Genomic DNA, 115,343 nt, shown 5'->3' with positions numbered 1-115,343 from the left:
CCGGAGCGTTGGGGTGGTCTGATCGATTTGCCGTTGGTGGTGGATGCGGTGGTGGCGGGTCGTTTGGTGCGGGTGCTGGCCGGTGATGAGGATCAGGTGGCGGTGCGGTCCTCGGGTGTGTTCGGTCGGCGGTTGGTGCGCGCGGGTTTGAATCGTTCGGTTCCGGCGCAACCGTGGTTGCCGGGTGGGACGGTGTTGATTACCGGTGGCACTGGGGTTTTGGGTGGGTATGTTGCTCGTGCGTTGGCGGGTAATGGTGCCGAGCATTTGTTGTTGGTCAGCAGGAGTGGGTCTTCGGCGCCTGGTTGCGCGGAGTTGGTGCGGGAGTTGACCGCGTTGGGTTCGCGGGTAACGGTGCGGGCGTGTGATATCGCTGATCGTGAGGCGTTGGCGGGGTTGCTGGAGTCGGTTCCCGCGCAGTGTCCATTGACTGCGATCATCCACACCGCCGGTGCGCTGGCTGTGAAATCGATATCCGAAGTCGATCATGCTGGTTGGGCGGGAGAGAACGCCGGCAAGGTCGCCGGAGCATGGAATCTGCATGAGCTGACCAGCACTCACAACTTGGCTGCCTTTGTCATGTTCTCCTCCATCGCCGCCACCTGGGGCGGCGGCGGTCAGGGTGTGTATGCGGCGGGTAATGCGTTTTTGGATGCGTTGGCGCGGCATCGTCGTGGGTTGGGTTTGGTGGGGACCTCGGTGGCGTGGGGTGCGTGGGAGGGCTCGGATATGGGTGCGGACACGGCTGCGGTGGAGTCGATGGTGCGTCGGCACGGGATCGGGCGGATGGATCCGCGGGTGGCGGTGCGGGCGTTGCAGGAGGCGGTGGCGCACGATGATGTGGATGTTGTTGTGGCCGATATTGATTGGGGTGTTTTCTTTCCGTCGTTCAGTGCTGCGCGGCGTCGTCCGTTGCTGGAGGATTTGCCTGATGTGGTGGATCTGATCGCGGTGGAGTCGGTGCCGGTGCCGGTGCCGGGTTCGTTGGTGCATGTTCTGGCCGAGGCGGACGCGGCGGAGCGGGTTCGGATTCTGACGGGGTTGGTCGCGGACAATGTGGCTGTGGCGCTGGGTTATTCCAGTGGTGCGCAGGTTTCGCATAATAAGCCGTTTCAGGAGTTGGGGTTCGATTCGCTGACCGCGGTGGAGTTGCGGAATCGGTTGAACGCGGCGACGGGGTTGCGGTTGCCGACGAGTTTGCTTTTCGATCATCCGACGGTGCTGTCCATCGCTGAACACCTCGAAAACGAAATAGCCGGAACATCACCATCGACCGGCCGGCCGGACCAGGAAGGAGAATTCAGAAATCTTCTGCTGTCCATCCCATTCGCCGAATATCATCGCGCGGGCCTCGTCAGCGTGATTCGAAACCTGACCGCAGAATCTGTTGACGAGGAGTCGCGTGCCGAGGAAGCGAACCTGGACGAGATGTCGCCGGAGATGTTGCTGAATCTGGCCCTGCGCAGTGGATCGTAGCGAATTCATCGCTCTATAGTTTTTTGGAGATCGTTGTGGGAATTGACAATAACGAATACATTGCGGCGCTGCGTTCATCCCTGAAGGAAAACGAACGCCTCAAACGTGCCCTTGATGCCTTGACCGAGACTCATGATCCGGTGGTGATCGTGGGTATGGGTTGTCGTTATCCGGGTGGTGTTGGTTCGCCGGATGATTTGTGGCGGTTGGTGGATTCGGGTGGGGACGCGGTGTCGGGTTTTCCGGTCGATCGTGGGTGGGATGAGGGTTTGTTCGATCCTGATCCTGGTGTGGTGGGGAAGTCGTATGTGCGTGATGGGGGGTTTTTGCATGATGCGGCGGAGTTCGACAACGAGTTGTTCGGGATCAGTCCGCGTGAGGCGGTGGCGATGGATCCGCAGCAGCGGTTGTTGTTGGAGACGGCGTGGGAGGTGTTCGAGCGGGCGGGGATCGGTGCGGATTCGTTGCGGGGCAGCCGAACCGGCGTCTTCGCCGGCGTGCTTCAGAACGACTACGGCTCCCGAATCCAATACGGTGGTGGGGATTCGGCCGAGTTCGAGGGCTATCTGAGCAACGGAAGCTCGGGCAGCATTGCCTCGGGTCGGGTGTCGTATGTGTTCGGGTTGGAAGGTCCGGCGGTGACGGTGGATACGGCGTGTTCGTCGTCGTTGGTGGCGTTGCATTTGGCGGTGCAGTCGTTGCGGGCGGGGGAGTGCTCGCTGGCGTTGGCCGGTGGTGTGACGGTGATGGCCACGCCGACCGCGTTCGTGGAGTTCAGTCGTCAGCGTGGATTGTCGGCTGATGGTCGATGCAAATCGTTCGCTGAGGCCGCCGATGGCACCGGGTGGTCCGAGGGAGTAGGTCTGGTCCTGCTGGAACGGCTTTCCGACGCTCGGCGTAACGGTCATCCGGTGTTGGCGGTGGTGGCGGGGTCGGCGGTGAATCAGGATGGTGCCTCGAATGGTTTGACCGCGCCGAATGGTCCGTCGCAGCAGCGGTTGATTCGTCAGGCGCTCGCGAGTGCGGGTTTGTCGGCGGATCAAGTGGATGTGGTCGAAGCGCACGGCACGGGAACGACTTTGGGTGATCCGATCGAGGCGCAGGCATTGATCGCCACCTACGGAAAGGGGCGATCCCCCGACCGGCCACTCTGGCTCGGTTCGATCAAATCCAATATCGGGCATTCCGCGGCGGGTGCTGGTGTTGCGGGTGTGATCAAGATGGTGTTGGCGATGCGGCATGGTTTGTTGCCGCGGACGTTGCATGTGGATGCGCCGACTTCGCATGTGGATTGGTCTTCGGGTGGGGTGCGTTTGCTGACCGAGGCGCGGCCGTGGGTGCGGGGTGAGCGGGTGCGTCGTGCGGGTGTGTCTTCGTTCGGGATCAGTGGTACGAATGCGCATTTGATTTTGGAGGAGCCGCCGTTGGTGGAGCCTGTTGGGGTTTCTGGTGGTGTGGTTTCGGGTGATGTGTTGCCCAATGGTGTTGTGCCGTGGGTGTTGTCGGGGCGTAGTGCGGTGGGTTTGCGTGCGCAGGCGGGTCGTTTGCGGGAGTTCTTGGATCGGTGTCCGGAGGTGGGTTCGGCCGATGTGGGGTTCTCCTTGGCTACGACGCGGGTGCGGTTCGAGCATCGTGCGGTGGTGATCGCACAGGATCGTGCGGGGTTCATCGCGGGGTTGGAGGCGTTGGCGGCCGACCGGCCCAACCCGAACCTCACGACCGGTGAATGTCTTCCCGGTCAGACGGTATTCGTATTCCCGGGCCAAGGTGCGCAGTGGCTGGGCATGGGACGCGAGCTATTGGGCTCGGCTCCAGTCTTCGCCGACAGCATGTCCGAGTGTGCCGCAGCACTAGGCGAGTTCGTGGATTGGTCGCTGCTGGAAGTGCTTTGCGACGACGATGAAACCATTTTGCACAGGGTCGATATCGTGCAGCCGGCGCTGTGGGCGGTGATGATCTCGCTCACGGCCCTGTGGCGCTCGTACGGCGTCGAGCCGGACGCGGTGATCGGGCATTCTCAGGGTGAGATCGCGGCAGCGTATGTGTCCGGCGCCCTGTCGTTACGAGACTCTGCCCGAGTCGTCGCCCTACGCAGCAAAGCATTACGGAAGCTCGCCGGATACGGTGGCATGGTGTCCGTGGGGCTGAACCGCCTCGATGCGGAAGACATACTGGCGCAACAAGAGTCGACGCTTTCGATCGCGGCCGTGAATGGCGCCCATTCGGTGGTAGTCTCGGGCGCCCAGGACACCTTGGACGAGTTCCTGATTCGATGCGAAGGTGCGGGAATTCGCGCTCGGCGGATCGCTGTGGACTACGCGTCGCACTCCACGCAGGTCGAGGTGCTTCGGCAGGAACTCGAGGACGCGCTGGGGCAGGTCGATCCGAGCCCGACCCGTATTCCGTTCTACTCCACGGTTACCGGGGAGCGCGTCGATAGCAAAGTGCTCGATGCCGCGTACTGGTACCGGAACCTGCGCGAAACCGTGCAGTTCGAATCCGCCACGGCCGCATTACTGTCTGCTGGCTATTCAGCGTTCGTGGAAGTGAGCCCGCATCCCGTGTTGACACTCGGGATCCAGGAGACCGCCGAAGGACGCGGGACCCGCGCCATCACACTGGAAACGCTGTTTCGTGAACGCGGCGATCTCGGTCAATTCGAAGCGTCGGTGGGTCGAGCCCACGTTCACGGCGTATCCGTGGACTGGACGGGAGCCTTCGCGCGCCACGACGCCCGGCATGTCGAGCTGCCGACGTATGTCTTTCAGCGGCAGCGGTATTGGTTGGACGGTCCATCGGCCAGAACCGGGGAACGACAGGTCGCGCAATTGGGCTTGGGCGCTGTCGGCCATCCCTTGCTGGGAGCTGCGGCCAACTTGGCCGACGGTGACGGTGTCATCCTCACGGGCCGCCTGTCCACCACCGAGCACCCGTGGCTCCTCGATCACACCGTCATGGGCGCGGTGCTCGTACCCGGTACGGCTCTGGCCGAGATGGTGACCCGAGCAGGAGATGAGGTGGGATGCAATCAGATCGAGGAACTCGTCCTGGAAACCCCGCTGATACTCCCCCCGGCGACTGCGGTTCAGGTGCAGGTCGTGCTTCGCGCGGCCGGCCAGGACGGCAGGTACTCGGTCAGTGTGTATTCACGCACAGATGACGTTGCGGCAGAACATGATTGGGTACGGCATGCGACCGGGGAGTTGATCCGCGCAGGCGTACATATCGAGCCGTTCACCGCGGAGGTATGGCCGCCGCACGGCGCCTTGCCGATCGATATCACGGACTTCTATGAGCAGAGCGCACTTCGGGGATACGGCTACGGCACGGTCTTCCGCGGCCTTCGAGCGGCGTGGCGCGGCACCGGGGAGATCTACGCGGAGGTGGAACTCCCCCAGGAAGACCGGGTCGAGGCGGCTTCCTTCGGCCTCCACCCAGCCCTGTTCGACGCCGCACTGCATGCCGTGGCGTTGTTCGGCGAAGGCGATGATTTCGGAGCCGGCGCTGGTGTCGGACTGCCCTTCAGTTGGAACGGGGTTTCCCTGTTCGCCGTGGGATCGTCCAGCTTGCGCGTCAAGCTGTCTGCGCTGGGACCGAACACCGTCGCATTGCAGATGGCCGACAGTGCCGGCGTGCCCGTGGGTTCGGTGCGATCGCTGGCGCTGCGTCCGGTATCGGCGGAACAGCTGAATTCGAGCACCTATCTAGATGATCTGTTCGATGTCGAATGGGAGCCACTTCCGGTGTCCGGCACCCGTCCGGCGCCCGGAAGCTGGGCTGTTGTCGACCCGGACGTTGGCTCTGCCTGGGCCCTTGCCGGATCGATCGGCGAACCCATCGCGAGCGTCCGGCAGTTGGACTCGCTGCTGGAGGTGGTGGGCCGGACGGTTTTGGTGCCCAGCACGGTGGCGTTCGTGTGCCCAGAATCGGAATCGTTGTTCGAGACCCCGGTCGCCGTCCGAGCCGTAATTCGAACGGTACTGGCCGCAGTGCAGTTGTGGTTGGCCGACGATCGAGTCCGAGAGTCCAAGCTGGTCTTCATAACAAATCAGGCGACTGCCACCGATGGTTCTGAGGCCGCCGATCCGGTTCAGGCGACGGTATGGGGACTCGTTCGCTCGGCGCAAACCGAGAATCCGGGCCGGTTCGCGCTGATCGATACCGACGGTAGCGAACCGAGTGATCAGGTGATTCGCGACGCGATGTGCGTGGACGAGCCACAGATTGCGGTTAGGCGCGGCCAAATGCTCGTGCCCCGACTAATTCGTACGAGGCGGCCGCTGCCCGATTTCGGGGATCGTCCCTGGCGGTTGAGCGCAGCGAATGCAGGAACGCTGGACGGTCTAGCGTTCGCTGCCTATCCGGAAGCCGAGCGGCCACTGGCCGCGACCGAGGTGCGCGTCGCTGTTCATGCGGCGGGCTTGAATTTCCGCGACGTGGTGGTAGCCCTGGGCATGATCGACGATGATCTGCCGCTGGGTAGTGAGGCGGCCGGCATGGTTGTCGAGGTGGGAAGCGGCGTCTACGACCTTGCTCCGGGGGATCGCGTCCTGGGCGTGTTCTCCGGCGCGTTCGGCCCTGTGGCGATAGCGGATTGTCGAGCGCTGGTCGCCATGCCGCGGAAATGGTCCTACGAGCAGGCCGCATCGGTGCCTATCGCATTCCTGACCGCCTACCACTGCCTCGTCAATCTGGCGGGAATCCAGCCCGGTGAAGCGGTCCTGGTGCATGCGGCCGCGGGCGGCGTGGGCATGGCCGCCGTGCAGATCGCGCAGCACCTGGGCGCTGAAGTATTCGGCACGGCGTCGGAATCGAAATGGGCGGAGCTGAGGGCGCTCGGCCTCGATGCGGAGCACATCGCCTCCTCCCGGACGCTCGACTTCGAGAAGTCGTTCGGCCGGAGCCCCGGATTCGACGTGGTGCTGAACTCCCTGGCCGGTGAGTTCGTAGACGCTTCACTGCGTTTGACAAGGCCCGGTGGACGTTTCATCGAGATCGGGAAAACCGATATCCGATCGGTGGACGAGGTGGGCAGCGCGCACGCTGGCGTGATCTACACCGCGTTCAACGGGCTCGCAGAGGACACGCTCGAACTACAGGGGCGGCTGCTACAGGAGATCGTGGATCTGATCGAGTGTGGGGAGCTCAACTTCCTGCCGGTCGCGACATGGAGCATCGACCGGGCTCGTGAGGCGTTTCGTTTTCTCAGCATGGCGCGTCACGTTGGGAAGCTGGTCCTGACGATCCCGCGCGGTATGGCCGATGACCGTGCGGGCACGGTGCTGATCACCGGTGCGGCCGGCGCACTCGCGGGGGTTCTCGCACAGCACCTGGTTGCGGAACACGGTGTGCGGCACCTATTGCTGGTAAGCCGGAGCGGGCCACGATCCAGCCTGATCAGCGAGTTGGAAGCAAATGGCGCGACCGTCGACTGGGCCGCTTGCGATGTGGCTGACGCCGAGCAGCTCGCGGCAACGCTGCGGTCGATCCCCGAGCAGCATCCGCTGACTGCCGTCGTACATGTTGCCGGCGTCTTGGACGATGGTGTGCTCGCTTCGCTGACGCCTGAACGATTCGACTCCGTCATGCGCCCGAAGGTGGACGGCGCCTGGAACCTGCACACCCTCACTCGGAACTCGGGGTTGTCGGATTTCATCGTGTTCTCCTCTGCCGCGGGCATCGTGGGCAGCCCGGGCCAGGCCAATTACGCAGCGGCAAACGGGTTTCTGGACGCATTGATGACGCAACGCCGAAGGCTCGGGTTGCCCGGGACCTCGCTCGCGTGGGGACTCTGGGAACAGGGCGAAAGTGCCATGACCGGAGCCATGGGAGCCATCGATCGTGCCAGGGTACAGGGGGCGGGCATGAATGCGCTTGGCACACAACAGGGTATGGGGCTATTCGACCGTGCCAGAGCCCTCGACCAGGCAGTGATTCTGCCGATGAGCCTTGATGTGGGGCTGCTACGGAAGGGGCTGGGCGGTGGAACGCCCCCGGCGGTATTTCGACGGCTCGTCAGTGCTGGCGTTCGTCGCGGTGTGGCGCTCTCCTCGTCCGAGCCGGATCTGGCACGGCGCCTTGCCGCGCTGTCACCGGATAAGGCTCGCGCGGAGCTGGCGGATGTCGTAGCCGACAACGTAGCAGCAGTGCTCGGGTATGCGGTTGCGGATGAAGTTCCTCGTGCGAAACTGTTCCAGGAGTTGGGGTTCGACTCGTTGACTGCGGTCGAGTTGCGCAACCGACTGCAGTCCGCGACCGGTGTGAAGCTGCCGACCACCTTGGTCTTCGATCACCCGAGTGTGTGGGACATTGTCGACTGCGTCTCCGGTCTGATCGCCGGACCGGCTGTCGCGGATCTCGCCGGAAAGCCGCCCACGGCCGCGACCGACTTCTTGACCTCTGCCTATACCGAGGCGTGCGCGGATGGTCGCATCGATAGCGCGTACGAGTTCGCATCGGCTGCGGCACGTTTGCGCCGAACATTCGGAGAGTCGGATGAAGACCAGGAGCCCAAGGCGATTCAACTCTCGGAGGGCCGGTCTTCCCTGCCGATAATCTGCTTTCCGTCGGTGGTCGCCACCACGACTCCGTACGAATTCTATAATCTGGCCAGGCAATTCTTCGGAGAACGGGACGTTCATGTTCTCTCACCGCTGGGATTCGTAGCCGGTGAGTTGATACCGGAGACCGCTACGGCCGCGTTTTCGGTGCAGGCCGCAGCGATTCGCCGCATTGTTCCCGATGGAAAGTGCATCGTGATGGGCTACTCGTCGGGTGGGTGGATGGCGCGTGGGGTGTCGCAATACCTCGAGGAAACAGGTACTCCGCCTGCGGGACTGGTGCTGGTGGATCCTTACGCGCTGGACGACCCCACGCTGAGCGAACGCAAGGACGACATCATCGCGACGATGCTGAGCATGAACAGTGATCTGGTATCGCTCGATGGCAGCCGTATTTCCGCTATGGCCGGATATATCGCACTGATGGAAAGCTCTGTTCCCGAACAACTCTCGGTTCCCGTACTCGTCGTGCGAGCGAACGAACTGATGGACGGGATCTCTCGCGACGCGAGTATCGATGATGTGTCGTGGCTTTCGCAGGACGGCACCGAGGTGACCACTGCGACAGATCATTTCAACATCTTGGCGGAGAACGTGGTGGATACCGTCGCCGTCATCAACCAATGGGTCTCCGATCGCATAGAAGACGAAGACGTCATTCAGGAGGGGAAACTGTGAAGAAGTCATTGTATGAACTCGGGGAAATGCCACCGACCGGCCATGTGCCCGAGAAGATGTATGCGTCGGTAATCCGGCCGGATCGTTACGGTCCACCCGAAGAGGCGTTCCGTACCGAGGTTATCGACGTGCCACCCGTAGGACGGGGGCAGGTCCTGGTCTACATGATGGCCGCGGGGGTGAACTACAACAACGTATGGGCAGCGTTGGGAACTCCGGTCGATGTCATCGCGGCCCGCCAGCGCAATGGTGCGGCGGAGGAGTTTCATATCGGCGGTTCGGAAGGTTCGGGGATTGTCTGGGCGGTCGGTGACGGGGTGAAGCAGGTGCGAGTCGGCGACGAGGTGATCCTGTCGGGCTGTCAATGGGATGAATCGGCCGCGGACATCCGGGCGGGCGGGGATCCCATGATGTCGAGTACTCAAGCGGTTTGGGGGTACGAGGAGAATTTCGGTGCCTTCGCGCAGTTCACCCTCGTGGACGAATATCAATGTCACCCCAAGCCCCAGCGACTGTCATGGGCCGAGGCGGCGGCCTTCCTGTTGACCGGCGCCACGGCGTACCGCCAATTGCTGGGGTGGCAGCCCAATACCGTTCGTCCGGGCGACCCGATTCTGATTTGGGGTGGCGCAGGCGGATTGGGATCCATGGCGATTCAGATCGTTCGAACATTCGGCGGGCGTCCGGTCGCGGTGGTGTCGTCGGCAGCACGCGCGGACTACTGCAAGCAATTGGGCGCGGAGGGTGTGCTCGACCGGTCCGAATTCACCCACTGGGGCAGGCTTCCGGATATATCCGACGTGCACGCGAGTGCGGTCTGGTTGCAGGAAACTCGTCGCTTCGGTGCGGCGTTCTGGGAGGCGCTCGGCGAGAAGCGTGCCCCCAAGATCGTCCTCGAACACACTGGTCAGGACAGCATCCCGACCTCGATGTACCTGTGCGATACCGGGGGTATGGTGGTCATCTGCGGCGGAACGACCGGCTATCACGCCGATATCGACTTGCGCTACCTGTGGATGCGGCAGAAGCGGTTGCAGGGCTCGCACTTCGCCAACTTTCAGCAGTGCCGCGCCATCACCGAACTTGTCGCAAAAAACTACATCGATCCGTGTTTGTCCTATGTCGGAGAATTCTCCGAGATAGGTCGCACGCACCAGATGATGCGCGACAACGCACACCAACCCGGCAATATGGCTGTTCTGATCAACGCCACTTCCAGCGAGGCATAGGTTCCGGCAGGGTCGACCCGCACTTCATCGGACCGCGAGGTTCGGTGAAGTGCGGGCCAAAGGCCCTGCTGCGCTGGTGGTTTCGAAAGGATACGACTCAGCCGGGCAATCGCTCCGCCGGGTACCGGTCGAGTGCTGGATCGCAATTGCCCACCACGACCGGATGGTCGACCAGGTCGAACATGGCGATGTCTGAGTGGTGATCGCCGAATGCGGCGCAGGCACGCAGGTCGATTCCTTCCCGCGCGGCGTATCGGCGGAGCGCGGCGGCCTTGTCCGGGCCGACCATTGTCGCGCTCACCTCGCCGGTAAAGCGACCTTCGGCCAAAACCAGTTGCGTGCACAGTATTTCGTCTGCGCCGATCGCTTCCGCGATGGGGACCAGTGCGGCCTCGAACGACCCGGACACGAGGACGATCCGGAACCCGTTCTCGGCGAGCTCGTGCAGGCGCTCGCGCACAGCCGAGTTGAAGTACGCCGGATCCGCGGATCGTGATGCGAACCATTCTCTGCCTGTTCGCATTACATCGTCGAATTCGCGATCGAACCACAGCCGGTAGAACCAGCGGTGCGAATCCCTTCGGCTCATGCCAGATTCGCGCAATGAGCGGAATATTCGTAGTGTGGCCTCGGCTTCGGTTCCGCGGTGATGTCGCCGAGCATCGAATTCATACAGCGACAGAAAAGTAATGTCGCGAACGAGTGTTTCGTCGACATCGACGAATGCCACCGCGCCACTCGATCGAGGGTTCGCAGTCGTCGGAAGTCGGGTTCCGCGGACCGTGTTGTCGGCGGATGCGGGGCGGGGATGATTAGTCATGATCCGACGCTGGTTCCCGCTTCGGCCTCGTCGCGGGCCGTGCGATCGCTGTGAGGCCTGCTGTTCAACGTACGCCGGGACGGCTTCGCTCTTTCGCAAAGCGTCAGCAGCGGAGCTGTCATGGCGGTGGTGATCAAGGCCATCAATACCAGCAACGAGTAAAGCTGCGGCCCGATCAGACCCAGCGTGAGACCGATATTGAGAATAATCAATTCCGTGAGTCCGCGGGTATTCATCAGACTTGCGAGAGCAGCCGCTTCTCTCGATTTGATTCCCGTAGCCCGAGCCGAGATATATGTACCGCTGAGCTTTCCGCCGATGGCGGCAACCAGAATGATCAAGAATTCCTGCACACCTGCGCGATCGAGCGAACCCAGGTCGACCTGAAGGCCCGCGACGACGAAGAACGCCGGCAGGAAGATGCTGCTCAGCAGGCGTGCGCCACTTTCTACGGATTCCCGATGCTTCCGTGGGAAGATCACGCCGAACAAGAATGCACCGAAGATCAAATGCAGTCCGATCCATTCGGTTGCGGCACCCAGTAGGAGTGCACCGGAAATTCCGATGAAGGCGAGGTTGCCAGTCGCCTTCGGATCGGTCCGATCTGTGATTCGCGTCAGCATCGGTCGGACGATCCACCATACGATGGCTACCAGCGGGATGAACAGGAACAGGCGGAACTGATGGTCGAGTTCAGGCTGAGCGATTCCGATCACAACCGCGAGTACACACCAGGCGAGAATATCGTCCAAGGCTGCGCTGGTCATGCCGAGCTGACCGATGCGAGTTCCCATCATATTCCGCGACTGGAGGATACGAGCCAATACCGGAAACGCCGTGATCGCGAGTGAACAGCCAATGAAAAACGCGAATGTTAGCCCATTTCCATTTTCATGCCGTGCCAACACAGTGACTGCGGCTACGCTGCCGAACAGGAATGGGGCCAGGTACGACGATAATGCCACCACGGTCACCGAACGGCCGCTGCCCTTCAGCGATCCTCGATTCATCTCGAGTCCGGCGATGAACATGAATACCATCACCCCGACATTTGCGAATGCGCTGAGGTAGGAGCGAACATCGGTGGGAAAGATAGCGTTCGACACCTGTGTGCCGATAATGGTCGGGCCGGCAATTATGCCGGCTACGATCTCGCCGATTACAGCAGGCTGACCGGTCTTTTCTGCCAATCGTCCAAGAAGGCGCGCTGCAATGGTTATGAGAACTAGGTCCAATAGCAAAAATACCATTTGATTACTTGGCAAGATCCAACTCCCCTCGGACCGAAAAAATAGCAATTGTCCAGCTCCGCTGCAGGCCCTGCAGGCTTGCGTTGAGTTTTGGACGGTGAACAATCAACCCAGCCGAAGACCCCCAGTGAAAATCTGAACTCCCGGGAAGGACGTTAACGCAACTGCCGAAGCGTCCCAGTGCCATGTGACTCACAACACATCGAGCAGGAGTGGGGGAGATACATGGCGCAAAGTCGACCATCCTTGTCGCGAATCCCGCTTCTCCGCTCCTCATCCGGTGGACATACTTCCCCTGGGGCTCATGTCGTTCGGTGACTGAGCAGAGGGAGATGAGAAGTGCTCGAGGATAAGACAGTACTTATCACCGGCGCGGCAACAATTATCGGGGTCGAAGTCGCGCGTGTCTTCACGAAATATTCTGCTCGAGTTGTGCTCGGTGACGTCGATGAGGCCGGCGGGCTTCGAGCCGCAGATGAGGTCGGCGGTGGTGTGGATTTCATCGCGGTCGATATCCGGAGTGACGACTCTATCCGGGAATTCTTTGCTGCTGCCGCAATCAAGAGTAGGCGAATTGATGCGTTGGTGAATATTGCGTGTGTCTATGGTGACGAGAATCCCGGTGTCGAATCTCGGGCGGAATGGCTGGATGTTTTGAATACGAACATCGTCGGCACCGCTCTGATGTGCGAAGAGGCGCGACCGCACTTACGTGAGTCGAAAGGCTCGATCATCAACTTCACGTCCCCCAGCGGACGGGTTGCGCAGTCCGGGCGCTTTCAGTATCCGGTCAGCAAGGCCGGCCTGCAACAGCTCACGCGAAGCCTGGCTCTGGAATATGCCCAGGACGGTATTCGAGTGAACAGTGTGTCCCCCGGTTGGACCTGGTCTCGCGTGATGAACGAGATAACCGGTGGCGATCGTGAGCTTACGGACGCCGTCGCCTCTCGCTTCCACATGCTCGGACGGGCAGGCGACGCTGCGGAAATCGGCGAGGTGGTGGCTTTCCTTGCCTCGTCGAAGGCCAGCTTCGTCACCGGCGCGGAATGGGCTGTGGACGGCGGCTATTCGGCCCTGGGCCCCGAGCAGACGACCTCCGCGATCACCTTGCTTACACAGCGCCAACAGGCCCCTCATCATTCCGCTTGAACTAGGAAACTTGCCATGAGCACAGCGATAATTTCTGCAACTTCTCTACTCGAGTCGGCGCGTTCCATCGCACCCGAACTCTCTGAACGCCGCAGCGAGATCGACGCGAATCGCGAGATTCCTCGCGACATCGTCGAGCGCCTTCGTTCGATGGGCATCTACAGCATGGGATTCAGCGCGGAGTTGGGTGGTCCGGGGCTGACGTCCCTGGAGCAGATGGAAGTGGTCGAGGCGCTGTCATACGGAGATACCGCGACGGGGTGGTGCGCGATGATCGGCTCGGCTACCGGTATCTACGCCGGCTACCTCGACGATCAGGCCATCGCGGAACTGATGCCGACTCTCGATCTGATCACCGCAGGGCTGATCTTCCCCGCCGGTCGCGCGGTACGGGTCCCCGGTGGCTTCCGGTTGTCCGGGCGATGGAAGTTCGGAAGCGCGGTGACACACTCCGATCTGGTGATCGGCGGTGCCTTCGTTATTGCCGACGGTGAACTGGAAACCACCGCGGCCGGCGGCCCCGTTGTTCGAATCTTCGTTATGCGCCGCGATCAGGTCACACTTTTCGACACCTGGGACACCACCGGTCTGAGGGGAAGCGGCAGCAACGATTACGCGGTCGACGACTTGTTCGTGCCGGAGCACCACTCCTTCAGCTTCGGCGAACGTAAGAGCGGTACCGGCAAGCTGGCCGAGCCGGAGGCACTGGCTCGAATCATGCCCGGCGTGCCACTCGGAAGTGCCCGCGCCGCACTGGATTACGTCCGATGCATGGCCGAGGGAAAAATGGTGCCCGCGACCGGCGAGCGGTGGGCAGATAACTACCGTGCGCAGTACATTCTCGGGGAATGTGAGATGGAGTACATTGTCGCCCGCGGCGCCGTCGTGGAGACGGTAGCGAGTCTATGGAATCGCTTGGACCACAACAGGTTCGGTGAACTTCCGCCAGATGCCAGAATCAGCACCGCGCTCGCGCGAACGAACTCGTTCCGTGCATCGAGAAGGATTATCTCGCGCCTGTGTGAATTGGTTGGCACCGAATCGATCTACAAGCCGAACCCTCTCGATATCTGGCTCCGAGACGTCAACACCATGGCGACCCACATCATTGCTCACGATGCGGTTATTCAGTCGGCAGGGGCATTCCTGCTCGGTGGCAAGCCGCAATTTCCATTTGTTCTCGGCCTAGGTTGATTCGGAGTCGAAGTGTGCGCAGCGGTGGTCGCGAAGCCGTCGTTATATTCGATACAGATTAGCACCCGTAACAACTGGCATGCCGTCGGACTGTATGGTGCTCGGTTAGACAGGATCTACTCTAGTGGAAGTCGGAAATAGAAGTCGGCTGCCGTCATTGACCGGATTGCGTTTCTTTGCTGCACTCTCGGTTTTCATTTTTCACGCGATGTTACCGAATTCTCCGATTCCGCCTTACAGGCCGGTGAATTTCTTCGGTGACCCGGACGTCGCATATAACGCCGCATGGCTGGTCGGAAAATGTGGATTCGTGGGGGTGTCGTTCTTCTTTATTCTCAGCGGATTCGTATTGACATGGTCGTGGAAGCCTGGGGCGAGTGGGCGCCAGTTCATTAGGCGACGTATCGTCAAGATCTACCCGAACCATATCGTAATCTGGCTGGCTGCGATGATTCTGTTCGCGGCCGCAATCACGCCGTGGAAGTCGTGGCTGCCGAATCTGCTCCTCATTCATGCATGGTTCCCGCAGAACTATATCAATGCCGGAGTCAATACGCCGGCGTGGACGCTCTCCTGTGAGCTGCTGTTCTATGTAATTTTTCCGTTCATCATCCCGTTGGTACTACGTATACCGGCCAAGTATCTCTGGTACGGCGCCACCGCGATGGTGGTGGGTATCGGCCTGATTGTCTTGCTGACCGCGTTCGTACTGCCGGATTCCGAGAAATCTGAACTGACGCCGATCCCGGTTCTGCAGCTTTGGTTCGGATATCTCTTTCCGCCGTCGCGACTGTTTGAATTCTTTCTGGGAGTATTCGTTGCCCGGCTCGTGATGGAGGGTCGCTGGATAAGACTTCCCGTCTGGGGAGCCCTGGTGGGATGCTTGGTCGGATACGCAGTGGCGATGAACGCACCGTTCTACGTCGGGTTCAGTCTCGCCACCGCGGTGCCGCTGGCCCTGCTGATCGGAGCTGCGGCTCAGTCCGATATCGAGTCTCGATCCCGATTCCTGTCGAGTCGTGTCGCGGTGCGGCTGGGAGAGGTGTCATTCGCCTTCTATTTGAGTCAGGGTGTAGCGCTATTCTACGTGCGGCGGTTAATGGGGGAAGTTGCCTTCAGTACCCCTGTTGCCGTTGGCATGATTGTTTTGATGCTCGCGTTCAATATATTTATCGGCTGGCTGCTCTTCACATTCGTCGAGTCGCCCGCGATGCGTAGATTCGCACGCCCGCGCAAGCCGGCCGAGGAGGTTGAGGGAACTGTTGCCAGAGAGTCTTGAGAGTCTCAGGGGGAGCTGGCCAAGGACTAGATAAGATCGGAAATGGACTCGGCGGGGGGCCATCGAGGCCCAGGACTTCAGTCCTGGGCCTCTGCCTGTCTAGATGTTCTGGACGTGTGACTAGTGCCACTTTGCGGGCTTCAAGTGAAACGGGTTACTGTTATATGAAGGGATATTCGGGGATGATCGAAGGGGAGTTCGATATTAGTTTTGTGGCGGGGTTCGGCGGCCCGATCTAGTTCATATTTCGTGGGTTCGCAATCAATCGCTTGATATTTGATAAACGCTTGAGCATTCATGTCGATGCAGCGACCTAGGGGGTTGCGTGTCAGATTGTATATGCTCATGCTGCTATATGTCCGAGAGGTAGTTATGGGCACAGTCAGTCGTAGTGAATCCGAATCCGTTGAAACATGTCTTTCTTCGGGATTTGAGACTCGCGTCGGGGAAATCGAGGACGTTGAGACAGAGATACTCCGTCTTGTCTTCGGCCGCCGACGAAGTGCGGAGCCGGACTCCCTGTGTGATGTGGTTCCGTGTGGGGAGTGCTTCGAACCGCATATGAAGAAGGTGGGCGCTTTTATTCGAGCCGGTAAGCCGGTTCATTTCATCATTCCCGCGTTTCCTGCCAAATCGCGAAACCGCGGTAAGACGCTCGGGCGTGTGCCGGACATGGCCGAGACGTTGGCGATCGAGTCGCTCCAGGGCTTCTGTGATCAGGTATCGGCGATCTACGCACCCGGTGCGATCGTCACGATCTGCTCGGACGGGCACGTCTTCAGTGACGCACTGGAAATCCCCGACCATCACGTCGACGAGTACGGCGCTGAGCTGCAGCGAGTGATCCGATCGACCGGCGGCGGGTCGATCGGCCTGTATGGGCTGCGCGATGCGATGCCGGAGTTGGGGTGGGACGAGCGCCGGCGGCGGTTGCTCACCGAGTACGCCGAGACCGTCGATGAGATTCGTAAGTCCGTGAAGAGCGATCCCGATGCTCGGCGAATGTTCAACGGAATCCATCGCTTCATGGTCGAGGACAACGCCGCGCTGATGCCGGAGCTAAGTATGACGCAGCGCAGAAATCGCTCGAAACAGACTGCCTACGAAGTAGTTCAGCGAAGCCAGGCGTGGAGTCGGCTGATGGCGGAGATCTTTCCGCACGCGGTACGGCTCTCGATTCATCCGCAAACGCACCACAGCGACAAGATCGGTTTTCATCTCCTGCGTACCCAGGACAACTGGCTTACCCCTTGGCACGGCGTCGTACTCGACGACGGAACCAAGTACACGCTGGTCAAGAGGATACAGGCGGAGGAGCTGGGGGCCCGCTTGATCTGGCGCAACAGTCGCCCGAGCCATTTCGTTCTCGCCGGGTCGGCGGAGCCGGAACCCGTACAAGCTTAAGGAAGAATCATGACTGAGACCTTGAACCATTCCTCGCTAGAGGGGATGGACCTCGAACCGTTCGGTCTGGTCGTCGCGGCCTCCTCCGCGGGAGTGACCCTTGCCGACCTCCCGATCGATGATCTGCTCGCGACAGCGCTCGCGAAGAAGGTCGTGGTACTCCGCGGATACGGGCTACTCGGCAAACCTGATTTGGAGCAGTACTGCCGCCAGGCCGGGGACATTCTGGAATGGAACTACGGAACGATCCTGGACTTGGTGGTCCAGGAAGATCCGCAGAACTATCTGTTCGACAAGGGTGACGTCCCCTTCCACTGGGACGGTGCTTTCGCTGAATCGGTACCGCGCTTCTTCATCTTCCAGTGCGTGCAGGGCAGTGCGCCCGATGCTGGCGGTGAGACGGTTTTCTGCGACAGTGTCCAGGTCTACCGTGAAGCGCCCGAGGAGCTGCGGAGGCTGTGGGCCAATACGACGATTACCTACCGAACGGACAAACTGGCGCACTACGGGGGGCTCGCCAGCTGGCCGCTGCTCGGCGTCCACCCCACAACAGGTGAGACGACCATCAGATATGCCGAACCGCTGGATCCCGCAAGGTATTTGAATCCGTTGTTCCTGAGTGTGGAGGGGATCTCCCCGGAGGACAGCGTCAGGGTCATGGAAGATCTGCGCGATCGACTGCATGACCCGCGCTACTGCTACGAGCACCCGTGGCGGACCGGCGACATCGTGGTCGTCGAGAACCATGCGCTCCTTCACGGTCGCAATGCATTCATCGGTTCCGCTGAGCGTCACGTGCAGCGCATCCAGATTCTCTGAACCAAATCATCTGAACGAGAGGCATTTTCATGGCTACTTCGATTACCGACCTAGCGCCCGAATATGATGTCGTCATCATGGGTGGGGGACCGGCTGGGTCCACCCTGGCGGCAATGCTGTGCCGGGAAACCGATCTGAAGGTCGCGGTCTTCGACAAGGAGATCTTCCCTCGTGAGCACATCGGTGAGTCGGGTGCGCACCCTCTGGTGCCCGTGTTGCAGGCCAGCGGAGCGTTGGAAAAGGTGATGGCCAGCGAGTGCTGGATCCAGAAGTACGGCGGTATCTACCAGTGGGACACCGAGCGTCCGTTCGTCGGCTTCTTCGATCATTCCGATTACCTGGCGGATGGCGTGTATCGGTGGTCGATGCACGTGAACCGTGCGGAGTTCGATACGGTCCTGCTCGATCATGCCGAAGACAGTGGGGCACACGTCTTCCAAGGCGTGCGGGTATCCAAATTCGTTTCTGGCAAGGAGATTTCGACGGTCGTACTCGAGGACGGCACCGAGATTCGCGCCGGGTTCTTCATCGACGCCTCTGGGCGGGCGAACCAGGTCGCCGCTCGTGGCGCGGAGCGGGAGAAGGAGTGGCTGTCGGATTATCGGAACATCGCGATCTGGTCGCACTTCCGGAACTGCGTGCCGGCGCAGCGTGCCGAGGGAGACTGGAATGTATTTCGGGACAACAACTTGTCGCCAATCTACGCCGTGGCGTTCGAGCACGGCTGGGTCTGGTACATTCCGACGCCGCGCCTGGTCGACGGCGTTCGTGAAACGGTGTGGTCGATCGGTATCGTCACCAATCCCGAATCGCTTATCCGGGTGAACCTTCGGGACCCCGAGATCTTCCGGAAGACGATTCAATCGATCCCGGTGCTGAAGGAACTCATCGTCGATGCAGAGCCGGTGCGCGATGAAATGCTCACCGCCACAAACTATTCCCGGGTGAGCGATTGCTTCGGCTCCTACGATGACCGGTGGATGGCCATCGGCGACGCCTCCTACTTCGTAGATCCGCTGTTCTCGTCCGGGATGTCGTTCGCGGTGACCCAGGCGTGGGCGGCAGCGCTGGTGTTGCGCAAGACGTTTGACCCCGGCCTGGATGAGCGGGCCAAACGGGACCTCTGGCGCGATTACGATGTCGAGTGGCGCGCGATGGCCGAGACCTGGGCGCTGAGCATCGACCAGTGGTACCACGAGATTTCGCGGTCTCACCCGGACAGTCCGTATTGGAGCGCTCAGGGGCGCAGGGTCGGGCTCGACAACGCCACCGAGGGAACGTTCCAGGCCCTGCTCAACACCGCCCTGGTCCCGGATCTGGTCAATATCATGACCAAGGGCAGCCGTGACCCTCGTGACCTCGCTGTGGAAGGCCCGTACCTCAGGGCACTCTCGGCAGCGGATGCGGTGGATCTGGAATCGGCTGACCTGGTGGAACTTTCACCCGATGCGCGAATCCGATCCGGCCTGGGCGCCGATATTCCGGGGTTCAAGGGTATGTCTCCGCCCTTCGAGATCCCACTCGAGGCGCGCCAGGGTCTCGCGAACTACTGGCGAGACCCGATCGCCAACCCCGACGATGCTCCCTCGCCGCTGAACGACACGGTTCCGTGCGATCGGATCTACTCTGCGACTGATGCCAAGATCGAAGTGCGATGCCTGGAACGTGATGGTGGACAGGGGCTTTGGGACGCGCTGCAGGGTGGGCCGGTCCGATGGTCCGAACTCGCGCCGTCGCTGACGGTGCTGCAAGGACGGGCCTTGAAGCGGCTTATCCGTGCCGGACTCGCAATCGTCCGAACAGAGGCTGCAGGTGGTGTGAACTAGGCTGGCTGCCATGAGGTCTGTTGCGGTGCTCGCAGTCGATGACGTAGTTCCCTTCGATATGGCGGTTCCGCTTGAGATCTTCGGCCGGGCCCAGCGAGAGGACGGAACCTCGTGTTACGAAGTGCAGGTATGCGGGGAGAAGTCCGATGTTTCGTCCCGGTTCTTCGGGATTTCCTCGGTCGGGAACTTGGAGTTCCTGGAGGAGGAAGCCGACATCGTCGTGGTCCCCGGATCACTGAGTTATCGTGCGGCGCCGTCGGATCGGATGAAGGATGCGCTGCATCGCGCCCATGAACGCGGTGCTCGTGTGGCCTCGATCTGCCTGGGCGCATTTACGCTGGCGGCTGTGGGGCTGCTCGATGGGCAGCGAGCTACCACCCATTGGATGGCGGCGGCCGAGCTGGCCGCCGACTATCCGGATATCGATGTGGATCCCGCAGTTCTGTTCGTAGACAACGAGAGTGTGCTGACCTCGGCCGGCGCCGCAGCAGGCCTCGACCTGTGCCTGCATATGGTTCGCCGCGACTACGGCTCGGCGGTCGCGGCGGATACCGCCCGCCTTTCGGTAATGCCGCTCACCCGAGATGGCGGGCAGGCTCAGTTCATTGCGGAGAGTCCTCGATCGGAGGCGGATTACAAATCGATCAATCCGACACTGGAATGGGCGGAGTCGATGCTGTCCGGCAAGATCACCGTATCCGATCTCGCGGCACGAGCGGGTGTCAGTAATCGCACCTTGATTCGCCGATTCAGTGAGCAGGTTCGGATGAGTCCCAATGAATGGCTGCAGATGGCTCGGGTCAGGAAAAGTCAGGAACTGCTCGAGACAACCAACCTGACCATCGATTGCATCGCGGATCAGGTTGGGTTCACATCGGTAGCGGCGCTTCGGATTGCGTTCCGAAAGACGGTAGGGCTCGCTCCCCATGCCTATCGGAAAGCGTTCGTCTGACAGGCACGGCGAAGCCGGGCTTCCACTGAGGTACCCCTGAACGCTCGGCGTCGTTGTTGGATCGGTATTACCCGCGTGTAGTCGGTCATGGTCAGGTGTGGACTCCAGCGAAGAGATCGTCCTCGGGGAAGGTGGATTGCACCCGAGACACGGCGAGGTGGTAGTCCTCGGTGGGCCACACACGTTGCTCCAAGTCGAGTGGACAATCGAATATCGGGCCATCCGGGTCGACCTGGGTCCGATGCGCGGGCATTGCTTGCCTGCGGATCGAGAAGTATTCCGCACAGTGGAACTTGGTGGTGATTTCCCAGGTGGGCTGGCCATCGTCCCACTCCGAGAGAATGCCCCCATACCGCGATCGAACCGCGGCGGCGGTCATCGCAGAGTAGATCGACTCGAAATACTCCTTGCTGTAGGAGCAGAGGTAGTAAAGCTTCGACGGTGTCCACGGTTGCCCGCCCCTGGGGTAGCGGTTGAGGTCGCCGGCCGCCGTGAAGGCCTCGACCGAGACCTGATGTGTCTTGATGTGGTCGGGATGGGGTAAGGGTAGCCACCGATTTCGTCGTAGATGACCACGACATGGGGCCGGAAGTCACGCATGACACGTACCAGCGGAGCCGTTGCTTGCTCGAGCGGTGCCAGGGCGAAACAGCCGGTTGGCAGTTCTTCGCCGGGTTCGGGCTGACCTGAATCGATGAACCCCGCAAAGATGTGCTCGACCCGCAAGATTTGTCGTGCCTGTTCCATTTCCGCTCGACGTAACCGCGGCAGGCCCTGCCGCTTTTCCGGCAGGTCCAAATTGGGATTCAGCACCTCGCCGCGCTCGCCAGCGGTCATTGTGCACACAAGCACTTCCGCGCCCTCGGCCGCATAGCGCGCGAGTGTCGCGGCGCCCTTGGTCGACTCATCGTCCGGGTGAGCGTGCACGGCCAACAAGCGTAATCCGCTCCAGGGCAGATGAACTGATGGCAACGGGCACTCCTCGGGCGCTTCGGATCATTCGTGTCATTGATATCGGGTGGTGTTCACATGGCCGATGTGGCCTGTCCCATCACGCCGGTCGTCAGTGTGAGCCGCGGATGAAGCGATGAAAAGTCCTTGGCGTAAATATGCGCAAACTTGGCGACTTTCCGCCTTCTCGGCAATGCGCTGGTCGTCTAGTTTCGTGAGGGCGGAACCCGCAGGCCTGAATGGCGTCGTAGATAGCGCTGTTCGACATGTTCGGACGATGAAGGTTCGCAATTTCGGAGACTTGATTTGTTGAGCGGTTGAGTGTGTTCCGATCTGTACGTTGTAGTGAGGTTTGCTCGAACCGTACCGCCGTTGATGACGAGATATCCTGCACGACTGGAGCATTGGAGGTTCTCCACAAACATTCACTGATGGTTCCGTGTCAGCTTCCATCTTCCGGTCACGAGCCACCTGTATACCTTTGACTGTGGCGGAGTACCCGAAAACAACTGAGCCACAACGAGAGTCGCTGGTTCGTTGCACATCCAGTGCCTGGCGATCCTGTTCGTGGCGAGGGCGTCTCCGTATGCACTCAACGGGTGAACAACCGGTATTCGATGCAACAAGAAGGGATTGGCTATGGCTGCCACAGAAGAAGAGATCGTCTCCGGTATCGCAGAGATCGTGGAGGAGGTGACCGGTATCGAGGCATCCGAGGTAACCCTCGGGAAATCGTTCATCGAGGACCTGTATATCGACTCGCTGTCGCTGGTGGAGATCGCGGTGCAGCTCGAGGACAAGTACAGCGTCAAGATCCCCGACGAGGATTTGACCACGCTGCGGACCGTCGGTGACGCGGTGGCGTACGTGCAGCGCCTGGAGGTCGAGAACGCCGGGCTCGCAGCGGAATTGAAGGCCAAGTACATCGAAGGTCACGCGGAATGATGGGCGAAACGATGATCAATCCTTTCAGTGCGAACGGTAACTTTCCCAGTGTCGTCGTCACTAGCGTCGCGGCGACTACGCCGATCGCCGGCGACGTCGATGCGAGCTGGAAGGGCCTGCTCAACGGCGAGAGCGGCATCGACGTTCTTGAGGACGACTTCATTACCGAGTTCGACCTCCCGGTCCGAATCGGCGGGCATTTAAAGGTTTCGCCGGACACGCTGCTCAGCCGCGTGGAGATCCGCCGCATGTCGTATGTGGAGCGACTGGCGACGGTGCTGGGTCGCGAGGTGTGGAAGAACGCCGGTTCCCCGGAGGTTGACCAGCTGCGTCTGGGTGTGTCGATCGGCACGGGTCTCGGTGGCGCAGACGCGCTCATCGACTCGGTCGATAAGATGAAAGCCGGTGGCTATCGCAAGATTTCGCCGCTCGCCGTACAGATGATCATGCCGAACGGTCCAGCGGCGGTGGTCGGGTTGGAACTCGGTGCGAAGGCCGGGGTGATCACTCCGGTCTCGGCATGTTCATCCGGAGCAGAGGCCATCGCCAATGCCTGGCGCATGATCGTCATGGGTGACGCCGACATGGTCGTCACCGGTGGCGTCGAAGGCTTCATCGACGCCGTACCGATCGCGACCTTCTCGATGATGCGCGCCATGAGCACACGCAACGATGACCCGAAGGGCGCCTCGCGTCCCTTCGACAAGGATCGCGACGGCTTCGTCTTCGGTGAAGCCGGTGCCCTCATGGTCATCGAGACCGAGGAGCACGCCAAGGCTCGCGGCGCCACCATCCACGCCCGCCTCATGGGCGCGGGCGTCACCTCGGATGGCTTCCATCTGGTGGCGTCGGATCCGGAGGGGACCGGCATCGCGCGTGCAATGCAGCGGGCGATGCAGACTGCGGGCTTGTCTGCACAGGATGTCTCGCATGTGAACGCGCACGCGACTGCCACCTCCATAGGTGATATCTCCGAGGCGAAGGCACTACACAAAGCGGGTGTCGGCCACGCCTCGGTCTACGCGCCCAAGTCGGCCCTGGGTCACTCGATCGGCGCCGTCGGCGCCCTCGAGTCGGTACTGACTGTCCTGAGCATTCGGGACGGCATCGTCCCCCCGACGCTGAACCTCGATAACCAGGATCCGGAGATCGACCTCGATGTCGTGCACGGCGAAGCTCGCCGTCAGGACATCGAGTACGCGATCAATAACTCCTTCGCTTTCGGTGGGCACAATGTCGCGCTGACCTTCGGCCGGTACTGACGTGAACCAGTGATGCGACACACCTGCGCAGGTCTGTAAGGCAGGTGGTCCCGTCGGGGACTTCGGATGGAGATTCCGCACCCGAAACCCCGCCGGGACTTCGGCATCCACACTGGCTCTCAACCGGCGGGTTCGCCCACCAATACCGGTATTTGATCGCCATCAGGAGTGGTATTGGCGATGAGGCTCAGGCTGCAACTATCGGTTGTGTAGTTAGGGTCTGGCCGCTTCCCCGCATCGGTGCGATCGTGCGGTGTGACGGGACCGGCCTCGTTCCATGTGTCGTGGTCGATGGCGTGGGCGCCCAGGTCGAGCCGGTTACGACGTTCCTGCGGGATCTGCTTTTGGCCGATGCCAGCTGGCTGTGCACCGCGGGTACTCAGAACGAACGAGATCGAATTCCCTTGCCGCACGAACTGGTTGGCCGATGCCGCCGGTGAAAAACCGCTCATCGCCGCCGCAGCCGAGCACCAGCACCACGACACCCTGTTCATCGCCGACGCCGTTCCGAACACACACCCACGCTTCAGCCCCGAAGGACGCGACCTGATCGACAACCGTCTCGGACTCGACCAGCGATTGCGCGCCGGCGTCTGAGGTTGCCATCGAGGTCCGGACGACTCGCCCCGTCCGGACCCGGGTGGCACCGATCAGAACGGAGTGTCGCGGATCCGCGAGGGCCGGTAGCGGGTCGGGCCGGGCTGTGCGAGTTCGGCATCGATATCGACCTCGATCGCGCCTGAGAAGTGGATGTTCTCGCTGTACGCGGGGGATGCAGGCAAGCACTTCGTCGTCGATGCGTCGTCCGGTGCGGCGCATCCGCTCGACCGTGAGCCCGTAATGCTCTGTGGTCCAAGCGATTACCGCATTCGTGGCCAGGTTCAGGCATCGAGCTTGTTCGATGCGGGGCCTCGAGATGCCGGGCCCGGATCATGCCCTCGCGGTCGCAGAGTAGGGCGGAGGCGCAGCACGTGCGGGGATTGCCCTTGTTGAGCTGGCAGGTGATCTTGCGTCGATAGCCCGGATCGGACGTAGTTCGCGGCGTAAATGGTCCGTCGCAGGGCCTGTATCCCTTGCACGCGGCGGCCAGTCTGCCGCAGCCATCCAGTCCGCAACCGGCTTCCAACGGCGAGATCCTGAACTTGAGTAGTTCGTATGCAATTGACTACGCGAACCCTTGCGGCATTCTGGATCATCCCCATGACCAGCTCATATGCCTTCGAGGGCTGTGTTTGCGCCAGTGTTACACGTTAGGTGTTACCGACGGTTACCGGCACATACCTGTTCTCCAGGTCAGGCTACCCGAGCCGATCAACCCGCTTACCAGCGGATACCGAAGGCTTCCGTCAATCTGACTACAAATCTGACTACTCCGCGACCTGGAGACAACAATCACTCCGGCGCGTCGCAGGTCGACACGCCGAGGAGTTTTCGTCCTCAGCATCCATTCAGCAAACCCGACTGGAGTGCGGCATGAGCACACCCGAAACCTGCCCCGATTCCGAACTTCCGACCGACGATTCGATGACGCCGAATGGCCAACGCGGAGAGGGTGATTCCGGCCACAAAGCCTTTGTACCGACGGTGGGAGCGTGGGTGCGGGGGCCGTTCATGAGCACGGTCGACCGTGACGCTCTGGTCCGTCGTCACTTCGAGGAGTACGCGGCGGCCATCGCGATCGGTGAGGGGGCCAAGCGGGCGAGGCTGGAGCTGATCGCGAAGCTTCGGTCTGCTGTGCCCGAGTACTACACGCAGGAGAGGCTGGCCGAGCTGTCCGGCATGACGCAGCAGAACATCTCCTATCATCTCGGGAAGTAGATCGACAGGACCTCCGGCCCCAGCTACAGGTGTTAGTGCTGGGCATAGGAGTGATCGTCAGCCGGTCTGACGAAGACTTCGTCACAGACTGCTTCGACGAACTCACGCGATCCACCCTTCCTTGAAGTTCTGCACCGACATATGGCCAAGCCTGGTCTCTGCGCGATCCAAACTCGTTCAGAGACCAGGCCCCCGCGGCGAAATGGACACCCTCCTCGACATCGGTCTATGAGTGCCAAGATTGTCGATGCGATCGCTGAACAGACGAATTTGTCGAAGTCTGAGATCTTCAACATCGGCATCGATGTCCTGGCCTTCGTGAAGTCTGTTCTCGACCAGGGCGGCCGAATCGGTATCCGGCCCAAGGGGCGCGGTCGAAGTCGAAACCTGACCAGCGGCGAGCGCGTGGACGTGGTCGCAGCGATGTGGAAGACAGGGTTCAAGATCCGACCGAAGTTGTCCTGGTTGTGGACCTACAGGGGCAAAACGCCCAAAACAGATTTTTCAATACCACCACACCAGAATCGTCATGTAGACATAGCGGCATGCGCTTGAAGGAACCCGACAAAGCCCGCCCGTGCGGGCTCGGGCCTTCGTCTGCGCCGCCGCCCCCAAGTCTGTGGGAGCAGGGGTGGCCGGCGCTGTTCGCGTCGATGTTGGCTTGTGCCCGCCAGCGCCCGAGTCGGCGTATGCGCCCGAGCGATCTCCTGGACTTGCTGCTGTGGATCGCGGCAGTTCTGCTCTTCCTTCTCGGTTGCCTGTCGCGGCAACTGCGCGTCGACGCGCGCGTCGACGCCTTGCGCCAGCGTGGCGATCCTCCGGGCCAGATCGCCACGGCAACACCGCATATCGAGCGTGGCCCCACTTCCCAGGTTGGTTCTGAGCCCTAACCAACCTGCGGAAGATCGCGCGTGTGCGCGTCGTCCGTTGAATTACGGGAGACGACCATGTCCACCGGCACGTCCAACACTGTGTCGTTCGATTGGAATTACCCTGCTGGCTTCGCCCTGTGGCTGATCGCGTCGCTGATCGGCCTGTACTCCTTGTGCATTGTTTGCGCGTTGCTGGTCAGCCTGTTCGGGCGGACGGAAGACCAGTGCCAATCTGGCGAACGGATTCTCGACAAGCTGCTCACCAACCTTTACGACGTGCTGAGCCTGATCTGCGGCACTCTCACCACGATCGCCTCCCTTATCGGGTCGCCGCCGGACCAATCCTCCGGTGGGCCTGGCGAACTCGATGCGCGTGGTCCTGCCCCGAGCCCGCCTGCACCCTCCGGGCACAAGAAATCGGGTAACGGGCAGTGAGCCCCGCGGAACCGCATCCCAAGCGCCGGGCCGGGCGGCCTCGGGCTGCCAGTGATGCGCTGCTTGACCTCGTCGCCGACCTGCAGGCGAGCGGCATGTCCTTACGCGTCACGGCGCGGTGGCTAACCGATCAGAAGATCCCGACCCCCCGGAGGACGGAGCAGTGGGACCACTCCAACCTTCGTAACGTGCTGCGCACCGACAGCGCGAAGCAGTATCTGGCCCAGCGCACCCACGCAGGGAAAGCTTCCCCTGAAGTGCGGCCGAGTGCTCTCAAACCCCTTATTACTGGGGGTGATCTGGTGAACTCGCTCGACCTCGGAGAGTTCATCCACCCTGACCTGCGCGAGACGGGAGAAAAGCACACTGCCCCGTCCACAGCGTCGACGACAGGGGAGGGCAACTGGGTGGTCACGGCGCAGGGGCTGGGCGGCGCGCCGGGCCCGCGCCTCCTGGGCACGGTGCCGGAGCTGGATCACTACCTGGAACGACTCCTGTGCAAGCCCGGCGCGCTACCAGGGTCCACAGTGCTCGAAAAGGCCCGCGCCGCAGGCAAATTCACCCCTATCCGCGACCACTGGTGGGCCGCAGCCCGCACGGCACACGGTCTCCGCGACGGCACCCGGGCCCCGATCGAGGTTCTGTCTCTGCAGCACCGCCATCTTCGCCACAAACGCAAGCAAGGCGCGGACAAATGGCACGTCGACATGTTCATTCGAGCCCTGCGAACTGGGTTTTCAAGTTGGCGGAGGCTCCCGCCATGATGTGGTGCTCCGAGTCAGGCGAGCGGGGGAGCGCGGTGGAGGATGCGGCGCTACACGCCTGGGCGTCGCAGGTTCTTCTCGGCTGACAGCTGCCCGAGAACCGTGTGCTTCTGGTGGCGAGCGTGCCAGCTCTCCGCCAGGGCGCGGTCGGTGAACAGGACCAGTCCCCGAGCCGTTCTGGCGGTCAGGTCGACGGCGTCGAAGCCGCCGTAGGCCTGGACGAACTCCGTTGCGATGTCTTGGAAGCGCGGCCCGCGGAAGTACGAGATGTACGAATGGCGTAGCCGCGGGCCCTTGGCGCGCCGTCGCCGATGCCGAGCCGACTGCGGAGATCACGCGAATCCACACCGCCTCACGGAGCACCTACGGATCACCCCGGGTGCATGCCGAGTTCCGGGTCTGATTGGGAATCATGTTGGGGCGCAAGCGCGTCGAACGGCTCATGCGACAAGTTTGCGGTCTCGAAAGGCTTGCCTCACACGTAGTCGCGGAAAGCAACGATGTTCGAAGGATCCATTTGCACGTCGAGATATTCCGGCGGCGATTCGAGGAAGTGGTCACTCCTGACCTTTAGGCGCGTGCTGCCGACCTTTACGGTCACGACGGTGTATTCGCCGTAAAACACCTGTCCCAGGACTTGTGCCTTCCAGACGTTTGCGCGCCCGTTCATGGGCTCGGTGGAGATCGTGATCGCCCCAGGCCTGACGTAAATTGACGCTTGGTTGCCCGGCTCCAATCCTGTTCCTTCTGGCAGATACACCGACGGTGCTCCGTCGACCGAGAGAGCAAGCCTCGGGCCGCCGCCGTTCTCAGCGGTGACGACAGTGCCGGACATGCGGTTGGTCGTGCCGAGGAAGCTCGCTACGAAGCTCGTCGCGGGTTTGTTCCAGAGCTCGGCTGGCTTCCCGATCTGCTCGACCCTGCCGTCGTTCATCAGAACAACACGGGTCGACATCCCCAACGCCTCCTCCTGGTCGTGGGTCACCCAAATCGAGGTCAGCCCCATCCTTTGCTGCAGTTCGAGGATCTCGAGCTGCATGTCGTCCCTTAGTTGGGGATCCAGGTTGCTCAGCGGCTCGTCGAACAGGATGATTTTCGGCTTCGGAGCCAATGCGCGGGCGAGCGCGACGCGCTGCTGCTGCCCACCGCTCAATTGCGAGATCCTTTTGTCGCGATGGTCCCACAGTCGCACGTTCCGGAGCGTGAGCTCGACCTCGGTGGAGACCTCGGCACGAGAGAGACGCGCGCCGTGTAGGCCGAAGGCCACGTTCTCGAAGACGTTCATGTGTGGCCAGAGTGCGTAGTCCTGAAACACCATGGCAATGCCGCGCCGCTCCGGGGGGACGTTCACTGGGCGATGCCCGGAGGACCGATCCGACGAGAAGAGGACCGTGCCATCCAGTTCGATCCGGCCATGGTCGGGCGTCTCCAATCCGGCGATACACCGCAGTGTCGTGGTCTTGCCGCATCCGCTCGGACCCAACAGACTGATGAATTCGCCGCGCTCGACGTCCAGTTCGATCCGGCGCAGTCCGGAACCGTCACCACCGGCACGCTGGAAGGTCTTGCCCACGTTCTGAACAATCAGCAGCGCCACGAGTCGCCTCCGAATCGATCGATGGGTGCTCACAGCCTCATGTATCGACGACCGAGAGCGCTGATGCTGGCCACGAGGGCGAAGATGAGGGCGATGTATACGACGCACAACGCGAAGAGCTGGGCGAACTGCCCCTGGTAGCTCAGGCTCCAGATCACGACCGAAATCACCGGCTCACCCGGCGGATAGAGCACGAGTGACGCCGATATCTCCTTCATCGTGTGGTACAGCACGATGATGACGCCCGCCAAGATTCCCGGAAGGACGAGCGGAGTCACGATGCGGAGCATGACCCGTGGCCACCGTGCCCCAGATATCCGTCCGGCGTCCTCGAGCACCGGGTCGAGTTGCTGGAATGCGGTCACCGCGGCCCGCATGGAGTACGGCAGGAACAGGGCCACATAGGCAGCCAGCAGAATCCATTTGGTTCCGTAGAACACACCGCTTGTGCCGACCCAGGCCCACACCAGCGCGACTGCGAACACCATGTGCGGCACTGCGAGCGGTGACATCGAGAGGTACTCCACGAGCGTTCCCAACCATCCCTGACGTCTGACCACGATGTAGGCCAGCACCGCAGACAGGAAAGCGCACACGGTCGCGGCGAGGAAGGACAACAGCACGCTGTTGGTGATCGAGGTGAGTGCTCCTGGATAGCGGGCCATCAGCGCGTAGTTATCGATCGTCCACCCAGAACTGAAGGTGGTCGACAGGTATGGCTGGAGAGAGCCGATCACGAGCACCGCGACGGGCAGGACTACGGTGATCAGCGCAAAGCTCAGACACAGAGCGAGTCCCAGAAGTCTGAGGGCGCGTGAGGTCGTAGCGGACTCCGTGCTGTGCCGAGCACCGATGGTGGCCAGGTCGCGATGCGCCAGCCCGCGGACGATCACGCTCAGTGCGACGACGCTGAACATCGCTAGCACCACACCGAGCACCGCGGCACGACCCGTATCGAAGACTCCTTTGGTCGTGAGCTCGACGATCCGAAGCGCCACTACGTCGATGTGTGCCCGCACCCCAAGCACTCCGACGACAGCGAAATCCCCGAGGGTATTGATGAATACGATAAGGGCGGACGAAAGAATCGCGGGGCGGACCGCCGGCAGGAGGATCTCGTGCGCGACTCTGAACCGGCTGGCTCCGAGCAGACGCCCCGCCTCTTCCGAGGACTTGCTGACCGACAGCAGCGCCGGACGTAAATTGAGATAGACCACGGGAACGCTGTAGACCGACAGCACGCCGATCACTCCGCCCCACGAATAGATGTTGACGGCGGGAAGGCCCAGCGCAGCCAAGGGCGCGTTCAGGTATCCGGACCGAGGTGCAAGCAGGAACGACCAGGCGATCGCGCCGACGAACGCCGGTATATAGGCCGGGATGATTGTCACTGAGTCGAAGAACTTGGCCGCCGGCACATCCCACCGTGTGAGTGCGATCGCGAGGACAGCTCCTAATGCGAGTGCGATCGCGGTTACTGCCGCGGCGAGGAGCAAGCTGTTCCCCACGAGTTCGAGGAATTCTCCCGACAAGAGCACGTCGTAGTTCCGCAGGGTCCACAGGCCTGATTGGCCGGGAGGGGCCGACTGTAAGGACCCATAGACCAAGAAGGTCATGGGCATCACGACCAAGGGGAGCAGCACCGCGGCGGGGATCCACACCCTCACCCGGCTGAACCTGGTGCGCCATCGAGGTCGACTCAGCAGCTCGGTCCAACCCTGTCGGCTATTCGTTGAACGCTTCTTTCAAGAACGGCTTCATGGTGGCCTGCGCATCGACGAGATCCTGTGGATTGGGCAACGGGAAGAACTTTCCATCGGAGATGGTGGGCCGACCGGCTGGCTTCGATGGGATGCCGGGGAAGGTGCTCAGTTTCCCGGTCGATGCGGACAAGAGGGTGGCGGCGTCCTTCGATACCAGGAATTCCAAGAACTTTTCCGCCGCCTTGGGATGCGATGCGTTCGCAACGAGAGCGTTGTACTTCTGCGAGAACGTCGTGCCCTCGGGAGGGTAGGCGAACGCGAGCGGCGCGCCCTTTTCGATCTGTTGCCAGACCGCGTTGTCGTTGGTGATCCCACCGAGCTGATTGCCGACGATCACGTCGCTGACGCCTTGGCCGCTGCTGCTGGAGATCACCGGGTTGTTCTTGCCGAGCGTGGTCAGGAACTCCTTCCCGAGTGATGGCTGCTGCGCGATCTGGTAGTAGCCCTCGATGGAACTGTCGTTCGTGGAGATCGGGATGGAGAACTCGCCCTTCCAGTACGGGTCGAGAAAGGATTTGAAATCTGTCGGCGCGTGCCTCGCGTCCACTCGGTCGGTGTTGTAGAAGACACCCCACGACGACGCCTGGTTCGAGAACCAGTTCCCGCTCTTGCTGACGAAGACGGGGTCCTGCTCGGGCAAAGCCGTTGATACGCCCACCGGCAGCTTGGCGAGGACGCCCGCACTTTCGAGCTTGAGCACGCTCGGCGCCCCGGCGAAGGAGATCACATCAGCCGAAGCGACGTTGCTCGCTGACTCCGACAGCAGTCGCTGGGCGACGAACTCTGTGGCGAGCAGTACCACTTTGATACCGGTCTGCTTAGTGAACTCGCGAACGACGGGATCCACTTCCTGAGCGTCATCGTCCGTATACCAGGTCAGAGTGCCCTCGGTAGAGGTATCGGCTGCGGGCGGGCCCTGGGAACACGCCGTCAGGCTCGCTGCCAAGAGGAGTACGGCGATGGTCAGGCCACTTCTGCACAGCCGAACGGACATGGTGTTCCTTACATTTGGGGATTGCCGGAAGCGCCTCGTGCTGGCAACGGTGGAAATGCGGCAGGGTCGAACGAGTTCTCCACCGGGGGTAGCCCGAGGTTGTCGCGAAGTGTCGTTCCCTTGTATTCCGTTCGGAACAGTCCTCGACGTTGTAATTCAGGAACTAGCTCGTCCCGAATCAGCTTGAGCGTGAATGGGTTTATCGAAGCGCCGAGTACGAAGCCATCGCAAGCGCCGGTGGTGTACCACTCCTCCATGACGTCGGCGATCCGTGCCGCGGTGCCGATCAGAGCGGTGTTGCCCATGGTTGGCACGACACGTTGGTACATCTGCCGGATCGTGAGATTTTCGGCCTTGGCGATCGAATCGAGCTGTCCCCGTATCGAATTGCCGCCCACAACCGATGCGCTGAGGTCCGGCATCGCACCATCGATCGGATACCCGGTCAGGTCCTCGGAAACCGCCTTCGCGAGGAAGTCCGCGCCGATGTCGGGACTGATGAGCGAGTTCAGCTCGCTGTACAGACTCTCGGCCTCATGCTCGGTTCTGCCGATGTACACGGCCACCGAGACGATGACGCGCAGGTGGTCAGGGTTCCCGCCGAGCTCGGCTCGGCGAGACTTGAGGTCTGCGTAGAACTCTCGCGCCGCATCGACACTCGCCGCCGCTTCGAATATGCAATCCGCATGCCGGGCAGCCAAGCGCCTGCCCCCTTCGGACTGCCCAGCATGGAACAAGACCGGACGCCCCTGCGGACAGCGCGCGACGTTCAGCGGGCCTTTGACCGACAAATATCGTCCATTGAAGTCAGCGGTTCGCACCTTGGTCGCATCGAGGAACTGTCCCGTGTCCTTGCGCTCAACGAAGGCATCCTCGTCCCAGCTGTCCCACAGTGCCTTGCAGGCCGACACGAACTCCTCTGCGCGTGCATAGCGCTCATTGCGATCGGGGTGACGCTCGAGGCCGAAATTCTCGGAGTCGCCCGGATTCGATCCGGTGACGACGTTCCACGATGCCCGGCCGTTCGACAAATGATCGAGCGAGGCGAAGCGACGCGCTACCACCCAGGGCGACTCGTAGGTTGTGGACGCGGTTCCGACGAGTCCGATGTGCTTGGTGTGCTGCGAGATCGCCGACATCAGGGTGACGGGATCGTGGACGGTGGGACGAGCGGAGGGGGTATTGGCTTCGAACAAGCCCACCTTGTCCATGTTCCGCACACCGTTGCCGTCCGCGACGAACAGTGCGTCGAGCTTTGCCTGCTCGGCGATTTTCGCGACCTCGATCAAGACGTCCAGGCGCATGGCCGTGCGCTCCCAGGCCAATTCGTGACGCCATCCGGCGGGGTGGTAGCTGTTTCCCGTGAGCCAGGTGATGAGGTGCATCATGTCGCTACCCCTATTCGTCGGTACGTCTGCGAAAGCCCGTGCACCGCACGGTCAATCGCCAAGGCAGGTACCTACCACGTAGTCTGACGGAGCGACATCCTCCGGCACAAGTCCCCGTTGCGTCAGCCGTCGGGGACCAGCAGGACCGCACTACGACGGCGGCTCGGAGTTCGGAATCTGGGTGCGGGTCGTTGCCACCGACCGAAAGGACGGACATGTGACGAACTCCGCCACCGACGTACCCGAGGTGTCCAACACTGTGCTCAACGTGCTCCGTCGGGGGGACGTGGCGACGACGTTGTCGATCCGTCTCGTGCGGACTCCAGAGATCGTGTTCCTTGCCCGCGCCGCCGGATTCGACAGTGTCTTCGTCGACCTGGAGCACAGCACGATCACCGACGATGCCACCTCGCACATCAACATGACCGCGCTCGCGGCTGGAATCACGCCGCTCATCCATGTCCGCTCGGCTTACTCGGAGAGCATCGGAGCAAGTCTCGACGGCGGTGCGCTCGGAATCATTGTCCCGCATGTGGATTCCGTGCAGGACGCGACGGCGGCGGTGAAGGCCGCTCGCTACGCCCCGCGCGGTGAACGAGGCATCTCGTCTGCTCTGCCGTTCTTCGACTTCCGGACAGTGTCGTCGAACGCGGCAACCGCCGCGGTCGATGCGGCGACGCTCGTCATCGCAATGGTCGAGTCGCAGGCGGCGCTCGACCGGATCGACGAGATCGTGGCCGTCGACGGCATCGATATGCTGTTGATCGGTGCCAACGATCTCACAGCCGATATCGGTGTGCCAGGAGAGCACGGCAGCGAGAAGGCATGGGCGGCATACCGTCGCGTGATCGGCGCGGCCGAAGCTGCGGGCAAGTTCGCCGGCATCGGTGGCGTACCGATCGAAGGCGGTGTGCTGCGGGACGCCATCCAAGCGGGCATGAAGTTCGTTTCAGCGGGTCCCGAGATCCGCCACCTCGGGCGAGCCATCACGGCCTGGAACGACCAGTTGCGAAACGGCATCTGAAGGGCAGGACACTTTCCCCCGGGGGATCCGTGTCAGGTACTTATGATACGGGCGTCCTGGAATCCTTTGCGCCGCAACATCATCACCATGGAAGCTGGCGCGGTGCGAGCCACCGACAAAGCTCGAGCACCAACTTCGATGTGGCTTTCTGGATCTCCAACATCCATCGGCGTTGAAATCGACACGATGGAGAGTCCACTGAAAGTCCGGAAATACCGGGGGGTGCCACTACTGAGTGCCGGACGCACGCTGCTGCCGATGTCGGTGGGCCGATGGGGATGTACCTGGAGCGGATGTCCGTGATGTTTGGTGTCGTTGGTCCATAGTCAGGCGGTCGGCGGAGCGGCGGTCTGACTACACTCTCCGATCGGAGGTCGGCCTAGACTGGACGGTGTTCCCTTAGGTCCTGAGATGTGATCAACGGGCCGCAACCAGGGTGCAGAAAGACGGGCTATGCCGTCACTCAATGATCACGAGGTTGTCAGCGCACGATCAACCGGGGACTTCGGCGGCGATACCGCTTCGATGCGAGACACGTTGTCGCAGTTACGGTTACGTGCGTTGCTGGCTGAGACCCGTGACCGGATTGAGCAGATGATCGACACCCGCGACCGGTTGGACGGGCTGGTGGAGGCCATGTTGGCGGTGACCGCGGGGTTGGATCTGGACCAAACACTGCGCACCATCGTGCACACGGCGACCGTCCTGGTCGATGCGCGCTACGGTGCGCTGGGGGTGCGCGGGTACGACGATCAGCTCGAACGGTTTGTTCACGAAGGCATCGACGAGGCCACACGTGCCCGTATCGGTGAGCTGCCGCGCGGTCTTGGGGTGCTGGGCCTGCTGTTCACGCTGCCCAAACCGATCCGACTCGACGACCTTGCCCAGCACGCGACCTCGGTCGGATTCCCGCCGAATCATCCGCCTATGCACACCTTCCTCGGTGTACCGGTCCGTATCCGCAACGAGGTGTACGGCAACCTGTACCTCACAGAGAAGGCCGCCGGGCAGCCCTTCACCGAGGACGACGAGGTGATCGTGCAGGCACTCGCCTCGGCAGCCGGTGTTGCGGTCGACAACGCGCGCCTGTATCAATCTTCCCGAACCCAGCAATCGTGGATCTCCGCGATGCGCGACATCGCCACCGAATTCCTCGCCGACGCCGACCCCGGACAAGTCCTTGCCCACGTCGTGGAACACGCCCGCACGTTGACAGACTCTCGCCAAGCGGCGCTCGCGGTTCCCGCCGACACCGAAATCCCTTCCCCGGAGGTCACCGAACTCACCGTCACGCACTGGGCCGGGCCCGACACTGAACACCGCGAACAGGTGGTGCACGTGACCGCGACCGCAGTCGGCGACGCGTACACCCAGCACCGGCCGGTCCAACTCGGAGACCGCCGCACCCACCCCCTCGCCAACGCGATGCCCGGAACCGGCCCGGCATTGATCCTGCCGCTGGACACCCCCGACGCGATGCTCGGCGTGCTGATCGTCGTGCGGGATCCTCAACTGGGCCCCTACCCTGAAGAGACCGTCGAATTGGCCGCGGCTTTCGCTGTTCAGGCCGCGCTGGTCATGCAGATGGCCGACGTCCAGCATCGGCTGCGTGAACTCGACGTGGTCTCCGATCGCGACCGTATCGCCCGTGACCTGCACGACCACGTCATCCAGCGCCTGTTCGCCATCGGTTTGGGCGCGCAGGGCACCGCCGCTCGCGCCCGAGACCCCGCGATCCGACTGCGGGTCTCGAATATGGCCGACGACCTGCAGCAGGTCATCACCGAGATCCGCACCGCGATCTTCGACCTGCACGGCGGCGACAGCACCTCCACGCGGTTGCGGCAACGCCTCGAGGACGCGGTAGCCCAGCCGACCACCGACTCCGCCATCACCGCGCGACTGCGAGTGTCGGGTCCGCTGTCGGTGGTCGAGCCCACCCTTGCCGACCACGTCGAAGCCGTTGTGCGAGAAGCGGTCAGCAACGCCGTGCGCCACTCAGGCGCCAGTACCCTCACCGTCGAGATCACCGTCGCGGACGACGTCACCATCACCGTCGAAGACGACGGCCGTGGATTCGGTGACGACATCACCCCGAGCGGACTGGCCAACCTCACTCACCGTGCGCTGCACGCCGGTGGACAATTCATTTCCGGCCCCGCGCAACCCCATGGAACCCGTCTGCGCTGGACTGCGCCTCTAGCCTGACAATTCCGCCGTCGGCGTCCGGCGGTCCAACTGCTCTCGTTCGGTGGCGACCCCTCGTAGGGGCGATGGGGACCTAGAACACACCGATTTGTTGCAGGGCCGTCACGATGTTGCGACCCTCGTAGGGGCGATGGGGACCATGAGTAATGTCACCGCGACGCTGCGCATAGATGGGGTTGCGACCCCTCGTAGGGGCGATGGGGACTCCGCGAATACAAGCTGACATGGGAGATGCTGCCCGAGTTGCGACCCCTCGTAGGGGCGATGGGGACGCGGGCCAGCGCGGTCAGGTACAGGTTGGTGACATGTTGCGACCCCTCGTAGGGGCGATGGGGACAGGCGTATACCTTCACCATCACGGCGGGCGGCGGCAAGTTGCGACCCCTCGTAGGGGCGATGAGGACGATGATCTCGAAACTGGCCGCGTATTCGGCCGACAGTTGCGACCCCTCGTAGGGGCGATGGGGACACGTCCATTCCGGTACTGGCCAGTGTGAGCTGTATCGTTGCGACCCCTCGTAGGGGCGATGGGGACCCATGAGCTACCCATGCATCAACGCAACGTATTTGTTGCGACCCCTCGTAGGGGCGATGGGGACCGGACCCTCCCACGCGGCCGTGAAGCACTTCACGGTGAAGTTGCGACCCCTCGTAGGGGCGATGGGGACGATTCAGGATTTCCGGGGTGACCTGCGCGGTACGTTGTTGCGACCCCTCGTAGGGGCGATGGGGACCACATGGACGCTTCCTGCACGGCGGTGAGCGCCAGGTTGCGACCCCTCGTAGGGGCGATGGGGACCCGTGGTTGTTCCGGCCCGGGGTGTGTTGGCCAGGTTGCGACCCCTCGTAGGGGCGATGGGGACGCGGATGCGCCAGCAACTCGGCAAGTCCACATGACGTTGCGACCCCTCGTAGGGGCGATGGGGACCAGCAGTCGCAGTTTGCTTATTCCCGTGCGTGACAGTTGCGACCCCTCGTAGGGGCGATGGGGACCGGCCCTTCCATGGCGATCACGTCCGGCGGCATAGTGGCAGCGTTGCGACCCCTCGTAGGGGCGATGGGGACGCACCATCCGATCCGGGTCCGCCGCCGGATATGCGGAGTTGCGACCTCTCGTAGGGGCGATGGGGACCTGCGGCCGCCGTCGCCTCGCCCATACCGCTCATATGTTGCGACCCCTCGTAGGGGCGATGGGGACCTGTCCGTGCGCGGGAATGGCGACCAGAGTCGCACGTTGCGACCCCTCGTAGGGGCGATGGGGACATCCGCGCTGCGGGTCTGCCAGTCGCCCACCAGCTGAAGGTTGCGACCCCTCGTAGGGGCGATGGGGACTCATGAATGGCATGGTCGGTTCATGAAACCCGGGATCGGGTTGCGACCCCTCGTAGGGGCGATGGGGACCCCACCGTAAAACGCCTGGTTACCAATCGTTCCGGTTGGTTGTTCTTGCCGATTTTGCAGTGAACCTCCAGTCGTGTAAGCGGGCACGGCGTGTCGCTGAAATCTCCGGGATTTGTTAGTCGGCAGTGTCCGAGTAGAGAGCTCACGCCGAATCGTCCTGATGCTCAGAGGGTATCCCCAGGCACACAGGTGCGATAGCTGTTGCACTCGTGCAATGAGGGGCCGGCGGGCTTCTTGCGGAAGGTATCCGGACTGGGGTGTTCTGCCGAGATGGCCATGGGTTCCGAACCCTCAGAGGGGTGATGCGCTTGTCGTTCAGGAATCAGTCACCCCGAACGCGAAGCAGTTGCGACCAAAGTGAATAACCGTCGACAGTCTGCCATTCGAAGGTTATGTGCTGCATGGCAATCGGGTTGATCCGATGATCGAAACTGTATGTCTTGCTTGGTGTTTGTGGTTGACGTCGGGGATTTGCGAGCCTACCGTTGCCTTGTGGCGCAGGCCACACGATCATGGCGACGGCCACCGGCAGGCAGCGCTCGACAGCGTCCGGTTCTCCTCAGCAGTTCAGAATCGGGGTATCTGATGCGGCTGCGGTTGACGTTTCACACTGGGGCTCGGGAGCTGCCGTGGGATGAGGTGTTGAAGCCTGGGCGTGCGCTGGTGTACGCGTTATTGGAAAGTGCTGCACCTGAATTCGGTGCAGACCTGCATATCAATGGATATGGGCGTTACAAAATGGCGCCTTTCGGGTACTCGGCACCGGTATTTCCGTCAGCACGTAAACAGGCGGGTACCTACCCTGTGGGCGGGCCGGGCATCCTCGAACTCGGTAGTCCGTTGCCCGAGATTGTCGAGGCGTGGGCGCGAGCTTTGGCGACGATGCCGGTCCTGGCTTGGGGCGCAACCGCATTCATTGTCGACAAGATCGAACTTCTCGAGCCTGCGGAGTTCGTGTCCGGGCGCGCGGTGTTCCGGACCAGCACACCGGTGGTGATGAAGACCTCCGGTCGGGACGACTCGGGCGTGCGGCTCACCAGGCAGGCGTGGTGCCTGCCCGGTGAGCCGGAGTGGGATGTCTATATCGAGTCCAATCTTCGCCGTAAGGCCGAAACCCTCGGCCTGCGTTCGGATGTGACGTTGGAGAAGGTCGGCTGGATCGGATCGAAGCGGTCTTTCGCTGTCGGCAGCGCGCAGGGGCCGGGTGGTAAGAAGCCGGGCGCGTGCGTCGAGGTCGATGTTTCGGGCGATCCCGAAACGCTTCAGGCGCTGCATGATTGGGGCTTAGGGCAGGCCAATTCTGCTGGTATGGGCTGGATCTGCTCGTAATCCGTGGTCTCGGCGTCGCCTCTGCGGCTGGCCCCGAAACCCGAGGAATGGGAGTGATGACCGACGCACTCATTGAGCAGCGCACGGTGGTGCTCACTGCCAGCACGTTGCAGCGAATCGGCGCTTTCGCGATCGCCGCGTTGGCGGAGCGTTCGCATCCGGAACAGCTGAGTGTCGACGAGTTCGACAAGGTCGTCGAGCTGATGACCAGTCATCTGCAGAAGACCGCCAGCGTCCCCAAACCCGCTGACCCCGGCGGCTTCTGGCTGGCTGCCAGCTACGCACTCTGGCCGAACTCTGGGATCAACCCCACGATCCGCGGCAGACAGACGGCGGCGCAACGTCGAGAGTCGATCGGCGCGTGGCGACGGCGACCGGAGGAAGCCGAGTGGCCGGGCGTGCCGTGCGCCTACTGCGATCGTGCGGCGTGCGGATGGTTCGGCAAGGTCGATATTCCACTCGGGGCCAGCGTCGAATACCGCAACACGACCGCACCTGGACAGAACGGCACACCACTGTGTTTCGCGTGTGTCGCCAGTCTGTGGGCGTTCCCCTATGGTGCGGACCTTTCGGGAGGACGCGCTGCGGCGATTCATTCCTGGGACGATGTTTTTCTCTCACGTATGACACGGATCGCGGTCGAGCGCACGCTGAGCGCCGCCGAATCTTCGGCGGCGAAGGTGAAGCACGGGCCGTATGCCCGTGAGCTGACGGTGTTGCAGCGGGTGCGTTCCTACGATCGGCGAATCCACGCCGGCGTCGAGCTGATCGTGCTCTCGAACTCCAACAAGGAGCAGTCCTTACGGGTTCAGGAGATGACGCAACCGAGCGCTCAGTGGCTCAGGACGACCGCCACTGACACCGAACGGCGCGCCGGCTATGGCGCGTTGGTTGTCGCGCAGACGGCCAAATCGGTTCCCGGCGAAGCGTTTCTGGCCAAGCGGGTGTTCGACCATCCCGTCGATGTGTTGTATCGGACCGTCAATTACCTACGGGAACGCCTCTCGGACAAGGGATCTGTTCCCGGTGAGTCGATGGTGCTCGCCCCACTTGTGAACTCCTACTGCATCGAGGTGCTCGGCATGGATGAGAAGGACGTCGCCCAAATCGGTGAGCTGGCGCAGCGGCTCGCGGCGCTGTTGGGCCAAGACTCCCGGCCCGGGCCGTTCCGGGACTTCGTGCGTGCCAACGCCAAAGGAGGGGACCTCGACGGCTGGTTCCGTTCGAACAGTGTCACCTGGTTGCTCACTGCCCGGCCTGAAGGAATGCCTCAGGTTCTGCTCTCCACCAGGGAGAGTCGGCTGCTGTTCGATGGCGACGGCCGCTGGGCGCATCGGCGGCTGCTGTTCTTCGCGGTGATCGAAGCACTCGCCGCCAGGAATTGGAAGCCAAAGGGTTCGCCTGAGGAACTCGAGGAACTCGCCGCCGAAGCCGGGAAGCCTGCCGCCGACCACCACAACGAGGAGCACTCGCGATGACATTTTTGGTAGGCAAGGTCGTACTCGAGATCAAAGCCGGTGCTCCCAATAACGGCCGGGGCGAGGACAACCGAGGGATGGTGAAGCAGTTCAGGGTGGGCCGAGACCATGTCCCGTACGTGTCTGCGCAGGCCTCGCGGCGCTGGTTGCGCGACTCGCTGCCCAGCACCGAGCCGGTCTCTCCGGTCGTCCGCAGCGGTGCGGGAAAGAAGCAGCAGGCGTACACCAGTGGGCGACCCGACCGGTACCTCGATGATGACCTCTTCGGCTACATGATCGCGATCAAAGCCGACGAAGAAGGCGCCAAGAAGGGCGAATCGAAGACCTTCATGCGCGACACAGTGCTGGCGACCGGCACCCTGGTCGCTGTCGTCCCCAACGACCCCGTCATGGACTTCGGGACGATGAGCCGGGGCTTCGGACCCGATGCCAACCCGGTCATCCACGAGCACGAGATGTACACCGCGGACCTGGCCGGTGATCTGCTACTCGATCTTCCTCGCGTCGGCACCTTCGAAATCGGTGGCAGCGCAATGAAACCCGCGATTTCCCCCACCCTGGCGGCGGAACTGCTCGCCAGCTCGGCCGAGGAGGTGTGCGTGCGTGGGGTGTCGTGTGTTCGGCTGTCGATCCAGGAACGCCGACGGCGGGTGGGCGTCTTGTTGCGGACCATGGCCGCGGTGAAAGGAGGGGCCAAGCAGTCCCTGCACTACGGTGACCGGACCCCGGGCCTGATCGTGCTGGCGCCGATCAAAGGCGGCACCAATCCCTTTACTCGCATCATTCGAAACCGTGATCACGCAACGTTTTTCGACGCCGAGATCCTGAGGGAAGAAATCGAAGCATGGAAAGACGAACTGGACGGACCTGTCCGCCTCGGCTGGGCACCAGGGTTTCTCGGCGACAGCCGTGAGAAAGCGGGCACAGATCTCGCCGATTTGATCAAGGACGAGCAGCTCACCCTCGACCATCCGCGGGTGATGTTGAACGCGCTCGCCGAGGAGTTCCTCGATGGGGCACACGATGACTGGTTCGACGATCCGGTTGCTTGATCATCGCCCTCTCCGAGGGACGTCATCTCCCGTCCGGTAACAGGAAGCTGTCATGACCCCCGCCCTGGAAATCGTCATCACCGCCCCCATTGTCAGCTTCCGCAATCCGCTCTACGACGGACTGCAGGTCGGACTCCCGTGTCCCCCGCCCTCGACGGTCGGTGGGCTGCTCGCCGCGGCGGCAGGCGGTTGGGATCGAGTCCCCGCTACGACCCGGTTTGCGATGACCTTCCATGCCGCGGGCTCCGGCACGGATCTGGAGACCTACCATCCACTCGCCATTCCAGGCACGCCCGCCAATATCACCATCAAAGACCGCGACTTCCTTGCCCTGACGACCCTCACGCTGTGGCTCGTGGAGGATCTCGATCAGTGGGGGAGAGTGTTGCGTCGTCCTGTGTGGCCGATGCGGCTGGGCCGCAGTCAGGACCTCGTCGCGGTTCATGCTCGACGTGTCGAGCTGACCGCGGGGCCCGGAACTCAGGGGCATGCGATCGTCCTGGACGGGCAGCCACATGCGGTGGGCACCCGGTTGCGTTTGACCACCGCCGTCGCCTTGGATCGTGCCCGAACACGGTGGGACGGTTACCGTTACGCACCGACGGGCGCCGGAGTCGAGCTCGATACAGGGTTGGTCACCGTGTCCGGCCAGGCCGTCGCGGTGCTGCCACCGGTTCATCCTTCACAGTTGGCGGCCCCCGTCTGAGGTCCGACCCGCTGTGCCCTCGAGCGGACGTGAATACGGCCGCCAGGCGAGTTCCTACTCCGGATTGGAGAATCTCGTGCGCGACCTGTGGGCGAAAAGCCCGCTCTCCCATCCTGATCGCCCGGCACCGCAGGGTGAACTGCTGACACACCATTTGCGGGCGACCCTCGAATCTGTGCTGCAAATTCAGGCACGTGTGGGCCGCATTCCCGGTATGCCTGAAGCGTTCTGGGTGTGGGCGGCGCTCGCCGCGCTGCTGCACGATGCCGGGAAACTCCCCGACGGCTTCCAGCGGATGGTCGGCAATAGCGTTGAGCCACCACAGAGTTGGGGTGAACGCCACGAAGTGCTGTCCCTGGGTTTCGTGGATCTGATCCTCGGCAACCTTCCGGCCGAGGACCGCCTCTGGATCGCGAGTGTGATCGCCGGGCATCATCGCGCCTTCACCGGCGGCGCCGATGCGCGCAAGCTCCCGTTGTTCACCCAGTACGGCGGCGACGGTGCCGAGATCTTCGCCGCCAAGTTTCTGCCTGCTGACCCGGGGGCTTTCACCCGGCTGTGCGAGTGGCTGCACCGCACCGCCCACGGTTTCGGGCTCCCCGCCGATTCCGATTCTCCCCGAACATCTCCGGACGTTCTCACTACTCGGGCTCACGCCGTGTTCGAGTCGCTGGTGGATCGGTGGGAATGGGCGCTGGACTTCGAGGATACCGCGCAGGGGCTCACCGCTGTTCTGCTGCTAGGTGCGGTCACCATGGCCGATCACCTCTCCTCTGGGCGCCGTCAGCTCGCCGAAAGCCAGCCTCTCACTGTCGATTACCGCGCCGCATTGGTCGACCGCCTCGCGGCCGGCGGGCATACTCTGCGACCGCAACAAGAGCAGGCAGGCCACACCAAGGGTCACCTGCTACTACGGTCCTGGACTGCCAGTGGCAAGACCGAAGGTGCTCTGCTGTGGGCCCGGACCCAGGCCACCGACCTTGCCGCCGACATCACCGGCAATCCCCGAATCTTCTATCTCCTACCCTATTTGGCCAGCATCAACGCCATGACCGACCGGCTGGGCGCTGAACTCGATGCTCCAGACATGATCGGGGTAGCCCACTCGAAGGCCGCCTCCTACCACCTGGCCCGTTCACTGGCCGATGGCAATGACGACTACGGCGGCAACGCCCATGCCGCGCGCAAGGCATATTCCCGGCAGCAAGCGACACGCAATTTCCGGGAACTGCTGCGCGTCGGTACGCCCTATCAGCTCCTGCGCGGTGCCCTCGCTGGACCCATCCACTCGAGTATCCTTGCCGACAGCGCGAATTCGGTGTTCGTCCTGGACGAGCTGCATGCCTTCGACGCGCGCCGCTTGGGCATGATCCTGGCCATGATGCGCCTGTGGGAACGGATCGGCGGACGCATCGCGGTGCTGTCGGCGACCATGCCCACCGCCCTGATCGAACTGGTCCGCGCCAGTCTGCGGCAACCGGTTCGGCTGGTCGAAGCTCCCGCCGATGGCGGCGCACCGGTGCGCCATCGCATCGAGATCCGGACAGCGCACCTCACCTCCGCGACCTCGGTTGCCGAGATCCGGGACGAGCTAGTCGCTGGCCGGTCGGTGCTGGTGGTCGCGAACAACGTCAAAGATGCTGTCCACCTTTACGAAATGCTCGCACCCATCTGTACCCAGCTCCACGGTGAGGACTCGGCGTACCTGCTGCATTCGCGATTCAAACGCGAGCACCGAAATGCCATCGAGGCCATGGTCCTGGAACGATTCGCAGTCGGTGCCCCCCGTCGACCCGGGCTGATGGTCGGCACCCAGGTGCTGGAGGTTTCACTGAACATCGACCTGGACTCGTGCCACACCTCCGCCGCCGACCTGGAAGCCCTGCTCCAACGGTTCGGGCGCGCCAACCGGATCGGCGCACTCCCCGCAGTACCCGTTGTCATCCATGAACCTGCCTACGCACAACGCCACTCCGGCGGCGAAATATGGGCCGATGGTGTCTACGAGGAGGTACCGACGCGGCTGGCGTGGGAGATCCTGACCCGGCACAACGGACAGCTCGTCGACGAAAACGGCACTACCGCTTGGCTGGACGAGGTGTACGGCAGTGAATGGGGTAAGCAATGGAGAGCCTCTGTCGACCGCTATCGTGACGACTTCGAGCGCGGGTTCCTCACCTTCGCCCAACCCTTCGACGACCGGTCCGCCCTTGCCGACAGATTCGACGAGAACTTCGACGGCACCGAAGCAATCCTCACCGAGGACCGCGACAAGTACGCAGCGGCACTCACCGAAACCGGCAACGACAAAACCGCCGGCAGACTCCTCGCCGACCGATACCTCATCCCCATGCCCCACTGGGCCAGTCAGCTGACCCAATACGAAAAAGACCTCAATGTCCGCGTCATCGATGGCGAATACGACCCCGAACTCGGACTGCTCACGGTACGGGGGCCGGCACGGCAAACCTACCGCGCGGGATGGGTCTTGTGATCGGCCGTGAGGACGTGGCCGGTGTCCACATCAAGTACCTCTACCACTGCCATCGACAGCTCTGGCTGTACCTGCGTGGCATCCGCCCCGAACATCTCAGTGCCGCTGTGCAATTGGGTGAAGCTGTCCACGACACCGCCTACACGCGCCACTCACCCATTGATCTCGGTGCCGCCCAGCTCGACTTCGTCGATAACGAATACTGGGTTCACGAGGTGAAGTCCTCTTCCCGGCCACAAGAGGCGGACCGAGCTCAAGGGCTGCACTACTGCCAACAACTTCGCCGCATCGGTGTCGAGGCCCAGGGCGCGGTGTTGCACTACCCCAGAACCCGTCGCACACAACGCTTCCCGTACACCCCATCAGCTGCGATTCGAGCCGAAGCCGACATCGACGCGGTACTGGTCGTGGCCGATGCCGCGACCTCCCCGGACCGGCTCGCTCGAACTTCCTGCCGTGGCTGCAGTTTCACCGACTATTGCTGGACGGAGTGAAATGGCCGCCGCCACACGTACCTATTGGCTGACCAGTCCCTGCCGCATCCGCCGCAAGGACCAATCGCTCATCATCGAGCGGGAGAACGGCACCAAAATCCATTTCCCTGTCACCGATGTTCGAGACATCGTTGCCTGTGCGGAGATCGACATCAACACCGCTGTGGTCTCCTTGCTCAACCATCACCGCATCAACATTCATTTTCTGAGCTACTACGGTGACTATGCGGGCTCGTTGCTCACCTCCGAGACCAGCACTTCCGGGGAAACCGTTCTCGCGCAAGCCGACATCGCCCACGACTTCGGGGCGCGCATGGAGATCGCCCGCAGCATTGTCGATGCCCTGCGTGTCAGGGTGAGGTGAGTCCACCGGCTCGGAGCCAATCGGGTAGATGCAGGGCGAGAGACGGATCGATATTTCATGACCAGGACAAGCACCACGGTGGCCGAAGGCCACAATGGGCGGATGGGTTCTCGAGGGCCGCGTGGTGACGAGCCGAAGCGGCGGCGTGCGTTCAGCGCGGCGGACAAGTTGGCGTATCTGCAGGCCTACGAGCAGGCGATCGAACACGGCGACGGTGGCGGGTATCTGCGGCGAGAAGGGCTGTATTCCTCGCAGATCAGCGAGTGGCGCAAGCAACGCGACGCGGGAGTCCTGTCCGGGAAGAAGCCGGGCGAGAAGGTCGGCAAACTCACCGCCGAGCAAGCCGAAATCGCTCGCCTGACAGCGGAATTGGCGCGTGCGAACAAACGCCTCGTTACCACCGAGGCCGCCCTGGACATCATGGGAAAAGCACACGCTCTCTTGGAATCTCTCTCCGAGAGAGCGGATTCGCAAGAGAAGCGCAGACAGCGCTGACCACCGCGTACACGTCGTTGACCGAGGTCGGAGCCGGAACTCGGCGTGCGGCGGTGTTGACCGGGCTGGTGCGTTCCACCGCGATCCGCCGCCGCAACGCGGCCGCGGGACCGAGTTCGGTTTTTCGGCAACCGGTTTCGGATCCGGTGAACAAGCTCTCCGAGTTCGAGCGCCGCAAGATCTTGGAGGTGCTGGGCAGTCCCGGGTTCGTCGATCTGGCGCCGTTGCAGGTCTTCGCTCAGCTCCTGGACGAGGGCACCTACCTGTGTTCGGTGTCCACGATGTATCGGGTGTTGCGGGAAAACAAGCAGGTCAAGGAGCGTCGAAGGTTGGCGCGCCATCCGAGCAAGGTGTGTCCGGAGTTGGTCGCCACCGCACCGAGGCAGGTGTATTCGTGGGACATCACCAAGCTCGCGGGCCCGGTCAAGGGACAATATTTCGATGCCTACGTGATGATCGACATCTACTCCCGCTATATCGTCGGGGTCCATGTCCACAATCATGAATCCGGTGTTCTGGCAACAGAATTGATGAAGGAGATCTTCGGAGTCCACGGGATCCCGCAGGTCGTGCACGCCGATCGGGGCACCTCGATGACCAGCAAAACCGTCGCCGCTCTACTGGCCGATCTCGAGGTCACCCGCTCGCATTCACGACCGCGGGTGTCCAATGACAACCCCTACTCCGAAGCACTGTTCAAGACCCTGAAATACGGGCCGGAGTTCCCCGAACGCTTCGGATCACTCACCACCGCAAGAGGATTCATGGATTCCTTCGCCGACTGGTACAACCACGAACACCGCCACACCGGCATCGGCCTACACACCCCCGCCGACGTCCACTACGGGCTGGCCACCGACAAGGCCGCCGAACGGGCAGCCGTGCTCGCCCAGGCCCGCGCGCGGCACCCACACCGCTTCGGCACCACAACGACACCGAAGATCCTCGACCTACCCGACACCGCCTGGATCAACCGACCAACCCAAGACACCACCCAGGAGACCGACACGACAGCCGCTTAACACCCGCTGGACTCATCCACCTTGAAAAATTCCGGAAAGGCAAGGTAATTACCCGCATCCAGGCATATCCCGGCGCCTCGGTGATCGGTGGCCGGTCGGTTCTTGGTGCTGGATGGTCGTTTCTCGATGAGTCGCAGCATGATTCGCCAATCCACTGGGGGTGAAGGAGCGCCGGAACTTGCCGGGACGATGGGCGGCCGACTGCTCGCCATGGCACAGCACGCACCAGAATTCGCCGGAGAGGCCGCCGCGAAGATCGACCGAGCAATAGCCCACCGGCGTCCAGATCGATGGCGCAGCAGCGTCCTCGACAAGCTTGCCGAGGCCCGTCTCATCGAGGGCGAATTCGCCGAGGCTTGTCGTGTCGGGCACCAGGCACTGACCGATGCCGAGAAGACCGGGTCGGACCGGGTTCGTGTCCAATTGCGCGAGATGTACACCAGGACCGAGAAACCGTCTAATGTGCGATCTATGGCCGCCCTGCGTGACAGGATGCGCCCGTTGCTCGCGAGCACGATATAGAAGTAGGCATGACACGCATCGGCGTCACAGGGCACGTGAACGTCACCGAGGATTTGATTCCACTGGTCTACGCGGACATCGCTCTAATTCTCGCGGACGCAGGCGATCCGACGGACCTCGTTGGTATCAGCTGCATCGCTCGTGGTGCCGACAGCGTGTTTGCGCAAGCTGTCCTCGACGCCGGTGGCCACCTGGAAGTTGTTCTGCCGTCACGGAACTACCGCGAGCGAAAGGTGAAGCTCGACCACGTAGAGAAGTTCGATGAGCTTGTCGCGCGAGCGACGACCGTGCGGGTGATGGACTATGACGAGGTAGGTCGAGACGCGTACGAGGCGGCGAACGAGGCAGTGGTTGGCACCGCCGATCGCCTCATCGCGGTTTGGGACAGCAAGCCCAGCGAAAAGGGCGGTACTGGAACAGTTGTCGAGCTGGCTCGAGCCAAAGGTGTTCCGGTCGAGATCATCTGGCCGGACGGCGCTGCCCGACGTTGATCAGTATCGGTCGTCGAGATCGTAGTTTTTTTGAATTCAATACTGGTTGCCAAAGAGTTGTACATGCCGAGTAGGCCCTAGTCAGGGCCCATCGTGATCGAGACACGCCCCAAGCTCGATGGCATGCGGTTCGAGACTGCACAATCGGCTACCGTGCTGCGCTGTGTCGTTGCTGATGTTGCTCCGCCGCCCGCCGATCGCGGCGATCTGGACCGCACAGCTGCTGAGCATCCTCGGCGACCGCTTCTATGCCTTGGCGATCATGTGGGTTGCACTGCAACTCTCCGGACCGGTCGCCATGGGCGCGGTCGCCATCTCCGAAAGTGTGCCGTTCATCCTGATCGGAACCTTCGGCGCTGCACTGCTGCACCGGTGCGCGACATTCCGGATACTCGCCGGTATCGACGCTGTGCGCGTGCTGCTGGTGATCGCGGTACCCGTGGTGTGGAACATCGGCGGCACCGTGGCGGTGCTGGCGGTCGCGATGATCCTTGGCGCGTTCGCAGCGGTCTTCGATCCGTCTCTCGGCGCGCTGGTGCCGGATCTGGTCAGCGAAGCGGAGCGGCCTGCGCTGGTCGCGGCTATGGACCTCAACGGACGCATTGCTCGGATCGCGGGTCCAGCGCTCGCTGGCGTGCTGCTGCTGATCCTGCCCATCAACAGTTTGTTCGCTGCGGACGCTGCCACATTCGCGGTATCGGTGCTCGCCCTGGTGTTCCTGGCCAGGACAGCCACCTCGGCCGCGGCGACCGCATCGGCGGCCCCCGGCGCACCTTCAGCCGCGCCGAAGCGGGCGAGCGCGCGGGCACTGCTGCGCGAATCTCCCGTGCTGCGCGCGGCGTTCCTCGTGCACGCCGCAGGGTTGTTCCTCACCGCCCTGCCCGGCATCGGGCTGCCGTTGTTGTTGGCTCACCAGCTCGGCGCGAGCCCCGCCGCATACGGGTGGGTGCTCACCGCCACCGGAACCGCGGGGCTGATCGGCAACCTCACTGCGTCCAGGATCCAGCCGACGGCGGCGGCGTTCCTGCCGCGATTCTGTGCCGCGTGGGCGGTCGCCGGTGCCCTGCTCGCTGCGACCGGCGCGGCTAACAGCCTGGTGCTGGTGTTGGTGTTCGCGAGCCTGTCGGGGTTCGTGACCCCGTTCATTTCGATCACACTGGGCACGCAGTTGGCCGCGTATCCTCGCCCCGCGCGGTTGCGGTTGATGTCGATCAATCACACCGTGATGCGCACTGCGGGCACTGCGGGCATGGCGATCATTCCGGTCCTCATCGCGTCGGCACCCGCACGCGGATTCATCCTCGGCGGTACATCGCTGACTGTTGTGGCGGTTACGGCTTGGGTGATCTCGGCGACCGTGGCACGCGCGCCCATCGCACGCAGCGTGCGGGTGACGGAGGTTGCCTCCGCCACCCGCACGAATTCAACTGATCAGGCCGCCTGAGCGGTATCGACCAGGTAGTGCACGACCTCCACATCATCGACTGTCAGGCCGAGCATGTCGTAGATGCGCTTGTGCATCACCGAGAGGTAGGCACCGGCGCGGTCGGCGTAGAACTCCGGGTCGTACCAAGCGACACCGAGCAGTACCCAGCCGCCGCCGGTGACACTGTCCGGGTCGACCTTGAACCATGTCGACTGCCAGTCCCACAGCATCAGTTCTTGCGGGCGGTTGCGCAGCTTGTCGTCGGACTGGCGCAGGGCTTCGATCACCGCAGCGGCGATCTCGGCGGTGCGGCAGTGGTAGCTGCACTCGGACTTGGCGAACAGGGTTTTGTTGGCGCGGCGCGGTGTGCCGGGGCCTTCTCCCTCCAATACCCGCACCAGGGTGACAGGGTTCGCGGGGATGATGGTGTCGAGCGTCGGTGAAATGGTTGGTGCCGACATGGTGTTCTCCCTACCAAGATTGGCAAATAGGGTTCTTCGGTTCTTCTGTTCTTCCGCAACGTCTTTGACGGTTACGGAAGTCTGAGGGGCTGCCAACCCTCGCGGGTGGTAGCCGAGCCGCGCAGGTATGCGCTGCGGCGGGCGTAGACGATGTTCAAGCCGATTCGCGGGCGGTGCGTCGAGTTCATGCCTGAGCGGTGCAGCAGCCGGGTATCGAACAGCAGTGCCTCGCCCGCTGTCGTTGGCACCGTGGTGAATTCGCAGTCGGTCAGGCGGGGGTCGTCGTGTGCGGCCAGCGCCCCGGAGTCATCGAAGTCGTGCGGCAGATATCCCCAACGATGGGATCCGACCGAGAACTGCAGTGCGCCAGCGGCTTCGGGCGCGTTGCTGATCGAGAGCCAACACGACACCGACCGGACCGGGTCGAGTTCGATATCGACACTGACCCCGTCCTGATGCATCGGCACTTCGGTGCGGTCCTCGGGCCACTTGGTCACCAGGAATGTTTGATCGATACCGGCCTCAGGCCCGATCAGCCCGGCGACCCGACTGATCACTGTCGGGGCCTGAACCAAATCCTGCGCCCATGCCTCGCTCAGATGGGGATTGCGCACCACCGCGGTACGGCTCGGACTGGGCACTGAGCCGAGGTAGTGCGCCAGCGCCCGCGCGGCCTGGCTGGTTGTCCACTGGATAGGTGGCAGGTATCCGCGTTGCCCGAACAGGCTGGGTGTCGAACGCCGCGTCAGATGCGTCATTGGTGTTTGTCCTTCGGGAACAGGGGCTGGCCGTCGACCACTTCGGCCACAAGGTCGGTCCATCGGCCAGCCATCACAGCCAGCTCCTGCCATGCGGTGTGCACGTCTTCATCGACGCTGTCGCATTGGCGCAGAAGTTCATTCGCCGTGACTTGGGCCAGCGCCATCCGTGCGATCAGCTCACCGAGCGATTCACCGACCCTGGCCGGATGCGGGGCGTTCTGGCGCACCCACGTATCGACCGAGTCGATCAGCACGCGACTGGCCGACGTGAACCCCTGCCAACCGGGATTGCGACGGTCTGCTTGGTTGAGTTCAGCCAACGCTCGCGCGCACGCGGTGATCGGATGTGCGTCCGGTTCCTCACCGAGGTGGCCACAGAATGCTGCGAATAACTCGTGCCAGTCCGGCAGGATCGGCCGAATAGGCCTGTCCTCAACGACCCGGCGACCCCGCTTCGCGGCTTCGCCGATCACGATCGGCAGCCGGTCGAGGCGGCGCGCTCCCGCGCGAGGCGCGCTTGGATGTCGGCCACGGTGAGCCGATCCTCCGGTGGATCCCAGGCAGGCTGGAGTAGCTGAGCAACGCAGCCTGAGAGCAAGACGACAATGGCCAATGAGATGAGCACCAAAGACATTCGGGCCTCCCTTGTGGAAGCACCCGGCGTCAACCGTCTGTCAGGATCAGGTAACCCGAGCAATTGAACTACCTGGTCCGCACGGTGTGAGGTTGATTCCACACGGTCGACGCCGGATGCCTATTGAGGGTCGCGCAGCCCTGACTTGAATCCCACCGCACAAACTCGCGTGGAACTCGTAGGAAACTCGTAGGGTTTGGTCACGGACCGTTGCGCGTGTGAGTGGGGAACACGAATGATCATCGGTGGATGGACTCGTATTGAGATTCGCTCGCTGCGTGCTGCACTGCGCATGTCGCAGAGCGAATTCGCTTTTGCCATGGGGTATTCGGTTCACGCGGTGCAGCGGTGGGAACATCTGAGAGTGGGGCATGCCTTGCGTGGCAAGTCCCCGGCGGATCTCGATGCCCAGCTCGAACGTCTCGATGAACGGCAGTTACGTCGGTTCGAAGCTGAGTTGGCCAACCGCTATGCAGCGTTGCCTGCGGGCAGCGACGGTAGGGAGTTCGCGGTCGATGAGAGGGATGATGTGAAGCGGCGGCAGTTCGGGAAGTTAGGCGCTGCGGTGGGTGCTGCCTGGGCAGCGCCTGGTTGGGGGATCAGTGCGGACGCAGCCCGTTTCGGGGTGGGCGATGCGCGAGCGTTGATGGCAGCGATCGATGATCTCGGTACGCGTGAGCAGCGGGTAGGTGGGGTTTCTCTGGTCGATGAGGCTCTGGTCGGGGTGGCCAAAGCGCAGGCCATGCTCGACGGATGTGTCTACGACGATCAGGCGGGACAGGAAATGCGTACGGCGGCAGGCAATTTGGCTTGCCTGGCCGGATGGATGGCATTCGATTCCGCAGCGCACCCTTTGGCGAGGCATTGCTACAACGAAGCGCTGGCGCTGGCCAACGAGGCTGACGACGATGACCTCACCGCGCACGTCTGCCTCAACTCTGCATTGCAGATCGCTGCTCTCAGCCGAAGCGGGCACGCGCGCCCGCAACGGGCGTTGGTGATGGTCAGCCGGGCCCGCGACCTGATGCGCGGGCGACCCCCGGGACGCATCCACGCGCTGATCGCGATGCGTGAGGCCATGGCCCACGCTGTTGCTGCGGACAGCCAGGGATTCTCTCGGGCGATGGCAACAGCATGGCGCGAACTCGACCATGCGATCGACCATGAACCGATCGCCGAATGCCCGCGGTGGCTGCGGTTCGTGACACCGACCGAAGCACTACATCAGGAATCGCGCGGCCTCAGCGATCTCGGCGAGTTCACCAGATCTGCCGAGCTGTCGACCGCGGCGGTCAACGAGGTCGCCGGCACTCGCAACGCCACCTTCTATCAAGCATGGGACGCCGTGACGCGGGTGAAGGTCGGTGACTCGGATGGTGCGATAGCCAGCGGTAAGGCCGTACTGGAAGCCATGCGAGCCAAGTCGGTGGAGTCCACGCGGACTTTGAAGGCATTGATGCCAGTGCGTAACGCTGTGCGTGAGCCCGAGACAGAGCAATTCGCACTGGACTTCGATCAACTCAGCAAGGCGGTGGCATTGTCATGACCATTGGGCAGCAGCATCTTCCGGCCGGAATCCGGTTCGAGCGCTTCGACGCAGCCACTGCGCGCGACCACCGCGCCGACGTGGAGGAGATATTCCGTCGCGCGTACGTGGAGGAGATTGCCTCCGGTCGTGCGTTCGCCTCACCTGAGGCATTCATGACCCGATTCGATGCCTACGTTTCCCCCTCGCGGGCAAGCGGTTTCGAGATGGTGATGGCGCTGTGGGACGACCAGCTGGCCGGGCAGGCGTGGGGCTGGCCGTTAGGGGAAGGGACCGCGTGGTGGGGTGGGCTCGAACTCGACGCTGATGACAATGTCAGCGAGTTCACCGCAGAGGACGGAACCCGAACCTTCGCGCTCTCGGAAATCATGGTGTGTCACGAATTCACCGGCAAGGGCTTGGCCCGCGCGCTGCATGATGCCCTGCTGCAGGGACGACATGAACGACGCGCGACGCTGCTGGTCCGCCCGGGCAACACCCGCGCGTATCAGACCTATCTGCGGTGGGGCTGGGAGCGTGTCGGAACACTGCGCCCAAGCTGGCCGGACGCACCTCAGTTCGATGTGCTGATCAAGATCCTGCGCACCGAGTAGGCGAAGGTCAGTACCTGTCGTCGCCATCGCGGCGATACGGCTTCACCTTGTCACCCGTCGCCGATGGCCTCGATCAGATCGAGGATGCGGCCCGTCACCGCGGCTTCCGGCTCGCCTGATCGATAGTCGACGGCAGCCGAATTGAGAACGTGCACAATCATTTCCACTTCATCGCGACTCGGCGGCGGGTCAAGAGTCGCACTCACCGCGGCGTGCACATCGGCCGCGCCGAGTTCCAATGCGGCAATCACCAGCCAGCCCACCTATCAAGGGTAACGCCAGCTTTCGCACGAGCCTGCAGCAGCCGATTGACGAGATGCTGTTTGTCTCGGGCAGGCAGGGCACGCCAGTCGTCGTCATCGAGAATGCTGGTCACCTTCACCATTCTCACGGACACTTGACCTCACGCCCGGCCAACATACGATGTTGTCAGTTTTATCGGTGCCAGGGATCACATTCGCTGCGGCCAGGTCTGGAACTCCGACAACTCTATCTACTCGGCGGATAGTCCTATTTCCGGATCGAGGTTCGCCGATTTCTAATATCAGCAGCGTGGCGTTGAACGATTTTAGCGTGTGGATGATTTCGATGTTTCAGCTGTAGATTCAGTCCATCGATCTCATACCCTAAACCGTACTGTGAAACACCGCTCACCCCTGGAAGCTCGTAATACGACTTCTTGGCTTGCAAATAGGAATATATCGACGCAAGAAAGGCAATAACACCTAGAACTATACAGTAGAACCCAAGCGATATCAGGCCGCTCACATACCCCTTTCGCTCATCAAGGACTGCCCCCCACCCAAGGGAAACGCAGGCCAGTAGCGATACAAACGCGAGAAGTCCACCGGACACGGACAGTCCGATATTTCGATGAGCTTGCGTCTCCTTCTGAGCAAACAAACGTAGTCGAACGTCCACATAATCGCGTAGCCATTCCTTCATCGGGTCAGCGTCGTCTAGCAGGTTCGCAATTTCCAGATCAGTCTTGAGTGCATCCCACTTGCCATGCCTGTTGCGCGCAAAGTGGGCAGAATAGCGAACAGCGAGGGCGCCGATGATACCTGCAGTTATGGTTGCAGCCGCGGGCGTATAATCGTTCCATGGCATTTGCACACTCCCATCAAGGTTGGAATGCTACGCAGCAGCCATGCGGCTGAGGCCTATGACGATCCTTCCCGATATCAGAGCGCGCCGCTCCAGAAACCGCCATGATCCAGAGCTTCGATCGTGGCGGCTCTGCGCGAGGCCATCGCGAATGGGACGTTCGCCGAAGGAGACAAGCTGCCCAGCATCGCCGATCTCCAACATCGTTGGGGCCCAGCGGAATCCAAACGGACTTCCCGATCGTTCTGCCGGTACTCGATGTGTTCTTCCCGGTTGCCCTTATCGGTGTTTTCGCTGTCAGTGGGTGTGGTGAGGACAAGTTTGGTGCGTCCGCTGCTGCCCTGCTCGCTGTCGTAGGGCAGTCGCAGGCAGCCGCACAGGACGTCGATGCATTGCTGACGGCGCAGCCCGGAGGACTCGTCGGCGGTGCCGGCCATGGCGTAGACCCCGGCGATACGGACCGCGACGTCGGCGGCGCCGAGCTGGGCAGCCGCGGCACCGAAGCGCTCGACGAACCGGCCCTGCTCGATATCGCGCTGGCGCCGGTAGGCGATCACCAACGCGACCCCACCACCGACACCAGCCACGACGGTCAACGCGATCCGGGTGACATCGATCTGAGCCGCGGGCTTGGTCGTATCGACCGGGGTGATCCAGCACAGGAACTCGTAGGCGGCGAACGCGATGACCAGGCCACCACACAGCGCGAGGAAGACCGCGAAGAAAAGACCGATCCGCTTGACGAAGCGACCAATCGCCTTGTTGCACTTTCCCACCCACACGAGCACCACTCGATTGTGCTCGCAACCCTGGCCTACCGTTCGCGATTAGCCGGCACGCTGCCCCGGGTTGATGAACGAGCTTCCGAGCACCACTTCCTGCGGAGCCACAGGATGCCGGGATCGAGGCCCACCATGTATGCCAACCATCGTTTTCCGAACGCTGACTCATCCCGCATCAGCGAATCGGCGCGGCCGGAACAGTAAGCGGCACGGGATGGCCTCGCACCACCGAGCCGGGCCGTCGTGGTTCTCTTCGTGATACCTGCGCTGCGCATCGGTCACCGGATCCTGCAGCAGTCCCAAGGATTCACTTCGGCTGTAGTCGAGTGGTGAGGAGTGTGGGGGTTCCGTCACCAACGGAGCACTCGGGCGAGCACAGCGCAGTGCGGAACTGGTTGGGCTGTCGCGAGACTGGCGGAGAGTACCTGGTCGGACCGTCACTCGCTCTCGTTCCGGGCACGCAGATCGTGCTCGTAGACAGAGCGAAGATGGGCAGGGAACTCCACGGTCGGGAAGGCATCGACCCAGCGTTTGAATGCGATCAGGTCCAGAAGGTCGCGGGCGATGCGCTGGGCTATCGGTGAGTTATCGAGTTCGGCGGTCACGTGCACCATCGGTGTTCGTCCGGGTTCGCTGCTGAAGCTGTGTTCTACCTGGGTCACTATCAGCGCCAGGTTCCGTCCGCGTGGTCCGTCGAAGTTCAGCAAGTCGCCGGTTCGGGGCACCATCGGCCCATTCACGACCAGTTGCAGGGCCAGATCATCGCGGTCTTCGTCAGGGAGCGGCGGGATAGGTACGTATACCGCGTATCGTGCCGCCGTCGATGCGGTGCTGATGGCTCCGGGATCGGACTTGGGCATCTCCGTCATATAGTGATCTTGGCCGCGAGACTCCCACTGCCGCAGTAAGACTCACCGGTAAGGCATCCAAAAGTTCGATGGCCGCTGAATCCCGAGGAGATCGAACAAACCGAAGTCCACCAGGGTGATTGTCTGGACAGGCCGGATCGGGATCCCCTGTGACGGTGGGGAACGCCGCGCAACTGCAACCGCGCTCATCGTCCCCGTCAATCGTCGGGGAGGCCGAACGCGAGTTGAGATGGTGTTGTGTGCCCGGATATGGCTGACGCGGGTGCGATGTTACGGAGTCGCAGGCAGGTATTTGGCGAGTGCGGTCGCGATGCGCGTGGCGAAAGCGCACGGATCGTCCGGTCGGTAGTTCTGATTGGTTACTTGAAAGACGACATCGGAGTTCTTCGTCTTCAGCTGTGCGGAGCACATGAACGGGTGGCTATTGCCTTGGATGTGGTAGGTATGGCCGCTGTATGGTGCGGCTGTGAAGTCGGTGATGTCCTCGGCACCGGTCCGCCAGTCGGTGAATTGGTTTTTCGTTCTGTATTGCACGTCGACGGAGTAGCCGGTTTGCGTGTTCGCCCAGGTGCATCGCATACCGGGGGTCTGTCCGCCGGGTAGTGCTTTGTAGTCGAGTCCGAGGTCCTGCATGGCGGATTCGGGGAAGGCCGAGCAGGGGTCCCATTTGGGTGCTTCACCGGTGGAAGTGTCACTGCTGCGACCGCATCCGGTGCCGAACAAGCCGACAGCCAGGGCGGCCACCAGGACTAGCGCGGCGTTGACCAGTTGTCGGGCGCTCATCCGGTCACGGCCATTTGTCGGCCGTCGAGGGTGCTGCCCCGCGAAGGACTGAGACGAACAGCGGGCTTCCCGGTTGGACGAGTGAGCCACCGAAGACGATGTCATTGATCGTTTGGTTCCCTACGGTCGAGTTGGTGACGTAGTCGGTGATTTGGTCACGCGAGAGGCCGTGTTGTTCGAGGATGTCTGGGATGGCTGTGGTGTCGGCATCTTTCACCTGGTCGAAGGGTTTGAGTCCGCTGCTGTCGGTCAGATTATTCGGTAGCGTGCTCGTGTCGATCCGGCCGGCATCCACCAAGCCTTGCAGCATCACGTAGCGCTGGGACGCGAGGACCCGTTCGTGCACGCTGACCGAGCTGAGGTCGACGGATTTGCCGCCGGGCATTTCGGCGTTGAGCACGGGATAGGAGAGCTGCGGTTTGTCGCTGAGAGTGTTGACCGTCGGGTCTTTGAGGAATGCCTCGATGGAGCTCACGGCCGGCATGATGAGCTTTTGCCGGGCAGTGCATCGGTGACGGCGCCGACTCCGGCATTGAAGAATTCCTTGGCCGACATGTAGCCGGCACCGAGCACTTCCTTGCTGTGGGTGGCGGCGGAGGTGGCGTCGTAGCCGTGCAAGCCTGTGTTGGCGGCGATACCGCCTTCGATGAGCCCATGCAGGCGGCCCGAGTACAGGGCGAGGTCCTGTCCGCCTTCTCCGCGTGCGAACTCCTGGTCGAACTCGTACGCCTGGGCGATCGCGGCGCCGTTGAGGATTGCCGCAGATTTTTGGTCGTTGTCCATGAGCGTGAACACACGTGTCGACTCGACGGGGTCGAGGTTGCCGAATCCGTGTGTGCCAAGTAGGTTTTCGGGGACATCGACCATATTCCCGACGTACGGCGACAGGGCTTGGGCGACGTAGCGCATCGAGGGGCTGTTGTCTTTGAACAGTGAATCGAAGTTGCCGACACCGCCGGGCGATTTGGTGGAGGAGATGACATCGGCCAGGGCGCGGGCGGATTTGCCGGCGCGGGTTGCGTCCTCGAGATTGTCCGAGTGCGCATCGGTGGAGATGTAGTCGAGCATTTTGTGCATCGGTGAGTTCTCGACCCCGCCCGGCCAATCGTGCTCGAGCAAGGCCACGACCGCGGAGTCCCGGTGATAGCCCGAGCCGAGCTGTTCGGGGGTGCCGTCGCCGGTGAGGATGACGGTGGTGGCGTCGGTGTTGCGGGAGGCGACATCGACGACATTGCTGATGGTGTTGTTGATCGAAGATGGGTCGGTCGGGAGGGCGCGCGTTTGTCCTGGGTCGGTGAGGACCTCGGATAGGAACGCGCCCTGGCGATATAGCTCGGTGGAAAGTTTGGTGCCGGGGGTGTATCCGGTGTCCGCGAGGTCCAGGGCGCTGGTGAGGGCGTTGAGGTTCTTGTAGTGATCCAGACCGGCGCGATACTGGTCGAGGCCTTTGGGGTTCTCGTACGTGTTGCTGTTGGCATCAGCTAGATAGCCGGGGGTGCCGGGTTGATGCACCCCCGGGTTTTCCTCGACGCGATTGGAGATGATATCTGTAGTGCCGGAAGGTTCTCTGACAGTGGCCCCAAAGTAGGATTGGGGTTCATTGAACGGAGTTGTTGTGGCACGGAAGAATTCGCGGTATTCGCCGGAGTTTCGGGAGGCGGCTGCCAAAGAAGTGGTTGACCGATCCCGCACGGTAGCCGAGGTTGCCCGCGAGTTGGGGCTGATCGAGCAGACCTTGAACAATTGGGTGAAGAACTACCGGCAGACCCATGTGGTGACCGAACCCGAATTATCGGTGCCTGATCGGGCCCGGCTGGCCGAACTCGAACGCCGGGTGCGGGAGTTGGAGGCGGAGAACGAGTTCCTGGGAAAATCGGCGGCCTTCTTCGCGAAGAGATTCCGGTGACCGCGAAGTACGCGTTCATCGAATCCGAAGAAGGAAATTACCCGATCTCCCGGATGTGTGCGTGGTCGAAGGTGTCCAGGTCCGGCTATTACGACTGGAAGAGCAGGCCGGTCTCGGCGACCACCGTGCGGCGGGAAATCCTGTCCGCCGAGGTGCGATTCGCGTTCGACCATTCCGACGGTACCTACGGGTATCGCAGAATCCACGCCCAACTCGCGCGTTGGGGCACCCTCGCCGACCCGGAGACGGTGCGGTCGATCATGCGTGAGCTGGGCCTGGTGTCCTGTCAGCCTCGCCCGTTCCGGCCGATCACGACCCTTGCCGGCGACGCCGAGACATTGCCGGACCTGGTGCGGCGCGACTTCACCGCCGACCGCCCCGGCGTCAAGCTGGTCGGCGACATCACCTACATCCGCACCGCGCAAGGGTGGCTCTATCTGGCGACGGTGCTGGATTGTTTCTCCAAGAAAGTGATCGGCTACGCGATGGCCGAGCATATGCGCACCGAGCTCGTCACCGACGCTCTGCGAATGGCCTCGCGTACTGTCGAATTCGTGCCCGGGATCACGGTGTTCCATTCCGACCGCGGCACCCAGTACCTCTCCGCGGAGTTCGCCGCTGCCGCACGGGAATTGAACCTCGCCCGGTCGGTCGGACGGACCGGTGTCTGTTACGACAATGCCTGGGCCGAATCATTCAACGGGACCTTGAAGAACGAGCGTGTCCATCGCACGAATTACCCGACCAGGGAACACGCGAAACAGGACATCACCCGCTATATCGAGTTGCGCTACAACCAGATTCGGCTGCATTCAGCGATTGGCTACCGCACACCGAACGAGGTAGAGTCCGAATGGTTCGAACAGAACCAGGCAGCCTGATAAACCAAAACCCCACTGTCCGAAATCCTTCCGGCCCCTCAATCGCGGTAGGACTGCGGTAGTTGCTCGTACCCGCCGGTGGTCTGCTTTCCGTCCGCTTTGATGCCTTTGACGTTCTCGTTCGACAACACCATGACCGAGTTCGCCAGTTCGCGGGCGTGGGTTTCCCCGTTTGGGCCTTGTGTGCGTAGTTGCTCGCTGAGGCGGGAAAACCCTTCCGGGCCTGCGGCGTCGAGGAGCTTCTGGGTGAACTCGAGTGTGGAGGCGGGGACGTCGACGGGTTCTCCGGCCTTGATCCGTGCCAGGTCGTCTGCAGAGAGGCCGGTCTTGTCGAGTACCTGATCGATCTGTGTCAGGACGTCCGCGGGAATCTGGTCGGAGTTCTTCACCTTGGTGCCGAGGTCTTGTCCCGAGGCGGCGGTGACGGGTACGGGTGCGGCACCGTTCGCGCCACCCGGGAGTTCAGCGAATGCGGCGGTTACGCCGTCGGCGAGCACTTGCGCGGTTGTTCCGGCCTCGTCTAGCCACCAGCGCAGTGACGTGGCGTAATCGTCGGCTTTGCGTTGCAGTGCTGCTAGTTTTACTGCCGCGTTGTCGCGGTCCGATAAGGCGTTTGCGATTTGCGATAGGGAAAGGACGACGCTGCCGTCCTCGGCGACCAGGTATCCCTCCGCGGTAATCGTGCTTTTCGATTGAGCGATTATCGACTGTGCGGTTTGCAGACCCTCTAGTCGGCCGACGACCACGGCACCGGCGGCGGTGAGCGCATTTGCGATCTTGTAGCCCTCGTCGCGCACCGTCAGACTCTTGCTGCGGACGGCGTTGCCGAACTTGCCCACGATGTAGTCCGCCGATTTGTCGGCATCGTTGTACACCGCATCGAGCTGGGTGGTGACTTTTCCCGACTGCTCAGTCCAGTAGCGGCCCTGTGCTTCGAGGGTGTCGAGTTTCCAGCTGATGACCTGCGACACCGTGGGAATCGGTGTACCACTCATCGAGGGCCGGCCTGGGTGATCTTGACAGCGCTTGTGCGGTCCTGGGTTTCGATTTCGGACAGTCCGGTGTCGGTGCTGACCGCGATCACCCGGACCTTCTCGGTGGTCGATCCTATTGCGGTGGTGGCACTTTGGCCGCCGCTCACGCAGGCCGCCTCCACACCGGTGCCCGCCACCGCGCCCGCGATGCTGAGTACCTTGTCGTCCGCGCGGATCGTGGTCAGGGTATCGGCGCTGGTATTGATCGATGTTATGAGACTGCGGGTGCGTTCGGGGTCGACATAGATTTCGTCGTTACTCACCGCTGATCCCCCCTATGGGTCAGTGTCGATCGGCTATCGGTGCGGAACTTTACGGGAAATCAAGATCGTGCGGAGGTCGGGTTCGGGTCAATCCGCGGCAATCGGGGATCTCGGCCGCCATGGATCGTCACCCTCGTCCCAGCTTTCCGCAGGTCTGGTCGAGTGCGGTAAGGGTCGTTCTGGCGCGTCACCGATCTGCTCGACCACACTCGCTATGCGCGGGTCGCCACTGACTTCCTGAACAAGCTCCGCGACCTGCTGCTGTGCTTGCTCGCGTGCACGATTGATCAAATCCGCGATCAGTTGTCCGACCCGGCTGACGTCGGTGACAACATCGCTGTCGATGGCCACCGCCCGGACATGGCCGTTCGCATAGACATCGACATACACTCCGTCAGCCTGCATGGACGCCCGGTTATTGCTCAACGCATCGGCGAGGCGGTCCATTTTTGTCGCCAACGACTCTGTGTATCCCGAAGGTACTGACGCGTGTGAAGTCACTGGCCCCTCCTGCACGATCGTGTACACCGAACTCCTGCGGTCTCCTGACCCTGCCACAACAAAGGACGACGCTGCCAGATTGATCATGGCCACACCTTTATGAGCACCGTCGAGACCGCTGCTGGAGCAGTGGTTGGCGTTCGCTGCTCGCCCTGCGGGGATGTATAGCGAGGCCCATGGGTGGAGCGCGCCGGCTACGGCCGGATGGCGTTCCGCCCGTTGATCTTCGGAGGAGTCGCGTTGACCCGACCCTCCATATTGGCGCGATGCGCGGCGTATGCGATTGTGTTCGTGGGGGCTTTGGTCGTACGCCGAGGCGAAATAGACACCCGGACAGTCGATTTAGCGGGGGTATGGCAGAGCGGTGGCCGAGACGCGATCGGACAGGGGCGGCCTGATTGTCGGCGGCATCATCATGCTTTTGCTGGGTGCGGGCCTATTGTTCGTCTGCTACAGCGTGATCCACGAGACCGGCCAGTGCGCGGGCGAGACCATGCGCGCCGGTGACAGCTGCCAACACACCAAACGTAGCGGCGCCGGCTACACCAACGACGCGGACGAGGAGAAAGCCGCGAACCACAGCACCGCATGGTGGACCGGAGGCATGGGCGGGGTACTTCTACTCGGCGGCGGTGCCGCGGTGTTCTCCGCCCTGAGCCCACGAACCGTATCCGTACCCGCCGCGGCGCAGAGTTCCACGCGAACATCGGTCCACCCACCGCAACCCACGCCCTCAGCCCGGTATGTCGACCACACAGAGGCCCTCAGCGCGCTGGCGCGTGGTGAGGTGCTGACCTTCGGGGAACTCAGTCTCGACACCAGTCAGCTCAAGACCTCCAAGGGTGTGCTGGCCTGGCCGCAGATCAAACAGGTAAAGCTCGACGGCAGTGGCAGGTACATCGCCATCTTCAGGCACGGCAAAGTACTGCCGATCATGATCCCGCTGGTCACCGTCCCCAACAGCGCATTGGTGGTAACCCTGGCAGAGCAGCTGCGTCTCGGCTTATGAATCGCACAGGTGTCTGCGTGCCGTACCCACTGAGGGTGTTTCGGTCGCATCGCGATGTATGGGAGCGGAGGTCGGCGGCGATCGAAAGTGAATGCGAAATGCCGCCATGAGTCGAGTATATGCAGGTCAAGAAGTGTGCTCCCCGCAGGCGCGGGGATGAGCCCCTCGGATGCGGCCAAGAGCGAGGCGTACAGCGGTGCTCCCCGCAGGCGCGGGGATGAGCCCCTCGCAGGGTTTCCCGCGACCGGTGCCACCGGGTGCTCCCCGCAGGCGCGGGGATGAGCCCAGCTTCACCAGGTCGTCGAACGCAGGCGTGGCGTGCTCCCCGCAGGCGCGGGGATGAGCCCAGCGTCGGGCACGTCTACGCATCGATCCCAGTGTGCTCCCCGCAGGCGCGGGGATGAGCCCAGGCGCAGCAGGTGGGCTTCGGCGGCGTCGAAGTGCTCCCCGCAGGCGCGGGGATGAGCCCCTCTACCCTCATGATCCGGCAATCCAGCAGGAGTGCTCCCCGCAGGCGCGGGGATGAGCCCATGAGGTGGCCTGGACGACGGTGACCGACGTGGTGCTCCCCGCAGGCGCGGGGATGAGCCCAGGTCGCCGGTCAGCGGCGCACCTTGCAGCGGGTGCTCCCCGCAGGCGCGGGGATGAGCCCTGGGCAGGAACCCGTTCGAGCCGTTGATCGATGTGCTCCCCGCAGGCGCGGGGATGAGCCCACCGATACCAGATCGGTTGTGACATCACCGATGTGCTCCCCGCAGGCGCGGGGATGAGCCCAACTGGGATTCGAATGCCAAGGTGGGCAAGCGGTGCTCCCCGCATACACGGGGATGGGCCGTCTGCACGGTGGGGTTTGACCAGGCGGCCCGTTCTTGTCTGAAACTATCCGTTCTCAATGTGGAGCAAGCTCAAGACCTCCAAGGGTGTGCTGGCCTGGCCGCAGATCAAACAGGTAAAGCTCGACGGCAGTGGCAGGTACATCGCCATCTTCAGGCACGGCAAAGTACTGCCGATCATGATCCCGCTGGTCACCGTCCCCAACAGCGCATTGGTGGTAACCCTGGCAGAGCAGCTGCGTCTCGGCTTATGAATCGCACAGGTGTCTGCGTGCCGTACCCACTGAGGGTGTTTCGGTCGCATCGCGATGTATGGGAGCGGAGGTCGGCGGCGATCGAAAGTGAATGCGAAATGCCGCCATGAGTCGAGTATATGCAGGTCAAGAAGTGTGCTCCCCGCAGGCGCGGGGGTGAGCCCAAAAGGATTCCGCTCGGCCCGCCCAGAATCGAGTGCTCCCCGCAGGCGCGGGGGTGAGCCCAAAAGGATTCCGCTCGGCCCGCCCAGAATCGAGTGCTCCCCGCAGGCGCGGGGGTGAGCCCACCTGGAACAATTTCCGGACCCGCGGCAACACGTGCTCCCCGCAGGCGCGGGGGTGAGCCCGGGTAGCAGGGGCGGGCGGTCGGGGAAATCGTGTGCTCCATTGACACCGCAGGCGCTCGAGGAATCCACGTTTCCGCGAGCGAGTCTTTCTTGCTCCCCACCGCGTGCGGGGATGAGCCCACGGTGGCCAGGGTCGGGTCCTGGCCGATCGCGTGCTCCCCGCCTGCGCGGGGATGAGCTCACGAATCCCACGCGCAGACTGGAACTTCATTGCGGGCGGGCATTGGTTGGAAGTTGCGGAGTCGCTCTGTCCGGTACCAAGGCGATCGCCGAGGCCGATAAGTCAATGCGCTCAAGGAGTTTCGCTCAAGCACGTCGATGCAGCGGTACAGTGTGATCTCGGGTCGCAGGTCTGCTCGCTCGGTAGAGGTGGAGGGGTGTAGATGTTAGAGACAGTGCCGCAGATTGTCGCCGAAGCGTTGGCGGTCGGGGCGGTTGCCGGTATGCAGGATTCGGCCAAAACTGCTGTGGTAGAGGCATATCAACGGCTTAAGGGGCTGGTTTCCGGCCGTTATGGGCAGGTCGATGTGACGCCGGTGGAGCGGCGGCCTGACTCGCAGCATCGTCGTGATGAGTTCGCCGAGGATCTGCAGGCTGCAGGCGGGGGTCAGGACACGGACTTGCTGGCGGCTGCTCAAGCGCTTATTGCCGCGGTCCGTGCCCATGAGGCGGCCGCCGGTGCGGCGGTGGGTGTTGATCTGGAGCGGGTGGAGGCTGCCGCGCTCCGAATTCGGAACGTCGACGCTGCTGGTACTGGAGTCCGGGGAATAGGTCTCCGCGTTGATGGGCCGATCGAGATCGACTCGATCCGTGCGGGGAGCCACGAACGGCAGCACCCTCCGTCGGCGAGTCGGTAGTCCCCACTCCGGCCGCCTCTCCCGCTTCGGGATCGGGGGCGAATGTCATTCTGGCCGACGTATGGGCGGGGCGCGATATCATAATCGCTCTGAGCGAGTCGGTGGTCGCGCAGGAGCCCGCGCGGTTGCGGACGATTCCGGGAACTCAGTTCTTCGGTGACGTTTCTGACGTACCAGCGGGATACGTGGTCCGAGCCAAGCTCTTGCATAAGGTCCGCGCCGACATATTGGACTGTGCGACTGTGGGTTTGGTTGGAATGGGTGGTGCTGGCAAGACCACCCTCGCCGCAGCGATCGCGCAGGATCCGGTGATCCACGCCGCGTTTCCCGATGGCATTGCTTGGGTGAACGCGGTCCGGGATGTGCCGCCTACTCGACTACAGGAGCTCCTCGCTGAAAAGCTGATCGGCAAGGCGGTTCCGTTCGCCACTGTTGACGAGGGCAAGGACCGGCTTGCCGAGATACTGGCTGACAGAGCTGTCTTGCTGGTGGTCGATGACGTGTGGGATATCGGGGTTTTGCGGGCTCTCCACGTCCCTTCTCGCAGCGCTTTGTTGTTCACAACGCGTCATCAAGGAATTGTGCGTGCCGATGGTGCCCGAGGTCATGAGGTTGACGAGCTGTCGCTCGATGATGCTCGAAATCTGTTGAGCCACTGGACAGCAACGGTCGTCGACGAGCTTCCGCCGGTCGCGGATGAGCTGTGTCTCAAGGTGGGGAACCTGGCGCTGGGTGTGGCGTTGGTCGGCGGAATGATTGGTGCCCGGCGCGGCCCGCAGCGATGGAGCGAGGTTCTGAACCTGCTCGAGCAAGCCGATGTTGAGGTGATTGCGGACGCCTTCGGGCCGGGTGGCTACGAGCATCGGAGCGTGCTGGCGTCCATCACTCTCAGCATCGACGATCTGTCATCGACAGATCAGCAGCGGTATTGCGAACTTGCTGTGTTTGCTGGGCGCGGAAGCATTCCGCTCGATGCCGTGAACGCACTGTGGACATCAGCGGGCGAGTCCGACCAGTTTGTTGTGCAGCTTTTGCCTCGACTCGTCGATCGATGCTTGGTGCAGGAAAATCGCGGACTGTACACGCTGCACGACCTCGAATTCGACGTTGCTGCTTACTATTTGGCCACCAGTCCAGGCGGTGTTGCCGCCGCGCACGGTCAACTGGTGGACGGTTATCGAGGACGAGTCGAGCAGACCGCGGACTTTGAGGGCGCCACGGACAGCGGGTTCGCGTGGGAAGTCGGGCCGGACGATGGTTACCTGCTGCAGAATCTCGCCTACCACCTTGTACACGCCACTCGTCACGGCGAACTCCGCGATCTGCTCACGCGGTTCGCATGGATGGAGCGCAAGCTGGCAACGGGCGGTATCGGCGATCTGTTGGCCGACTACTCGTACCAGCAGCCACGCGTTCCACTCCTCGAATCGGTCCACGGCGCTCTCCAGCTCTCTGCACATGTGTTGGCCGACGCGCCGAACCTGCTGGCTGGCCAGCTCACGGGACGCCTACTTGGAAATTCAGAACTCCAGATCGTCGCTCTCGTTCGAAGCGCATGTCCTTCCGACGGGAATCAATGGTTGTGTCCACGTACTCCTGGCGGCCTGACCCAACCAGGCGGCCCCCTGGAGCTTGTCATGCAGGGGCATACCGAATCCATTGCCGCGGTGGCGATCTCGGCTGACGGTCGATATATCGTTTCCGGAGGTAGTGACAGGTCTGTGCGCGTCTGGGAAGGCTCGACCGGGCGGCTGGCAACCACCATCGATGCGCACAGCGAGGTCGTCAGCGCGGTGGCTATCTCGCCGGACGGAGGCCGCGTCGTATCCGGCAGTTTCGACGGGTCTGTCCGGGTGTGGAACCGCGCCAGTGGGCGCCTTGAACGCTCGCTACCGGTGAACTCCGGATATGTCTATGCGGTGGCAATTACTGCCGATCACCAGAACATCGTGGTCGGCAGTGGTGACAGCAAGGTCGGGGTGTGGAGTAGGGCCGAAGCCCAACTCGTGCTGCGGCTGTCGGACCATGCGAGACACGTCAAAGCTGTTGCGTCTTCAGAAGACTGTCGGTACGTCGTGTCCGGTGGTTACGACCGGACGGTGCGTGTCTGGGAGTTGGCAGGAGGCGGGCTCAAACACAAACTGGCAGGCCATACTCGGGATGTCGAGGCGGTGGCGATCTCAGCTGATGGCCGGTACGTCGTTTCTGGAGGTCGCGATCACAGCGTTCTGGCGTGGGATCTCAACGACGTGCCTCGAGAATGTCTTGTGGGTCGCCATGCTCGTTCGGTTCGCGCTGTCGCTATTTCAGCGGACGGGAAGCGTGTGGTCTCCGCCGGTGATGATCAGGTCGTTCGGGTTTGGAGTACGGTCGGCGGTCATTTGGAGTTCGAGCTGCCAGGCCACAATGACTGCGTAAACGCTGTCGCGATCACTCCCGACGGCCGTCGGATTGTGACCGGGGGGCGTGACGGGACAGTGCGGCTGTGGGATGTGGCCGACGCCAGAGCAGTCCGCATGGGGGGGAAGTCAGGACCTGTCACCGCGGCGGTGCTGGCTGACCACGATCGGCTTGTCCTCTATGGTGGCCACGACCGCTCCATCGGGGCGTGGAGTCCGCACGGTGGGAAGGTGGAACATCCTCTCGAGGGTTCGGTCGGAGTAGTCGAAGCGCTAGCTCTCAGCCCCGACGACAAACACCTCATCACCGCCAGCTATGAAGAGCCGGTGAGTATTTGGGAGCTGTCATCGGGAAAGCGGCTGCGCCCCTTGCCAGTTCCAGGCTCCACATACGCTGTGGCCGTAACCGGCGACGGGAAACAAGTCATTACCGGTGGTGGTGACCGAACCGTGCGAGTGTGGGATCTCAGGAGCGGCAAGCATATCCGCGACCTGGGTAGCCACGCTGGTGAGATCTACACTCTGGCAACCACTTCCGATAGACGGCGTGTCATTACAGCTGGCTACGAGGGGGTCCTTCGGGTATTCGCTCTCACCTCTGGCGCGCTGGAATGCGAATTGTCCGGTCATGACGGCAGAATCAATTCTGCCGCTGTGTCATTCGACGGTCGGTATGCCGTCACCGGGGGCCATGATTGCACGGTGCGGGTGTGGGACTTGGAACATGGGCGGCACATGATCACTCTCGATGGTCACACAGACCGCGTCCGGACGGTCGCGGTAACTGCGGACGCGCGCCATGTCGTATCCGGTAGCGACGATCGGACAGTGCGGGTGTGGGAACTGAGCAGCGGTCGGCAAGTGGCGCACTGGGTCACCGATACAACGGCAGTCACCGTGGTGAGGACATGCTCGGACGACCCGACCATGATGGTCTACGGCGACAAGAGCGGTCGACTGGTCGTACTGCAGCTCCGCGGCCCGCACTCTATGTCGTGAAAACCGCTCCGCCCATTGAGGTTTCGATCATCTGGCCGGAGCTCTCGTGGTGATCGGCTTGATGAGGATTAATCCGCATCCGTACGCTTTGCCATGACCGAGTCCGTTGCTGACGACGTCGACGAAGACCTCGGGTTCGGTGACTGTCAACTCCCCGCGCACCTCCGCGCGGCCGATCCTCATGCCTGGTTTGCCTTGCAGGTGCGCCAGTTTGGGGAGCATGCGCACAGCGAGCTGGGCGGCGTCGGAGTCAGCGCCGATGCGGCGGACCCCTCGTGGGCCTATCGCGCTATCTCCTTGGGGCTGAAGACGTTCGGCGAACCATTGGCGTGCATGCGCGGGCGTGGTGTCGGCGAGACGCTTGCGATCCTGGCGTGGAGTGGTTCTCTCGTCTGAGGGTAGGTGACGACTGCTCATTCGCGCGGGGTTGATGACGGTGCGAAATCGGAATTGCTGACCGGCGTCGATGTTTTGGTCGACCTTGAGGATTTGTGGTTCGCGCAGGAGTTGACGCTTATCCACCTGTGACCAGTCCGGCGGGACCTTGGACTGCACGACGATGGTGAGCTGCTGGTTCTTCAAATCGACGTTCGAGGTGTGCAGGACACCCATTTGCGCTCGAGCATCCCGGCTACCGTCATCGACCCAGCCGAGGAACCCCTTCATCACCAGCCTGTGCATGGCCTGCGCATCCAGAAGCGCGCGTTGGGTTTCGGGATGGCGCGCGTTCAATTCCAGGATGCTGTGACAGGTGATGAGTGTGGCCCTCATGGAACATCCCATGTGATGGTTGGATTCGCGATGGTCATGCGCTGTCGGCGTTCCCACCTGTGCGTGTGGACTCGATGGCGGGAGGAAAATGACTCCGGTTGATCCTGGACCGGCACCGTATCGGGCTCGTTGGGACTGGTCTCGAGCCACGAATAGGGCTGGGGTTCAGTGGCATTAGGAAGGAGAGCGGTATTCGTGAGCACTCCTTCGAGCCTTCCTTCGTGGACGCCGTGGTTCAGGCGTTCGGCGGGTGGGCAGCTCTTGCGACCCAACCACACCATCCGGCGGGGACGGTCGAGACGATCGGCGAGACGATTGAGCAGCGCTCGATCGTCCGACTCGACGGCAGCGACGAAGGCCGCGTCTGCGAGATACCAGCGCTCGGTGATCAGCCCAGAGCGCCCGAGAACCGGACTGGCTTGAAGGGCCCCGGACGAGGTCGGTGCAATGCCTTTGGGTGCCCCGTACCAATCGGGGACGTCGAAGGAGCCGAACGGGCCCGGTTGGGCTGATTCGGGTGGGAGCTGTGCCGCCGCGATCCGCCGGTCATCGAGAATGAGGTCGCGGGGGCGGATCGGGTACCGACCGCCGCCGACTGTGTGGTAGTCGCGCATCATGACGCCGGGTCGATCAGCGCGTACACCAAACCGAAGCGCTGCAAGCTTTTCCAGTCTGAGAGCGTCTGGATAGTCCATGTTGATGTCGGTGCGATTGTGGCCGTCCGCGGCAGCGAGAAGTCCGATTACACCGCTCTTTGTGGGACGGTTGGGGTCGGTGTCACGATGATGGAACTTCGATAATGTGCCCCACGCCTGCAACGGTCCTGCCAGCCGAATCAACAGGGTATATGTCATGGCTCAGACCTGTGCGGGAGGTGTTCTGGCTTGTCGACGGGAGTAACGAGCGACTGGCTGTCGGCGCCGAAGATCCGGTCTGCGATATCGGCGTCGTAAGTGAGAGCGCGCCCGGCCGTGATTCCGGGAAGCCTCGTGAAGACGAACTTGTGCTGGCGCAGTAGATGTTGCGTTGCTTGGACACTGACCGGTAGGCCATTGGCCGCCAGCGGCTGTTCAAACGCCGAGGCAAAGTTGACCGGTCGCGAGCCACACACTGCGAGAACGAATTTCGGCAGTGTGCCGAGAGCGCCAGTGTTGTTCTTCTTCGCCGACGGTACCGCGTGGCAAAACGCTTCCACGTACGCCAATTCGGCGGCATCAGCGAGCTCGACAACGTGGTCCGGGCCGATGCCGGCGCTCATGAGGTTGCGGCGCAGCTGTGCTCGATCGAGAACCGCATTGCGGTAGAAGGTGCCCGAGGTCAGGCTCTGATAGCCGGTCATGGCGGCACCGCTGTCGTCCCCGGACCAGCCCTCGATGGCGTCGAAAGCGCTTCTGCGATCCTCTTTTCGATCGTCGACCGCGGTGAAGAAGTCGTCGTCGACTTCTGCGGAATCGACTGTGAACGCGTGCATGGATTGGATCGCGCCGTCCACATTCGTTGCGGCGGTGATCTCGGCGAGCATCCGGCCGAACAATGCGATGTCGATGGCATCGGCAGGCGCGAGCGCGGCCACGAGTGCGTCGCGCACCTTCTTCGGCAGAGGCGTCAGAGCGGGCTTGTCTGAATCGGATTCGGACTCCGCAGGCGCTGCGGATTTACCCTTGCGGGCCTTTTTCGCGGCTTGCTCGGTTGCGCGTTTCTCGGCTTCGTAGTGCAACCGTTGCGTTTCGGCCTCGAACCAGCCATCGAGATCAACCGGAGGTGAGTGCAGGATGGCGGCCATCTTCTTGCCCGCATCAGCCGGAGCGAAGATGGCGACTTTGGTCTTCATCGGATCCTTGTCGGGATCACCGAATTTGAGTTTGCAGTGTTCGAGGGCGAGCCGTGCGATGCTGTCGGCCTTGTCTTGCGACCAGCCGAGTTTCACAAGCGTGTCGGCGGTTTCGATGGCCCACTCGCGGGTGCGGATCCCGAACGCGTGCCCCGCCAGGGGACCGAATCCGTTGTTGGCTTGTGTCCGCATGTACATCCGCTCGGCCCGCCGCCAACTCTGCGCGGACACCCGCGTACGCGTCACTCCGCCGTAGACGAGTTCCTTGGGCAGGTTGTTCTCGTCTCGATTGAGAAGCACTCCGGAGAACGTCACGATCGCGTGCAGGGACAGGTACTGATCATCCACGATCAGTGCACCCTTCTCGAGTTGGTGTGGGGCAGATAGAAGTCCTGGGCCCAGCGGTGCTGCACTGTACGGTCCGGGCTTGTCCAGCGGAGCAGATCCACAGCCAACTGGTACCAATTCGGCGGCTTGACCGAATCGGCCCGCAGCAGATCGATCCCATGCTGGACACGGCGAAAGGACGGCTCGCGCGACACCAGGATCTGACTGACCAGCCGCACGCAGCCGGGATTGTCGGTGCCTCGATGCCCATCGCTGCCGACCCGGGTCAGCGCGTACCCCAGTGAGCCAGAACCCTTTTCGAGCGTCGATTCGCCCGCATGAAACCGTGCGAACAGATATGCGACGGCTTCGAAGACCTCGATAGCGTTCGGCCCCAGCGCCACACCATCGGGAACTGCGTAGTTGCCTGCCAGCAGGCGTGCCACCGTCTCGGCACGCGGACGGCGTAGGTCCGACAGGTACCCGATGTTTCTTGCCGCGATCAGACCATGTAACCAGCTCACCAAGCTGGCGGCTGCCTGCTCGTCACGGCTACGTAGCGGCGTAACGAGAAGTCCGTTGTCGGTCACTGCGGGTCCACCTGTTGTTCGAAGTGGCGTTTCTGTAACTCGTTCAGCAACTTTTCGCGGGCACGGACTTTCGCCTGCCAACCGCGTGCATTCGGGGACAGCGATCTCAATCGCTCGTCGAGTGCGGCGATGGTGATCTCACGGATGCGCTCCGCGTGCGTGCGAAGTTCATCGTGCGGGTCGTATCCGGTCTTCACGCGTTCGAGCAAGTGGTGATACGGCGACCCGGATCGCGCCCAGACATAGTTTGTCGCGTCGAACCGCTTCATGAGGTGCTTCTTCTGCTCACTCGGGCACGCGGGGTACGTGTACCGGAAAGCTTCGGCCGCAGCGGCATTCAACGCAGCGACTGCGTCCTCGGTCAGCTGTACACCGGTTTCGGCAGCATGCGTCAAGGCACGCTTCCTATTCGGGGCGAAAGGGAATATGTCCCGAACCCAGCCATCCACACCGTCTTTGGTTGCGGCTAACCCCACCGCGAGAAGCTGAACTGGCCGGTCGAGCTCATTACCCAGCAGACCGAAAAGTCCATCTCCGCTGTTGGGGGTGAGACTGGCCGCGTAAATCGCGTGCGCGTCCCGCCATAGCGCACGACCCAAACTCGCTCGCAGCGGTCGCTCGCCGATGTACACGGTGTCGAAGTTGGCGTATCCACCGATATCGGTTGTGGCAGTGAGGGTCTCACCCATGCCCAGCAGGACGCGATCGACGATCGGCTTGCCTTCACGAGTAGTGCTGCCGCGCAACAGGATTGAACGTCCCAGAGCGCTGTGCCAGTCTGCCGGCCCGTCCATGGGGCGGCTCTCCCGAACCGAGTGGAATGGCCGCCGTGGACGTTCATGCCATGTGGCATTGAAGCTGCCGCCGGTTTGATTGATGCTGAGGTTGAGGCGAAGCGTGTCGCCGAGGTATTCACCCAGCGCAAGAACTCGCACCCGCGTTCCTAGACGGCCCACCGCTCCACGAGTGAACGGATCCTTGTAGCCGAGAGTGGCGGCCGTGTGCTTGACGACACCCTCGGTCATCATCCGACCACCGAGCCCATAGGAGTGTTGCGTGATCATCGACAAGAATGCGTCGCGGGCCGTGACCGGATCGGGGTCATGTAGGTGCACATGGTCGGTGAACTGGTTGTAGTTCTTAGCACGCTCGAGCATCAACTGGATCGGGCTGTAGCCCAATTTTGTCAGCGCTCCCGAAAGGAAGACATTCTGCCCGAACGGGATTCGAGGATCAAAAAGATCGAACAAGGACCGACCGTCACCACTTGTCAGCCAGTCGATCACATCATCGAATGGCCTGGCATCGTCAAACCATTGGCGCCACTCACCTGGAGCGCGGGGGGTGTATCCAGCCGCGTGGCAGATAGCCAAAAGCAGTTCGTAGCAGGCGATTTCGGTCCCCGGAGACGGATGGCTGACAGCAATTTCATCCAGATCCGCCGCAGCGAACACTTCACGCAGGCTGCGCCACTGCAATCCCTCGTCCGACGTCATTACTGGAATGCACGGTTCGGAAATTAGGTCGAACGACACCGCGCTACGCGGTCCCGTAGATCCCATCGGTCCTCCCCTTGGCTGGACTGCCCCGAGTAGAATACGCGAAATGGGTTTGATATCAACATGATTGAGGTAGACATGATCGCTGGGCGGTTGGCGGAGTCTCGTCAACGGCGTCGACAAACATCACCAAGTGTGCGCGTGCCAACCTGCTCGCGCTAGCGTGCAGCAAAGAGTTGGCACGCACGGTCATATCTGTCTGCGGCCTCGTCACCGCACTCGACGCTACCGCTCCGCTTCAGCCGGTGCCGCAAGGCGATACGGCAGAGCGTAAAACGCCGCCACAGTAAGGGAAGTGAATGAAAAACGCTGTCTTCGTCTGAAGAAAGGCTGGTCAGGAAGTGTGCTCCCCGCACGTGCGGGGATGAGCCTCAGCGCCGTCGTCGTATGGATGCCGCGATGCGGTGCTCCCCGCACGTGCGGGGATGAGCCTCTGGCGCAGGCCAAGCGCGATGCGAAAAGGCGGTGCTCCCCGCACGTGCGGGGATGAGCCCTCCCAGTGGTTGGCCGCGCGGGTCACCCGGACCGTGCTCCCCGCACGTGCGGGGATGAGCCCAGCAAGCCGCCAACGACACCGACAGCGAGGCAGTGCTCCCCGCACGTGCGGGGATGAGCCCGGCTTCCACAACAAAAACCCGATAGTCCGGGTGTGCTCCCCGCACGCGCGGGGGTGAGCCCCGCCATCGATCCGAGTAGCGGATCCCGAAGAAGTGCTCCCCGCACGTGCGGGGGTGAGCCCGCGGTGTGCACGACCACCGCGCCCTGGCTGTAGTGCTCCCCGTACATGCGGGGGTGTGCCCACCGGCGCGAAGGCAATTCCCTCAGTGCGCGGGTGCTCCCCGCACGCGCTGGGGTGAGCCCGAAGGCCGGGGCCTGGTACAGGTCAGTCCCGAGTGCTCCCCGCATGTCGCGGGGGTGAGCCTCGGTGGAAGGTGCGGCCGGGATCGATCATCAGGTGCTCTCCGCTCGCGCGGGGGTGAGCCCGGACTCATCCACTCCAAGTCGGCGGCCGCGATGTGTTCCCCGCACGGGCGGGGATGATCCCGTGGCCTATGCAGTACGCCTGTCCCGCCGATGGGGCTCCCCGCATGGCGGGGATGAGCCCGCGACCGGGCAAGAACATCTACTGGTGACACAGTGCTCCCCGCACGCGCAGGGGTGAGCCCGTGAGCGACCTATGGCATGTGATGCTCGACGGGTGCTCCCCGCATGTACGGGGGTGAGCCCGGTCGCCATTACCGCGTGCTGCGCAGCGAGGTGTGCTCCCCGCATGCGCGGGGGGTGAGCCCACCGACAACCATTGGGAGTCAGCACTGTTCGGGGGCGTTCCGCGCATGCGGCGGTTGAGCCCGGCTTGGGCCGACCGTGCGTGGGTCTCCTTCACGGACTGATCGTGGCCGCGATACCCCCGCTGCCGCAGTAAGACTCACGGACCGGTTGACACCACGGGCATCCTTCGCGGTTCAGAGCTGCGAGGCGGCGCGCCTGACGCTCGCCCACCTTTGAGGAGTACGAACGCGCGCTCGGAGGGCCTGTTGCTCGCTCGGGCGCCGAGGGCGTGGCGATACTCGGCTACGGCCTGCCCGGACCTTGTACCTGCTATTGCTCGTACCGCGAACGAGCAGTGATACACCGCGATGCCAACGCACTCACCGCCACTGACGAACGCGGAGTCATCCACATCCCGGCCGCGACCCTCGGGGCATTGATCCTGGGACCCGGTACCCGCATCACTCATCAGGCGATGATGTTGCTCGCCGAGAGCGGTTCCACCGCAGTATGGGTGGGCGAGCAGGGTGTCCGCTACTACGCGCACGGGCGCTCGCTGGCTCGCAGCTCACGGTTGCTCGAAGCGCAGGCGATCGCGTTCTCGAACCAGAGCAGTCGGCTTCGGGTAGCACGCGCAATGTACGCGATGCGTTTTCCCGGCGACACGGTCGAGAGCCTGACGATGCAGCAACTGCGCGGCCGCGAAGGCGCCCGGGTACGAGCGCTGTACCGTGAACACGCTGAGCGAACCGGGATCGATTGGAAGCGAAGGAAGTTCGATCCGAACGATTTCGCAGGCGGTGACCCCGTCAACCAGGCGCTGTCGGCGGCGGCGACATGTCTGTACGGCATCGCACACGCGGTGATCGTGGCCTTGGGCGCCGCACCAGGGCTCGGGTTCGTGCACACCGGACACGAGCGGTCCTTCGTTTTCGATATAGCCGATCTCTACAAAGCCGAATTCGCGATCCCCATAGCATTCGACATCGCTGCCGCGAACGTCGAGGACATCGGGGCATCTACCCGCCGCGCGGTCCGCGACGCGATCCACGCAGAAGGACTCCTGGGTCGCTGCTGCAACGACTTACATACGCTGTTGCTCCCAGACAATCCGGACGCTGGTGACGACTGGGACACCGATGTTGTCCAGCTGTGGGACAGACAGGGCAACGTCGACTCCGGTGTTTCCTACGTCGACGAGGAAGTGCCGTGGTAGTGCTAGTCCTGAGCGCCTGCCCAGCAGGATTGCGGGGCCACCTCACTCGCTGGCTCCTGGAAATAAGTCCCGGCGTGTTCGTGGGTGTACTGACCAAACGCGTACGCGATCTGGCCTGGGAACGAGTCGTCGAACTCTCAAAAGACGGTCGCGCCATCATGATCTACTCCACACGTTCAGAACAACGCCTCGCGTTCAAGGTGCACCGACACGAATGGGAACCGGTGGATATCGACGGAGTCCGGCTGATGCTGCGACCCCACACAGGCGATCCATCCGCAGGCCGACCCCGCTCGGGATGGAGCAAGGCCAGCCGGTATCGGAAGGCAGTACAGCAAAGTGCCAAACGCCGCGGCGGTGAGGAAAAGTGAATGAAAAACGCTGTCTTCGTCCGAAGAAAGGCTGGTCAGGAAGTGTGCTCCCCGCACGCGCGGGGGTGAGCCTGAATTCCTTTGTCCTGGAATAGGTTTCGAGATGTGCTCCCCGCACGCGCGGGGGTGAGCCCGCGAGGAGATGCTCGGGCTGCTGTGCGAGGAGGTGCTCCCCGCACGCGCGGGGGTGAGCCCGCGTTGGCTGGCGCGAAGTGGGGCCAGTACTCGTGCTCCCCGCACGCGCGGGGGTGAGCCCACCCCGGAACACCATGGGCGGGAACGCTTCACGTGCTCCCCGCACGCGCGGGGGTGAGCCCCGCGGAGTTCGCTTTCCGGCCCGGAATCGGGGGTGCTCCCCGCACGCGCGGGGGTGAGCCCGGTAGTTTCGAAGCGATCCTGTCCGCGCCGACGTGCTCCCCGCACGCGCGGGGGTGAGCCACTGTCGCCGTTCCACCACAGGTCACCCGCACGGTGCTCCCCGCACGCGCGGGGGTGAGCCCCGCCCAAACGTGACCCGCTCAAAGACATTCGGGTGCTCCCCGCACGCGCGGGGGTGAGCCCGGTACGTGGACCGACCGAGACGGACTGCTCGAGTGCTCCCCGCACGCGCGGGGGTGAGCCCTGGTTTCAGCGTGCGGTCCGCTTGCCGACCAAGTGCTCCCCGCACGCGCGGGGGTGAGCCCCCTGGACGACACCGGCACCGAATTCCGCGCCGGTGCTCCCCGCACGCGCGGGGGTGAGCCCAACATCCGCAGTCGTGCCCGCGCCCACCGGTGGTGCTCCACGCACGCGCGGGGGTGAGCCCTGGGCCACGCCGAGCGCGACGTCCGGGGAGACGTGCTCCCGCACGTGCCGGGTGAGCCCTGGCGACGTACACACTTGCCGGGTTGAATGACGCCGTCGACGGAGTGCTGCTCGTTAGTCTGCGACTGTCGACGCCGCCCTCAACGCCTCGCTGGCATAAGACATCTCACGTACTCACCCCGCGATACAGAGTTTTCGGCTGCTGGCCACGCTCGTCCCCCACGGGAGAGTGCGGAGAGTGTGCGGATGGCGCACGACGCCCATGATGTCCTCGGGCGCGTAAGAGTTATGAACCTGGTGGCCGCGAAAACCATTGTCCGTGAATGGCTTCAGTGCGCTTTCGAGGTGTGGCCGGCGGTTATGGGCCATTGCGGTGTGATCGCTCTGGCGGGCTGCCTGCCTCAGCTTCTGGCTATTCGACGGCGGGCGTCGGGTGTACGTAGGAGAAGAACCGGGCATCGACCGAGTGGAGGCGAAGCTCCTGGCGGATAGCGGCGATGAACTGTTCGAAGGCTTCTCGTGCTGGCTCTCTGGTGCGTTGCCATTGGTGGATGTTGAGCTGCTGTTGGTCAAGTCCAAATGCGTGGTGTAACTCGGTGGTCACCGCAGGATCCGAATTGTCGTGTCAGGCGGTGAGTTCGGTGGGTGCTGGTTCCTCCTGTTCGTCGGTGGGTGCCAGCCCGCGTGAGCGGGCGAGCACCTCGAGGCCGAGGTAGCGTTTGGCTTCGATCCATTCGTCGTGTTGCTCGGCCAGGACCGCCCCGACCAGGCGGATGATCGAGCCGCGGTCCGGGAAGATGCCGACCACGTCGGTGCGGCGGCGGATCTCCTTGTTCAACCGTTCTTGGGGATTGTTGGACCAGATCTGGCGCCAGATCTGTTTGGGAAACGCGGTGAACGACAGCAGATCCGCGCGGGCCCCATCGAGGTGATCGGCGACTTTCGGGAGCTTGCCGGCGAGCGCGTCGAGCATCCGATCATACTGGGCGGCAACCGATTCGGTGTCGGCCTGATCGAATACCGAGTGCAACAACGTGCGAACCCACGGCCACGACGATTTCGGGCAAACCGACATGAGATTGACCGTGTAGTGGGTGCGGCAACGCTGCCAGGACGCGCCGGGCAGGGTCGCCCCGATCGCGGCCACGAGGCCGGTATGGGCATCGGAGGTCACCAAGGCAACCCCGCTCAGCCCGCGCGCGACCAGGTCACGGAAGAACGCCAGCCAGCCGGCCTTGTTTTCCCCGGAAACCACCTGCAGCCCCAGGATTTCGCGGTGCCCGTCGGCATTGACGCCGGTCGCGACCAGGGCGTGAACGTTGACCACCCGCCCGTTCTCACGCACTTTGAGTACCAGGGCGTCCGCGGCGACGAACGTGTAGGGACCGGCATCGAGGGGGCGGGTGCGGAATGCTTCGACCTGGGCGTCCAGATCACGGGCCATGATCGAGACCTGTGACTTGGAAAGTGTTGTGACCCCGAGGGATTCGACGAGCTTCTCCATCCGGCGCGTGGACACGCCGAGTAGGTAGCAGGTGGCGACCACGCTGGTGAGGGCACGCTCTGCGCGTTTGCGGCGCTCGAGGAGCCAGTCGGGAAAGTAGTTGCCCGAGCGCAGTTTCGGGATCGCGACATCGACGGTGCCCAGGCGGGTGTCGAAGTCGCGGTGGCGGTAGCCGTTGCGCTGGTTGACGCGCTCGTCGCTGCGTTGCCCGTAGTCGGCGCCGCAGAGCGCGTCGGCCTCGGCACTCATCAAGGACTGGATGAACGTGGACAACAACCCGCGCAGCAGGTCCGGTTGCTCGGACAGTACGGCGGTCGGGTCGATAGGCTGGATATCGGTCATCGCGTGAGTTCTCCTTCGAGAGACTGTGAGAGGTCCTTCGAGGATCACGCGGTGACCACCTTGCTGTCCGGGGATTACGCCAGACTCGGCGGCAGATCAGGCCGCCAGCTCGTACACCATTCTGCTGGACTCAACCCTGCTGTTCTTGGGTGTCGTAGAACAATCGAGTGACTGTCGCGTCCAGTGCTGAGGCCACCGCGACAACGTGTGGACTTCCGTAGAGCCACACTGCGGTGTACGCGCTGTCCCACGCTTTGAAGTCGATGAGCCGCACCTGTTCGACCCGGTCGCTGTAGCCCTCGGATGCCGGATCTGCTGTGGCCAGGCCCCGCAGGATTTCGTTCACGGCCTGGAACTGTTCGGCCAATGCCCGATAGCTCGCGGTCCGCTGGTCACGTTGCCAGCGTCCGGATTCCGATCTGCTGTCCCAGAAGCGTCCGATCGCCACGCCAAGCAGGGCGGTCAATGCAGCAAGTGTCGCGGTCCCCACGAACTCTATTATTTACGGCCGCAACGTCATTCATGCCTCGAATAGCCCTTCGCGGTATGGTTCGGCCATCATGGCGTACTCCACACGTTCAGAACAACGCCTCGCGTTCAAGGTGCACCGACACGAATGGGAACCTGTGGATATCGACGGAGTCCGGCTGATGCTGCGGCCTCACACCGGCGATCCATCCGTCAGCCGACCCCGCTCGGGATGGAGCAAAGCCAGCCGGTATCGGAAGGCAGTACAGCAGAACGTCAAACGCCGCGGCGGTGAGGAAAAGTGAATGAAAAACGCAGTCTTCGTCCGAGGAAAGGCTGGTCAGGAAGTGTGCTCCCCGCACGCGCGGGGGTGAGCCCCGGAATCAATTCGATCTGGGCCGATAAGCCGAGTGCTCCCCGCATGCGCGGGGGTGAGCCCATGTTGAAATGTCGTGCGTCTCAACATGTTGAGTGCCCCCGCACGCGCGGGGGTGAGCCCGGGCTGGCGCAGACGTTGTCGTCGCCCTGCGTGTCAGGGTGAGGTGAGTCCACCGGCTCGGAGCCAATCGGGTAGATGCAGGGCGAGAGACGGATCGATATTTCATGACCAGGACAAGCACCACGGTGGCCGAAGGCCACAATGGGCGGATGGGTTCTCGAGGGCCGCGTGGTGACGAGCCGAAGCGGCGGCGTGCGTTCAGCGCGGCGGACAAGTTGGCGTATCTGCAGGCCTACGAGCAGGCGATCGAACACGGCGACGGTGGCGGGTATCTGCGGCGAGAAGGGCTGTATTCCTCGCAGATCAGCGAGTGGCGCAAGCAACGCGACGCGGGAGTCCTGTCCGGGAAGAAGCCGGGCGAGAAGGTCGGCAAACTCACCGCCGAGCAAGCCGAAATCGCTCGCCTGACAGCGGAATTGGCGCGTGCGAACAAACGCCTCGTTACCACCGAGGCCGCCCTGGACATCATGGGAAAAGCACACGCTCTCTTGGAATCTCTCTCCGAGAGAGCGGATTCGCAAGAGAAGCGCAGACAGCGCTGACCACCGCGTACACGTCGTTGACCGAGGTCGGAGCCGGAACTCGGCGTGCGGCGGTGTTGACCGGGCTGGTGCGTTCCACCGCGATCCGCCGCCGCAACGCGGCCGCGGGACCGAGTTCGGTTTTTCGGCAACCGGTTTCGGATCCGGTGAACAAGCTCTCCGAGTTCGAGCGCCGCAAGATCTTGGAGGTGCTGGGCAGTCCCGGGTTCGTCGATCTGGCGCCGTTGCAGGTCTTCGCTCAGCTCCTGGACGAGGGCACCTACCTGTGTTCGGTGTCCACGATGTATCGGGTGTTGCGGGAAAACAAGCAGGTCAAGGAGCGTCGAAGGTTGGCGCGCCATCCGAGCAAGGTGTGTCCGGAGTTGGTCGCCACCGCACCGAGGCAGGTGTATTCGTGGGACATCACCAAGCTCGCGGGCCCGGTCAAGGGACAATATTTCGATGCCTACGTGATGATCGACATCTACTCCCGCTATATCGTCGGGGTCCATGTCCACAATCATGAATCCGGTGTTCTGGCAACAGAATTGATGAAGGAGATCTTCGGAGTCCACGGGATCCCGCAGGTCGTGCACGCCGATCGGGGCACCTCGATGACCAGCAAAACCGTCGCCGCTCTACTGGCCGATCTCGAGGTCACCCGCTCGCATTCACGACCGCGGGTGTCCAATGACAACCCCTACTCCGAAGCACTGTTCAAGACCCTGAAATACGGGCCGGAGTTCCCCGAACGCTTCGGATCACTCACCACCGCAAGAGGATTCATGGATTCCTTCGCCGACTGGTACAACCACGAACACCGCCACACCGGCATCGGCCTACACACCCCCGCCGACGTCCACTACGGGCTGGCCACCGACAAGGCCGCCGAACGGGCAGCCGTGCTCGCCCAGGCCCGCGCGCGGCACCCACACCGCTTCGGCACCACAACGACACCGAAGATCCTCGACCTACCCGACACCGCCTGGATCAACCGACCAACCCAAGACACCACCCAGGAGACCGACACGACAGCCGCTTAACACCCGCTGGACTCATCCACCTTGAAAAATTCCGTCGTCGCGGAAGTGCTCCCCGCACGCGCGGGGGTGAGCCCCGTGGGAACGCGATCTGCGCGCCGAGGTCGGTGTGCTCCCCGCAGGCGCGGGGGTGAGCCCACGGTGGCGTGGTGGCTGTACCAGCACGGCCAGTGCTCCCCGCACGCGCGGGGACTGACTGTGCGCGCGTCTCCTTCAAGTACTGATCGTGGTCGCGACCTCCACTGCCGCAGTAAGACTCACCGACACGCCGACCTGGAATTCGACGGCCGTTGCCCGCAGGCATCCTTCGCGGTTCAGAGCTGCGAGCGGCGCGCCTCGCGCTCGCCCACCTTGAGGAGTATGAACTCGCGGTCGGTGGTCGGAGGGCCTGTTGCTCGCATCGGGGCTGGCGGCGCGGCGATCCTTGGCTATGGCCTCTCCTGACCATGCACCCGCCGTAGCTCGACTTCCGCCATCCGAACGGCTCCTACCTCGGAAGAGATCCCGGCGCCCGTAGTCGCGGTTTCATCGGTATCGGATCAGGTTCTGCCGCAAGGTTTTCCGTACCGTGGGTATCAACGGCGCTGACGCGGTGGAGCCCAGTGTGCGCCGGGAGGCAGTCACCGATGCGTGCATGGGTCGAAGCACCTGTGGTCGGACGGGGACTGCTTCGTCTGAGTTACGAGCGCCTTGAACGGCTAAATTGGCATATGCGCATCTAAAGATGGAATCTGTCGGCTGAAGAATCAGCTGGCGGTCCGATGATTGCACATGTCATGGGCAGGGCATATTCTGTATCACACCTGGTCACGGCAATTCCTCGGCAATGTCGGATGTGCGTGATCGGATCCCAGGGACTGTGATGGCAGCCCTGAAGGCGCGGATTGCGGTATGCGATTCGGGCGCAACTTAGTCCCCGGATGAGACTCCTAATGGGCCTGCTCATGGGTCCTTTGGTGGAGCGCCGGGGGAGTCTGCGTGCTGAGTGGCGACTGCCCCTGCTATCTCACGGTCATCTGGCGTGTTCTTGGTGGCCCGTATTCGGCCAGCGAGATCTCTGCGCTCGACACCTCCGATTCAGATAGCAACTGTTCAGCTATCAGCTGGGATCTTGTGTATCGACATCCATCTCGAGGAGTCTCAATGAGCGCGTCGAGCTACCTCACTCGCGCCGAAGCTGCTGAACGGCTTCGTCATTCAGTTCAGACGCTCGCCAACTGGGCAAGTCGAGGGACTGGTCCACGCTTCGTTCGATTCGGCAATGGACGCTGCCTGTACCCCCTTGACGAGCTGATCGGTTGGGAGCAATCCAACTTGAAGTAGGAGATGGTTCATGTCCACAGTTCGACTCGAACCGGGAGCCTTTCCAGAGGACCTCACCCCAAAGAAGGGCGCAGACGGCGTATGGAGGATTCCCCAGACCTGGCATCGTGCTTGGTCGGGAAAGCTGGTACGGAGCAGCGGAAAGGGCAAGTCGGACAAGGCTTGTCTCGCGAACTTCCGCACCAACTGGGAGCGCAATATCAACAAGGGCGGTGCGACCGTTGTTGTGGCATCCCGGCGTCGGCAGTGGTCCACCTCGGACACCATGTCCGCCGCACTGGAGCACTGGCTCGCATTGCAGGAGCAAAAGGTCGACCGCGGCAAGCTCGAAGAGAATTCGTGCAGCGACTATCGCCGGTTCATTTACCCGACGGGCGAGAAGGCCAGCAAGACGGCCCCCAGGCTGGACAGGGAAATGGGTCAGCTGACTCTCGGGCAAGCCGGGCGCCCGGCGTATCTCGCTGACTACTTCGATGCGGTGGAGGCGAAGGCTCCGGGCGTCGCACGCGTCCAGCATGTGATTCTCCGGGCCGTATTTACGATGGCGACCCTCGGCGGTGCATGGGACGTTTCGCCCATGATCAAGGTCCCGCAGCCGATGTCCGCCGAGGGGGGCGATCAGAGGGCGCTGCTGCCGTCGGAGATTGAGCGCCTGCCCATGCTGTGGCCAAAGGTGGGTCATGGCCGTGCGCAGTACCTGCGCCCGATGCTCTTGAACTTGTTGGGTACCGGGATGCGTCCTGGCGAGGCGCGTGCGCTCCGGTGGTGCGATATCGATGAGCGCGACGAACAGGGGTGTGTCATCGCATCCATCAATGGCCACATGGTCGGCAATCCGCCGATCCGAAGGGACGGCCGTAAAGGTGGCCATCCTGGTTACTGGCTGCAATTGCCAGGATGGCTGACTGGCGAGTTGGATGCCTGGCGCGAGGATTGCCGGTTCGATGGCGACAAGGACTTTGTATTCAGCAGCCGTACGGGCGGAGCGCTGACGGCAACAGCTGCGGAGCGGTCGCTGATCAATGCCCGCCGAGGGACGCCGCTCGACTGGCTGAAGTTCGGGAACTTCCGCGACACCGTGGGGACGGCCGTCGCCGATTTCTACGACGAGCCCAAGCGTGCGAGTGCCCAGCTGGGACACTCCGAGGGCCGAAGTATGGCCATCAAGCACTACATCGACAAGTCCGGGCGAACTCGCCGCGTCGTCGATAACACCCCCGCCCTCGTGGAGTTCGGGGAGCTCGTGAACTTGGGGAGTTTGACTACATGATGACTAATTCGCCCCTCAGGGGTCTTGTGACATCCTCCCTGACCAGCCTATATGTGCCCCAAGGCTGTGTTTCGCCAGTGTTACACGTACAGCTGGCCGGGGGTTCGTCGGTGCCCCCGGGAGCCCGAAGCACACGCGTCGGTCGCCGAGTGGCGCTCGACCAGCACCGATATCCTGCCATTGACCTCGGCCGCAACGCCGATAAGACTCCGAAAAGATAGGGGTCTTACCGTGTCGTGGGCGCTCGCCGTGAGAATCCTCACCGCGTGCGGCACCCTTCCGGTTACCCCGCACACCGTCCGGTCCTCGGTATGCGAGAGGAAGCTTCGCACCGATCGGCCGTCTCCGCACCTTTTACGCAACGGTGTAGTAGGGCTGCGCGGGGTGGGGCGGGGGCGGCGAATAAGGTGGGGGCATGGCACGCATCACCGGCTCGTGGTTGTCCGGACCGAACGCGGATTCCGGGGACAACTCGCCCGGTGACTATCAGGGCAAGGAACTGGGGCTGCCGAAAAGCGGTGTGGGAGCGCTGGCGCCGATGACCCGGCGGATTCCGGCGCTGATCCTGGATTGGTTCATCTCGCTGGGGTTGACCGCGATCATCGTGCGGCCCGATGCCGATGCGCTCATCGCCAAGTTCGTCGCCGCGAATCCGGGTAAGCAGCCGCCCTCGCATTTCGAGGTGATCATCAATTCGCTGGCGACGCCGAATCTCGGGGTGTGGTTCGTGCTCGGGATCGCCACGGTGACGCTGTTCGGGTTCACGCCGGGGCAGTACTTCCTGCGATTGCGGGTGAGCCGGATTGATACCGACGGGCCGGTTGGTTTCATTCGAGCGCTGGCTCGGCAGGCGATCCTGGTCTTCGTGGTGCCCGCGCTCTTCACCGACGGGGACGGTCGCGGTATGCATGACCGCGCGACGGGGACCGCGCTCACCTACGCGCGCTGAAGGTTGCCCGGGGTTTTCCCTCGCCGATTCCCGACTGGGTAAGTCGGCCCGCGGGCTATGTGACCCGCGCCCCCATTCGATTCATTTGGATCCGAATCCTCACGATTGCCTCATGCATCGAGGTCCATCATCGCTTTGTCGGACAAGAGTCCTCGCAGATGTAGCCCGTTGTTCATCGCGTGTTGCCTGCGATCGGTATGGTCGCAGGCGATCCGCCGGGGCGCATGCTGCGAGCTTGCGAAACGGCGGATAGCTGTTGATGTGCTGATGGAGGATGGATGGGTCAGGGCTACCGGGCTGCCGCGCGGAGTCTCAGCCGACGGTCGCTCTTGGCGACCACGGGTCTGCTGGGTCTGGCGGCCGCCGGAGCGGCGGTGAGCGCGGGCGTCAATGCCGCGCCCGACGGTGACAGCCTGCAGCGCGCCGTGGGCGGCGGGCCACGCGCCGTACTCGGCATCGAACCGATCGTCCGCACCGATCGCGTGTACTCCGCGGCCCGCGGCCGAGAGGTCGAGGTGATCACCATCCTGCCGCCGGGCGTGCCGACCCAGAACCTGCCCATGTCGCTGCTGCTGCACGGTCTGCACGGCACCGCGCGCACCGCCGCCATCGGCGGAATCGGCGGGGTGCTCGCCGCCGCGGTCGCCGCCCGGCTGGTTCCGGCCTTCGGATTCATGGCCGTCGACGGTGGTGACAACTATTGGCATCAGCACTTCTCCGGTGACGATCCGATGACCATGCTGCTCGACGAGGCCCCGAACTGGCTGGCCGCGCGCGGTCTCGCCACCGAACCGTTCGCCTGCACCGGCACCTCCATGGGTGGTTTCGGCGCGCTGGTCTACGGTCGCCGCCGCGCCGAGCGCGGCCGTCCGACCAATGCCATCGCCACGCTGTCGCCCGGACTCATCACCTCCTGGAACGAGATGAGCAAGCGCAACGCGTTCGCGAGTGTCGACGAGTGGGCCGCCCTGGACCCGCTGCAGAACATCTCGAAACTCGGCCCGGCTCCGACCGGCGTCTGGGTGGGCGATCGTGACCGCTTCGTCGACGGCTGCCGCGAGTTCATGCGCCGGGCGCGACTCGAGGTCGCCCTGGTGACCCCGGGCGCGCACAACGACGATTACTGGAGCACCGTCACCCCCGATGTGGTCCGCTTCCTGGGTTCGCACGTTCGCTGACCGGCTCCTGGGTGAGCACCGCCGGGTGCGGTGATCACGCGTCCGAAACGCCGGGTTTCCGATGGTGTGCGGCGTAATCTGTCTCAAAGCGCCAGCCGAGTGTCGCCTGCCGAACCGCCGGAGGGATCACATGAGCACCTTCTCGCCGGGTTTTCAGGGCCGCCCCCGCCCGAAGACCGATCGCCTACCACCCGGCCAATATCTGACCGAGGACTTTCCGGTGCTGTCGGCGGGCCCGACCCCGCGGGTCGACCTGAATCGCTGGCAATTCACCATCACCAATGAGACCGGCCGCCAATACAGTTGGAGCTGGCCGCAATTCATGTCCATGACGCAGACCAAACCGCAGGTCGACATCCATTGCGTGACAAGGTGGTCCAAACTCGACACCACGTGGCAGGGCGTCTCACTCGACGACCTTCTCGAAAACGTCGAAACCCAAGCTGAATTCGCGGCCGTCTCCAGTTACGGCGGCTACACCACCAACCTCCCCCTCGAGGATCTGCTGGACGGTAAGGCGTGGATCGTGCACACCTTCGACGGCCAGGATCTACATCCCGAGCACGGCGGCCCCGCGCGACTGCTCGTCCCGCACCTGTACTTCTGGAAATCCGCCAAGTGGGTCAAGGCGATTCGCCTGCTCGACTACGACGAGCCCGGCTTCTGGGAGACCGCCGGCTACCACAACCTCGGCGACCCCTGGCGCGAACAGCGCTACCAGGACGACTGAAATGCGCTGGCAGCCCGCTGAACTCATCGCCGACCACTTCGAAACCAACTCGGCGCGCACCCTCACCCTGCGCGTCCCCGGCTGGCCCGGTCACCTCCCCGGCCAACACGTCGACGTGCGCCTCACCGCCCCCGACGGCTACCACGCCGAACGCAGCTACTCCCTCGCCGCCCCGGCGGCCGCCGACCACATCGAACTCACCATCCAGCGCGTCCCCGACGGCGAAGTCTCCGGCTACCTGGTCGACGTCTTCCCGATCGGAGCCCGAATCGAAGTCCGCGGCCCCATCGGCGGCTGGTTCGTCTGGAACCCCGACAGCGGCGGCCCCGCGGTCCTGATCGCGGGCGGCTCCGGCATAGTCCCCCTGGCCGCCATCCTCCGAGCCCGCCGAAAAACCCTCTCCACCAACCCTTTCCGCCTGCTCTATGCCCTCCGCTCCCCATCGGACCTCTATTACCCCGACGAACTCCTGTCTCTGCCCGCGTCATCGGTCCCAGCCGCAGATGGAACAGGCCCGAGTGCTGCTGATACGGGGCTCGTGCTCGGACGCCAGGCGGCCGCAGCGGGCGTCGGTTCCGCTGCGGATTCGGCGGTCGGGTCGCACCCGCCTCATCGCGGCGAGGTGCCCGAGCAGATCCCGGGGCGTCGCGAGCGGGGCGGGGCCGGGTTGGGCCGCGAGTTGGTCACGCCGCCTGCGGGATTCGCGGGGGCGGGTGACGGCATAGAGGTTTTTCTGGCGTACAGCCGCAGCGCGCCGCCCGGCGCTCGCCCGCCCGGCAGGCTCACCGCCGAGGAGATCGCGTGGCATGCCCTCCCACCCGCCCCCGACCTCACCTGTTACGTCTGCGGCCCGACCCCCTTCGTCGAATTCGCCGCCGCCGCACTGGTATCCGCCGGTCACGCCCCGGGCTCGATCAGAACCGAACGCTTCGGCCCGACAGGAGGATGACCATGTCCATCCCGTACACCTACGCGACCGGAGCCGCCGAGCAGTTCTTCGTCGACGGAAACGCGATAGCCGGAACCCTCTCGGAGATCTTCACCCAAGACCTCACCGCCTGCGGATGCCGTTGCGGCGCCTGCGGAGTCGTCGAACCCCTGGCCCGCGCCCTCGTCTACCTGCACTGCCCCGGCACGGTCGTCCGCTGCCCCCACTGCACCGCCGTAGTCCTGCGCCTCACGACCACCCCCACCGGCCGCTGGCTCGACCTAGGCGAAGGCGCAGCCCTCTGCCTCCCATCCCCGAGGACTGACCAGTAAACGGTGGTGCGATTTTCGCGCGAATCCGTACACCAGTTCCTGATGATCTTGACCGGAAATGCGCGAGGCCCGCGTCCGGTGTGGACGCGGGCCTCGGGGGAGTGAAATCAGCGGCGGCGGATGCTGCGCTGTACGCCACGCATCTTCGCGCCCGCGGGCAGCGGACCTTTGGGAAGCGCCGGTCCGCCACGCGTCGCGAGCGCGGCGAGACGACCTTCGATGAGGTCCATCCGCTTGGCATCGATATTGCGCGGCAGTTTGGTGAGGTAGCGCTGCAACTCCTTGAGCGGCACCTGATCACCCTCGTTGCCGATGACGACGTCGTAGATCGGGGTATCGCCGACCAGGCGGGAGACCTTCTTCTTCTCCTGCGCCAGCAGCGATTTCACGCGCTGCGGCGAGCCCTCGGCGACCAGCACGACACCCGGCAGGCCGACCACGCGATGCACCGCGTCCAACTGGGTCGTGGCCGCGACACCCGGGGTGACCCGCCACTTGCCCTGCAGATTGTCCAGCACCCATGCCGCCGCCCCGGCCTGTCCCTCGGCCTTGGCGTACACGTTCTTCTGCACCCGCCGCCCGAAGAGGATGAACGCGGCCAGCGCGCCCAGCAGCAGACCGATCGGCAGCAGGAACCACTGCAGTCCGAAGATCAGCCCGACCACCAGGAACAGCACCGTCACGCCGACGAACGCGCCGATCATCAGCGGCAGCAGCAGCTTGTCTTCCTTGCGCTGCATCTGGAACGCCTGCCAGAGTTGCTGGCGGCGCTCCTTCGACGCCTGCTTGCGCGCCGCCTTAGCCGCGGCCTTCGCTTCCTTCGACGGGGTGTTGCCGCCCTTACCTGCTGCCATGCCCACCAGGATAGTTGCCCGGTACCGCCCGGTCCGCGACGGGACCATTCGGACGTTTTCCTGTGACGTGAGTCTCACTGTCCGGCGGACTCATCGAGCGTTCCCGGGCTCTCTGCGGCATATCGGTCAACCGGTCGGTTTTGCCTTGTCGCGGATAGTGTCGGCCAACTGGGTGGGCATGGGTTCGTGGCGGGTGTAGGCACGGGTGAAGGTGGCCGCGCCGTGGGCGAGGGAGCGCAGGTCGATGGCGTAGCGGGCCAGTTCGAGTTCGGGGACTTCGGCTCGGATCTCGGTGCGGCCGAGGGTTACCGGTTCGGTGCCCAGAACTCGGCCGCGACGGCTGGAGAGATCGCCCAGGACGGGGCCCACGTAGTCGTCGGCGACCACCACTCGGACTTCGGCTATGGGTTCGAGGAGGTTCAGTTTGGCGGCGGTGGCGGCTTCACGCAGGGCCAGGCCGCCGGCCATTTGGAAGGCGGCGTCCGAGGAGTCGACCGAGTGGGCTTTACCGTCGAAGAGGGTTACGCGGACGTCTACCAGGGGGTAACCGGCGGCCACACCCCGGGCGGCTTGGGCGCGGACGCCCTTCTCCACGGAGGGGATGAACTGGCGGGGGACCACGCCGCCGACGACCTTGTCCACGAATTCGATGCCGGAACCGCCCGGCAGCGGCGCGACTTCGATCTCGCAGATGGCGTACTGGCCGTGGCCACCGGATTGTTTGACGTGGCGGCCGCGCCCGGATGCGGTGCTGGCGAAGGTTTCTCGCAGCGCGACCTGGTGGTCGATGACATCGACCTGTACGCCGAAGCGTGAGCGCAGGCGTTCCAGCGCCACATCGCGGTGCGCCTCCCCCAGACACCACAGCACCAGCTGATGGGTGTCCGGGTTCTGCTCCAGGCGCACGGTCGGATCCTCGGCGACCAGGCGGGACAGGCCGACCGAAAGCTTGTCCTCGTCGGCTTTGCTGTGCGCGTTCACCGCGACCGGCAGGAGGGGGTCCGGCATCGACCACGGTTCGATGAGCAGCGGGGAATCCTTGGCGGACAACGTATCCCCGGTCTCCGCGCGGGACAGTTTGGTGACACAGACGATGTCCCCGGCAATGGCCTGGCCGAGCGGGCGCTGCTGTTTACCGAAGGGAATCGAGACCGCTCCGATGCGCTCGTCGGCATCGTGATCGGCGGTGTCGTCACCGGCGCGATGACCCCAGACGTGCACGGTGTCATCGGCGCTCAGTGTCCCGGAGAAGAGCCGTACCAAGGACATTCGGCCCACATACGGATCCGAGGCGGTGCGGATGACCTCGGCCGCGAGTGGCGCTTTCGGATCGCACACCAGCCGGGTGGACTTCCCGGCGCGCACTGCCGATACGGGATGTTCTGCGGGCGTGGGGAATCCGCGGGTGATCAACTCCAGAATCTCGGCCGTCCCGAGTCCTTCCCGCGCCCCCTCCGGCGGCGGTGCCGCAATCAGCACCGGATGGAAACTCCCACGCGCGACCGCCTTTTCGAGATCCCGCACCAGCGTTCCGAGATCGATCTCCTCGCCGCTGATATACCGGTCCATCAGCGTCTCATCCTCGGATTCGGCGATGATTCCCTCGATGAGCCGATTCCGCGCCTGTTCCAGCAACTCCCATTGCTCGTCGGAGGCGGGCATTTCGGTGTGCTCACCGGCCGAATAGTCGTAAACGCGTTGGGTGAGTAAATCGATCAGCCCCGTGACCGGCCGATGTCCGTCCGCGCTTTTGCCTCCGTACACCGGAAGATGCAGCGGCAGCATACTTTCCGCCCGCCCGCCGCCGAGTATCTCCCGGCACGTCTGCGTCATCTCCTCGAAATCGGCTCGCGCGGTATCCAAATGGGTGAGCACGATGGCGCGTGGCATACCGACGCTCGCGCACTCCTCCCACAGCGCCAGCGTCGCACCGCTCACGCCCTCCACGCCCGCGGCGGCCGAGAGCACGAAAAGGGCCGCGTCCGCTGCTCGCAGACCGGCCCTGAGCTCCCCGACGAAATCCTGGTAACCGGGGGTGTCGAGTAGGTTGATCTTCGTCCCGGCCCAGCCCATCGGCACCACCGACAATTGCACCGAACGATGTTGTCGCTGCTCGATATCGTCGTAATCCGAGACACAGGTGCCGTCCTCGACGCGCCCGGCTCGGGGCACCGCGCCGGTGGCGACCGCGAGGGCCTCGACCAGCGTGGTCTTTCCCGACCCGCTGTGGCCCACCAGCACCACATTGCGTATGTCATCCGGCCGTTCGGCCGTGACCACCTTGCCATTCGCGCCTGCCGACGCTGTAGTTCGCTCGACCATAAGGCTCGCTCCGGGGTCGATTCATGCGGTACTCCGAGCTTCCCACCGGCGGGGTGATTCCGTCCACGAATCCGGCGAGATGGCGTTTGGCATCAGTTCACGCGCTGTACATCCGCAAACACAGAACCGGCCGGAATTCACGAATGAATTCCGGCCGGTCGACATCGCCCGCGGCAGCCGGACGTGCCGTGTGTCTGTGGCATCCCGGGCGGTCTTGTCCTCGTCATCCCGGCGTGTTTCCGGCCGGGATCCACGATCTCAGTGCGAACCGAAGCGTGCGAGCACGCTTGTCGCCTCCTGGGTGGCGGTGCCCTCCTGTGCGAGATGCTCCATCTCCGGAGCGATTTCGCGGCCGTGATGCTTCATCGCCTGCGCGTAGAGGCGACCCGCGCGGTACGAGGAACGCACCAGCGGTCCGGCCATGACCCCGGCGAATCCCATCGCGACGGCGGCGTCGGAGTGCTCGACGAACTCCTCCGGCTTCACCCACCGATCGACCGGATGATGCCGCGGTGAGGGCCGCAGGTACTGGGTGATGGTGAGAATGTCGCATCCGGCGTCATGCAGATCCTGCATAGCCCGGGTGACTTCCTCGGGCGTCTCGCCCATACCCAGAATCAGATTCGACTTGGTGACAAGTCCGGCTTCACGCGCCGCGGTGATCACCGCGAGGGACCGCTCGTAGCGGAAGGCCGGGCGAATCCGCTTGAAAATGCGGGGCACGGTCTCCAGATTGTGCGCGAGCACCTCGGGCCGCGAGGAGAAGACCTCTTCGAGCTGCTCCGGTACGGCATTGAAGTCCGGGATGAGCAGTTCGACGCCGGTATTCGGGTTCAACGCCTTGATCGCGCGCACGGTCTCCGCGTACAGCCAGGCGCCGCCGTCCTCGAGATCATCGCGGGCCACACCCGTGATGGTCGAGTACCGCAACCCCATGGCCTGGACCGATTCGGCCACTCGCCGCGGCTCGTCGCGATCGAGTGCCGCGGGTTTGCCGGTATCGATCTGGCAGAAGTCGCAGCGTCGCGTGCACTGTTCACCGCCGATGAGGAAGGTGGCCTCGCGGTCCTCCCAGCATTCGAAGATGTTGGGACACCCGGCCTCCTGGCAAACCGTGTGCAGCCCTTCGCGTTTCACCAATCCCTGCAGCTCGGTGTACTCCGGGCCCATGGTGGCCTTGGTGCGAATCCACTTGGGTTTGCGCTCGATCGGCGTCTCGGCGTTACGCGCCTCGATGCGGAGCAGTTTGCGTCCGGCGGGTGCGGAGGCGGTCGAACCCGGCCCGGATGCGGCGGGTTCGGGGGTGTTCGATGTCGGGGTATCGACGGAGGTCACTCAACTCACCCTACGCTCGTGATCATTCGGACTTGACGGCCACCGCTGGGGTGACGGCGGCGGTCCTGGGCAGATGGTGTTCGGTGATCGGCAGATCGCCGTCGAGGGCGCGCGCGATGGCGTCGGCGACCAGCGGGCTCACCTCGTCCACGGTGACCTCGCGCCCGAGTTCCCGGGTCAGCGTGGTGACACCGGCATCGCGGATACCGCACGGCACGATGGCGTTGAAGCCGTCCAGCGTCGAATTGCAGTTCAGCGAGACCCCGTGCAGGGTCACCCCGCGTTGCACTCGCACGCCGATGGCCGCGACCTTGCGCTCGGGCAGGAAGTCCGAGGCGGGCAGCCAGACGCCCGAACGCCCTTCCACTCGACCGGTTTCCAGGCCGAGCTGTGCGCACACGCTGATGAGCGCTTCCTCGAGTCGTCGCACGTACTTGACCACATCGACCGGTTCGGCCAGCCGCACGATCGGATAGCCGACCAATTGCCCGGGACCGTGCCAGGTGATCTTTCCGCCGCGATCGACCTCCACCACCGGGCTGCCGTCCATGGGCAGATCCGTGGCCTCGGTGCGTCGGCCCGCGGTGAAGACGAAGGGATGTTCGAGCAGTAGCAGCCGATCCTGGCCGATACCCTCGGCGCGCTCGGCGGCAATGCCGCGCTGCAGATCCCACGCCTGCTGATAGTCGATGAGGCCGAGGTTCTGCACCAGCAGGGGTGTGCTGTCGAACCGGGCCGATACCCCAAGGTGTGCCGGGGCGGTGGCAGTGTTGCTATCGCTCACAACTGCGACGCTACGCCATCGTCGAAGGTGATCTGCATCAGCGTCAGATCCATCCAGCGGCCGAACTTCTGCCCCACCTCGGGCAGCTGTCCGACGATCTTGAAGCCGAATTTCTCGTGCATGGCGATGGAGACGGTATTGGACGTCTCGATGGCCGCGATCATGGCGTGCACCTCGCCCTTACGGGCGCGTTCCAGCAGTTCGGTCATGAGGGTGCGGGCCACCCCGCGCCGTTGGAATCGATCGGCCACGTACACCGAATTCTCCACGGAGAAGCGATAACCCGACTTGGGCCGGAACTGTCCGTAGCTGGCGTACCCGGCCACCGCGCCGTCGATCTCGGCCACGAGCACCGGATGTCCGCCCGCGATGCGGGTCTCGAACCACGCCTGTCGCTCGGCCAGATCCGCGGGTTCGGTATCCCAGATGGCGGTCGTCTCGGCGATGGCGTTGTTGTGGATCGCCAGGATCTCCGGCAGATCGCTCTCGCGCGCATCCCGCACCAGCAGTTCAGTCACCGCAACACGCTATCCGCGTGGCTGCTGTGATCTGTATCGCGCCCGTCGCGGCCTGGCAAAATCTGCCATGCGATGGCGCTGGCATCGCATGCGTGATTAGACGCGTGTTGATCGCGAGGCTTCAAGCGGGGGCGCTGCCATCCCTCCGCCGCGGGCGACTACTTGTCGCTGCCGACCGTGGCGGCCAACGCCGCGCCGATGGTGTGGTGCCGGAAGGGGTAGCCCGCTTCTTCCAACGCGGTGGGGATTGCCCTGGGGCCGTGCAGGATTCCCTCGTCGGCGAATTCGCCGACCGTGGCCCGCAGCACGAAGGCGGGGACCATCAACGGAGTGGGGCGATGCAGGGCACGGCCGATGGCGCGGGTGAACTCGGCATTGGTGACCGGTGCGGGACCGACCATATTGACCGGGCCGGAGAGGGTTTCGTGCGTGAGGGCGAAGACGATCGCGCCGATCTCGTCAGCCAGGGAGATCCACGGTGTGTACTGGCGGCCGCTGCCGAGCCTGCCGCCCAGGCCCAAATAGTAAAGGGGATAAAGCATTCCGAGCATGCCACCCTGTTTGGCCAGCACCACGGCGCTGCGCAGCAGAATCGTGCGCACACCGGCGTCGGCGGCGGGTTTGGTCGCGGCTTCCCAATCTCGGCACAGTCCGGCCAGGAATCCCGTTCCGGCAGGGGAGCTTTCGGTCATGACGCGGTCGCCGCGGTCGCCGCCGTAGTAGTGCACACCGCTCGCGTTCACGAGCGTCGGCACGCCTTCGGCGGCGGCAGCGGAGGCCAGCACATCGGTGGGGACGATCCGGCTGTCCCGCAACTCCTGCTTATAACTACCGTTCCAGCGCCTGCTTCCGATACCGGCGCCGCAGAGATTCACCACGGCGTCGGCATCGCGCAGCGCACGGTCGTCGAGGTCGGCACGCGTTGGATCCCAACGGAATTCATCGCGTGCCCGGGTGGGACGGCGCACCAGACGAGTCACCTCGTGCCCGTCGCGGCGCAGTGCCGCGACGAGTGCCGTCCCGATCAGACCGGAGGATCCGGCGACCACGACCTTCATCCGGTTTCCTACAGGCCGAGGTCGCCCTCGAAGGCCGCCTCTTCCAGCCGGTGCCGGATGGTGGTGAGGAAGCGGCCCGCGTCGGCGCCGTCGATGAGCCGGTGATCGTAGGTCAGCGGCAGGTAGGCCATCGAGCGGATGCCGATGAACTCACTGCCACTGTCGCTGATCACCATGGGGCGCTTGACGATCGCGCCGGTGCCCAGCATCGCCGACTGCGGCGGAAGCAGGATCGGGGTGTCGAACAGCGCGCCCTGCGAGCCGATGTTGGTGACGGTGAAGGTGCCGCCGGACAGTTCGTCGGGCTTGAGCCCGCCGTTGCGCGCCCGGTTGGCGAGATCGGCGATGGCGCGTGCCAGGCCCGCCAGCGACAGGTCGTTGGCATTGTGGATGACCGGGGAGAGCAGACCCTGCTCGGTGTCCACGGCGATACCGAGGTTGACCACCGGGTGGTAGGTGATCTCGTTGGTCTCCGCGTTGTAGGAGGCGTTGACGTTCGGGTGCACCCCGAGCGCCTCGATCGCCGCCTTGGCGAAGAACGGCAGGAACGTGATGTTCACGCCCTCGCGCGCCTTGAACGCCTCCTTGGCCTTGGCGCGCAGCGCCACGACCTTGGTCAGATCGACCTCGTGGACCTGCGTGAGCTGCGCGGTGGTCTGCAGCGACTCGAGGGTCTTGATGGCGGTGATCTTGCGGATGCGGCTGGCCTTCTGCACGGTGCCCGGCAGGTGTGCCAGGTTCGGGCGCGCGGCCGCGGTGGCGGCGGGCGCGGCCGGAGCAGCGGCTGCGGGAGCCGGGGCGGCAGCGGCCGGAGCCGGAGCCTTCTTGGCCTCCGCCGCGGCGAGCACATCCTGCTTGCGGATGCGGCCGCCGACACCGGAACCGGTGAGGGTGGCCAGGTCGACGCCGTTTTCGGTGGCGAGCTTACGGACCAGCGGGGTCACGTAGGGGCCGCCGCCATTGGAGGAGACCTCGTCGGCGGGGGTGGCCGCGGCCGGAACCGGAGCGGGCTTGGGAGCCGGTGCCGGTGCCGGAGCGGGCGCGGGAGCCGGTGCCGTGGCGGGCGCGGCGGCCGCGGGAGCCGGAGCCGGGGCAGGCGCGGGTGCCGGGGCAGGGGCGGGAGCCGGTGCGGCCGCGGCAGCCGGTGTGCCACTGCCGATTACGCCGAGCTGACCACCCACATTGACGACATCGTCTTCCTGCGCGGTGATCTCCAGCAGTGTGCCGGCGACGGGCGAGGGGATCTCGGTGTCGACCTTGTCGGTGGAGACCTCGAGCAAAGGCTCGTCGACCGCGACCTGGTCGCCGACCTGCTTGAGCCAGCGGGTGACGGTGCCCTCGGTGACGGACTCGCCGAGTTCGGGCATCTTCACCGGGGTGCCGGAGGCGGCAGCGGCGGGTGCGGGGGCTGCGGCAGCGGGCGCCGGTGCGGCGGCCTCGGGCTGCGGTGCGGGAGCCGGTGCGGGGGCGGCTTCGGCCGCGGGTGCTGCTTCGGGGGCCGGGGCGGCGGCGGGCGCGGGAGCCTCACCGGCATCACCGATCACGCCGAGTTCGCCACCGACCTCGACCACATCGTCTTCCTGCGCCACGATCTTGACCAGCACACCGGCAGTGGGAGACGGGATCTCGGTGTCGACCTTGTCGGTGGATACCTCGAGCAAAGGCTCGTCGACCGCGACCGTGTCCCCTTCCTGCTTCAGCCACCTGGTCACAGTGCCCTCGGTGACGCTCTCACCAAGAGCTGGCATCTGGACGGAGAAGGCCATGTCGATTGACTCCTCTGACTGCTCGTCGGGTTAAACAGTTTGTCTCCAAGGGCTTTCACCGCGGGTCGCGATGTCGGCCCAACGGCCACCGAACTTTCTGTGGCACCCGGAGATCCATGTTGGTTCTTGTTCCAGCTACCCATCCTTGCACTCCGCCGCGTGCAACGTGTCACAGGGCGGCCGTTCACCGAACCTCGCCGCGTCGCAAACGCGATGGTGAGAACGGTGGAACGCTCGTCAACAGCGGTGATAGCCAGCCGCTGCTGAAGATCAGCCCCCGGTACCTCCGCAAATTCCCTCCCGGTCACATTCCCATTCCCGGCCACCCCGCGCGCGTCCCCCGCCGCCGCTCCTGATAGCCGCCTAAGGAGTCCCTGAGCTGCACCTTCGGATCCCCCCACCACCCTTTCCCGCTATCCATCCCGCTGGCAATATCGAATTACCGGCGGCACCCACCCGTCCGGGAAGGAGGTAACCCCATGAGTTTCCTGGACTTCCTGACCCGCTCAGGCCCCTCATCGAAGTCCCCCGACCCGGCGGACCTAACCCACCTGACCACCTGGACCCGCACCCACCACGGCGTAGAAGCCTTCATAGAACCCCGAACCACAGTCACCGACGTCACCGCAGTCCTGGTAGCCCACGACGGCGAATGGACCCGCCGAGTAGTAGGCGAACGAGGCGCCCACCGCCTCTCCTCCACCCTGCGAATCCCCGTCTACGACGTCCGCAAAGTCGGCTACCCCCAACGCATGCGAGACCACGACGCCCGCATGCGCATCGAAGCCAAGCGCGCTCTGCGTAACTACTGATCAGCAGTCCCGATCACCAGCCGGGCGGTAGCTCGAGACTTGTTTCGCCACTGCTCTTCTCGACTCGGATAGGAATGTTTCCCGCAAGGGCGGCAGAAATCTCGCCTTGCTCGAGGTATGCGATCGCGTCATACGGGAAGTACCAATCCGAATCGGTTTCGACGATGGCATCGTCGACGATTCGCACCGCACCCAATTCATTGGCCGCCGCGAGCTCGGCGAGTTTCCGTTCGGCCAGTTCCCTGGCGGTGTCCGGCGTCATGCTCATCACCTGTACCTCATTACGTAGAAGTTCTGGTACCCGTCGAAGGCGGCATCGGCACCGCTCTGTCCATCGAGGAAGCGAACGGCTCCCCGATCGTTGATGACATTGAAGACATGACCTACCTGGCCGGGGCCCCGAGACGCAAACACCACGCCGCGCGCGCCGTCACCCGCATCGGACAGGATCTGCTCGATCTCGGTGCGTCCAGTGGTCGCGGCGAATTTCGCTCCGAAGTGTTCTTCCAGCACGGAAATGGCGGCAGGCCCATGAACCGGTGCGGATACTTCGAGTCCATCGAGCACGCGATCCGTTGTGATGACGCAGTTCACGCAATTCATCGTGCCGTTGCCCGGATTTACGGACCGAATCAGCGCGAGTACTTCGTCGGCCGGTGCCGAGCTTCCGGCGGGTGGAAACCCGACCAGGGCCACTCGCGCTTCGTCGACCCACTTCGTGATTCTCGCGAGCAGCGGGCCGATGCGTTCGGTGAGGGGCTTGATTGTTTTCGACGTGATTTCGGCTGCGCGGGTTGCGAGTTCGCTGATTATGGTGGCTACTCGGCGGGCTTTGATGGCGAGGCGGGCGCCGAGGGCGGTGTTGCCGAGGTATTCGGAGAGGCCGGCGGTGAAGGGGGCGGCGGCGAAGAAGATGCCTTCGGCTATGCCGGTTTCGAGGGCGAATTCCGCGAGTTCGTCGAGGATTTGGTGGTGGGCTTCGTCGAGGTGGTGGGCGTAGGTGCCGCAGGCTTCGGCGAGGGTTTGGCAGATGTCGGCGAGGGCGTGCAGGTCGGATTGGCGTTCGGTGCAGGTGCTGAGGGCGGTGGGGATTTCGGGGGATTGCTGGTTGCCCAGCAGGGTGAGGGCTTCAGGGATGCGCAGGGCGAGGGTGCGGAGGTCGGCGGCGGTTGTGTACCAGGCCGTTTCGGCGGCGCGGAGTTGGTCTTGGTGACCGTTCGGCCAGGCCGCGCCGACGAGGTCTTTGATGAGGGACCAGCCGAAAGGCTCGGGGAGGCCGTCGCCCGCGGCGGACTCCGCTTGGGGGACTACGCAGGGGACGGGCCAGGCCGGGGGAGTGGGTGGGGGTGCGGCGCTGCCGAAATTGGCGGCGGCTTCCCCGGTTTCGTGATTGTGTGCGCCAGTGGTGATGAGATCGGCGGTGGTGGCCGAGGCGGTGATGAGGCGTTCGGAGGTGGCCAGGGCCAGCCGCGCCGCTTCATCGTAGGAGGAGGCCCAGGACTGGCCGATGCTGTCACTGCCCGCCATGCCCGCACCGGAATTGAGCACTCCGAGCAGAGCGATATGGGTGCTGGCCGCGTCTTGTGCCAAGGTTCCGAATACCTCTGCGGCGGAGTGGTATTCGGTCACCCGGCAGAGGATCAGCGGCACCGGGGGCGCGGTCATGACGAAATTCCCAGGCGGATCGGAACGCGGTAGGTGTGTCCAGGCCGTATCCCGAAGCGGACGGCCAGGACAACTGAGCCGCTCACGGCCACATCCCAAGATTGGTTTCGCCGACCGCGATGTACGAATCGCGCGCGGTCCGCAGCTTGCCGCGCAATTCCCCCAGCGCCGTACGCATTGCGGCGACCCCTGCGACGCGCGCCTCATGCGCCGCGAGATGCCCGGCAGCAGCCGCCCCCGACCAATTGACATGCAGCGCCTCGACCCGCTGCTCGATCGCCGTCACCTGCTCCTCGATGGCGTTCTCCAGCGCGGCGGTGGCATCGATGAGCTGTTGCAGCCCACTCAAATCCACTCGATAGTCGCCCACTCACATCACCTCGGGCAGATCGAGGCGTTCCGTGGCCTCCGCCCGGCAGCGATCGTTCGTGGCGAATTCCTCACCGGCCTGCCGCAATACCCCGGCATCGGCCCGAAACGACGCGATTATCCGCCGCGCCCCGCCCTCCCACTCGCCCCACGGCTCTTCATGCGACCCGGCCGCGACCCCGACCCACTCCGCCCCCAGGAACTCCCGCACCGCGCGCATATGCCCGTCGACGCGATCGCTCAATTCCCCTGCCGCCCCGTCGAACCAGTCCGCCGCCGCCCGCACTTCAACGGGATCGACCTCCACCCCACCGCTCATGAGAAGCAGAATAGCCCCGAGTGGCGACAAGTCGGCTACCCATCACGCGAACATGTGAACAGCAAGATTGTCGGAAAACAAAAAAGGCGGGGCCGCCCTAAGCGACCCCGCCAACTCTCGGTTACTCCGAGGCAATGTCCTCGAGCGTAGCGATCAGCGTCCGAACCGGCACGCCCGTCCCACCCTTACCGACATACCCGAATGGCCCACCGGTGTTGTAGGCCGGACCCGCGACATCGAGATGCGCCCACTGCACACCCTCGGGCACGAACTCCTTGAGAAACAGTGCGGCGGAAAGCATTCCACCCCACCGATGCGGAGCCACATTCGCGAGATCGGCGATCTTGGAGTTGATATCCCCGCGCAACTCGGCGGGAAGCGGCATGGCCCAACCGTTTTCACCCACCGACTGCGAAATCCGCGCCACCCGATCCCGGAACCCGTCGGTGCCCATAACGCCCGGCGTGCGGGTGCCCAGGGCAACCATCTGCGCGCCGGTCAGCGTAGCGACATCGATGATGTAATCCGGATCGTCCTCTCCGGCACGCACAATCGCGTCGGCGAGAATCAACCGGCCCTCGGCATCGGTATTGATGACCTCGACGGTGGTCCCGCCGTACTGCACCAGCACATCACCCGGCCGCTGCGCGGTAGCCGAGGGCATATTCTCCGCCATGGGCACGGTCGCGGTAACCGTGATGGGCAGGCTCAGCCGAGCCGCGAGCAGCGTGGTGGCGATAACCGCCGCCGCCCCACCCATATCGGAGGTCATGTTCTCCATACTCTGCGCGGGCTTGATGGAGATACCGCCGGTATCGAAGGTAATCCCCTTGCCGATCAACGCGACTCGCTGATCCCCACCCGCATAGGTGATGCGAATCAACCGCGGCGGCCGCGACGACCCCTTGCCGACGCCGATGATCCCGCCGTAACCGCCCGCGGCGAGCTCCTTCTCATCGAGGATCTCCACCTGCAGCCCCGCGGCCTTGGCCAATTCCGCTGCGCGATTGGCGAATTCGGCCGGGAACAGCTCATTCGGCGGCGTATTCACGAAATCCCGTGCGGTAGCGACGGCTTCGGCGACCGCCTGCGCCCGGAACAGCGTCTCTTCCCCGAATCCCGCATCGGGAACCAGGAATTCGATCCGCCGCACCGGCTGGTCGTCAACCTTGGGCGCGCTCTTGGCCGACCGGAACGCGGTGAACTGGTAAGCGCCGAGGTAGAACCCCTCGGCCGCCGCCCCCAAATCCAGTCCGGACAAAACAGTCACCGCGGTGGCGACCCCGGTCAACGCCCGCCCGGCCGCACCGGCGGACTTGCGCACCTGCTCGGCATCGATCTTCTCCGCCGCGCCCAACCCCACCGCGAGCACGAAATCCACATCCAGCCCGGCGGGCGCGGGCACCCGGGTGATCTCCTCGGACTTGCCCTTGGCCCCGATCGCCCGCAGCGAACTCAGCAGCGCCGCGCGAGTATCGGCATCCAGTACATCCTCGAACGCGTCCGCGGGGGCGATAACCGGCCCGTCCTCCGACGACGTGAGTCCGATGACGAGCGCATCGGCCGCGCCGATGGTCTCGGTACGCACCAGTTCCGGCCCGAGCGAACGATCTGCAACAGCTGTCATGCGCCCCAGGCTACTGCGCACCCGCCCCGCTCACCCCTCCGGCGCGCCCCATTCCCGAGCGCTGAGACCGTGATCCGCCCCGGTCGAGCGACTTATGCCCGCAGAGGCATGTGCTTCCGCTCGAGCAGATCGTGGGCAGGAACACGCACACGTGTGGTTTGCCGCCGGGCAGGGCTTTTGCCGGGTCTGGGCCGACCCAGTACACGCCAGGTCGCCCACCGTCATCCCGGCATGCGTTTGGCCGCGATCTCCATGGGCTGTACTCCAGCGGCTTTCGATGGCTTTCAGATCAGCTCGGCACCCGCGAAGTACCGCGCCTGCACCCCGCCCAGCAGCAGTTCGATTCCCTCGTCGAGCAGTCGCTCGAAGTCGATATCGAGCCCATCCGCATCCCCCGCGAGATGCCGGAGCAGCGTCGGATGCGTCTCCGCGCTCACCAATTGGAGCGGATTCTCCGAGACCACCCCCACCGGCGCCCGCTCCGACCCGGGTAGCAACGCCAAACCCTGTACCAGCCCCGACAGCGACAGATAGATCGACATCATGGTGTCCCGATTCATCCCCGGCTGATCCAGCGCCGCGAACGACCGTTCGAGCGTATCGAGCAGCGCCGGTCCGAGCGGCGGCCGAGTCTGTGCGAGCACCGGCAGCATCCATGGATGTTGTTGGTACAGCTGCCATTCCGCCCGCGCCTCGGCCGTGAGCCGCGCCCGCCAGTCGCCGCTCGCCGTAGGCGCGGGCCCCGCGCCGATCACATACTCCGCCATCTCCGCGAGCAGCGCGTCCCGATCCGGAAAATGCCGGTACAGCCCGGCCGTGGCCACCCCGAGCGCGGTAGCAAGCCGCCGCATGGACAACCCCTCGAGCCCATCTCGATCCGCCAATTCGACTGCGGCCCTGACGATACCGACGTTGGTGAGCCGATCCGCCCGAGCCCGCCGCGGCACCGCCGCCGCATACCGCCGAGCCCGGTAGGCCCGCGCCTGACACGACCGCGAGCAGTACTGCCGCCGTCGCCCACGCTCGCGCTGCGCGAAGTCCTCCCCGCACACCGCACACCCACTTTTCGTCACACCAGCAAGTGTGACGAATTCTTCGTAATCCCGCATCGAACTTCCTACTTTGGTTTTCGGAACACCGTTCACCACAGGAGGTAGGAATATGCAGCAACCGCAGGTCCGTCGCGCGGAACTCGCCGAGGCCGCCGAGGTGGCAGCGGTCTACGGCCGCGCCATCCTGGACGAGGCCGTCACCGCCTGGATCCTCGAGGACAGCCCCGAGGTGGCCGAATACTTCCGCACCGAGCGCGCCCCCGAAAGAATCACCAAGGCCCTGCAGGAGGACGAGGTCTGGATCGCGGGCGCGGGCGATGACATCTGGGCGGTTTCGGTATGGCAGACCGTCACCTCCCTCGACCGCTTCGAAGCCGAGGCCGCGGAGCTGCGCACTTTTAGCGGCCAGGTACCGTCCCGCCCGTTCGAGCGCATCACCGCCCTCACCACCGCGACCGCCGCCGCGCACCCACGCGAATTCCCGCACCACTATCTCCAGGTCATCGTGACCCTCCCCGAATTCCGAGGCCGAGGCGCGGGCGCGGCCATCATCACCGATCGCATGAAATCGGTGGACGCCCCCGCCTATCTGGAGGCGAGCACCGAACGCTCCGCCCGCCTCTACGAGCGCTGCGGTTTCACCCGCATCGGCGCCGACGTCGATCTTCCCGACGGCGGTCCGACCCTGCGCCCCATGTGGTTTCAGGGCTGACTCCCGGAATCCGCTTGCGTCGCGCCCGCCGATGCGCGATCTTGGGCGTACATGAATGAAAAGGAACTGGTCAAACTGTCCAAGCGGTTGTCGAGTTGGCTGCGGCATCGCCCGGATGCCATCGGCTTGGCTCCGGATGCGGCGGGCTGGGTGCGGGTCGAGGACCTGCTGCGCCAAGCCGCCGCGCACAGCCGCGGTTTCACCCGCACTCAACTCGAGACGGTAGTGGCGCAGAACAATAAGCGGCGCTTCGAATTCGATGAATCGGGCACCTCGATCCGGGCTCGGCAGGGCCATTCGATCGATGTCGATCTGGGTTATGCCCCCGCCGATCCACCGGTGGTGCTCTTCCACGGCACCGCCGAACGCACCCTCGGCCTGATCATGGCCGAGGGCCTGCTCCCCATGCGGCGTCATGCCGTGCACCTGTCCGCGGATATCGATACCGCGGTGAATGTCGGTGCCCGGCATGGCCGTCCGGCGGTATTGCGGGTCGACACCGCGGCCATGGTCCGCGACGGTCACGACTTCTTCGTGACCGGCAACGGCGTCTGGCTGGTCGATACGGTGCCGCCGCAATACCTCGAATTGATCACCGCGCCTTGAGAACCCGTCAATGCCGCTCAACGCGTGATTGACCCGGTTCCAGACCCGGCCGCGTCCCCGGGAAATACCCTGGAGTCGACACCGCTGTCGGGCATACTGCGCGGTGTCCACAACCCTGGAATGCCCGCCTCGGATCGCACAGGAGGTCCCCGTGGCGAAGGCGAAGTTCCAGCGCACCAAGCCGCATGTCAATGTCGGCACGATCGGTCATATCGATCACGGTAAGACGACGCTCACCGCCGCGATCACCAAAGTGCTGCACAGCAGATATCCGGAGTTGAATCCGTTCACGCCATTCGATGCCATCGACAAGGCCCCGGAGGAGCGGCAGCGCGGAATCACGATATCCATCGCACATGTGGAGTATCAGACCGAGAACCGCCATTACGCGCATGTGGACTGCCCCGGCCACGCCGACTATGTGAAGAATATGATCACCGGCGCCGCGCAGATGGACGGCGCGATCCTGGTGGTCGCCGCCACCGACGGCCCGATGCCGCAGACCAAGGAGCATGTCATCCTCGCCCGGCAGGTGGGCGTGCCGAAAATGGTGGTGGCGCTGAACAAATGCGACATGGTCGAGGATGAGGAGATCCTCGAACTGGTCGAGATGGAGGTGCGCGACCTCCTCAGCGAATACGACTTCGACGGCGACCACACCCCCGTGGTCCGCATCTCGGCGTATCAGGCGCTGGAGCATCCCGATGGCGAATGGGGGAGTGGCATAACCGAATTGCTCGATGCCGTCGACAGCTGGATCGACACTCCCGCGCGTGAGGTGGACAAGCCATTCCTCATGCCGATCGAGGATGTGTTCACCATTACCGGTCGCGGCACCGTGGTCACCGGGAGAATCGAGCGCGGTGTGCTGAAGGTGAACGCCGAAGTGGAGATCGTCGGAATCCGGCCCAGGACAACCAAGACCACGGTCACGGGAATCGAAATGTTCCGCAAACTCCTCGATGAGGGCCGTGCGGGCGAGAATGTCGGGCTCCTGCTGCGCGGTATCAAACGCGAGGATGTGGAGCGCGGCCAATGCGTCATCAAACCCGGATCGGTCACCCCGCATACCGAATTCGAGGGCCAGGCGTACGTCTTGTCGAAGGAGGAGGGCGGCCGTCACACCCCGTTCTTCGACAACTATCGACCGCAATTCTATTTCCGGACAACGGATGTGACCGGCGTGGTGACGCTGGCCAAGGATGTCGAGATGGTGCTCCCCGGCGACAATGTCTCCATGTCGGTGGTCCTGATCCAGCCCATAGCAATGGAATTGGGCCTGAAGTTCGCCATCCGCGAGGGCGGCCGCACGGTGGGCGCGGGCCAGATCACCAAAATCATCAAGTAATGCCCCGCGCCCCACTCGCGTCAGTTGTAGACAGCTCCGAACGAAGGAACGGAGATGGTGCCCTTTTGATACTGGAACCCATCGGGATTGGCGTCACTGACCGGGACCGACCACCGATGCCACACGCTGCCGTACACCGCGGCCACCACCATGCCCGGTCCCGGATCGATGACGGCCGTGCGAATCGTGGTGTCCACCGGCACATCCTGATGCTCGATGAGCAGGTTGGTCCCGCTGCGCCCGTTGGACAGGTTGAACCACATCACCTCGAGCTTCGCACCCGTCTGATCGGGTGAGATGGTGCCGGGCCCGCCGAAGAACCCGAATCGGAATCCATCGGTGCCGAGTGCGATGCCGGACCCGTACACCCCGGGTCCGTCCCCGCGCCCGATATCGGATTGCGCCGGAATCTGGAACGGCTGTGCGGGCAGGGCAACGTCTCCGGCGCGCTGTCCGGAGGCGATGAGCCTGTTCACGGCCTGTTCGGCGACGGGGTTCCCGGCCGCGGTGGCCTGTAGCCCCTGTATTGCCGTAGTCCATTCGAAGGCCGGTGCACCACTGGCGGGCCCACTGGCGATGCCGACAAATGCCGCAGCCGCCACGGCGGTGGCGGCTAACCGACTAGTAGAACGGTTTCCACGCATAATCAGATCTCCTCGGATTGTGCTGTACCGCATACCTATCGGCCTCATACAAACATCGGCGATGCGATCCACTGGCGAGGACTCGCCGAGGGCGATGTGGGCCTCCTCATTCATGCTGAGCGTGTCGTGTGTGCCATGGTCGACTCATGACGTCTCATCGATTCGGCCCGAGCAGCTGGATCGACTGACCGATTAGTTCCGGCTGCCCGCCCCGTCTACCTGGCAACCGACCACTGAGGAGCCCGAAATGTCCGAGACCAAGACCTATACCGTGGAAGCCCCCGGAGCCGTGATCACCTATGACGTACGGCAGCCCGAGACCGCGACCGGCGGCGATCAGCCCGCGCTCATGCTGATCGGTTCACCCATGGACGCAAGCGGATTCGTCAGCCTCGCGGCTCGATTCCCCGACCGTACGGTTGTCACCTACGACCCGCGTGGCACCGGCCGCAGCACCAAGGCCGATCCGGCCAGCGAATCCACTCCCGACCAGCACGCCGACGATCTGCACCGGGTGATCGACGACCTCGGCGGCGCACCCGTCGACCTCTTCGGCAGCAGCGGTGGCGCGGTCAACGCACTCGCCTTCGTCGCCAAGCATCCCGAACAGGTCCGCGTGCTGGTGGCGCATGAGCCGCCCGCCGCCCAGGTGCTCCCGGACCGTGAGACCGCGAAGGCGGGTATCGAAAGCATCCGGAAGGCATACCAGGAGAGCGGTTTCGGCCCCGCGATGGCCAAGTTCATCGCATTGGTCGGTATCAAGGGGGAGATTCCGGCGGAGTTCGCGGACCAGCCCGTCGATCCGGCCATGTTCGGTCTCCCCACCGAGGACGACGGCACCCGCGCGGATCCGCTGGTCGGCCAGAACCTGATCAGCTGCACCCTGTACGACCATGATTTCGATGCCCTGCGCGCCGCGAGCACCCGAATCGTGATCGCGGTCGGAGTCGAGTCCGAGGGCGAGTTGGCGTATCGCGGCGGCCTCGGTGTGGCCGAACGAATCGGCATCGAGCCGGTGGTCTTCCCGAGCAACCACGCCGGCTTCCTGGGCGGCGAATTCGGCCAGCAGGGCGACCCGGACGGTTTCGCCGCGGCGCTGCGTAAGGCCCTGTCCGAGTAGGTCATTCCCGGGGTGGAAGCCCGCGCGTCGTCCGACACACCATCAAATTCGGCGTGTCGGTGCGCGAAGCTTCCACAGCCCGTGACCTGGGTCGATCAGCCTGTTTAGCTCGATTCATGCCCAGTTCGAGAGGTCGAAAGTCCAAGCGGAGAGCCAAGATCGCCGCCGCCCACCACCGCCGTGAGCGCGTCGCGGGTGGGCCGTCCTGGTTCGACGAGTCGATCCGGCAGGTGCTTGGGCACCGCCGGTCCCTCATATTCGCCAAGCGCCCGCGGGAGCTGGAACAGGCCACCTGCGAGCTACTCGGCGAGCAATTGCACTCCGCCGTGCAGGCCAGGGACTTCCATCTCCACTTCGACCGCTGGTTCGGCGAACTGGCGGCGGCGGTCCTGTCATCAACCAAAGTCCCGGCATCCCAGGACGATTCGGATCAATCCGGCTGGTGGCTGCTCCACGGTCTGCTCGCCATAGCCCCGACCGACTTCCTGATACCCGCCATCCAAGATCTGCTCGACGCCACCACCGGCCACTGCGATCCGCCCTGGTTACCCCTCTCCTGCCGAGTGCAGGCGACCGGCGAGATCTGGCAGCTCACCAATAGGGATGAAACCCGCATCGCCATCATCGCCGGCTACGAATATCCCGGCGGCGCAGACCAGCACGTCTACCTCTTCGACGTAGAGACCTGCAGCCCAACGGAACTGCTCGGCGCGGATGTCTTCGGCACCCTCGACCAGGCCGTCCGAGCCTGGCGCGCGACGGTCGGCGAAACCGCCTCGGACTCCCATCCGACCGCGGTCACCGACTCCCAAGCCCTGGCCTTCCTGCCCTACTGCTGCGACTTCGCCCAGGTCTCCGGCCTGGAATCCCGCAATCGCCTGGACAATTGGTTCCGAGCCGCCCGTCGCGTGGAAGAGCTGATGGTCACCCTGCGCCGACGCGGAACGCCGGTGCCGCCGATCCCCATACCCGAACTCACGGAGTGCCGGTGAACTGGCCAAACCCGAAACCATCTGACGATCAGGCTGTTCCCCGGTCGGCACCCCGATCACGCCGCTGTGGTTCGGTACGCCGCAACCCGCCTACGCGGCGAGTCCTCCCGGCTCGTCGCATGATCGGGTTCTCGTGTCGCACCCCCTCGGCGCACCCCGAGTAACTAGTCTGATGCCGACCGTCGAGACGGTCGCTGTGATGAAGGGTGCTGGTTTGGTGGAGTTGCGCGGTGATGTGGTTCCCGATGACGCTGCGCGTGCGCAGCGGCCTGCCGGGGCCGATGGTTTCGGCTGGGACTGGCTCAAATCCCCCAACCGCTCCCTGCAATTCGACCGCCCGCAACGCATTTGGGAGTCGGCCGCCGTCCCCGGCCGCGCCCGCCCCTATGTGGTGGCCACCTTCAACCTCAAGGGTGGCGTAGGCAAAACCACCACCACCGCGGCCCTGGCCGAGATCCTCTCCGCCGAGTTCGGCAAGCGGGTCCTGCTCATCGACCTGGACCCGCAGCGCAACCTGACCACCATGATGGTCGGCGAAATACGCGCGGCCGAACTGGATTCCACCGACCACACCTTGGCCGCGGTCTTCACCGACGCATTGTCGGGTCGTCGCCCGCGCGACGCCGCCGATCTGGTCCAGCATCAGGTATCGCCCATGCAGTCGGTCACCACGGTGGACCTGCTCGCCTCGTCCCCGAAGTTGATCGCGCTGCAGGACGGTATGTCCCGCCTCACCGAGTTGGATCCCACTACCGTCCTGGCCTCGGCCCTGACCGGAGTGATGTCCACCTACGACTACGTCCTGATCGACTGCCCGCCGAATTTGGGCCCCATCACCCAGAACGGCCTGCGCATCGCCGACGGCTACCTGATCCCCACCATTCCGGACGTCATGTCGACCTACAGCATCCCGCCGCTGCAGTCCCACCTTCGGCATCTCTCCAGCGCGTGGTCCACCCCTATCACCGAGCTGGGTGTGGTCATCACCAAGTACAAGCGCTCGTCAGCGGTCCATCAGCGCACCCTCGAGACCCTGCGCGAGAACCCGACCCTCCCGCGGCTGTTCCCCACGCGGATCCCGGAGTCGAACCAGATCGCCGCGGCCGCCGAGTTCACCGACTTCGGCACCCTGCGTCAGAAGTACGGCCAGGGCGGTCAATTCCTGGCCCTGCGCGAGCTGACCGCCGACTTCCTCGCGACAACCCGGATCAAGCTCGCCTGGGGCCGCTGAGTTGATCGACCCGGTCCGGCAAACGCCCTGGTCAAGAGGCGATTTGACTTTGATCGAAGCGATACGTAACTTTATTCGAGTCAGAGCGACACGGACACCGACCCGGAGCCCCAAGGGCCTGGGAAACGAGGTTGTACGAGGAGCGCCTGACGATCACACTAGTTCGGTTCGACCAGCGGATTTGGTTCTGCTGTCGTGGCTGGGCTAAGCTGTAAAAGTTGCCTCAACGAAATCCCTGCTCCAACGAGTGGTGAGATCTTGTGTGCGTGTGTTCTTTGAGAACTCAATAGTGTGTCGATGAATGTCAGTGCCAATAATTTATTGGTTCCGATGCTTCTCACCCCCGTGAGATGTGTCGGACATTTAGTCAGCAAATACTTTTGCTGGCGTTTGATTTTGCCAAGGTTTTCGGACTCTGGTTAATTCTTCCAATTAGCTCTTCGGAGCGAGTTGAGAGTCTTCAACGGAGAGTTTGATCCTGGCTCAGGACGAACGCTGGCGGCGTGCTTAACACATGCAAGTCGAGCGGTAAGGCCCTTCGGGGTACACGAGCGGCGAACGGGTGAGTAACACGTGGGTGATCTGCCTCGCACTCTGGGATAAGCCTGGGAAACTGGGTCTAATACCGGATACGACCAGGGAATGCATGTTCTTTGGTGGAAAGGTTTACTGGTGCGAGATGGGCCCGCGGCCTATCAGCTTGTTGGTGGGGTAACGGCCTACCAAGGCGACGACGGGTAGCCGACCTGAGAGGGTGACCGGCCACACTGGGACTGAGACACGGCCCAGACTCCTACGGGAGGCAGCAGTGGGGAATATTGCACAATGGGCGAAAGCCTGATGCAGCGACGCCGCGTGGGGGATGACGGCCTTCGGGTTGTAAACCCCTTTCGACAGGGACGAAGCGCAAGTGACGGTACCTGTAGAAGAAGCACCGGCCAACTACGTGCCAGCAGCCGCGGTAATACGTAGGGTGCGAGCGTTGTCCGGAATTACTGGGCGTAAAGAGCTTGTAGGCGGTTCGTCGCGTCGATTGTGAAAACTTGGGGCTCAACTCCAAGCTTGCAGTCGATACGGGCGAACTAGAGTACTTCAGGGGAGACTGGAATTCCTGGTGTAGCGGTGAAATGCGCAGATATCAGGAGGAACACCGGTGGCGAAGGCGGGTCTCTGGGAAGTAACTGACGCTGAGAAGCGAAAGCGTGGGTAGCGAACAGGATTAGATACCCTGGTAGTCCACGCCGTAAACGGTGGGTACTAGGTGTGGGTTTCCTTCCACGGGATCCGTGCCGTAGCTAACGCATTAAGTACCCCGCCTGGGGAGTACGGCCGCAAGGCTAAAACTCAAAGGAATTGACGGGGGCCCGCACAAGCGGCGGAGCATGTGGATTAATTCGATGCAACGCGAAGAACCTTACCTGGGTTTGACATACACCGGAAAGCTGTAGAGATATGGCCCCCCTTGTGGTCGGTGTACAGGTGGTGCATGGCTGTCGTCAGCTCGTGTCGTGAGATGTTGGGTTAAGTCCCGCAACGAGCGCAACCCTTATCTTATGTTGCCAGCGCGTAATGGCGGGGACTCGTGAGAGACTGCCGGGGTCAACTCGGAGGAAGGTGGGGACGACGTCAAGTCATCATGCCCCTTATGTCCAGGGCTTCACACATGCTACAATGGCCGGTACAGAGGGCTGCGATACCGTGAGGTGGAGCGAATCCCTTAAAGCCGGTCTCAGTTCGGATCGGGGTCTGCAACTCGACCCCGTGAAGTTGGAGTCGCTAGTAATCGCAGATCAGCAACGCTGCGGTGAATACGTTCCCGGGCCTTGTACACACCGCCCGTCACGTCATGAAAGTCGGTAACACCCGAAGCCGCTGGCCTAACCCCTTGTGGGAGGGAGGCGTCGAAGGTGGGATTGGCGATTGGGACGAAGTCGTAACAAGGTAGCCGTACCGGAAGGTGCGGCTGGATCACCTCCTTTCTAAGGAGCACATCTCCACGACTCTTCACATAGGTGAATGACGTTGTGGCAGAGACCGTTTAGTCCTCACATGTAGGACTGCGGACGCTCATGGGTGGAACACTGACAAGCTCATCGCACTCGATCAATCCTCAGCGGTTGATCGCGGTGATATACCGACACACTATTGGGTCCTGAAAGAACAGACGTTCTTTCTAGGCAAAAAACGACGAGACTGACCCTTCAGTCATACCGCAGAGATTCTCTGGTCTGGTGCTGAGTTGAGTGTCTTTCTTGTGTGTTGTTTGAGAACTGCACAGTGGACGCGAGCATCTTTGTTAGTAAGTGTGTAAGAGCGTACGGTGGATGCCTTGGCACCAGGAGCCGATGAAGGACGTAGTAGGCTGCGATAAGCCTCGGGGAGCTGTCAAACGAGCTGAGATCCGAGGATTTCCGAATGGGGAAACCCAGCACGAGTGATGTCGTGTTACCCGCACCTGAATATATAGGGTGTGTGGAGGGAACGTGGGGAAGTGAAACATCTCAGTACCCACAGGAAGAGAAAACAACAGTGATTCCGTGAGTAGTGGCGAGCGAAAGCGGAAGAGGCTAAACCGTGTGGATGTGATAGCCGGCAGGCGTTGTCCATGCGGGGTTGTGGGATTGTTCTTCCCGATTCTGCCGAATCGGGCGAGAGTCAGAAACCGTTGTGTTAGTCGAAGTGGCCTGGGACGGCCCGTCGTAGAGGGTGAGAATCCCGTAGACGAAAACTCAACGGCTCTCGTGAGCAACTCCCGAGTAGCAGCGGGCCCGTGAAATCTGCTGTGAATCTGTCGGGACCACCCGATAAGCCTGAATACTACCTGGTGACCGATAGCGGACTAGTACCGTGAGGGAAAGGTGAAAAGTACCCCGGGAGGGGAGTGAAATAGTACCTGAAACCGTGCGCTTACAATCCGTCAGAGCCTTCGCAACTTGTTGTGTGGGGTGATGGCGTGCCTTTTGAAGAATGAGCCTGCGAGTCATCGGTGTGTGGCGAGGTTAACCCGTGTGGGGTAGCCGTAGCGAAAGCGAGTCCGAATAGGGCGAGTTAGTCGCACACTATGGACCCGAAGCGGAGTGATCTACCCATGGCCAGGGTGAAGCGACGGTAAGACGTCGTGGAGGCCCGAACCCACTTAGGTTGAAAACTGAGGGGATGAGCTGTGGGTAGGGGTGAAAGGCCAATCAAACTCCGTGATAGCTGGTTCTCCCCGAAATGCATTTAGGTGCAGCGTCACGTGTTTCACACCGGAGGTAGAGCTACTGGATGGCCTAGGGGGCCCACAAGCTTACCGAAGTCAGCCAAACTCCGAATGCCGGTGTGTGAGAGCGTGGCAGTGAGACTGCGGGGGATAAGCTTCGTAGTCGAGAGGGAAACAGCCCAGATCGCCGGCTAAGGCCCCTAAGCGTGTACTAAGTGGAAAAGGATGTGGGGTCGCGAAGACAACCAGGAGGTTGGCTTAGAAGCAGCCACCCTTGAAAGAGTGCGTAATAGCTCACTGGTCAAGTGATCCTGCGCCGACAATGTAGCGGGGCTCAAGTACACCGCCGAAGCCGCGGCATTCACACATTATCCCGCCTTCGGGCCAGGAGTGTGGATGGGTAGGGGAGCGTCCTGTGGCCAGGGAAGCGGCGGAGTGATCCAGCCGTGGAGGCCATGGGAGTGAGAATGCAGGCATGAGTAGCGAAAGACGAGTGAGAAACTCGTCCGCCGAATGACCAAGGGTTCCTGGGCCAGGTTAATCCGCCCAGGGTGAGTCGGGACCTAAGGCGAGGCCGACAGGCGTAGTCGATGGACAACGGGTTGATATTCCCGTACCCGTGTATCCGCGCCCAATGGCGAATCAGTTGTGCTAAGTATCCTGAACTGGACGGATCACCTTCGGGTGACTGAAAAGGAATGCATACGACCCTGGCTGTAGTAGTCAAGCGATGGGGTGACGCAGGAAGGTAGCTGGGCCCGGTAATGGTTGTCCGGGTGTAAGCCTGTAGGGCGTCTGGTAGGCAAATCCGCCAGACATATAGCCTGAGAGGTGATGCGTAGCCGATTGAGGCGAATTCAGTGATCCTATGCTGCCGAGAAAAGCCTCTAGTGAGTTGGTACACGGCCCGTACCCCAAACCGACACAGGTGGTCAGGTAGAGAATACTAAGGCGATCGAGATAACTGTGGTTAAGGAACTCGGCAAAATACCTCCGTAACTTCGGGAGAAGGAGGGCCTTGTCTGGTGACGGCACTTGCTGCCCGAGCTGGGTGAGGTCGCAGAGACCAGTGAGAAGCGACTGTTTACTAAAAACACAGGTCCGTGCGAAGTCGTAAGACGATGTATACGGACTGACGCCTGCCCGGTGCCGGAAGGTTAAGAGGACCGGTTAGCCCGTAAGGGCGAAGCTGAGAATTTAAGCCCCGGTAAACGGCGGTGGTAACTATAACCATCCTAAGGTAGCGAAATTCCTTGTCGGGTAAGTTCCGACCTGCACGAATGGCGTAACGACTTCTCAGCTGTCTCAACCACAGACTCGGCGAAATTGCATTACGAGTAAAGATGCTCGTTACGCGCGGCAGGACGAAAAGACCCCGGGACCTTCACTATAGCTTGGTATTGGTGTTCGGTACGGTTTGTGTAGGATAGGTGGGAGACTGTGAAATCAGCACGCCAGTGTTGGTGGAGTCGTCGTTGAAATACCACTCTGATCGTATTGGACCTCTAACCTCGGACCCTGATCGGGTTCAGGGACAGTGCCTGGTGGGTAGTTTAACTGGGGCGGTTGCCTCCCAAAATGTAACGGAGGCGCCCAAAGGTTCCCTCAGCCTGGTTGGCAATCAGGTGTCGAGTGCAAGTGCACAAGGGAGCTTGACTGTGAGACCGACAGGTCGAGCAGGGACGAAAGTCGGGACTAGTGATCCGGCACCGGCAAGTGGAAGCGGTGTCGCTCAACGGATAAAAGGTACCCCGGGGATAACAGGCTGATCTTCCCCAAGAGTCCATATCGACGGGATGGTTTGGCACCTCGATGTCGGCTCGTCGCATCCTGGGGCTGGAGTAGGTCCCAAGGGTTGGGCTGTTCGCCCATTAAAGCGGCACGCGAGCTGGGTTTAGAACGTCGTGAGACAGTTCGGTCTCTATCCGCCGCGCGCGTCAGAAACTTGAGGAAGGCTGTCCCTAGTACGAGAGGACCGGGACGGACGAACCTCTGGTGTGCCAGTTGTCCTGCCAAGGGCACGGCTGGTTTGCTACGTTCGGAAGGGATAACCGCTGAAAGCATCTAAGCGGGAAGCCTGTTCCAAGATGAGGTTTCTCACCCCCTTCGAGGGGTTAAGGCCCCCAACAGACCATTGGGTTGATAGGCCGGAACTGGAAGCCCGGTAACGGGTGCAGGTGACCGGTACTAATAGGCCGAGGACTTACCAACAAAGAAGCTACGCGTCCACTGTGCGGTATCTGAAACAACACACAGATACTCAGAAGACTTGCCCTGTAAGGGGTTAAGGCTCTCTGTGTACAGTTTCATAGAGTTACGGCGGCTATAGCGGTGGGGAAACGCCCGGTCCCATTCCGAACCCGGAAGCTAAGGCCACCTGCGCCGATGGTACTGCACTCGACAGGGTGTGGGAGAGTAGGACACCGCCGGAACAT

General features: G+C 63.1%; 97 protein-coding genes, 3 rRNA genes, 2 pseudogenes and 3 CRISPR repeat arrays (1 of these 105 running past the window's edge). Of the genes and pseudogenes, 56 read left to right on the top strand and 46 right to left on the bottom strand.

Annotation, left to right across the window (positions count from 1 at the left end; translation table 11 throughout):
- The 3 genes in view from OHB26_RS00520 to ccrA are tightly spaced (at most 35 nt apart) and all read left to right on the top strand, a layout consistent with a single transcriptional unit that may run on beyond the window.
- On the top strand, positions 1–1,476 hold the 3' end of the coding sequence (locus OHB26_RS00520; RefSeq protein ID WP_330182276.1) for a type I polyketide synthase. It extends 3,399 nt beyond the left edge of the window; 1,476 of the gene's 4,875 nt are visible here — the last part of the coding sequence; its start codon lies off the left edge, out of view; the stop codon is at positions 1,474–1,476.
- 35 nt (positions 1,477–1,511) lie between these two features.
- A complete protein-coding gene (locus OHB26_RS00515) occupies positions 1,512–8,714 on the top strand; it encodes an SDR family NAD(P)-dependent oxidoreductase (RefSeq protein WP_442942824.1) in 7,203 nt (2,400 codons plus the stop codon).
- Positions 8,711–9,943, top strand: a complete 1,233-nt coding sequence (gene ccrA, locus OHB26_RS00510; protein ID WP_330182275.1) for a crotonyl-CoA carboxylase/reductase — start codon at positions 8,711–8,713, stop codon at positions 9,941–9,943. Before OHB26_RS00515 ends, ccrA begins: the two co-directional genes overlap by 4 nt.
- Positions 9,944–10,040: 97 nt before the next feature.
- Here the strand turns inward: ccrA and OHB26_RS00505 are convergent, their stop codons facing one another.
- Positions 10,041–10,763 carry an HAD family hydrolase gene (locus OHB26_RS00505; protein ID WP_330182274.1) on the bottom strand — a complete coding sequence of 241 codons (723 nt, stop codon included), beginning with the start codon at positions 10,761–10,763 and terminating at the stop codon, positions 10,041–10,043.
- A complete protein-coding gene (locus OHB26_RS00500; protein ID WP_330185434.1) occupies positions 10,760–12,013 on the bottom strand; it encodes a cation:proton antiporter in 1,254 nt (417 codons plus the stop codon). Before OHB26_RS00500 ends, OHB26_RS00505 begins: the two co-directional genes overlap by 4 nt.
- 339 nt (positions 12,014–12,352) lie before the next feature.
- On the opposite strand from OHB26_RS00500, the gene OHB26_RS00495 reads away from it, so the two are divergent.
- From OHB26_RS00495 to OHB26_RS00465, 7 genes are all read left to right on the top strand, one after another.
- Positions 12,353–13,162, top strand: coding sequence for an SDR family oxidoreductase (locus tag OHB26_RS00495; protein ID WP_330182273.1), 810 nt, complete (start codon positions 12,353–12,355; stop codon positions 13,160–13,162).
- Positions 13,163–13,177: 15 nt separating this feature from the next.
- Positions 13,178–14,356 carry an acyl-CoA dehydrogenase family protein gene (locus tag OHB26_RS00490; protein WP_330182272.1) on the top strand — a complete coding sequence of 393 codons (1,179 nt, stop codon included), beginning with the start codon at positions 13,178–13,180 and terminating at the stop codon, positions 14,354–14,356.
- 157 nt (positions 14,357–14,513) lie between these two features.
- On the top strand, positions 14,514–15,635 hold the full coding sequence (locus OHB26_RS00485; protein WP_330182271.1) for an acyltransferase family protein: 1,122 nt from the start codon (positions 14,514–14,516) through the stop codon (positions 15,633–15,635).
- Positions 15,636–16,196: 561 nt separating this feature from the next.
- A complete protein-coding gene (locus OHB26_RS00480) occupies positions 16,197–17,039 on the top strand; it encodes an isocyanide synthase family protein (protein WP_330182270.1) in 843 nt (280 codons plus the stop codon).
- A gap of 9 nt (positions 17,040–17,048) precedes the next feature.
- Entirely contained in the window at positions 17,049–17,858 is an 810-nt protein-coding gene (locus tag OHB26_RS00475; protein ID WP_330182269.1) for a TauD/TfdA dioxygenase family protein, read from the top strand.
- 29 nt (positions 17,859–17,887) lie between these two features.
- Positions 17,888–19,684, top strand: coding sequence for an NAD(P)/FAD-dependent oxidoreductase (locus tag OHB26_RS00470; RefSeq protein WP_330182268.1), 1,797 nt, complete (start codon positions 17,888–17,890; stop codon positions 19,682–19,684).
- A 10-nt stretch (positions 19,685–19,694) separates the two neighbouring features.
- Positions 19,695–20,636 (top strand): GlxA family transcriptional regulator, encoded by a 942-nt coding sequence (locus tag OHB26_RS00465; protein WP_330182267.1) that lies wholly within the window; start codon positions 19,695–19,697, stop codon positions 20,634–20,636.
- Positions 20,637–20,727: 91 nt separating this feature from the next.
- Here OHB26_RS00465 and mca read toward each other — a convergent pair.
- A pseudogene (mca, locus tag OHB26_RS00460) lies at positions 20,728–21,593 on the bottom strand (mycothiol conjugate amidase Mca).
- Between the two features lie 633 nt (positions 21,594–22,226).
- Between mca and acpM the strand changes: the two are divergent.
- Entirely contained in the window at positions 22,227–22,532 is a 306-nt protein-coding gene (gene acpM / locus OHB26_RS00455; RefSeq protein WP_330182266.1) for a meromycolate extension acyl carrier protein AcpM, read from the top strand.
- Positions 22,533–22,543: 11 nt separating this feature from the next.
- A complete protein-coding gene (locus tag OHB26_RS00450) occupies positions 22,544–23,794 on the top strand; it encodes a KasA/KasB family beta-ketoacyl-ACP synthase (protein ID WP_330182265.1) in 1,251 nt (416 codons plus the stop codon).
- Positions 23,795–23,913: 119 nt separating this feature from the next.
- On the opposite strand, the gene OHB26_RS00445 is transcribed toward OHB26_RS00450, so the two are convergent.
- Both OHB26_RS00445 and OHB26_RS39680 read right to left on the bottom strand, forming a co-directional pair.
- Complete coding sequence (locus OHB26_RS00445; protein ID WP_330182264.1) at positions 23,914–24,309, bottom strand: hypothetical protein; 396 nt, start codon at positions 24,307–24,309, stop codon at positions 23,914–23,916.
- Between the two features lie 135 nt (positions 24,310–24,444).
- Positions 24,445–24,927: pseudogene (locus OHB26_RS39680) on the bottom strand (Tn3 family transposase); the annotation flags it as partial.
- 340 nt (positions 24,928–25,267) lie between these two features.
- Between OHB26_RS39680 and OHB26_RS00430 the strand changes: the two are divergent.
- From OHB26_RS00430 to OHB26_RS39675, 4 genes are all read left to right on the top strand, one after another.
- Positions 25,268–25,612: a hypothetical protein gene (locus OHB26_RS00430; RefSeq protein ID WP_330182262.1), complete on the top strand. Its 345-nt coding sequence runs from the start codon at positions 25,268–25,270 to the stop codon at positions 25,610–25,612.
- A 228-nt stretch (positions 25,613–25,840) separates the two neighbouring features.
- Positions 25,841–26,167 (top strand): hypothetical protein, encoded by a 327-nt coding sequence (locus tag OHB26_RS00425; RefSeq protein ID WP_330182261.1) that lies wholly within the window; start codon positions 25,841–25,843, stop codon positions 26,165–26,167.
- A gap of 392 nt (positions 26,168–26,559) precedes the next feature.
- Positions 26,560–26,919 carry a hypothetical protein gene (locus tag OHB26_RS00420; protein ID WP_330182260.1) on the top strand — a complete coding sequence of 120 codons (360 nt, stop codon included), beginning with the start codon at positions 26,560–26,562 and terminating at the stop codon, positions 26,917–26,919.
- On the top strand, positions 26,916–27,683 hold the full coding sequence (locus tag OHB26_RS39675) for a recombinase family protein (RefSeq protein WP_442942821.1): 768 nt from the start codon (positions 26,916–26,918) through the stop codon (positions 27,681–27,683). The genes OHB26_RS00420 and OHB26_RS39675 overlap by 4 nt, the downstream gene beginning before the upstream one ends.
- A gap of 475 nt (positions 27,684–28,158) precedes the next feature.
- Here OHB26_RS39675 and OHB26_RS00405 read toward each other — a convergent pair whose 3' ends face one another.
- The 4 genes from OHB26_RS00405 to OHB26_RS00390 are packed head-to-tail and all read right to left on the bottom strand — an operon-like array spanning position 28,159 to position 33,425.
- Positions 28,159–29,280 carry an ABC transporter ATP-binding protein gene (locus OHB26_RS00405; protein ID WP_330182259.1) on the bottom strand — a complete coding sequence of 374 codons (1,122 nt, stop codon included), beginning with the start codon at positions 29,278–29,280 and terminating at the stop codon, positions 28,159–28,161.
- Between the two features lie 29 nt (positions 29,281–29,309).
- A complete protein-coding gene (locus tag OHB26_RS00400; protein WP_330182258.1) occupies positions 29,310–30,947 on the bottom strand; it encodes an ABC transporter permease in 1,638 nt (545 codons plus the stop codon).
- A 58-nt stretch (positions 30,948–31,005) separates the two neighbouring features.
- Positions 31,006–32,037 carry an ABC transporter substrate-binding protein gene (locus tag OHB26_RS00395; protein WP_330182257.1) on the bottom strand — a complete coding sequence of 344 codons (1,032 nt, stop codon included), beginning with the start codon at positions 32,035–32,037 and terminating at the stop codon, positions 31,006–31,008.
- A gap of 8 nt (positions 32,038–32,045) precedes the next feature.
- A complete protein-coding gene (locus OHB26_RS00390) occupies positions 32,046–33,425 on the bottom strand; it encodes an LLM class flavin-dependent oxidoreductase (RefSeq protein ID WP_330182256.1) in 1,380 nt (459 codons plus the stop codon).
- A gap of 217 nt (positions 33,426–33,642) precedes the next feature.
- Here OHB26_RS00390 and OHB26_RS00385 point away from each other — a divergent pair, with 217 nt between their 5' ends.
- The 13 genes from OHB26_RS00385 (at position 33,643) to OHB26_RS00325 (ending at position 49,949) form a co-directional block, all read left to right on the top strand.
- Positions 33,643–34,449 carry an HpcH/HpaI aldolase family protein gene (locus tag OHB26_RS00385; protein ID WP_330182255.1) on the top strand — a complete coding sequence of 269 codons (807 nt, stop codon included), beginning with the start codon at positions 33,643–33,645 and terminating at the stop codon, positions 34,447–34,449.
- A gap of 525 nt (positions 34,450–34,974) precedes the next feature.
- Positions 34,975–36,657 (top strand): sensor histidine kinase, encoded by a 1,683-nt coding sequence (locus OHB26_RS00380; RefSeq protein WP_442942820.1) that lies wholly within the window; start codon positions 34,975–34,977, stop codon positions 36,655–36,657.
- Positions 36,658–36,832: 175 nt separating this feature from the next.
- A CRISPR array of direct repeats spans positions 36,833–38,058; the repeat unit is 30 nt; unit sequence GTTGCGACCCCTCGTAGGGGCGATGGGGAC.
- 585 nt (positions 38,059–38,643) lie between these two features.
- The gene (locus OHB26_RS00375; RefSeq protein WP_330182253.1) at positions 38,644–39,387 is read left to right on the top strand and encodes a CRISPR-associated endoribonuclease Cas6; all 744 of its coding nucleotides are present in this window, start codon (positions 38,644–38,646) and stop codon (positions 39,385–39,387) included.
- A gap of 56 nt (positions 39,388–39,443) precedes the next feature.
- Positions 39,444–40,865, top strand: coding sequence for a hypothetical protein (locus tag OHB26_RS00370; RefSeq protein ID WP_330182252.1), 1,422 nt, complete (start codon positions 39,444–39,446; stop codon positions 40,863–40,865).
- Positions 40,862–41,917, top strand: coding sequence for a type I-B CRISPR-associated protein Cas7/Cst2/DevR (gene cas7i / locus OHB26_RS00365; protein WP_330182251.1), 1,056 nt, complete (start codon positions 40,862–40,864; stop codon positions 41,915–41,917). Before OHB26_RS00370 ends, cas7i begins: the two co-directional genes overlap by 4 nt.
- 52 nt (positions 41,918–41,969) lie before the next feature.
- Positions 41,970–42,623 (top strand): CRISPR-associated protein Cas5, encoded by a 654-nt coding sequence (gene cas5 / locus OHB26_RS00360; protein WP_330182250.1) that lies wholly within the window; start codon positions 41,970–41,972, stop codon positions 42,621–42,623.
- A gap of 13 nt (positions 42,624–42,636) precedes the next feature.
- Positions 42,637–45,117, top strand: coding sequence for a CRISPR-associated helicase Cas3' (cas3, locus tag OHB26_RS00355; protein ID WP_330182249.1), 2,481 nt, complete (start codon positions 42,637–42,639; stop codon positions 45,115–45,117).
- Positions 45,114–45,611, top strand: coding sequence for a CRISPR-associated protein Cas4 (locus tag OHB26_RS00350; protein WP_330182248.1), 498 nt, complete (start codon positions 45,114–45,116; stop codon positions 45,609–45,611). Before cas3 ends, OHB26_RS00350 begins: the two co-directional genes overlap by 4 nt.
- A 1-nt stretch (position 45,612) precedes the next feature.
- Complete coding sequence (gene cas1 / locus OHB26_RS00345; RefSeq protein ID WP_330182247.1) at positions 45,613–45,975, top strand: CRISPR-associated endonuclease Cas1; 363 nt, start codon at positions 45,613–45,615, stop codon at positions 45,973–45,975.
- 102 nt (positions 45,976–46,077) lie between these two features.
- Positions 46,078–47,492, top strand: a protein-coding gene (locus OHB26_RS00340) for an IS3 family transposase (protein ID WP_330185432.1) whose coding sequence is annotated in 2 segments (ribosomal slippage) — positions 46,078–46,450 and positions 46,450–47,492 — 1,416 coding nt in all. Because the reading frame shifts where the segments join, the coding sequence is not laid out codon by codon here.
- Positions 47,493–47,579: 87 nt separating this feature from the next.
- The gene (locus OHB26_RS00335) at positions 47,580–48,014 is read left to right on the top strand and encodes a hypothetical protein (protein WP_330182246.1); all 435 of its coding nucleotides are present in this window, start codon (positions 47,580–47,582) and stop codon (positions 48,012–48,014) included.
- Between the two features lie 8 nt (positions 48,015–48,022).
- Positions 48,023–48,505 (top strand): hypothetical protein, encoded by a 483-nt coding sequence (locus tag OHB26_RS00330; RefSeq protein ID WP_330182245.1) that lies wholly within the window; start codon positions 48,023–48,025, stop codon positions 48,503–48,505.
- Between the two features lie 163 nt (positions 48,506–48,668).
- On the top strand, positions 48,669–49,949 hold the full coding sequence (locus OHB26_RS00325; protein WP_330182244.1) for an MFS transporter: 1,281 nt from the start codon (positions 48,669–48,671) through the stop codon (positions 49,947–49,949).
- Here OHB26_RS00325 and OHB26_RS00320 read toward each other — a convergent pair.
- The 4 genes from OHB26_RS00320 to OHB26_RS00305 all read right to left on the bottom strand — a co-directional run bounded on the left by OHB26_RS00320 (position 49,937) and on the right by OHB26_RS00305 (position 51,787).
- Complete coding sequence (locus OHB26_RS00320) at positions 49,937–50,392, bottom strand: hypothetical protein (RefSeq protein ID WP_330182243.1); 456 nt, start codon at positions 50,390–50,392, stop codon at positions 49,937–49,939. The two genes, OHB26_RS00325 and OHB26_RS00320, sit on opposite strands and share 13 nt — an antisense overlap.
- 71 nt (positions 50,393–50,463) lie before the next feature.
- Positions 50,464–51,150, bottom strand: a complete 687-nt coding sequence (locus OHB26_RS00315) for a phytanoyl-CoA dioxygenase family protein (RefSeq protein WP_330182242.1) — start codon at positions 51,148–51,150, stop codon at positions 50,464–50,466.
- A complete protein-coding gene (locus tag OHB26_RS00310) occupies positions 51,147–51,626 on the bottom strand; it encodes a hypothetical protein (protein ID WP_330182241.1) in 480 nt (159 codons plus the stop codon). The genes OHB26_RS00315 and OHB26_RS00310 overlap by 4 nt, the downstream gene beginning before the upstream one ends.
- The gene (locus OHB26_RS00305; protein ID WP_330182240.1) at positions 51,623–51,787 is read right to left on the bottom strand and encodes a hypothetical protein; all 165 of its coding nucleotides are present in this window, start codon (positions 51,785–51,787) and stop codon (positions 51,623–51,625) included. Before OHB26_RS00305 ends, OHB26_RS00310 begins: the two co-directional genes overlap by 4 nt.
- Positions 51,788–52,022: 235 nt before the next feature.
- On the opposite strand from OHB26_RS00305, the gene OHB26_RS00300 reads away from it, so the two are divergent.
- Complete coding sequence (locus OHB26_RS00300) at positions 52,023–53,333, top strand: helix-turn-helix domain-containing protein (RefSeq protein ID WP_330182239.1); 1,311 nt, start codon at positions 52,023–52,025, stop codon at positions 53,331–53,333.
- A complete protein-coding gene (locus tag OHB26_RS00295) occupies positions 53,330–53,926 on the top strand; it encodes a GNAT family N-acetyltransferase (protein ID WP_330182238.1) in 597 nt (198 codons plus the stop codon). Before OHB26_RS00300 ends, OHB26_RS00295 begins: the two co-directional genes overlap by 4 nt.
- A gap of 50 nt (positions 53,927–53,976) precedes the next feature.
- On the opposite strand, the gene OHB26_RS00290 is transcribed toward OHB26_RS00295, so the two are convergent.
- The 7 genes from OHB26_RS00290 to OHB26_RS00260 form a co-directional block, all read right to left on the bottom strand.
- Positions 53,977–54,189: a hypothetical protein gene (locus OHB26_RS00290; RefSeq protein WP_330182237.1), complete on the bottom strand. Its 213-nt coding sequence runs from the start codon at positions 54,187–54,189 to the stop codon at positions 53,977–53,979.
- Between the two features lie 247 nt (positions 54,190–54,436).
- Positions 54,437–55,036, bottom strand: a complete 600-nt coding sequence (locus tag OHB26_RS00285; protein ID WP_330182236.1) for a hypothetical protein — start codon at positions 55,034–55,036, stop codon at positions 54,437–54,439.
- Positions 55,037–55,110: 74 nt separating this feature from the next.
- The gene (locus OHB26_RS00280; protein ID WP_330182235.1) at positions 55,111–55,821 is read right to left on the bottom strand and encodes a hypothetical protein; all 711 of its coding nucleotides are present in this window, start codon (positions 55,819–55,821) and stop codon (positions 55,111–55,113) included.
- 431 nt (positions 55,822–56,252) lie between these two features.
- A complete protein-coding gene (locus OHB26_RS00275) occupies positions 56,253–56,684 on the bottom strand; it encodes a hypothetical protein (protein WP_330182234.1) in 432 nt (143 codons plus the stop codon).
- A gap of 270 nt (positions 56,685–56,954) precedes the next feature.
- Positions 56,955–57,467, bottom strand: coding sequence for a DUF3558 family protein (locus tag OHB26_RS00270; protein ID WP_330182233.1), 513 nt, complete (start codon positions 57,465–57,467; stop codon positions 56,955–56,957).
- A gap of 4 nt (positions 57,468–57,471) precedes the next feature.
- Positions 57,472–57,942 carry a hypothetical protein gene (locus OHB26_RS00265; protein WP_330182232.1) on the bottom strand — a complete coding sequence of 157 codons (471 nt, stop codon included), beginning with the start codon at positions 57,940–57,942 and terminating at the stop codon, positions 57,472–57,474.
- On the bottom strand, positions 57,939–59,135 hold the full coding sequence (locus tag OHB26_RS00260; protein WP_330182231.1) for a TPR repeat region-containing protein: 1,197 nt from the start codon (positions 59,133–59,135) through the stop codon (positions 57,939–57,941). Before OHB26_RS00260 ends, OHB26_RS00265 begins: the two co-directional genes overlap by 4 nt.
- On the opposite strand from OHB26_RS00260, the gene OHB26_RS00255 reads away from it, so the two are divergent.
- Positions 59,083–60,254, top strand: a protein-coding gene (locus OHB26_RS00255; protein ID WP_442942818.1) for an IS3 family transposase whose coding sequence is annotated in 2 segments (ribosomal slippage) — positions 59,083–59,335 and positions 59,335–60,254 — 1,173 coding nt in all. Because the reading frame shifts where the segments join, the coding sequence is not laid out codon by codon here. The two genes, OHB26_RS00260 and OHB26_RS00255, sit on opposite strands and share 53 nt — an antisense overlap.
- A gap of 38 nt (positions 60,255–60,292) precedes the next feature.
- On the opposite strand, the gene OHB26_RS00250 is transcribed toward OHB26_RS00255, so the two are convergent.
- The 3 genes from OHB26_RS00250 to OHB26_RS00240 form a co-directional block, all read right to left on the bottom strand.
- Positions 60,293–61,225 carry a TPR repeat region-containing protein gene (locus OHB26_RS00250; RefSeq protein ID WP_330182229.1) on the bottom strand — a complete coding sequence of 311 codons (933 nt, stop codon included), beginning with the start codon at positions 61,223–61,225 and terminating at the stop codon, positions 60,293–60,295.
- A 20-nt stretch (positions 61,226–61,245) separates the two neighbouring features.
- The gene (locus OHB26_RS00245; protein WP_330182228.1) at positions 61,246–61,551 is read right to left on the bottom strand and encodes a hypothetical protein; all 306 of its coding nucleotides are present in this window, start codon (positions 61,549–61,551) and stop codon (positions 61,246–61,248) included.
- Between the two features lie 87 nt (positions 61,552–61,638).
- The gene (locus OHB26_RS00240; protein WP_330182227.1) at positions 61,639–62,139 is read right to left on the bottom strand and encodes a YbaB/EbfC family nucleoid-associated protein; all 501 of its coding nucleotides are present in this window, start codon (positions 62,137–62,139) and stop codon (positions 61,639–61,641) included.
- Between the two features lie 277 nt (positions 62,140–62,416).
- Between OHB26_RS00240 and OHB26_RS00235 the strand changes: the two genes are divergently transcribed.
- The gene (locus tag OHB26_RS00235; protein WP_330182226.1) at positions 62,417–63,061 is read left to right on the top strand and encodes a DUF6585 family protein; all 645 of its coding nucleotides are present in this window, start codon (positions 62,417–62,419) and stop codon (positions 63,059–63,061) included.
- Positions 63,062–63,196: 135 nt separating this feature from the next.
- A CRISPR array of direct repeats spans positions 63,197–63,896; the repeat unit is 29 nt; unit sequence GTGCTCCCCGCAGGCGCGGGGATGAGCCC.
- 57 nt (positions 63,897–63,953) lie between these two features.
- On the top strand, positions 63,954–64,148 hold the full coding sequence (locus tag OHB26_RS00230; protein WP_330182225.1) for a hypothetical protein: 195 nt from the start codon (positions 63,954–63,956) through the stop codon (positions 64,146–64,148).
- 733 nt (positions 64,149–64,881) lie between these two features.
- Here OHB26_RS00230 and OHB26_RS00225 read toward each other — a convergent pair.
- Positions 64,882–65,319, bottom strand: a complete 438-nt coding sequence (locus OHB26_RS00225) for a hypothetical protein (RefSeq protein ID WP_330182224.1) — start codon at positions 65,317–65,319, stop codon at positions 64,882–64,884.
- Positions 65,320–65,594: 275 nt separating this feature from the next.
- Here OHB26_RS00225 and OHB26_RS00220 point away from each other — a divergent pair, with 275 nt between their 5' ends.
- Entirely contained in the window at positions 65,595–68,750 is a 3,156-nt protein-coding gene (locus tag OHB26_RS00220; protein ID WP_330182223.1) for an NB-ARC domain-containing protein, read from the top strand.
- Between the two features lie 27 nt (positions 68,751–68,777).
- Here OHB26_RS00220 and cas6e read toward each other — a convergent pair whose 3' ends face one another.
- The 5 genes from cas6e to OHB26_RS00195 are packed head-to-tail and all read right to left on the bottom strand — an operon-like array spanning position 68,778 to position 73,831.
- Positions 68,778–69,521 carry a type I-E CRISPR-associated protein Cas6/Cse3/CasE gene (cas6e, locus tag OHB26_RS00215; protein WP_330182222.1) on the bottom strand — a complete coding sequence of 248 codons (744 nt, stop codon included), beginning with the start codon at positions 69,519–69,521 and terminating at the stop codon, positions 68,778–68,780.
- On the bottom strand, positions 69,518–70,375 hold the full coding sequence (gene cas5e, locus OHB26_RS00210) for a type I-E CRISPR-associated protein Cas5/CasD (protein ID WP_330182221.1): 858 nt from the start codon (positions 70,373–70,375) through the stop codon (positions 69,518–69,520). The genes cas6e and cas5e overlap by 4 nt, the downstream gene beginning before the upstream one ends.
- Positions 70,372–71,700: a type I-E CRISPR-associated protein Cas7/Cse4/CasC gene (cas7e, locus tag OHB26_RS00205; protein WP_330182220.1), complete on the bottom strand. Its 1,329-nt coding sequence runs from the start codon at positions 71,698–71,700 to the stop codon at positions 70,372–70,374. The genes cas5e and cas7e overlap by 4 nt, the downstream gene beginning before the upstream one ends.
- Positions 71,701–71,702: 2 nt before the next feature.
- Positions 71,703–72,269, bottom strand: coding sequence for a type I-E CRISPR-associated protein Cse2/CasB (casB, locus tag OHB26_RS00200; RefSeq protein WP_330182219.1), 567 nt, complete (start codon positions 72,267–72,269; stop codon positions 71,703–71,705).
- Entirely contained in the window at positions 72,266–73,831 is a 1,566-nt protein-coding gene (locus OHB26_RS00195) for a type I-E CRISPR-associated protein Cse1/CasA (protein WP_330182218.1), read from the bottom strand. Before OHB26_RS00195 ends, casB begins: the two co-directional genes overlap by 4 nt.
- A gap of 1,555 nt (positions 73,832–75,386) precedes the next feature.
- Between OHB26_RS00195 and cas1e the strand changes: the two genes are divergently transcribed.
- Together cas1e and cas2e are read left to right on the top strand one after the other, a co-directional pair.
- On the top strand, positions 75,387–76,313 hold the full coding sequence (cas1e, locus tag OHB26_RS00190; protein WP_330182217.1) for a type I-E CRISPR-associated endonuclease Cas1e: 927 nt from the start codon (positions 75,387–75,389) through the stop codon (positions 76,311–76,313).
- On the top strand, positions 76,307–76,684 hold the full coding sequence (gene cas2e / locus OHB26_RS00185; protein ID WP_330182216.1) for a type I-E CRISPR-associated endoribonuclease Cas2e: 378 nt from the start codon (positions 76,307–76,309) through the stop codon (positions 76,682–76,684). The genes cas1e and cas2e overlap by 7 nt, the downstream gene beginning before the upstream one ends.
- A 44-nt stretch (positions 76,685–76,728) precedes the next feature.
- Positions 76,729–77,489: a CRISPR direct-repeat array (repeat unit 29 nt; unit sequence GTGCTCCCCGCACGCGCGGGGGTGAGCCC).
- Positions 77,490–77,900: 411 nt separating this feature from the next.
- On the opposite strand, the gene OHB26_RS00180 is transcribed toward cas2e, so the two are convergent.
- The 3 genes from OHB26_RS00180 to OHB26_RS00170 all read right to left on the bottom strand — a co-directional run bounded on the left by OHB26_RS00180 (position 77,901) and on the right by OHB26_RS00170 (position 79,800).
- Positions 77,901–78,092 carry a hypothetical protein gene (locus OHB26_RS00180; RefSeq protein WP_330182215.1) on the bottom strand — a complete coding sequence of 64 codons (192 nt, stop codon included), beginning with the start codon at positions 78,090–78,092 and terminating at the stop codon, positions 77,901–77,903.
- Between the two features lie 21 nt (positions 78,093–78,113).
- Positions 78,114–79,334, bottom strand: a complete 1,221-nt coding sequence (locus tag OHB26_RS00175) for an IS256 family transposase (protein ID WP_330181113.1) — start codon at positions 79,332–79,334, stop codon at positions 78,114–78,116.
- Positions 79,335–79,464: 130 nt separating this feature from the next.
- The gene (locus OHB26_RS00170) at positions 79,465–79,800 is read right to left on the bottom strand and encodes a hypothetical protein (protein WP_330182214.1); all 336 of its coding nucleotides are present in this window, start codon (positions 79,798–79,800) and stop codon (positions 79,465–79,467) included.
- Here OHB26_RS00170 and OHB26_RS00165 point away from each other — a divergent pair.
- From OHB26_RS00165 to OHB26_RS00125, 9 genes are all read left to right on the top strand, one after another.
- Positions 79,754–80,107, top strand: coding sequence for a type I-E CRISPR-associated endoribonuclease Cas2 (locus OHB26_RS00165; protein ID WP_330185433.1), 354 nt, complete (start codon positions 79,754–79,756; stop codon positions 80,105–80,107). The genes OHB26_RS00170 and OHB26_RS00165 overlap by 47 nt on opposite strands.
- Positions 80,108–80,450: 343 nt before the next feature.
- A protein-coding gene (locus OHB26_RS00160) for an IS3 family transposase (protein ID WP_330185432.1) occupies positions 80,451–81,865 on the top strand; the annotation gives its coding sequence in 2 pieces (ribosomal slippage) (positions 80,451–80,823 and positions 80,823–81,865; 1,416 coding nt in all).
- Positions 81,866–83,005: 1,140 nt separating this feature from the next.
- Entirely contained in the window at positions 83,006–83,185 is a 180-nt protein-coding gene (locus OHB26_RS00155; protein ID WP_330182213.1) for a helix-turn-helix domain-containing protein, read from the top strand.
- A 10-nt stretch (positions 83,186–83,195) separates the two neighbouring features.
- The gene (locus OHB26_RS00150; protein ID WP_330182212.1) at positions 83,196–84,455 is read left to right on the top strand and encodes a tyrosine-type recombinase/integrase; all 1,260 of its coding nucleotides are present in this window, start codon (positions 83,196–83,198) and stop codon (positions 84,453–84,455) included.
- A 415-nt stretch (positions 84,456–84,870) separates the two neighbouring features.
- The gene (locus OHB26_RS00145; protein ID WP_330182211.1) at positions 84,871–85,404 is read left to right on the top strand and encodes an RDD family protein; all 534 of its coding nucleotides are present in this window, start codon (positions 84,871–84,873) and stop codon (positions 85,402–85,404) included.
- Between the two features lie 278 nt (positions 85,405–85,682).
- Positions 85,683–86,582 (top strand): alpha/beta hydrolase, encoded by a 900-nt coding sequence (locus OHB26_RS00140; protein WP_330182210.1) that lies wholly within the window; start codon positions 85,683–85,685, stop codon positions 86,580–86,582.
- Between the two features lie 130 nt (positions 86,583–86,712).
- Positions 86,713–87,312 carry a sulfite oxidase-like oxidoreductase gene (locus OHB26_RS00135; RefSeq protein ID WP_330182209.1) on the top strand — a complete coding sequence of 200 codons (600 nt, stop codon included), beginning with the start codon at positions 86,713–86,715 and terminating at the stop codon, positions 87,310–87,312.
- 1 nt (position 87,313) lies between these two features.
- Positions 87,314–88,261 (top strand): FAD-binding oxidoreductase, encoded by a 948-nt coding sequence (locus OHB26_RS00130; RefSeq protein ID WP_330182208.1) that lies wholly within the window; start codon positions 87,314–87,316, stop codon positions 88,259–88,261.
- A gap of 2 nt (positions 88,262–88,263) precedes the next feature.
- Positions 88,264–88,572 (top strand): DUF6510 family protein, encoded by a 309-nt coding sequence (locus OHB26_RS00125; protein WP_330182207.1) that lies wholly within the window; start codon positions 88,264–88,266, stop codon positions 88,570–88,572.
- A gap of 107 nt (positions 88,573–88,679) precedes the next feature.
- Here the strand turns inward: OHB26_RS00125 and OHB26_RS00120 are convergent, their stop codons facing one another.
- From OHB26_RS00120 to sucB, 7 genes are all read right to left on the bottom strand, one after another.
- Positions 88,680–89,426, bottom strand: a complete 747-nt coding sequence (locus tag OHB26_RS00120) for a DUF4191 domain-containing protein (protein ID WP_330182206.1) — start codon at positions 89,424–89,426, stop codon at positions 88,680–88,682.
- A gap of 126 nt (positions 89,427–89,552) precedes the next feature.
- On the bottom strand, positions 89,553–91,748 hold the full coding sequence (locus OHB26_RS00115) for an elongation factor G-like protein EF-G2 (protein WP_330182205.1): 2,196 nt from the start codon (positions 91,746–91,748) through the stop codon (positions 89,553–89,555).
- Positions 91,749–92,006: 258 nt separating this feature from the next.
- On the bottom strand, positions 92,007–93,083 hold the full coding sequence (gene lipA, locus OHB26_RS00110; RefSeq protein WP_330182204.1) for a lipoyl synthase: 1,077 nt from the start codon (positions 93,081–93,083) through the stop codon (positions 92,007–92,009).
- Positions 93,084–93,105: 22 nt separating this feature from the next.
- The gene (gene lipB / locus OHB26_RS00105; protein WP_330182203.1) at positions 93,106–93,867 is read right to left on the bottom strand and encodes a lipoyl(octanoyl) transferase LipB; all 762 of its coding nucleotides are present in this window, start codon (positions 93,865–93,867) and stop codon (positions 93,106–93,108) included.
- A complete protein-coding gene (locus tag OHB26_RS00100; RefSeq protein ID WP_330185431.1) occupies positions 93,864–94,376 on the bottom strand; it encodes a GNAT family N-acetyltransferase in 513 nt (170 codons plus the stop codon). Before OHB26_RS00100 ends, lipB begins: the two co-directional genes overlap by 4 nt.
- Before the next feature lie 167 nt (positions 94,377–94,543).
- A complete protein-coding gene (locus OHB26_RS00095; protein WP_330182202.1) occupies positions 94,544–95,443 on the bottom strand; it encodes a TIGR01777 family oxidoreductase in 900 nt (299 codons plus the stop codon).
- 8 nt (positions 95,444–95,451) lie between these two features.
- Positions 95,452–97,209: a 2-oxoglutarate dehydrogenase, E2 component, dihydrolipoamide succinyltransferase gene (gene sucB / locus OHB26_RS00090; protein ID WP_330182201.1), complete on the bottom strand. Its 1,758-nt coding sequence runs from the start codon at positions 97,207–97,209 to the stop codon at positions 95,452–95,454.
- A gap of 479 nt (positions 97,210–97,688) precedes the next feature.
- On the opposite strand from sucB, the gene OHB26_RS00085 reads away from it, so the two are divergent.
- On the top strand, positions 97,689–98,021 hold the full coding sequence (locus tag OHB26_RS00085; protein WP_330182200.1) for an oxidoreductase: 333 nt from the start codon (positions 97,689–97,691) through the stop codon (positions 98,019–98,021).
- Positions 98,022–98,034: 13 nt separating this feature from the next.
- Here OHB26_RS00085 and OHB26_RS00080 read toward each other — a convergent pair whose 3' ends face one another.
- The 6 genes from OHB26_RS00080 to OHB26_RS00055 form a co-directional block, all read right to left on the bottom strand.
- Positions 98,035–98,283: a YrhB domain-containing protein gene (locus OHB26_RS00080; protein ID WP_330182199.1), complete on the bottom strand. Its 249-nt coding sequence runs from the start codon at positions 98,281–98,283 to the stop codon at positions 98,035–98,037.
- A gap of 5 nt (positions 98,284–98,288) precedes the next feature.
- The gene (locus tag OHB26_RS00075; RefSeq protein WP_330182198.1) at positions 98,289–99,686 is read right to left on the bottom strand and encodes a toxin glutamine deamidase domain-containing protein; all 1,398 of its coding nucleotides are present in this window, start codon (positions 99,684–99,686) and stop codon (positions 98,289–98,291) included.
- A gap of 82 nt (positions 99,687–99,768) precedes the next feature.
- Positions 99,769–100,056, bottom strand: coding sequence for a WXG100 family type VII secretion target (locus tag OHB26_RS00070; RefSeq protein ID WP_330182197.1), 288 nt, complete (start codon positions 100,054–100,056; stop codon positions 99,769–99,771).
- Positions 100,057–100,374, bottom strand: coding sequence for a WXG100 family type VII secretion target (locus OHB26_RS00065; RefSeq protein WP_330182196.1), 318 nt, complete (start codon positions 100,372–100,374; stop codon positions 100,057–100,059). It lies immediately after the preceding gene.
- Positions 100,375–100,495: 121 nt separating this feature from the next.
- Entirely contained in the window at positions 100,496–102,001 is a 1,506-nt protein-coding gene (locus OHB26_RS00060) for a leucyl aminopeptidase (RefSeq protein WP_330182195.1), read from the bottom strand.
- Between the two features lie 284 nt (positions 102,002–102,285).
- The gene (locus tag OHB26_RS00055; protein WP_330182194.1) at positions 102,286–103,074 is read right to left on the bottom strand and encodes a TetR/AcrR family transcriptional regulator; all 789 of its coding nucleotides are present in this window, start codon (positions 103,072–103,074) and stop codon (positions 102,286–102,288) included.
- Between the two features lie 88 nt (positions 103,075–103,162).
- Between OHB26_RS00055 and OHB26_RS00050 the strand changes: the two genes are divergently transcribed.
- The 3 genes from OHB26_RS00050 to tuf all read left to right on the top strand — a co-directional run bounded on the left by OHB26_RS00050 (position 103,163) and on the right by tuf (position 105,719).
- Complete coding sequence (locus tag OHB26_RS00050; RefSeq protein ID WP_330182193.1) at positions 103,163–103,765, top strand: GNAT family N-acetyltransferase; 603 nt, start codon at positions 103,163–103,165, stop codon at positions 103,763–103,765.
- 51 nt (positions 103,766–103,816) lie between these two features.
- The gene (locus OHB26_RS00045) at positions 103,817–104,371 is read left to right on the top strand and encodes an RNA 2'-phosphotransferase (protein ID WP_330182192.1); all 555 of its coding nucleotides are present in this window, start codon (positions 103,817–103,819) and stop codon (positions 104,369–104,371) included.
- 151 nt (positions 104,372–104,522) lie between these two features.
- Positions 104,523–105,719: an elongation factor Tu gene (gene tuf / locus OHB26_RS00040; protein ID WP_330182191.1), complete on the top strand. Its 1,197-nt coding sequence runs from the start codon at positions 104,523–104,525 to the stop codon at positions 105,717–105,719.
- A gap of 20 nt (positions 105,720–105,739) precedes the next feature.
- Here the strand turns inward: tuf and OHB26_RS00035 are convergent, their stop codons facing one another.
- Positions 105,740–106,321 (bottom strand): hypothetical protein, encoded by a 582-nt coding sequence (locus OHB26_RS00035; protein ID WP_330182190.1) that lies wholly within the window; start codon positions 106,319–106,321, stop codon positions 105,740–105,742.
- Between the two features lie 289 nt (positions 106,322–106,610).
- Here OHB26_RS00035 and OHB26_RS00030 point away from each other — a divergent pair, with 289 nt between their 5' ends.
- From OHB26_RS00030 to rrf, 6 genes are all read left to right on the top strand, one after another.
- Positions 106,611–107,483 (top strand): alpha/beta fold hydrolase, encoded by an 873-nt coding sequence (locus OHB26_RS00030; RefSeq protein WP_330182189.1) that lies wholly within the window; start codon positions 106,611–106,613, stop codon positions 107,481–107,483.
- A gap of 116 nt (positions 107,484–107,599) precedes the next feature.
- Entirely contained in the window at positions 107,600–108,475 is an 876-nt protein-coding gene (locus OHB26_RS00025) for a hypothetical protein (RefSeq protein WP_330182188.1), read from the top strand.
- Between the two features lie 199 nt (positions 108,476–108,674).
- The gene (locus OHB26_RS00020) at positions 108,675–109,706 is read left to right on the top strand and encodes a ParA family protein (RefSeq protein WP_330182187.1); all 1,032 of its coding nucleotides are present in this window, start codon (positions 108,675–108,677) and stop codon (positions 109,704–109,706) included.
- A 460-nt stretch (positions 109,707–110,166) separates the two neighbouring features.
- Positions 110,167–111,685, top strand: a 16S ribosomal RNA gene (locus tag OHB26_RS00015).
- Positions 111,686–112,003: 318 nt separating this feature from the next.
- Positions 112,004–115,119 (top strand): 23S ribosomal RNA (locus OHB26_RS00010).
- A 104-nt stretch (positions 115,120–115,223) separates the two neighbouring features.
- A 5S ribosomal RNA gene (rrf, locus tag OHB26_RS00005) occupies positions 115,224–115,340 on the top strand.
- Together the 16S, 23S and 5S rRNA genes form the textbook arrangement of a ribosomal RNA operon.
- Positions 115,341–115,343: the final 3 nt, after the last annotated feature.

This window comes from Nocardia sp. NBC_01503 (assembly GCF_036327755.1).
GTDB lineage: Bacteria > Actinomycetota > Actinomycetes > Mycobacteriales > Mycobacteriaceae > Nocardia.
The sequence above is the reverse complement of the archived record's forward strand: the minus strand, read 5'-3'. Positions and strand labels throughout refer to the sequence as shown.

Bases quoted from the DNA above. Each gene is read 5' to 3' on its own strand.
- OHB26_RS00505 (WP_330182274.1), bottom strand. From the start codon at position 10,763: ATGACTAATCATCCCCGCCCCGCATCCGCCGACAACACGGTCCGCGGA.
- OHB26_RS00500 (WP_330185434.1), bottom strand. From the start codon at position 12,013: ATGGTATTTTTGCTATTGGACCTAGTTCTCATAACCATTGCAGCGCGC.
- OHB26_RS00490 (WP_330182272.1), top strand. From the start codon at position 13,178: ATGAGCACAGCGATAATTTCTGCAACTTCTCTACTCGAGTCGGCGCGT.
- OHB26_RS00480 (WP_330182270.1), top strand. From the start codon at position 16,197: ATGAAGAAGGTGGGCGCTTTTATTCGAGCCGGTAAGCCGGTTCATTTC.
- OHB26_RS00475 (WP_330182269.1), top strand. From the start codon at position 17,049: ATGACTGAGACCTTGAACCATTCCTCGCTAGAGGGGATGGACCTCGAA.
- OHB26_RS00470 (WP_330182268.1), top strand. From the start codon at position 17,888: ATGGCTACTTCGATTACCGACCTAGCGCCCGAATATGATGTCGTCATC.
- OHB26_RS00465 (WP_330182267.1), top strand. From the start codon at position 19,695: ATGAGGTCTGTTGCGGTGCTCGCAGTCGATGACGTAGTTCCCTTCGAT.
- acpM (WP_330182266.1), top strand. From the start codon at position 22,227: ATGGCTGCCACAGAAGAAGAGATCGTCTCCGGTATCGCAGAGATCGTG.
- OHB26_RS00450 (WP_330182265.1), top strand. From the start codon at position 22,544: ATGATCAATCCTTTCAGTGCGAACGGTAACTTTCCCAGTGTCGTCGTC.
- OHB26_RS00430 (WP_330182262.1), top strand. From the start codon at position 25,268: ATGAGCACACCCGAAACCTGCCCCGATTCCGAACTTCCGACCGACGAT.
- OHB26_RS00425 (WP_330182261.1), top strand. From the start codon at position 25,841: ATGAGTGCCAAGATTGTCGATGCGATCGCTGAACAGACGAATTTGTCG.
- OHB26_RS00420 (WP_330182260.1), top strand. From the start codon at position 26,560: ATGTCCACCGGCACGTCCAACACTGTGTCGTTCGATTGGAATTACCCT.
- OHB26_RS00395 (WP_330182257.1), bottom strand. From the start codon at position 32,037: ATGTCCGTTCGGCTGTGCAGAAGTGGCCTGACCATCGCCGTACTCCTC.
- OHB26_RS00390 (WP_330182256.1), bottom strand. From the start codon at position 33,425: ATGATGCACCTCATCACCTGGCTCACGGGAAACAGCTACCACCCCGCC.
- OHB26_RS00380 (WP_442942820.1), top strand. From the start codon at position 34,975: ATGCGAGACACGTTGTCGCAGTTACGGTTACGTGCGTTGCTGGCTGAG.
- OHB26_RS00375 (WP_330182253.1), top strand. From the start codon at position 38,644: ATGCGGCTGCGGTTGACGTTTCACACTGGGGCTCGGGAGCTGCCGTGG.
- OHB26_RS00370 (WP_330182252.1), top strand. From the start codon at position 39,444: ATGACCGACGCACTCATTGAGCAGCGCACGGTGGTGCTCACTGCCAGC.
- cas7i (WP_330182251.1), top strand. From the start codon at position 40,862: ATGACATTTTTGGTAGGCAAGGTCGTACTCGAGATCAAAGCCGGTGCT.
- cas5 (WP_330182250.1), top strand. From the start codon at position 41,970: ATGACCCCCGCCCTGGAAATCGTCATCACCGCCCCCATTGTCAGCTTC.
- cas1 (WP_330182247.1), top strand. From the start codon at position 45,613: ATGGCCGCCGCCACACGTACCTATTGGCTGACCAGTCCCTGCCGCATC.
- OHB26_RS00330 (WP_330182245.1), top strand. From the start codon at position 48,023: ATGACACGCATCGGCGTCACAGGGCACGTGAACGTCACCGAGGATTTG.
- OHB26_RS00320 (WP_330182243.1), bottom strand. From the start codon at position 50,392: ATGTCGGCACCAACCATTTCACCGACGCTCGACACCATCATCCCCGCG.
- OHB26_RS00315 (WP_330182242.1), bottom strand. From the start codon at position 51,150: ATGACGCATCTGACGCGGCGTTCGACACCCAGCCTGTTCGGGCAACGC.
- OHB26_RS00305 (WP_330182240.1), bottom strand. From the start codon at position 51,787: ATGTCTTTGGTGCTCATCTCATTGGCCATTGTCGTCTTGCTCTCAGGC.
- OHB26_RS00300 (WP_330182239.1), top strand. From the start codon at position 52,023: ATGATCATCGGTGGATGGACTCGTATTGAGATTCGCTCGCTGCGTGCT.
- OHB26_RS00295 (WP_330182238.1), top strand. From the start codon at position 53,330: ATGACCATTGGGCAGCAGCATCTTCCGGCCGGAATCCGGTTCGAGCGC.
- OHB26_RS00285 (WP_330182236.1), bottom strand. From the start codon at position 55,036: ATGCCATGGAACGATTATACGCCCGCGGCTGCAACCATAACTGCAGGT.
- OHB26_RS00275 (WP_330182234.1), bottom strand. From the start codon at position 56,684: ATGACGGAGATGCCCAAGTCCGATCCCGGAGCCATCAGCACCGCATCG.
- OHB26_RS00270 (WP_330182233.1), bottom strand. From the start codon at position 57,467: ATGAGCGCCCGACAACTGGTCAACGCCGCGCTAGTCCTGGTGGCCGCC.
- OHB26_RS00240 (WP_330182227.1), bottom strand. From the start codon at position 62,139: ATGATCAATCTGGCAGCGTCGTCCTTTGTTGTGGCAGGGTCAGGAGAC.
- OHB26_RS00230 (WP_330182225.1), top strand. From the start codon at position 63,954: ATGTGGAGCAAGCTCAAGACCTCCAAGGGTGTGCTGGCCTGGCCGCAG.
- cas6e (WP_330182222.1), bottom strand. From the start codon at position 69,521: ATGAGGGCCACACTCATCACCTGTCACAGCATCCTGGAATTGAACGCG.
- cas5e (WP_330182221.1), bottom strand. From the start codon at position 70,375: ATGACATATACCCTGTTGATTCGGCTGGCAGGACCGTTGCAGGCGTGG.
- OHB26_RS00195 (WP_330182218.1), bottom strand. From the start codon at position 73,831: ATGGGATCTACGGGACCGCGTAGCGCGGTGTCGTTCGACCTAATTTCC.
- OHB26_RS00175 (WP_330181113.1), bottom strand. From the start codon at position 79,334: ATGACCGATATCCAGCCTATCGACCCGACCGCCGTACTGTCCGAGCAA.
- OHB26_RS00155 (WP_330182213.1), top strand. From the start codon at position 83,006: ATGAGCGCGTCGAGCTACCTCACTCGCGCCGAAGCTGCTGAACGGCTT.
- OHB26_RS00150 (WP_330182212.1), top strand. From the start codon at position 83,196: ATGTCCACAGTTCGACTCGAACCGGGAGCCTTTCCAGAGGACCTCACC.
- OHB26_RS00145 (WP_330182211.1), top strand. From the start codon at position 84,871: ATGGCACGCATCACCGGCTCGTGGTTGTCCGGACCGAACGCGGATTCC.
- OHB26_RS00140 (WP_330182210.1), top strand. From the start codon at position 85,683: ATGGGTCAGGGCTACCGGGCTGCCGCGCGGAGTCTCAGCCGACGGTCG.
- OHB26_RS00135 (WP_330182209.1), top strand. From the start codon at position 86,713: ATGAGCACCTTCTCGCCGGGTTTTCAGGGCCGCCCCCGCCCGAAGACC.
- OHB26_RS00130 (WP_330182208.1), top strand. From the start codon at position 87,314: ATGCGCTGGCAGCCCGCTGAACTCATCGCCGACCACTTCGAAACCAAC.
- OHB26_RS00125 (WP_330182207.1), top strand. From the start codon at position 88,264: ATGTCCATCCCGTACACCTACGCGACCGGAGCCGCCGAGCAGTTCTTC.
- OHB26_RS00120 (WP_330182206.1), bottom strand. From the start codon at position 89,426: ATGGCAGCAGGTAAGGGCGGCAACACCCCGTCGAAGGAAGCGAAGGCC.
- OHB26_RS00115 (WP_330182205.1), bottom strand. From the start codon at position 91,748: ATGGTCGAGCGAACTACAGCGTCGGCAGGCGCGAATGGCAAGGTGGTC.
- OHB26_RS00095 (WP_330182202.1), bottom strand. From the start codon at position 95,443: ATGAAGGTCGTGGTCGCCGGATCCTCCGGTCTGATCGGGACGGCACTC.
- sucB (WP_330182201.1), bottom strand. From the start codon at position 97,209: ATGGCCTTCTCCGTCCAGATGCCAGCTCTTGGTGAGAGCGTCACCGAG.
- OHB26_RS00085 (WP_330182200.1), top strand. From the start codon at position 97,689: ATGAGTTTCCTGGACTTCCTGACCCGCTCAGGCCCCTCATCGAAGTCC.
- OHB26_RS00080 (WP_330182199.1), bottom strand. From the start codon at position 98,283: ATGACGCCGGACACCGCCAGGGAACTGGCCGAACGGAAACTCGCCGAG.
- OHB26_RS00075 (WP_330182198.1), bottom strand. From the start codon at position 99,686: ATGACCGCGCCCCCGGTGCCGCTGATCCTCTGCCGGGTGACCGAATAC.
- OHB26_RS00065 (WP_330182196.1), bottom strand. From the start codon at position 100,374: ATGAGCGGTGGGGTGGAGGTCGATCCCGTTGAAGTGCGGGCGGCGGCG.
- OHB26_RS00060 (WP_330182195.1), bottom strand. From the start codon at position 102,001: ATGACAGCTGTTGCAGATCGTTCGCTCGGGCCGGAACTGGTGCGTACC.
- OHB26_RS00050 (WP_330182193.1), top strand. From the start codon at position 103,163: ATGCAGCAACCGCAGGTCCGTCGCGCGGAACTCGCCGAGGCCGCCGAG.
- OHB26_RS00045 (WP_330182192.1), top strand. From the start codon at position 103,817: ATGAATGAAAAGGAACTGGTCAAACTGTCCAAGCGGTTGTCGAGTTGG.
- OHB26_RS00030 (WP_330182189.1), top strand. From the start codon at position 106,611: ATGTCCGAGACCAAGACCTATACCGTGGAAGCCCCCGGAGCCGTGATC.
- OHB26_RS00025 (WP_330182188.1), top strand. From the start codon at position 107,600: ATGCCCAGTTCGAGAGGTCGAAAGTCCAAGCGGAGAGCCAAGATCGCC.
- OHB26_RS00020 (WP_330182187.1), top strand. From the start codon at position 108,675: ATGAAGGGTGCTGGTTTGGTGGAGTTGCGCGGTGATGTGGTTCCCGAT.